Here is a 115,343-nt window from a genome sequence, read left to right on the forward strand (position 1 = left end):
AATGAGCGTAACATTGGTGTACTACTTTTTGATTGTTTGGGGTAAGAATTACATCTTCTTACCCCTTTTTTATAACCTGAATCTGTCATTCAACACTTCTGTTTATTTACCTATGCTAATCATCAATATTGGAGTGGGCGAGAGCTGCTGGGCTTAGCGGAGGAACTGCTGAGCCATGAAGTTGTGATTGAGCAAGTGAAGCAGCAAGCAGCCTTGCGTGCGCATCAATCCTATCGACAAGTGGTGCTGAATCTCCTGGGTAGATCGACTGTTCCCTATCGTTTGCAGGGCGATGTTTTTGATCTGGAGCAATTGGCTCCCTCCCTCAAGGTGGGGAATGATCGAGCCTCTCTGTTCAGTGGTTATTTGCATCAAATCTTCCTGTACTACCTATTTGAAGAACATGAAGCAGCTATAGCGTTAATTCCAAGGGTTCAAGAGTATCAGGATGCAGGAATTGGCTTCTTTTCAATGTCTACTTGGGTGTTTTACCAAGCGTTAATCGAACTTCAGCAGTACTCTTTGGCAACATCATCAGAACAGACCAAAATTTGGGAATCAGTGCAAGGGGCCCAAGATCGCCTTCATCAATGGGCAGTTTATGCGCCAGAAAATCAAGCGCATCGTTGGCAATTGGTGGCGGCTGAGGTTAATCGAGTGTTGGGGCAAAAAACTGAAGCGATCGAGACCTATGACTGTGCGATCGCTGATGCTAAAAAAAGTGGGTTTTCCCATGAGGAAGCTCTGGCCAATGAGCTGGCAGCAAAGTTCTACCTCCAATGGGGTAAAGAAAAGGTGGCTGCCGGTTATATGCAAGAGGCTTACTATGGCTATGCGCGTTGGGGTGCGAAGGCCAAAACTGCGGATTTGGAGCGACGCTATCCACAGTTGTTGAGTCCAATTTTGCGAGCGCCTGTGCCAGTTTTTAATCCCTTAGAAACGCTGGCAGCGGCTACAATTCCGCCGGCACTCCGCACATCTGCAATTCACAATTCTTCAGGCCAGGTTAGTGGTACGCCCAGTTCTTCTGCTTCCGACGTGAATGAAATGTTGGATTTGGCGGCGGTCATTCGTGCTTCTCAGACCTTGGCCGGTACGATTCAGTTAGATGATTTGTTGCGGCAACTAACACAAATTGTTTTGCAATGTTCGGGTGGCGATCGCTGTGCGCTGGTGGTTGCCGGTGGTGAAGGTGATTGGCAGGTGCGGGCGATCGCCCAGCCAGAATCAGTGAAAGTCTGCACAGAATCTTTGGAAACTTGCCCTGTTTTGCCAGTGCAGTTGGTGCAGTATGTGAAGAACACTGAGACAACAGTGGTGATTGACCAGGGCCAAACCAGCCTGCCCATCACAGATCAATATTTGATTCAGGCTGCCCCTAAAAGTGTGTTGTGCTTGCCAATTTTGAACCAATCGCAGTTGGTGGCGATTTTATATTTAGAAAATAGCGCGGTGGCTAATGTTTTTACGAACGATCGCCTACTGGTCTTGAACTTTCTCTGTGCCCAGGCTGCGATTTCTCTGGAAAATTCACGCCTATATCAGCAAGCCCAAACCTATGCCCACCAGCTTGAGCAGTCCCAATTACAGGTGGTGCAAAGCGAAAAAATGGCCTCGTTGGGCAATTTGGTAGCTGGTGTGGCCCATGAAATTAATAACCCGATCGGCTTTTTAAATGGCAGTATCCAAAATCTTCAGGATTCCATTGGAGATTTGCTAAGCCATCTATCGCTCTATCGGCAATATTACCCTGATCCTGAATCGGCCATTGAAAGCCATGCGGAAGCGATCGAACTAGACTTTTTAAGTGAAGATTTGCCGACGCTCTTGAAGTCTATGCAGTTAGCAACCGATCGAATCAAGGGAATTAGTAATAGCTTGCGAACCTTCTCGAGGGCGGACACCCAATATAAGATTCAGGCTCATCTTCACGAAGGGATTGATAGTACGCTGCTAATTTTGAAATATCGACTGAAGGCGAATGAGTATCGCCCAGCGATTCAAGTGATTCAAGACTATGGCAATGTGCCCCCGATCGATTGCTTTCCGGGGCAACTGAACCAGGTGTTTATGAATTTGCTGGCCAACGCGATCGATATGTTTGATGAGTTGGCCCAGGGGTCACCCTTTGAGCATTGGGTTGCCCATCCGCAACAAATTACAATCTGTACCCAAGTTGTGGATCAACAGGTGCAGATTGCTATTCGGGATAATGGGAAAGGGATGAGCGAAGCGGTGCGATCGAATATTTTTGACCATGCCTTCACGACAAAAGCCGTGGGCAAGGGAACGGGGTTGGGATTAGCGATCGCCCGCCAAATTGTTGTGGATAAACACGGGGGGAGCTTGGAGGTGCGATCCGAGATTGGCCAAGGTGCAGAATTTCTGATCAGCTTGCCAATTCATGGAGATTAAGGCTGTGAGATTAAGGCTGTGAGTCGGTTGGGCTGTGGCGGTCAGCGGCCCCAACGGACAATGACCGCGCCCCAGGACAGACCAGCCCCAAACCCAGCCAGGGCCAAGGTTTGGCCGGGCTGAATTCGTCCGTCACGAACCGCTTCATCAAGGGCGATCGGGATGGAGGCGGCGGATGTGTTGCCGTATCGCTCTAAGTTGCTGATGGTTTTTTCGTGGGGCAACCCAAGGCGATCAGCCACCGCATCGATGATTCGTTGATTCGCTTGGTGCAACAGCAGCCAATCTACTTGCTCGATCGACCGTTCCGCCCGATGCAAGGCCTTCTCGATCGCCTCGGGAACTCGCTTAACGGCAAAACGATAGACTTCCTGACCGTTCATGGTGATCGGCTGAAAATTGCCTTGACCCACCACGGTTCCGTTTTTGAGAGGCTGCTCGATCGTCTCCCCCGCCAGGTTCAAGACATGGTTCATGGAGCCATCGCTGCGTAGCTCAAACCCCAGCAGAGCATCGCTAGCGGCGGGTTGCTCCTGCAAATCGATCGCCTGTAACACCACAGCCCCTGCCCCGTCGCCAAACAGGATGCAAGTGCCCCGATCGTTCCAGTTCACCCAGCGCGAGAGCACATCGGCCCCAATCAGCAGCACATTGCGATAAACACCCGATCGCAAAAACTGAGCCGCCGTCACCAAGCCAAACGCAAACCCCGAGCAAGCCGCCGTCAAATCCATCGCCACCGCGTGGCTCGCCCCGATCGCCCCTTGGATCGCCCCAGCACTCCCGAACAAATCATCGGGCGTGGAGGTGGCCAGCAAAATCAAATCCAAATCAGCCGCCTGGAGATCCGCCATCGCCAACGCCCGCTGAGCAGCCTTTGCGGCCAACGGCGTGAGGGACTCCTGCGGTTGCGCCAAGCGCCGTTGACGGATTCCCGTTCGCGTGGCAATCCACTCGTCGGAGGTTTCAACCAACTGCTCTAGGGCGAGGTTGTCTAAAATTCCATCCGGCAAAGCTGAACCGCTGCCAATGAGGGCGATTCCAAAGGGCGATCGCGTTTGCATTAATTCTCCGAAGCAACAGCCTGCTGCACGCTTTGTTGATACTGGGCTTGGATTCGCTCAATCACACGAGATTCCACAGCCGCCTTGGCGAGGCGGATGGCCCCAAAGGCTGAAGGGGCCCGCGAGCTGCCATGGCCAATAATGCAAACCCCGTTCACGCCCAGCAACAAACCGCCCCCATGCTCCGCATGATCGACCCGTTGCTTAATGCGCTTCAGGTTGTGCTTCAACACCGTGACCCCAATTTTGCCGCGTGTGCCCTTGGGTAGTTCTTCCTTCACCACCTGAAGCATCGCGCTGCCCACCGCTTCCGCGAACTTCAGCAGCACATTGCCCACAAAGCCATCACAAACAGCCACATCGAACTGGCCTGAGAGGATATCGCGCCCCTCGGCATTGCCCGCAAAGTGAATGGCGGGATTTTCCGACAGCAACTGATGGGCCCGCAGGGCCAGTTCATTGCCCTTACATTCCTCTTCGCCAATGTTGACCAAGCCCACATTGGGCCGTTCCACCCCCAAAACATGTTGGCTGTAGATGGAACCCATCACGGCAAATTGCTCTAGGAATTTGGGGCGACAGTCCACATTGGCCCCCACATCCAAGATCAAAACTTGCTTGCCATTGACCTGGGTTGGCAACACGGCCCCGATCGCGGGGCGTTCAATGCCCGGAATTCGTCCCAACCGCAGCAGTGCCGCCGCCATGGACGCGCCCGAGTGCCCCGCCGAAACCACAGCATCGGCTCGGCCTTCCTTGACCAGATTCGTGGCCACATTGATGGAAGAATTGGGTTTGCGGCGCAGGGCGGTTAATGGCTCTTCGTCCATCTCCACCACACCATCGGCGGGCACAATTTCGAGGTTTGAACCAGCATTGTGCTCTTTCAGGCAAGCCTCGATTTTGTGGGGATCACCGACTAGCAGAACCTTAACCCCCAGTTCTTCGCTGGCGCGCACGGCTCCGGCGACGATTTCTTCGGGGGCATAGTCGCCGCCCATTGCGTCAATTGCGATTCGATCCCCAGTTGACCCCATAGAAGCCGAACACGGTAGAAGTCTCCCAAATTTTACCAGACAGGGTGCAAATGGCTGTCGTTTGGCAATTGGGTTTGGCAATTAGGCCGAATCGCTGGGCTTGGCAATTGGGTTTGGCGGCTTTTGGGGAGAGCGGCCGGTGGCTGCTGGGGAATGGTGAACTCCGTGAGCCGATGCAACCGAGACTCCGGCCCTAAGTTAGAGTTAAGTTCGGGGCCGATCATCGATTGAGCTTGGGTTGGTTTGGGTTGACTTGGGGTTGTTGGCCGCCAAACATTGAGCACAGCACTGAACACAGCAAGGGTAGATGAGCACAGCCCTGTGGCCGGTTGCTTGTGGTTCGGGATCGGCTGCCGGCGCTTGCGGCCTAGATTTGCGGTCTACGATTTGCGGTTCTAAGATCGATTGTCTTCATCCATCCGTTTGATCAATGCCGATCGAGCCACAGCCGAGGGGTAATGGGGCGATCGCCCTTGATGAAACTGGTTGCATCTCCGGTGATCCCCTGTGATCGATCAAGGGAAGATGGCTCGCCATCAACTGCATGAGTGATTTCATGACCGATCATGCGTGATGCACTGGGGGAATCGATCGGGACTCAGATCAACGACTGATTGACCCATCATCGATCACAATCAACTTGAGATTCACAGTCCCCTTGATCAGTACCCATTGATGAGACTGATCGGCCCGATCAGACCGATCACGTTAACTGATCGCTACTGCGCCAATCCATTAAATCTAGTGATTGGGTGAGGGCGATCGGGAAAATCGGGGCGATCGAGGGTGGGGCAAGGTGATCGAAAGGTGATCAACTCGACGGCGATCAAGGCGATCAAATTAATGAAATCGATTGACCTAGAGCCATCTGCATGGAGATCAGGCGATCGATGACATTAATGGAGATCCGCAATGAAATCCGCAACCCCAATGCTCAAATATCTTGCGCAATCTACTGTCTGAGCCTGTCGGTGGCCAGGATGCATGGAAATTGAAGCGGCTGTTCAACGAACCTTTGCCACAGGCTCAGCGTCTGGATCGGTGGCGGAAGCGGCACGGCGCTGGATGGCTCTGCCCGATAGTGCTGCCCGATCGAGTTGTTTGCTGGTTCTCGAAAGCAATCAGCTTAAGGGCGTGGTCTTGCCTCGGGATCTCTTGCGGGCCCTGGCCACTCAGCCCACGCGGCTGCTGGGAACCATTGCCCAGGCCGTCCAACCAATCTTGCTCAAGGACTTGGGGCAATGGATTGGCACCATTGAGGGCCTCCGAACCCTGTTGGATCTGTTTACCCGCCAAGGCCTCGATATTTTGCCCGTGGTGGATGGGGGACTGCGGCCCCTCGGGGTGTTGCCGCTGATGGTCGTTTCCCAAGAATTGATTTTGCGCCTGCAACAACAGGCTGATCACCGTGACCTGGCTGAGCAGCAGTTAATGACTGCCTATGCCGAAATGCGGGGCATGTTGGAAGCCCTGCCGGATCTGGTGCTGGAACTGTCAACGGAGCAGGCCCATGTGCGGGTGATGCCTACCCAGTTGGCCCAGGTGTCGAATCATGGGGGTGAGCTAATTAATCAGATGGTGGAAATTCTGACGGATTCCACCCGATCGGGCCCTTGGTTGGCCGCTGCGCGGGAAGCTATTCGGCAACAACGTTCCCTGTCCTTGGAATATTCCCTGCGGCTGGGAGAACAGGAGGCTTGGTTCATTGCCAACATTGCCCCCACCTCCCACAGCAGCGTGATTTGGGTGGCGCGTGATATCAGCGATCGCAAACGGGCCGAGCGGGCCCTGGCTGAAGCCAATGTTCAGCTCAAGGCTTGGATTGATACCCTAGAGCGCCGTAACCAGGAGTTGAAACTGCTGGGCGATCTCAGCGGTCTGCTGCAAACTTGCCTGAGCATCGCTGAGGCGGGCCGCGCCTTGCCCAGTGTGTTGATGGCTTTGTTTCCCCGCTGTAGTGGAGGGGTGTTTTTATACGACGACAGCAAGGGCGTATTTTCCCTGATCAGCCAGTGGGGCGATAGTTTCTCCAGCCAATCGACCTTTGCCTTTCGCCATTGCTGGGCCCTGCGGCGTGGGCGATCGCACCGAGTAGAATCGGGGCCGCAAAACCTGCGTTGTCAGCACGCCTTTGAGGGGTTCATTGGCGAATCTCTCTGTATGCCCTTGGTGGGGCGGGGGCAAACCTTGGGCCTGTTGCACCTTTGCACCCAGCCCAATCAGCGTCTGATTTCCGAATACCAACCCATGGCCACGGCCGTGGCGGAGCACTTGGGCTTGGCCTTGTCTGATATGCAATCGCGCCAAAAACATAACCTGGTGACGCTTCAAGATGAGGATGCGCAACTGTTTAATCGGCAATATTTGGAGCAGCGGCTTCAGCGCGACTTGTTAAGTATGGCTCGTGCCCAGCAACCCTTGAGTTTGTTGGCGATCGCCCTGGATGGTTTGGCTGTGGCGGAGCGCCTTTCGGGCCAAGATACCAGCCGATATTTGTTGCAACGGGTGGTGATGCGGTTGCGCAACCATATCTCTGAGTTGGAAGCCCTGGGGCGCTACGGCAAATATGACTTGGTGCTGTTGTTGCCCAACACGGAGATTGAGGAAGCCTGTCGCCGAGCGGAGCGGTTGCGCCAACTGTTGTCGTCGCTGGATGCGTCCCTGCTGGAGTTTGCGCCCCAAGGAATTGGCGTGGCGATCGGGATTGCCAGTTTCCCAGACCATGGCCGCACGGCGGCTGAGTTGTTGCACCGGGCAGACGTGGCCCTTTATCGGGCCCGATCGGGCAAGGGTAACGGGATTGTGCCCTATAGCTTGCCCGACAGCGATCGCGCCTAAACTGCCCATTTCCGCCCATTTTCGCCCATTTCCGCCCATTCGCCCTGATTGTGCCCCTGAGCGTCCTGTCCCGAAACGCTACCCGATCGCGGGCCTCGCTAAGATAGAAGGCCCCAAGCGGCGGTTCGCGAACCAAAAGTCGGGCCATGTCGTCAATTAGCGTTAGAGTAGCCACGATGCGCGATCGACCGTCGCTTTCTACTGTTGTTGAGTTTCGTTGGTATGGTTCAGCAATTGCCCGATCGTCCCCTGCCCGCCGCCGACCAGGTTGATAAAATCACCCTGCCGAAAACTAGCGAATCGGAAACGCTGAAAAAAATTCGCCACACCACTTCCCACGTGATGGCCATGGCGGTGCAGCGCTTGTTTCCCAAGGCTCAAGTGACGATCGGCCCCTGGATCGAAAACGGCTTTTACTACGATTTTGATAGCCCCGAACCCTTCAGTGAAGAGGCGTTGAAGGCGATCAAAAAAGAGATGATCAAAATCATCAACAAAAAGCTGCCGGTGATTCGCGAAGAGGTGTCCCGCGAGGAAGCCAAGCGCCGGATTGAGGCGATCGGGGAACCCTACAAGCTGGAAATTCTCGACGACATCAAAACCGAACCGATCACCCTCTATCACCTGGGCGATCAGTGGTGGGATCTTTGCGCCGGGCCCCACCTGGAAAACACCTCAGAAATTAACCCCAAGGCGATCGAACTGGAAACCGTGGCCGGAGCCTATTGGCGCGGCGATGCCACCAAGGCCCAGCTCCAGCGGATCTATGGCACGGCCTGGGAAACCCCCGAGCAACTGACCGAATATAAACGCCGCAAGGAAGAAGCCCTGAAGCGCGATCACCGCAAACTGGGCAAAGACTTGGGCTTGTTTATCTTTGCGGATCCCGTGGGTCCGGGCTTGCCCCTCTGGACTCCCAAGGGCACGATGCTGCGATCGATCCTGGAGGACTTCCTCAAAGGCGAACAGGTCAAGCGCGGCTATTTGCCCGTGGTCACGCCCCACATTGCCCGCGTGGATTTGTTCAAAACCTCCGGCCACTGGCAAAAGTACAAGGAAGACATGTTCCCGATGATGGCCGAGTCGCCGGAGGAGGCGGCCGCCGAGTTGGGCTTTGTGCTGAAGCCGATGAACTGCCCCTTCCACATCCAAATCTTTAAGAGCCAGTTGCGATCGTATCGGGAGCTGCCGATGCGCCTGGCGGAATTCGGCACGGTCTATCGCTACGAGCAGTCCGGCGAGTTGGGCGGTCTAACACGGGTGCGCGGCTTCACGGTGGATGACTCCCACCTGTTTGTTGCGCCCGAGCAGTTGGATGCGGAATTCCTGAAGGTGGTGGATCTGATCCTGACGGTGTTCAGGGCGCTGCAACTGAAGAATTTCAAAGCGCGTCTTAGCTTCCGCGATCCCGACTCCGACAAGTACATCGGCTCCGATGAGGCCTGGAATAAGGCCGAAAACGCCATTCGATCGGCCGTGCAAACCCTGGGCATGGATTCCTTTGAGGCCCCCGGTGAAGCGGCCTTCTATGGTCCCAAGCTGGACTTCATTTTCCAGGATGCCCTAGAGCGCGAGTGGCAACTGGGGACAGTGCAGGTGGATTACAACCTGCCGGAGCGGTTTGATCTGGAATACGTCGCCGCCGATGGCAGCCGTCAGCGGCCGGTGATGATCCACCGGGCCCCGTTCGGTTCGATCGAGCGGTTGGTGGGCATCCTGATCGAAGAATACGCCGGAGATTTCCCCTTCTGGCTGGCTCCCGAGCAAATTCGGCTGTTGCCCGTGGGTGACAATTTCCGCGACTACGCCGATCGCGTCGTGGAGCAACTGCAACTGGCGGGTATTCGGGCCACGGTGGATGGTTCGGGCGATCGGCTGGGCAAAATCGTCCGCAACGCCGAAAAGGAAAAAATCCCCGTGATGGCCGTGGTCGGCGAAAAAGAGCTGGAAACCAACAGCCTCAGCCTGCGCACCCGGGCCGACGGTGATTTGGGATCGGTGACGGTGGCCACCACGATCGAACGGGCCACGGCCGCCAACCGCGATCGCACCAATTTTTAGAGTTCAGGGCAGCGCCAGCCCAGAAAAGCTCTAGCCTAGGGAGGTGGAAACGGCCGACCGTGCCCCTGTTCCCGATCGAGGATGTGCCTCGTTTGCCCATCGCCCCGTCCTCGATCGTCCAACGGCTCAACAGTTCCTCATCTAGTTCCCATCAAGTCCCCATCACAAGTACCGCTTGAACTTTGCGATGAAACTTCAATCCACAATCGCAGCGATCGCCCTGGGTTTGCCGCTGCTGCTGACCCCCACCGCTGCCCAAGCCAACGAATATGATCGCTGTGTGCGCGACCTGCGCGACTCCAACATCAGCCCCGACCTGATTGCTAGCTCCTGTGCCTATGTGCTCCACCCCGAGGACTTGGGCGACTGCGTGGAGCGAATTGACGAAAAAACCACCATCTCAGCGGAGGCGGCCCTCAGAACCTGTCGGCAAGCTCGCCGCCCGATCGACACCGCCAACTGTGTGGTCAGCATCTCGCGGGCCGGAGCCGTTGACGGCAGCGCCGTTTTGGATCACTGTCGCCGCAGTTTGCTGCCCGAACGGTTTGCCCGTTGCGTCACCACCCTGAATCGCCAGGTGACCAGTGACCTCACCACCGCCATGGGCCAATGCATTGACGGGCGCGATCGCCCCCGTGACATGTATCCCGAATATCCCGGGCGATCGGGCAACTGAAATCGGTGACTGAGATCGTGAAACTGAGGCCGTAGATCAGCGTTTTGGTTGATTTGGGTCCCAGTTGATTTGGGTTCGATCGGGTTTGGCCCACCTGTCCGTTGCCCTGCCAAGCCCACACCCCCCTCAAGAGAACTGGATCTATCTCCTAGGGTTAAGCCGCAGTCGTTGAGGCTGAACCGCTAACCCCAGGAGATAGACCCAATCTCGATGATCTCAATGGTCAGTAGGATCTGTAGTCCCGACGGCGATTGGGGCCCGGTCGTTGGTCGGTTGTTTTTGAATGGTTGATGGATTGTTCACGGCATGGTGCCCCCTCTCACCTTGCCTAGTGTCCTAGGAAATCCCTGGAAATCCCTACTCGCTGCGGCCCACCAATTTGGGAATCGGCGGAGCGACGGGCAATAGGTTGGCATCCTTGGTGACAATGTGGCCCACGTAGAAAGCCCCCGCTTCAATATTCAAGGCGCTAACCACCACGTCCCCCTCCAAGCGCGAGGTGCGCGTTAGGGTCAGACTTCCTTCGGCCACAATACTGGCCTTCACTGTGCCGTGAATGATGATGTTGCCGGCTTTGACCTCGGGCCCTTCGATCGAGCCAGTCGCCGAAATCTCCAAATCCCCATTCACTTCCACCGTGCCCCGCACCGCACCATCAACCCGTAAACCGCCCTGGACTCTTAAGTTTCCTTGAAAATCACTTCCCTCAGCCAAATAGGTCACTGACGGCATTAGTTTTTTGCTACGTCCAAACATCGGTTAACTCCAGAGTCACTATTGCATTGATCCATCCCCGCTTCCCTCCCAGCACGCGGCCTCGCGATCGAGGCCTGCTTCATTTTTCAACTCCTTGAAACTGCCTGAACTACTTTGCAAGTTTGCTGGGTCAGTGACCCAGTTGGTGTTGCCATCAACAACAATTTATACTTCCGATCCTTGTTGTTTTTCTGACTTCTTAGTTTTTCTGGCCCCTGCGTTTAAGGCTTGTTACTGATGGTGGCTTGTCCTGGGGGATAGAGTTGTCTTGAGATTAATATCCGCAGCCTGATCTCAGGGTTTTTACGGAATAAGATGCACTGATTTGAGTAGTGGATGAAACTGTGAATCAACTATCGCCAAACGGTTTTGCGCTTGTGGTTGATGGAAGAGGCGCAAATAGGGGCTAAGTTCTAAAATTCCCAAAAATTGCCCAAAATAAGCTCAAAATTCTGAAAAATTTGACTTTTCTCGACAATGATCGCCAAGAATTTTCTGAACGACGGTTTTCTAAACTTCAGAACAATCAATGCGACTCAGACCCTATAAACCCAAACGAACACAAATCAATCACAGTCAGTCTTTGAGCGTAATTTTGCTCGGATCATTGGGCTTGCGACTAATAGGGAGTTGAGCTATGGGCGAGGGCTACTGAATTTGGATGTCGCTTTACCCGTGACGGGTCATGCCCCCTGGAGGATTGTGGGACATTTTGGAGAAGCAATGATTGCAAGATACTCTGAAGGATCTATTTTGAAGGATCTAGAAGGATCTATAGGGTATAGCAATAGGGTATGGCGATCGACTGGCAATTTCGGCTCGGCTGTGCCGTGTGGTCTTATCCCGGTTGGGTGGGTTCGGTGTATCCGCCGAGAACTTCGGGGCAAAAAGCCCTGCGTTGTTATGGCGAGCGGTTTTGGGCCGTTGAGGGCAACACGACGTTTTATGGTGTGCCCACGGCAGCCACGGTGCAGCGCTGGGGATCGTTGGTTCCCGATGGATTTCGCTTTTGCCTGAAGTTGCCTCGGGATGTGACCCATCTGGGGCCCTTGCTCGATCGCGGGCCGGCAGCGTTGGCCTTTGCGGAGCGAGCGGCGGCCTTGGGCGATCGGCGCGGGCCCTTGTTTGCCCAGCTTCCTCCTAGCTACGGCCCCAGCCAGAGCGCAGATCTACGACAGTTTTTGAGCCAATGGCGACAGTCAACCGATGTTCCTTTGGCTTTGGAGGTGCGTCACCGGGATTGGTTTTTGCCCCATTGGCGCGATCGTCTCAATGGTTGGTTACGAGAACTGGGGATTGGTCGGGTGGTGTTGGACACGCGGCCCATTTATCGGGGTTTGGATTTGGCCCGGGACGATCCCCAACGGCAATCCCAGCGCCGCAAACCGGATTTGCCGCTGCAAGCCTGTGTAACGGCGGAGTTCGCGATCGTCCGGTTCATTTCCCACCCGGAAGCCTGGCGCAATGAGGCTTATTTGTTGGAATGGCGCGATCGAGTGTTGCGCTGGCTGGAGCGAGGAGTGCAACTGTATTTTTTTGTCCATTGCCCGATCGAGGAGCATTCGCCCCACACGGCCCGCCAGTTTCAGGCTTTACTAGAGGCGGCGACGGTTCCGGCCGTGGCCGCGATCGCCCCGTTGCCTTGGAATCAGTTATCAATCACCGAAGGTGCGGCAGCAATGGCCAGGGATCGGACTGGGGGCGATCGCCTCGGATCCCAAAACGATTCCCAAAACGATCAGCTTTCCCTGTTTTAGGGAGCCGTATTTTAGGAAAAGAGACCGCAGCGAGGCGACTACATCAAACCGGTGCGATCAACCAACAGGGCCACACCTGCCGAAAAAGCCGTAATGCCCATCGCGATCCAGGGGCTTTGGCCGAACGCCACCGCGAAGGACACCGCCACACCGGCTCCAACGGCAGCGGAAATAACACCAGTGACCAAATCTTTTTGCTCGGGTTGCATGGTTTTTCCCTTGATGATTTCTTAAACAAAAGGCACTAATAAGAACCGCTAATGAGCGGCTGTGCTGTCCCAAATTACCATCCCGATTTAGCTGGGTGTTTGGGAAAGTCCCGGCTTTGCAATTAACCTTTAATAAGCTTGAGAATTCTTGAAATTTCGCGATAAAAATTCACAAATCAGCCAAATTTTCGTCGATCAGAACGCAATAAACGGCAATGACTAAACAAATAGCAGTTCCAATGCAGTCGCCTAAAAACGGGAGTGCCAAGGGCCGATCAGTGAAATGGCCGTGAACTAGTTGGCGAGTTGGTCAACAGGCATCTGGGAGCTAGAAAAATCGTAAAAATCTGTGAAAAAGATAAGAAAATGAACAATATCAATCAATAAACGAATTAAAAAATGAATTTAAGGGCAGATCTAGACATGAAAACTAGAAAAATCAGCAACATAGCCAGAACAATCGTCAAAAGCACAACAATCAACAAACAGGGATCAACAACCAATAATCAACTAATCATCCACAAATTAGGGATCAACCAGCAGCTATTAGAACGCAGGTATTTGAACAAAGAGCGCACAGCGAAAGGAGAACTGTGCGCCCTTTGAGAAATGGTTGAACGTAATTCAAAACAATTCAACGCGATCCAAAATCCAAAAATAGATCCCCGATCGGGTGGGTGGGGGCTGAGTGTCTAGACCCGACTGCCTAGACTCGACTGCCGAGGAACTGCTCGATCGCGTCGGCCTGTTCCCAACCATGGCGCACGCAATCACCCAGCGCTACGCCGCCTTCATAGTTGCTGCAAGCAAAGAGGCCAGGCCAATGCTGAAGCTCCTGGTGCAAGGTGGCCAGGCGAGACCCATGCCCGATTGTGTATTGCGGGATTGCCCGTCGCCAGAGTTTGACCGACAGCACCTTGGGCGGCACGTCCTGTTTCAGCAAAATCCGCCGCACGTCCGCATGAACCATTTGGGCGATTTCGTCTTCGGTTTTGTGGATCAGGGTGGGGTTTTGTGCGCCGCCAATGAAGTTGATTAGGTGGGCCCAACCTTGGGGAGCGCGTCCTGCAAACAGGCTGGATGCCCAAATGGTTCCTAGGGTTTGCAGGCCCAGGCTGCGGGGAATCAGGTTGCCAAAGCCGCGCAGGGACTGGGCAAAGGCGGTTTCGGGATAGGCCAAAATTACGCAGGCAACGGCGGGGTAGGGAATGGCGTTGAGGGCGGTGCTGGCTCGGGGGGCGAGGGGTTCTAGCAGTTGAGCCGTGACCGGAGCTGGGGTAGCCAGAATGATCGATCGAGCCGTGATCTGTTGGGGGCCATCGGGGCTGGCGATCGCAACCTGGTAAGTGCCTTGGGGATCACGGGCGATCGCTTCCACTTGCCAACCCAGCTTGACCCGATTGCCCAAACCGCGTGCCACCGCTTCCGGCAAAGCTTGCAGTCCCTCGCGGAAGGATCCCAACTCCCCAGACTTGGGCTTGGGTAAGCGGGGATCGGCTGGGGGCGCTTGTTTGGCCGCTTGGCGTTTGGCCCAGAGAATCCGCGCTGCCCCGGCTCCCAAGCCACCACCGGCCGCTTGCATGGCGGCCATTTTGCGGAAGGCTGCCGAAGCACTGAGGGCATTGGGATCTCCGGCATAAACCCCCGAGATAAAGGGATCCACGAGGCGCTCCATGGCTTCTTGACCCAGGTGGCGAGTGAAGAATTCACGGACGGTTTCTTCGCCGCCCCTTGCCGAAATGGCTGCACCCACGATCGGGGGCACAAAACCCGCCGCACCTAACAGCAGTCTGGCTTTGCCCCGATCGCTCAGCAAGGTGGAATTCCAAAATGCGCCGGGACTCATGGGAATGGCTTGTAACCGACCGTCCCAGTAGACAAATCGAGGCAGCTTGCCATCCGCAAACACCAGCTCATCCTTCAACCCCACTTCCACGGCGAGTTTCAGCAGCTCTGGCGTGGGGGCGAAGCTGTTGGGCCCCTCTTCCCACAGGAACCCATCGGCCGATCGGGTGGTGATGTTGCCGCCCACACGGTTTTGCGCTTCCACCACCAGGGTCGATCGCCCTCGGTTGCCCGAGTGATTCACCAAGCGGTGGGCAGCGCTCAAGCCCGTTAAACCCGCGCCGACAATCAACACATCGATCGTCGTCGATCGATCCGTTGTCCCTTCAACCCCAATCGGTGCAGCAACCACCACGGCTTGATCTCCTTTTTTCAAGTTTTCTCAAAACAATTTCAAATTCAAACGCCAGCCCACGAATGGGGCTAGTTGCGCTAGTTGCGTTAATTGCACTAGTTGCCCTGGCTTCCCTGAGTTCAATCAATCGCTTGAAGGACGGGTGATTCCAGGTGCTTGCAGTTATTCGCAGGCGCTCGCGGTTGATTTCAGTCGATGCGATCTCGATGCGATTTCAAGCGATGTGGGATCGATCGAGTGAATTGATTTAATTGTGCGGTTTTTGGGGCTGGGGCGATCGGGTCTCGGGAGGAGGGGCGATCGGCCAGCCAACCGCTTCTTAATTTAACCGTTGATGGTCTTTTATCTTTTTATCGTTATTGGGTTATAAAAAATCAATAATGACCCTCAAGGAATGCTGAGTGAGCCAATGCTGGGCGAGCTAATGCGGGGCTGCCGGGTAACTGAGGATCGCGCTCTGAACGTAGAAGGCGATCGCCCGATCGAGCAATCGCCTTCCCCTCAAGTAAGCCTCAAGCAACCCTGAGCACCAGTCCCAAGGGATCCAAATTTTCCCGATGATTGCCTAACGCAGAGCTGCGATCGGGACGGCCGCCTTGGAATCGGTCATTGGCTGGGGCGATCGCGCCACCAACACCTCCCGAATCAACCGGGCGATCGCGCGTTGGGCTAACTCTCCGGCGATTTGTTGACCCAACTGCTGGGTTTCCGGCCGCACCAGGATCCGCGCCGCCAACTGCAACAGCTTCATGGAATCAAACCCAGGCGTTTCCTGAAGCAACTGCCAAATGCGTTGCAACCGCTCCAGGGTTTCGCGCGGGTTGCTGGGGTTGGTTCCCGGGTTGGAACTTGCCGGACTGCCCGGGTTGCGGTTCAGGAACTTGCCCCAATTGTCCAAGAGCGATCGCCAAGCACTTTGGCCCGCCGCGTCGATCGCTTCCACTAACCGATTGGCGACCTGCTGGCGAATAAATTCCCCACGCTCCGAAAACAGAAACTCTGCTGCCCGATCAATCCCTTCATTGAGATCATAATCAGTACTGTCCTTGGCATTTCGCAACAGATTTTCTAACCGATTCCAACGAAAATCTCCTTCCCGAAACAGCAAATCTTGCAACGAAGCCCGTAGTTCTGGAGCCGGATCCGTGAGCAATCGTTTGGCAATGTAAGGATAGGCTTTGCTGAGCACTTTGAATTCCGGATCCACATTGATCGCAATCCCTTCGAGGGTCACCAGCGATCGAATAATCAGGGCATAGTAAGCCGGAACTCGAAACGGATATTCATACATCACCCCTGACAATTGATCGGTGATATTTTTGAAATTCAGCTCCGAAACACTCGATCCCAACGCATTGCTAAACACGCCGGATAGGGCTTGGGAAATTGGCTCCAAATTGGTGTCAGGGGTCAAAAACTCCAGCTTCACATAGTCTTCCGCCAATCGAGCAAAATCGCGATTCACCATGTGAACCACCGCTTCGATCAGTCCGTAGCGCTGATATTTTTTAACCCGGCTCATCATCCCAAAATCGAGATAAGCCAATTGACCATTGGGCATAGCCAACAGGTTGCCCGGGTGGGGATCCGCATGGAAAAAACCATGTTCCAGCAATTGCCGCAGAGAACACTGCACCCCCACATTTACCAAGTGGGTGGCATCAATGCCTTGTGCGGCCACTTCTTTCAAATTGGTGAGCTTGGTTCCCGAAATCCACTCCATGGTTAACACCCGTTTGCCGGTGTATTGCCAATAGATTTTGGGCACGTAAATTTCTGCCATGGAGCCATAGAGCTTGGCAAATTGTTCTGCGTTTCGCCCTTCTTGGGAATAGTCCATTTCCTCAAAAATGCGGGCCGCAAATTCATCGGTAATGGCAACTAGGTTGCTCCGCAGTCGCTTGACATTTTTCATGGCCCATTTGGCAAGGCCACGCATGATGTAAACGTCAAGTGTGATTTGCTCCGTGAGTCCGGGGCGTTGCACTTTCACGGCAACGGCTTCCCCAGTTTTCAATTTGCCGCGATAGACTTGCCCCAGGCTGGCGGCGGCAACGGGTTTTTCGCTGAGTTCGGCAAAGCAATTTTCGGGGCGATCGCCCAATTCTTCCTCAATGAATCGGTAGGCAATTTCATTCGGAAAAGCTGGCAATTGATCTTGCAGTTGGGTCAACTCTTCCAAATAAACCGGCGGCACGAGGTCGGGTCGGGTGGAAAGGGCTTGGCCCACTTTGATGAAGGCGGGCCCCAACTGGGTCAGCAATTCTCGTAACTGGCGGGCGCGGCGGGCTTCGTTGCGCTTGACTTGGTTGCTCTGGCGATCGCGCCAAATCGCAAAGGCAAACATGAAGCAGGGCCACAAAACGGCGATCGCCCGTTGCAGCACTGCCCACCAGCGTCCTCGATAGGCCGCGTCGATCGCGTCTGGGTCGTAGTGGGGCGATCGATAGGTTTCGATGTCTTCGTCGTCGGTGGGCCCCTGATTTGGCGATACCGGCGCGGAAACATCCTCTGCCACTGCCCGTGCCTCGATCGTGGCCCGTTTGGGATCCGTCGCATCAAACACAGGAGTCATCGCTGAAGTCATGGCGAACGTTGCCTGAACCAGTTACTTAGTAACCAATTGTAAATACTGTCGCCATCAATCGTTGGATTTCGATGGCGATTGAATAGGAATTGATTGACAACGGGACAGCCTTAGAGGGCAAACGGGGAGCTGAGTTCAGTGGATCGCCACGGCCCGTAAGGCTCTCCGCGATGGTTCACGGTTAACCGAAATAATCAGAACCATTCCCGAGCTTTCCGATCTTTTTGACGAATCGTCTCGAATCCTTAAGGAACTGGGCCTTGGCCCATCGAAAAGCCCCGGTTTCCTCCATGATGGTTAATTGTTCTCGGCTTTTCGCGCCCTGCAACCCTAACGGAAACGTCGCTTGAAACGTTGGTGAATCAGGCCTTGAACGATCCTGATTGGCTGAACTGAGGGGAGAAAAAGCCAAGGGCGAAAAGCCCAGAGTGCAAAACCAAAATCCAAGGGGGGCGTGATGATGTCGATCGGGCTGGAGGACGATCGCGATCGCAGTGTTTCTCCGCAATTTCAGGGATGCTGAAACTAATCAATTTCTCCAGCGATCGGATCTTTTTCCGATCAGTCCCTAGTCTCTCCCTGGAATCTAGTCTCTCCCTGGAATATTGATGTCTTGATCGGGTGCAAAACCTTAACCCAGTCCAGTTCAGGTCAGGTGCTTGACAAATTTTCCAAATTCAGGCCCAAAATTCCAAAACTAGGTTAAACTTAGGTTAAGAAGCCCTTAAGGGAGCTTCGTTCGCGCCCAACTCACGCCGTTACCGCGATCGCCCAGCGTTATCCTCCAACCAGGTGCAATCAGACCTTAACCCTCTGCTCTAACATCTTCCGGAAGCTCGCGATCGCCTCTTCGTCCATTCACAAATCGTGTATGACCTGGAGGTTATCCCATGAAAGACCATGCGACCTTTATCGCTCCTTGCTCCACCTATCGCGGCGTAGTTCGCCCCGAGAATTTGGTCTTTAACGCGAACCTCCAAGAGTTTGCCCAACGAGTTGGCTTCATTTGCAACTTGGAGACCAACGGCAAGCTCTCACCCGAGGAAGCTTTTCATGAACTGCAATCCCTGTGGGCTTCCCTGGAAGGGAGTTATGAAAACCTTGGCGTTGGCCAAGAACCTTTTGGATCCAATCCGCAATAGTGGCCATGCTCGCGACCAACCACTTTAGCGAAGGCTGTGGATGGTTGCGAGTGGCGCGGCGACCCAAGTTTGGGTTTTTGGCGGATCCACTGTTTGGACTCGCAGACTCACCATCGATGTATTCCCGATGCGCCATTGCGGCCTAGCCCCACGGCTGCGCGTAGTTGCTGAATGCTCCATGGTTCGATCGCCCTCCCCCTGCCAGAGACCGTTCTTGGCTAGGTTTGGCCCTGGGGAGAGCGTTAGACTTTGGAGCGTTCAAGCCGTGACTTCAGGGCGAGGGGCCTTCCGATGGTGTTTACAGAAGCTTGGCAATCGGGCAGTGGCGGACAGCAGCCATTTCCCCATCATTTGGCCCGTGCAATTCGGTTGATTGTGTTGGATATTGACGGCACAATCGCGGGTCGAAATAACCAAATTAATCCCCCGGTTTTGGCCGCGATCCAAGCGGCTCAGGCCCGGGGCTTGGCTGTCACCATTGCCACAGGGCGCATGTATTGCTCGGCGTTGCGGTTTCATCGGGAGATTCAAACCCCCCTACCGCTGATTGCCTATCAGGGGGCTTGGATGGATCAACCTGACCACAGCCAACCGGCCGATCGCCCTAAGCCCAAGCCACTGTTTCACCGCCCGCTGGATCGGACTGTGGCGCGGGAGGTGGTTGACTTTTTGGAGGAGCCAGCCTGGGGCGATCGCCTGTCGGTGCATTTGTATGTGAACGATCGCTTGCTGATTCGTCAACTAACACCGGCCAGCCAAGATTATGCCGATCGCACGGGCGTGACCCCGATCGAAGTGGGAGATTTGCGGCAAGTGCTGGCTCAGGGCCCCGAACCCACGAAGGTGTTGGCCCTCAGTCCCGATCGCCACTTAACCCGCGATCTTTTGGAAAAACTGCGCCAGCGCTACTGTGCTCAGGAAGCTTACCTCACCACGTCCGTATCCACCTTTTTGGAAGTGGCGCACCCGGATGTGAACAAGGGCAATGCACTTCGGCACTTGGCGGAGCAACAGTTGGGTTTACGGCCGGAGCAGGTGATGTTTGTGGGCGATAACTTCAATGATTTGGAAGCGATCGCCTATGCCGGTTTGGGGGTGGCCATGGGGGATGCGCCGGAACCGGTCAAGGCGATCGCCCAATGGGTTGCGCCGTCTGTGGAGGAGGATGGGGCTGCTCGGGCGATCGAGCAAGTTTTGGCCGCCAGTGGCTCAGTTCTTTAGTTTTTGATCAAGTTGTTGATCAATAGCTGTCGATCAAGTCCTTGAGTTCAAGTCCTTGAGTTCAAGAATTCTTAATTCCAGAATTCGCCAATTCATTTGGCTCATAGAGAATCAAACGGTTCCCCGCCGGGTCGATCGCGTCAATTTCCCGGCCGTGGCTCGCAATGCGCACTGGCCCCGCCAAGGTGGCCCCCCGATCGCTCACCAGGGCGATCGCTTGATCCAAATTCACCACTTCCAAGCAGAGACAAAAGCCCCCCGTTGCGCCCTGAAAGCGTTCCATCTGTTCGGGTTGGGGCCGAAAAATTCCTAAGCGCAGACCGCCCGTTAGCCCAAATTCCCAATAGCCCGAACCGATCGATCGCACCGGATCTCCCAGGAGCGATCGATAAAACGCGCCCAACTGTCCCCCCATCCCATCCGCCAAAACCACCAGCGCTCCACGATAGTCCAACCGATCCACAGTGCAACTCCACAAGCCCGGCGCATCCGGTTAACTGCCCATTCCACCCTACCCCAAGCATCCCTTCAGAACATCAGTTTGGGCAAAGGTTGGGCAAAGATAGGGATCAGCAAATTAGGGTCAACAGTCACGGGGCCATTAGCCGGTTTTCAACCTGGCATAAGCGTCCGATTTCGCAGTCAATCATCCTGTAGAAGTTGGGAGTTATTGCCAGGCTCGAATCGCTCTCTTGCAGCAGAGTCTTGCGGTTGTGATCCTAAAAAATTCCGCTAAAAATAATCTTGCAAATTTTCTTAGATTACCCAACTTTCTGCGGGAACTATCATGCATTTCACAGTAATTCAAAAAAATTATGGTCACAGACCCATGCAAAAAAATATCCAGAATTTTAGAAATTGAACGGGAACCAATTTGGGAACCCTTCGTCTGACAAGGCAGAGATGCCAAAAGCTCGTAACAACAAACCGATCGACTCAGTAACTGACCTGAATCGATCGGCTATAGGAAATTTCAATCCTAAGCATTTGGGTGTATCGCAATTATTTCGATGCAGGCTGTGGGCTGTGAAATAACGCACCATCAGCAAATCATTGTTTCCCGATCGCTCGAAATACGATTGCCCAGCCCATGGACTGCGATCGAAATGGCAGGTGAACAAGCCCGTTCATCTGTCTCATCCAGTCGAGATCTAGGGACTTAATCAGCAATATCTGAGGACATCAACAACCATGGCTACAACACCCACCACGGACACTGTAGTTATTCCAACTTCCACCACCCCAACCACCACATCCGGAACCACGGGCACGACGGGAACCACCGGAACCACGAGCACCACGGGCACGACGGGAACCACAGGCACGACCACGGGAACCACCGGGACAACCACGGGAACTACCGGGACGACCACGGGAACTACCGGGACGACCACGGGAACCACGGGCACGACTGGAACCACAGGCACGACCGGAACCACCGGGACAACTACGAGCACAACGGGAACCACCGGGACAACAACCGGAACCACCGGGACAACAACCGGAACCACCGGGACAACTACGGGCGCAACGGGAACCACCGGGACAACGACCGGAACCACAGACACGACCGGCACGACCGGAACCACGAGTACCACGGGCACGACTGGAACCACGGGTACAACCCCCGACCCCACCGGAACCACAACGGGAGCCGCGATCGACCCGTCCCTTTGCTTCGACGAAAAGTTCTATCTGGAGCAAAATCCTGATGTGGTCGCTGCTGTGCAGAGTGGCTCCATCAAGAGCGCCTATCAGCACTTCCTAACGGTTGGGCAGTTTGAAGATCGGGCCCCTTCGTTGGTCTTCGATCCGAAGGCATATCTGGAGCTAAACGTTGACCTGAAGATTTCGCTGAAAGCTAGCGGCTTCCGCAGCGCCTTTGAACACTTCATCAAAGCCGGTGTTCAAGAACGGCGGGTGGGCAGCTACTTCTTCAACCCCAATGAATATCTGAAGACCAACGGTGATGTTGATGGGTTCATTCTGTTCAACAATCTGTCGTTTTCCTACAGCTACAAGCACTTCTTGACTGTTGGGGTCAAGGAAGGACGCAACAGCGGCACATTTTTTGATGGCAAGTATTATCTGGAAGCCAATCCGGATGCCGCAGCGGCGGTTGCCAGCGGCCAATTCAGCAGCGCTTTTGCCCACTTCCAAGCGGTTGGTTTTACGAAGGGTCTCAGCCCTTCGCCCAAGTTCAACCAAGATCTCTACCTGGACTTCAACGAAGACCTTTCCAAGGCCTTCAAGGGCGGACAGGTCAAGAATCTGTTCAAGCACTTCCTAGAATTCGGCATCAAGGAAAAACGGGATGCAGATTTCACGAATTCGCCTTTGTCTGACCGGCCCAGCGAGGGAGATGATTTCTTCCGGGGTGGTTCCAACAAAGATGTGTTCAATGGCCTGGGTGGCGATGACAAGATCTTTGGCTTCGGTGGCGATGACATCCTGACGGGCAATGCTGGGGATGACCTGATCTTTGGCGGCGATGGCAATGACTTTATTGTCGGTGGCGCTGGCAAAGATATCCTGGTGGGCGATCAGGGCGATGATTCGATCCTGGGTGGCGAAGGTGACGACTCGATCGAGGGTGGCTACGGTAAGGATGCCCTGTGGGGTGGCGCTGGTAAGGATGTGTTCCTGTTTGGCAAGTTGGATGTGACGGCCACTACGGGTTCCGATTCGTTGACGGGCGGCACGAGCGGATCGACCACGGGCGGCACGACGGGTTCGACTTCCACCACGGGGACTACGCTCGGAACCACCACCGGGACTACGGGCACGGGTACGACGAGCACAGGTACAACTGGTACGGGCACGACGGGTACGGGTACAACTGGTACGGGTACGACGGGCACGGGCACAACCGGTTCCACGACGGGCAGTAGCTCGATCGACCCCTTGACCGGCGAAGCGACGATTTATGACTTCTCTACGAAGGACGATCGAATTGCCCTGGCGGCGAATTTGGGCTTCAAGTCCGGTGGCGATGTGCTGAAAGCCGTGACCCAAAAGGGCCGCGACGAAGATGGCAACTTCTTCTCGATCGTCAAGGTTTCCTCGGGCTTCTCGCTGAAGATCTACTCCGAAGCAGAATTGGTTGCCAGCAACTTCCGCATCTTTGGCCTGCCGGACACCAACACGGGCGGTAGCACGGGTGGTAGCACGGGCGGCGGTAGCAGCACAGGCGGCACCACAGGCGGCGGCACTACGGGTGGTAGCCTCAGCGGTTCCACCACCAACGTGACGAACATCACCAATATTACGAACATCACCAACATCACGAACATCACCAACATCAGCCTGGGCGGTGGTTTGTTGGGTCTGCCGCCCGGATTGGCGAAACAAATCGTTGGTGGCAAGCGGACGTTTGACACCCTGCCCCCTGGTATTGGTAAGCGCTTCGGCAAGGGTGATGACGATTAAAACCTGAGCCATTGGGGATCGGGGCCAAATCGCAGAACGGTTCCCGATCACCAAGATGCAGAGGAGCTAATCGGTTGCGCTGATTCGGCTGCGCTCATGTGGTGCGCTTGCATCGGTGGAAGCAAAACCGATAGAGTCTGAGGGGTGGACAGTGAGCCACCCCTTTTTTTGGGTATTCCCAACTTTTGGGCATTCCCAACTTTTCAAAGATCCCATTAGAGGATGTCTGAAAAGCCAAAACTACTGCTTTGTGGGTTTCATCAACCAGCCCAGACAAGGGGCTGAAGCTTCTTGCCCCCGCAACTGTTGGCGATTGGTTCGCCTCTCAGGCTACTTTTTGGGCACTCTCGTAATAGCCAAAAGAATGTTGAAAGATCAATATCTGCAAGACAGCTAAATCTGAAAGATAGCCAATCTAAAAAACAACGAAGACAAAAAATAGCGAAGATAAGGGGAATGCAAACGATGGATTTCAGTCAACTTTTGAATGGCAAAGGGCTGACGGAACTGGCGATCGAGGGGGCCAAGTGGACTTTGGCGGCCGATGGTCTGTTTTTGCTCTTGACCATTTTGGCGTTTGTGTTGGGCTGGGCCTGGCGATTTCGACTGGTGGGAGTCACCGCATTCACGATCGTGGTGGCGGCGGGGTTGTTTGGTTTTGGCCTCAGCCTCCGGGAACGGCCGCGCATTGAGGGAGCCGCCCCCTACCAACTGGTTTATGACACGGGAGCAACCCTCGCCACGATCGCCGTTTCGCCAGACTTGCCAGCGGAGGCGTTGGTGGCCACCCTCAAGCAAGCCGCGATCGACCTCTACTCCCCTGGACGAGTGGGGGGTAAGCCTTCGTTGACCATCCGTGCGCGATCGGTCACTCATCCTGAGGATGGGATCTCAAAGCTCCAATACCTAGGGCAAATCGAGCGATCGCTCACTGTTCGCATCGATGAAAATCCCAAGATCACTCTGTTCTAGGAATTTAGCCTCTAGGAACTCAGCCCGCTCCCCGCTCGATCGACCGTGGCTTCCTGGATATTGGTTAAGCCATTGAGGAAGCCTGGCCGACTGGCCCAGTTCAGTACTCAGTTCTACGTCAATCAGCGCCCAGCTCTACATCAACATGCTGTCCATGTTGGGCTGCACCTTTGCTCGAATCAGCAGAGCCGTGATGTTGTCATGGCCATTGTGCTGATTTGCCAGCTCCACCAGTTGCGAAACCCCTTGGTCAAGGTTGGCGCGAGAGCTAATCAGTGGGGCTAAGTGGGTTTGCCAGTGGGTTTCAATCAAGTCGTTGTCGCTCAATCCATCGGAACAGAGCAACAACAGAGCATCTTCATCCAGATCCAAAAACTGGATTTCTGGATCCACTCCGGTGTTATCGCGGGGCCCCAGAGCTTGGGTGAGTTGATAGGCATCGGGGCGGCTGTAGGCGGCATCGGGGTCAATGCCGCGCTGAATTTCCCGCTGTCCGACTTCGTGGTCGGTGGTGATTTGCTCAAGACCCCGACGGCGGGTGAGCCGATAAAGCCGGCTGTCTCCCACGTGGGCCACGGCCACCTTGGAGTTGTGGACAAGCACTAAAACCAGGGTGGTTCCCATTCGTCCACTGCCCGATCGCTGCTCGCTTTGGTTTTCGTCGTAAATGGCCTGATTGGCCATGAAGATTCCCTCTCGAATGGCCTCGATCGGGGGCATTTCAGTTTGCCAATTGGTTTGGAAATAGTCCTGAAGGGTCTTGACCGCCAAGTGGCTGGCCACTTCCCCGCTGGCATGGCCCCCCATCCCGTCACAGAGAATATAGAGATTGTGGGCCCGAACCGTCCTGCCGTTGGGGGTTTCCAGTCGCTGGAAGTTGGTGTAAATGCCGAAGTAGTCCTCATTGTGATCGCGCTGGCGACCAATATCGGTGCGCCCCGCCTCATCCAGACTCGACAATTTCATGGGCAGGACGATCGTGGGTGTATCGTCCTCATCGTCATCCCGCAGGCTGCTGAGGGGAAGATTAGCGAGCGGATTGCCACCGTTAGGAACAACCGAGCTAGAAGGCATGGCCACGCTTTCGCTCAGGCTGGTGGCGGCGATCGCCGCTACGGGGGATTTTTGCTCCAAGTTGTCGGCAATGAGCCGCAGGTGCTGGCGCACCACGTCGGGGCTGGTGAACTGACCCCGAGCAATCAGTTGAGCCAGGTTAATCAGGGAGTCAGCTCCTGGGTGTTCCGCTTGGGTCAGCAACTGTAGCCAGGCTTCGCCCAAGTGCGTGAGGCTGCTGGCGGCGGTGGGCTGCTCCGGATGCGCGGTGGGGTCATGCAGACGCTTGAGGCTCAGAACGCTGTCTTCGTCAACACACAGGTTGTCGAGCACCAGCAGACTGGCGGTACATTGCACGGGAATTAACTCTTCCCAAAGGTCGAGCATTTCGTAGAGATCGTGCAGGACTTGCAGGGTGGGTGTGTCGGGATCTCGCCACAGATCGCTCAGGGATTTCCAGTCCGATCGATCCTCAATCAACAGAACTTGCCAGCCTTCTCCTTGCCAGGTGTCGTAGACCTGGGGCAAGCGTTGGCCCAGTTGTGAATCGAGCAGCAGATAGGGTTGGGCAATGGAGGGAATCTGGGACTCGATCGAGAGTTCGTAAGTGGCGGGTTGAGAGCTGGGGGGCAAGGTGGGTTCCGCGTCGCCCTCGATCGGCTGGTGCAACCAGCGATCGAAAAATCGCAGTCGATAGGGCTGTTGATCCAGCACTTGGGTTTGATATTGGGCGCTGGCATCAATCGCCCGAATCGGAGTCAAGGGCTTGTAGCGCAGAAAAGGCTGGTCGGGATCATTGGTCTCGGGGGGATTTGGCCAAGCGGCATCCGGTTCCGGCGGCACCAAAAGAGCTTGCAGAACTGTCCCGATCGCCTCGCCACAGTCACTACAGGTGAGCTGACCGACGGGATTCTCAGTGCCGCATTCCGGACAGAGCAATCGATCGAGCGAGGCACCACACTGCTGACAGTACTTGTTGTCATCAGGGTTTTCACATTGGCACTGGGGACAAATCTGCATAGCAGCCACTGTCAGAGGTCTCAAGAGTGATCAGGGTTGGTTGATCGATGGGTGATCAAGCTTGGGTGATTAAATCGAGTAATCAAATCACGAGGACTATTAAACGGAGCATCTAAACGAAACGCCTAAACAGAACGCCTAAACAGAATGCCTAAACAGAACATCGCGAATAGCCGTTGGCACGCCACCCTGATCGGAAATACTGGATCGAGTCAAGCCAAATGGGCCAGGTCAAAAGTGGCCGCCCCCGGCAAGATGTTTGACGATCTTTTCTGGATTCTAGCTGACTGCTCCTGGTCTCAATCGTAACGCTTCAGAGATTAAGGATCGTGTATAGATACCTCACTCTCTTGAATTGGCTTCGTTACGGCGTAATTAACGGTTTTGGGGGGCGAGCCTTGAATATGGAAATCCCAGCCAATTTAGGGCAGCTCCGGTCTCATACGCGCGATCGCGATCGAATGGCATCTGCACCTAGCACCTGAACCCAGTTTTGGAGTTCACCGCGTTCCGTATCCGGCCCCGCTGAGCTAGTGTCCATCTCCGTGGTGCTCAGGGGGCTTAATCAGCCGCTGCTGACGCAAATTCCGTCTGTTTTAGCTTTTCTAGCGAAAAGTTGCCTGATCCGGCGAAGCATTTGCAAATTTTTCAAGATTTTCGGCCCAACTCCCCATCATGGCCCCAAAATCGACAACGCCCAACCTCCTGAACTCAGGTGTTGGGCTGAAAGTCATTGGGGTTTAAGGACTAGGGGCGGGTTCTGGGATCGGGGCGGCGCGGTTTGGCAGTTCCTGAAGGCTTCCTTGGCGGAAGGTGCGATCGCCCTGATAACCCGACAAATCCGCCAGGCGATCGAGTGGAGTCACCCCTTCATAGAGCTTGCCGCCAATTTTCCAGGAGGGGAAACTGCGAATTCCCGCCGCCCGACAAAGATCCGGTTTGGCGTTCTTGCCGTTGGGATCACACTCCACATAGGGCAGCTTTGCGGCCGCCTCCTTGCCAAACAGTTCTTTCTGCTCGTGGCAGTGGGGACACCAATAGGCTCCAAATTCCTGCGCCCCTGCTTTGGTCAGGTGCTCGGCTAAAGCAATTTCCGCTGGGCCGGAAGTGGTCTTGATGGTGAACATTTCCGAGCCGTTGGAACTGGATCCGCTGGGAGTGGCATAGACCCCCAAGGTTCCCACCAGTGTGATGATGGCCAGCCCGATCGCCGTAAAAATGGGTTTCCCTAAATCATCCCAACGGCGACTGCTGAGGGCCAGGCCAAACAGCGACAGGGAAAAGAACGCCGACCCCAAACAATAGAGACAAGTCTCGCGAATTTCCGAGACCATCACATACATCAAATAGCCGCTGAACGTGGCCATCGCTGCGCCGCCCGCCACCAACAGCAAGCCGCTCCACTCTTCAATCTGCACTTGCAGATCCTTACGGGCCTGTTGGGTTACCAGGGGAGCCAGCGCCAACAACAACATCGCGCCATAGCCCAACATTCCAATCAGCGGCAGCGGTATCCCCAACACCTCGGCATAGGGACTGTTCAGGACGCGATCGCACCCTTCTGTGGGGCAAGCCGCCTTTGCGCCCGTTAACTTCACCACGGTTAGATAGCTGGTGAGCACCAAACCGGTTCCGGCGATGCCCGCAATTACGGTGCGACCGTGGCGATGGAGCCAAGGCAGTTGGCGGCGGCGTTTTGTGCTAGAAGCAGTCATGGCAAGGCACAGAGAACCATCTCGATCGGGATACGGCAGAGCCGTCACTACAGACTTCAGGGTAGCGAACGGCCTTACCGCTGTCTAGGAAGGTCAACGAATCATTGCTTGATGGTGCGCAAATGACCGGCCGAATGGGCCAGAAAAAGCGATCAAAACGCAGAAAAGAGACAAAAGAAAAAGAGACAAAAAAGATGGCCAATGCTCAGCACTGGCCACCCAATCAGCTCGAAATGACAGTCAAATCAGGGCTAATTTCCGAGTTCTAGCGAGCCACCGACCAATTTTGGTCAACCCGGATGGGCGGCATCAGGAACAGGGCAATGAGCTGCCAAGCCGTGTTCAAAATCAACGGCAACTTTTGCAGGGTCTTCACGAAGCCCGGTTCGTTCGAGGCAGCGATTTCACCCAACTTGATGTTGTTGGCGGCACAGCGATCAAGCCGCTCATAGAACTCAGGGTTCTCCACATCCAGGACGATCGGGAACACCCGACCCGCCGTTTCGTTGGTCTTCTTAATCACTTCGATGTCATAGTCGCGAGCGTTCAGCCCGATCGCCGCGTAGAACCCGCTCCGTTGCAGATCGTTCAAGAACATCGTCGCAAACACCGACAGCAGGAAGAACCGGCACCAGAGACGGGCTTTCCAATCGTTCAAGAATTGGGGATTGGCCCGCAGCACCGCATCGAAAAAGTCGCCGTGGCGGTTCTCGTCTTGGCACCAGTTTTCAAAGAAGCGGAAGATCGGATAAATCCGGTCTTCGGGATTCTTTTCCAGGTGGCGATAGATCGTGATGTAGCGCCAGTAGCCGATCTTTTCCGACAGGTAGGTCGCGTAGAAGATGAACTTCGGTGCGAAGTAGGTGTAGCTCTTGCTTTGGGTCAGGAAGCCCAAATCTAGCGACAGGTTGAAGTCCGTCATCGCCTTGTTCAGGAAGCCCGCATGGCGTGCTTCATCCCGCGACATCAGCTCAAACCCTTCGGCCAGCACCGGGTTTTTGCCCTTCAGTTTCCGCGACAGTTCCTTGTAAAGCAAGAAGCCCGAAAACTCAGCGGTGCAGGAGCGCTCCAGAAACTCAATGAACAGCTCGCGGGTTTTGCCGTCAATGTGATCCCAGCTTTGGTTGAACTCCTCATCGCGCACGAAGTGGTGGCGGTTATAGTCCACCCGAAATTCTTCGATGATCGCTTGGAGTTCCTCTTCGTTGGCGGAGATATCCATCGCCGCCATTTCTTCGAAGTTGGTGGTGTAGAAGCGCGGCGTGAGGATCGTGTCCTTGGCGGGAACTTTGACTCCCGGCTGGACGGCTTGCGGTTTTTGGGGAGTGCTAACCATGAATTGCTTAGTGCGATCGAGGTACGGGTTGGGCGGATGACTGAGCCAGACAGGATCTGGATCGATCTGACTGGCGCAATCTGAACGGATCTAACGGATCTATCAGCGTGCTAGGGAAGGGTCGTCAACGGGATGATCAGCAGCGATTTTTTCCTGACAACTGCACAGCGGTTGTGTGGGATCAAAGGCTGCGTTGGAATTTTAAAAACGGCTTGCCAAAGATCACTAAAGATCAAAAGCCTTAAAAAAACTGTTGTTTAGTCTATCAATCTCCTTTGGGGGGATGGGGGATGGGATATGAAGAGTTACAACAACAGGTAACAATCTGCAACAAATCTCAACTTCTAATTGCCCTAAAGTGCCCAATTGCCTGCTGATCCCCCCTATCGTTCGGGACTGGGGCGATCGGTGCGCACCTTCACGGAATAGCCATGGGACGGCAGACCCTCCGCTTCCGCCAATGCCTGCACCGCCGAAGACACGGACGACAGGGCCCCGGCGGAATAGGAAATGATGCTGGAGTGCTTCATGAAGGTTTCCGTGCTCAGGGGCGAGGCATAGCGGGCTGCGCCGGAGGTGGGCAGGGTGTGATTGGGGCCCGCGAGGTAGTCGCCCACTGCTTCCGGCGTGGAGTGGCCCAGGAAGATGGCTCCGGCATGTTTAATCCGCTCCAGCAGATCCCAGGGTTCCGCCACTTCCAATTCCAAGTGTTCCGGTGCAAATTCGTTGGACAATTCCGCCGCCAGCTCCAGCGTTTCCACCACGACGACCAGGCCGAAATGGGCGATCGCCTTTTCCGTATCAATCCGCCGAGGATGATCCGCCAGTTGATCCTTGACCTCGTTCACCACCTTTCCGGCCAGGTCGCCATCGGTGGTGATCAAGATTGCGGCGGCCATGGGGTCATGCTCAGCCTGGGCTAGCAGGTCGGCGGCCAGGTGGGTGGGGTCAGCGGTGCGATCGGCAATCACGAGCACTTCTGAGGGCCCAGCGAGGGAGTCAATGCCCACCGTGCCGTAGACTTGCCCCTTGGCCAACATCACGTAAACATTGCCCGGGCCGGTGATCACGTCCACTTTCGGAATCGTTTCCGTCCCGTAGGCGAGGGCGGCGATCGCCTGGGCCCCGCCCACCCGGTAAATTTCCGTCACGCCCGCCTCTTGGGCCGCCACCAGCACGGCCGGGTTCAAAGCACCCCCGGGGCCCGGCGGGGTCACCATCACAATTCGCTCCACCCCGGCCACCTTGGCCGGAATCGCATTCATCAGCACGGTGCTGGGATAGGCAGCCCGCCCACCGGGAACGTAGAGACCAGCGCGATCGACCGGCGTGTAGCGCTTGCCCAAGACCACATCTCGATCGCCAAATTGCACCCAGCTTTTGGGAACGCGCAGCCGGTGAAACTCCTCAATTTGTCGGCTCGCCAGTTGGATCGCCGACAGGAGTTCCTTAGAAACCTGTTGGTAGGCCGCATCCAGTTCCGACCCCGTGACGCGAAGTTGCTCGGCAGTTAAAATCTGCTTGTCAAACTCTTCCGTGTAGGCTAACAAGGCCCGATCGCCTTGGCGCTTCACGGTTTGGAGGATCTGACGCACGGTGGCTTCCTTATGCGTCACCTGCTCATCGTGGGTGCGATCGCAAATCCGCCGTAGCTCCGACCGGGCCTCGGCCAATTCGGTAATAATTCGCAACATGGAGTCTTCGCGTCCTGGTCGTCCAATTCGGCGACCTCGCAGCGCCCCGTGGCTACCGACGAGATCGGCGTAGTCATCATTATAGAAACACTCGGCAGCCTGAAAACCTTGGCTCCTGAGAGCAAGGCTTAAAAAGCGATCGGGATTCTGGCGCGATCGCCGGGCTAATGCGGTGAGTATTAAAACATTTTTTAACAAAATTCCGGAGTTCTTTGCACGAGTTCCGGCAGTGGGTGTTATTATGGATCGCCGGGCAGTTCCAACACCGTCCAATCTCTCCTTGTCCAGCCTTGCCAAAGGGTGACCGCCAGAGCCGAAATTTTTTCTTGCTCACCAGCGTCACGACTCACCAGGCCCAAGGAACAGTGCCGATGCTTCTTGACCGCTCATTGTAGCGGTGTCAGCCTGCGGAGCGACCCTGAGACTTTTCCTGGTCTCATCCTAGAACGAAGGCGCGGAAGACTCGACCACGAGAAACAAGCAAGAACCCAAATCCTCTGGTTTGGGTGTCCCCCTTGCCCCGGCATGGGAATCTAGTGTCAACGTTGCAATCGAAATCCTAAGAGATCGACCGTGGCTAATATTAAGTCTGCAATCAAGCGCGTTCAGATCGCAGAGCGTAATCGACTGCGTAATAAAGCTTATAAGTCGGCGGTGCGAACCCTGACCAAGAAATATCTGTCGTCGGTGGATGCTTACGCGGCTAACCCTTCGCCGGAAGCCCTGGAAGCTGTCCAAGCCAATCTGTCCAACGCCGCCAGCAAAATTGACAAGGCCGTGAAGCGGGGTGTTTATCACCGCAACAACGCCGCGCGCAAAAAGTCGAAGTTGGCCAGCTACCTGAAGAAGGCTGTCGCTGCTTAAGGGTTGGTTGGGCGATGGGGCCTCGCCACCCTTGGTGCGTTGTCCATCGCTGACTGAGACTGCTGGGCTGAGATCCCAAGCATTAACCCTTAGCCGTAGTCGAGGTGGGTAAACGCGCCGTGAAAGCGATCGACACGCACGTTCACGTTAATTTTCCCAACTTTAGTGATGATTTCAGCGCCGTTCGCCAGCGTTGGTTGGCGGCCGGCGTTGACGCGTTGGTTCACGCTTGTGTGCATCCGGGCGAGTTTGGGGCGATTCAGGCGATCGCTCAGGCTTGCCCTGAAGTGTTTTTCGCCGTTGGGCTACACCCACTGGAGGCGGAACATCAGTGGCAAGAGGCGTTGGGCGAGCAAATTCGCACCTTGGCTCAATCGGATCCGAAGGTGGTGGCCATTGGTGAAACCGGTCTCGACTTCTATAAATCAACGGCCCATCAAGTGCAGTTGGCGGCCTTTGGGGCCCAGCTTGATTTGGCCAGCGATTTGGGTCTGCCGGTGATCATCCATTGCCGCGACGCTGCTGAGGAAATGCTTGCGTTTCTGCGCGATCGCCCGGGTTGTCCGGCGGGAGTTTTGCACTGCTGGGGAGGTACCCCTCAGCAGGCATTGCAGTTTGTGGAGCTTGGGTTTCACATCAGCTTCAGCGGCACGGTCACCTTCAAGAATGCCCCAGACATTCAGGAATCCGCCAAGGTAGTGCCGCTCGATCGCCTGTTGGTGGAAACGGATTGCCCATTTTTGGCTCCCGTTCCCCATCGCGGTCGTCGCAATGAACCGGCCTACGTGGTTTCGGTGCTCAACCAGGTAGCCGCCCTGCGGAATCTTGACCCGATCGCCCTGGGTGAGCAGACCAGCGCCAATGCTCGCCAGTTGTTCCGACTGCCCCAGTCGATCGAACCCACCGTTCCCGCCCTGGCCCTCGCCTAGGGCCCCGCAGCCGGGCCGGGCGATCGCCCCTGCGATTTGCCCCTTGCCAAGCCCGGTCACCGTTGTTTTGCTGCTGTTTTGCTGCCCGCGTTCCATCTGCCAACGGGTTTGCACTTGGCATCACCGCCCCCAGGAGACGCATGACCGACAAACTCGCGACCACGACCCCTTCGTTTCTGCTGCCCGACCTGATTGAAATTCAACGGGCCAGCTTCCGTTGGTTTCTCGAAGAAGGCCTGATCGAAGAACTTGATAGCTTCTCCCCGATCACGGACTATACCGGCAAGTTGGAGCTGCACTTCATCGGCAAAAACTACAAGCTGAAGCGGCCCAAATACGACGTTGATGAAGCCAAGCGGCGGGATGCCACCTATTCGGTGCAAATGTATGTGCCGACCCGGTTGATCAACAAAGAAACCGGCGAAATCAAGGAGCAAGAAGTCTTCATTGGCGATCTGCCCCTGATGACGGAACGGGGAACCTTCATCATCAACGGCGCGGAACGGGTGATCGTGAATCAGATCGTCCGTAGCCCCGGTGTTTACTATAAGTTTGAAATTGACAAGAGCGGTCGCCGCACCTACTCCGCCAGCTTGATTCCCAATCGGGGCGCTTGGCTGAAGTTTGAGACCGACAAAAACGACATGGTTTGGGTGCGGATCGACAAGACCCGCAAACTGTCGGCCCAAGTGCTGCTGAAGGCCTTGGGCTGGACGACGGCAGAAATTCTCGATGGGCTGCGCCACCCGGAATATTTCCAACGGACGATCGAAAAAGAAGGCGACTTCTCCGAAGAAGAAGCGCTGATGGAGCTGTACCGCAAGCTGCGACCGGGCGAACCGCCGACGGTTTCGGGTGGTCAGCAACTGTTGGATTCGCGCTTCTTTGATCCCAAGCGCTACGACCTGGGCAAGGTGGGCCGCTACAAGATCAACCGCAAGCTGCACCTGAATATTCCTGACACGGTGCGCGTGCTGACCCCGCAGGATATTCTGTCGGCGATCGATTACCTAATCAATCTGGAATTTGACCTGGGCAGCACCGACGATATCGACCACCTGGGCAACCGCCGGGTGCGTTCCGTGGGTGAACTGCTGCAAAACCAAGTGCGCGTGGGCTTGAACCGGCTGGAGCGGATCATTCGCGAGCGGATGACCGTATCTGATGCGGATTCCCTAACGCCCGCTTCTTTGGTCAACCCGAAACCCCTGGTGGCGGCGATTAAGGAGTTCTTCGGCTCCAGCCAACTGTCCCAGTTCATGGATCAGACCAACCCCTTGGCAGAGCTGACCCACAAGCGCCGTCTGAGTGCCCTCGGCCCCGGCGGTCTGACCCGGGAGCGGGCGGGCTTCGCGGTGCGCGACATTCACCCCAGCCACCATGGCCGGATTTGCCCGATCGAAACGCCGGAAGGCCCCAACGCTGGTCTGATCGGCTCCCTGGCCACCCATGCCCGCGTCAATCCCTACGGCTTCATCACCACCCCGGTCTTCCCGGTGGAAAATGGCCGCGTCCGGCTCGATCGCTCACCGATCTATATGACCGCCGACGAAGAGGACGATGTGCGCGTAGCTCCTGGGGATGTGCCCATGGACGAAAACGGCTACATCCTCGGGGAATCGGTGCCCGTGCGCTACCGCCAGGAATTCACCACCACCAGTCCCGACCAGGTGGACTACATCGCCGTTTCCCCGGTGCAGATTATCTCGGTGGCAACCTCCCTGATTCCGTTCCTGGAGCATGACGACGCAAACCGGGCCCTGATGGGATCGAACATGCAACGGCAGGCCGTGCCCCTGTTGCGGCCCGAGCGCCCCTTGGTGGGTACTGGCTTGGAAGCCCAGGCCGCCCGTGACTCAGGGATGGTGATCGTTTCCCGCACCGCCGGGGAAGTGGTCTACGTGTCCGCCAAGGAAATCCGCGTCAAGGATCCAGACGGCAACATCCTGGAATACGAGCTGCAAAAATACCAGCGATCGAACCAGGACACCTGCCTTAACCAACGCCCCCTCGTCTACAGCGGCGAGCGCGTGGTGGCTGGGCAAGTGCTGGCTGATGGATCCTCCACCGAAGGCGGCGAACTGGCCCTGGGCCAAAACGTCACCGTCGTCTACATGCCCTGGGAAGGCTACAACTACGAAGACGCAATCCTAATCAGTGAGCGCCTGGTGGCCGAGGATGTCTATACCTCGATCCACGTCGAAAAATTCGAGATTGAAGCCCGCCAAACCAAGCTCGGCCCCGAAGAAATCACCCGCGAAATTCCCAACGTGGGCGAAGATGCCCTGCGCCAACTGGATGAGCACGGGATCATCCGGATCGGCGCTTGGGTCGAATCGGGCGACATCCTGGTCGGGAAAGTCACGCCCAAGGGTGAATCGGATCAACCGCCGGAAGAGAAGCTGCTGCGGGCGATCTTCGGTGAAAAGGCCCGGGACGTGCGCGACAACTCCCTGCGCGTGCCCAACGGCGAAAAGGGTCGTGTCGTCGATGTGCGCGTGTTTACCCGGGAACAGGGCGATGAGCTGCCCCCCGGCGCGAACATGGTCGTGCGCGTCTACGTGGCCCAAAAGCGCAAAATCCAAGTGGGCGACAAGATGGCCGGTCGCCACGGCAACAAGGGGATTATCTCCAAGATCCTGCCCGTGGAAGATATGCCCTTCTTGCCCGACGGTAGCCCGGTGGATGTGGTGCTGAACCCGCTGGGGGTGCCCTCCCGGATGAACGTGGGTCAGGTGTTCGAGTGCTTGCTGGGTTGGGCCGGTGAGCAGTTGGGGATGCGCTTCAAGGTCACGCCCTTTGACGAAATGTACGGGGCAGAAGCCTCCCGTCTGGCGGTGCATGGCAAGTTGCAGGAAGCCCGTGACGAAACCGGCAAGGACTGGCTGTTTGAGCCGACGAATCCCGGCAAAATCACGGTCTATGACGGCCGAACAGGGGAACCGTTCGATCGCCCCGTCACCGTCGGCAAGGGCTACATGCTGAAGCTCGTCCACTTGGTCGATGACAAGATCCACGCCCGCAGCACCGGCCCCTACTCGCTGGTGACCCAACAGCCCCTCGGCGGTAAGGCCCAACAGGGCGGTCAGCGGTTCGGGGAAATGGAAGTGTGGGCCTTGGAAGCCTTCGGGGCCGCCTACATCCTGCAAGAGCTGCTGACGGTCAAGTCCGACGACATGCAGGGCCGCAACGAAGCCCTCAACGCCATAGTGAAGGGCAAGGCGATCCCGCGACCGGGTACACCGGAATCCTTCAAGGTGCTGATGCGCGAATTGCAATCTCTCTGCTTGGATATTGCCGTCCACAAGAGCGAAATCCAAGACGACGGCACCAGCCGCGATGTGGAGGTAGACCTGATGATCGATATCCCCGGCGTTCGTCGTGCGCCCACCCGTCCCACTTACGAAGTGTTTGCCCGTGAAGGGTTTGACGACGAGTAAGGTGTGAGTTCTGCGGATCGATCGCCCCCTGAATGTTCTGTCTGGGGCGATCGACCCAATCCCGTTTGCCTGCTGATTGCCCACCGTCACCGAACAACCATGTCGAAACTCAAGCAGCGCTTTGACTACGTAAAGATCGGCATCGCCTCGCCCGAGCGGATTCGCCAATGGGGCGAGCGTACCTTGCCCAACGGTCAAATCGTCGGTGAAGTGACCAAGCCCGAAACGATCAACTACCGCACCCTGAAGCCCGAAATGGACGGGCTATTCTGCGAGCGGATTTTTGGCCCCGCCAAGGATTGGGAATGCCACTGTGGCAAATACAAGCGGGTGCGCCACCGCGGTATTGTCTGCGAACGTTGCGGCGTGGAAGTGACCGAATCGCGGGTGCGTCGTCACCGGATGGGCTTCATCAAACTGGCGGCCCCCGTCACCCACGTTTGGTATCTGAAGGGGATCCCCAGTTACATGGCGATCCTGTTGGATATGCCCCTGCGCGATGTGGAGCAGGTGGTGTACTTCAACTCCTACGTGGTGCTCGATCCGGGCAATGCGGCGGATCTCAGCTACAAGCAACTGCTGAGCGAAGAGCAGTGGATTGAAATTGAAGATCGCCTCTACGCCGATGACTCGGATCTCGAAGGCGTGGAAGTGGGCATCGGGGCCGAAGCGATTCAGCGCCTGTTGCAGGATATTCCCCTGGAGCAGGAAGCCGAGCGCTTGCGGGAAGAAATTGCCACGGCCAAGGGGCAAAAGCGGGCCAAGTTGATCAAGCGCCTGCGGGTGATTGACAACTTTGTGGCCACCGGGGCCAAGGCCGAGTGGATGGTGCTGGATGTGATTCCGGTGATCCCGCCCGACCTGCGACCGATGGTGCAGTTGGATGGGGGTCGGTTTGCCACCTCGGACTTGAATGATCTCTATCGTCGGGTGATTAACCGCAACAACCGGTTGGCTCGCTTGCAAGAGATCCTGGCTCCGGAAATCATTGTCCGCAACGAAAAGCGGATGTTGCAAGAAGCCGTTGATGCGCTGATTGATAACGGTCGGCGCGGTCGGACGGTGGTGGGAGCCAACAACCGCCCCCTGAAGTCCCTGTCGGACATCATTGAAGGGAAACAGGGTCGCTTCCGCCAAAACCTGCTGGGTAAACGGGTGGACTACTCCGGCCGTTCCGTAATCGTGGTCGGGCCGAATCTGAAGATTCACCAATGCGGTCTGCCCCGGGAAATGGCGATCGAGCTGTTCCAGCCCTTCGTGATTCACCGGCTGATCAAGCAAGGGTTGGTCAACAACATCAAGGCCGCCAAGAAGATGATCCAGCGCAACGATCCCGCCGTGTGGGATGTGCTGGAAGAGGTGATTGACGGCCACCCGGTGATGCTGAACCGCGCTCCGACCCTGCACCGGTTGGGGATTCAGGCCTTTGAGCCGATTCTGGTGGATGGGCGTGCCATTCAGTTGCACCCGTTGGTTTGTCCGGCCTTTAACGCGGACTTTGACGGTGACCAAATGGCGGTACACGTGCCCCTGTCGTTGGAAGCCCAGGCCGAAGCGCGCCTGCTGATGCTGGCTTCTAATAATGTGCTGTCCCCGGCAACGGGTCGCCCGATTATTACCCCTAGCCAAGACATGGTGTTGGGCTGTTACTACCTAACGGCCGAAAACCCGAACCAGAAGGCCGATGTGCTGCGCTACTTTGCCAGCCTGGATGATGCGACGATCGCCTACGATCGGGGCAAGGTGGGCCTCCATACCTATGTTTGGGTGCAGTACAACGGCCCCGTGGAGCATGACGAGGGCGTTGGGGAGCAGTGGGTGATGGTGGGTGAAGACACCATCGATGTGTCCCTGAATGGTGAAACCCCCGTGATTAACAACGGCCATGTGGTGGTGGAAGGCACGGCTTTGGCGGCCGGTGTGAGTGCGCCCGCCACGGGGCAAGTGATTCGGATTACGCCGGAGCAGGTGACGATTCGCGTGGCCCAGCCGGCCGAGTCGGTGACGATTCCCGCAGGCAGCACCGCCACCACCATCACCCTGGGCAAAAAGACCCGCCGCCCCCTCAGCCTCCGGCGCGAGTGCGATGGTGAACTGCTGGCCCAATATATCCGCACCACGCCGGGGCGCATTTTGCTGAACCAAACGATTCAACAGGCTGTCCTCAGCATCGGCTAATCCAGCCTGCGCGATCGCCCCGTTGGCCCTGGCCCCGATCGGGGCGATCGCTTTTCCCTGCTTGGCCCCATCACCGCAACAAGATCGAACCGATCATGGCTGACCAACCGACCCAACCCATCTTTTACAACCGCGTGATCCGTAAGGGTCAACTGCGGAACCTGATTGCCTGGGCCTTTACCCACTATGGAACGGCCCGCACCTCCCAGCTTGCCGATGCCCTAAAGGATCTGGGCTTTAAATTCGCCACCCGTGCCGGGGTCTCGATTAGCGTCGATGACCTGCAAATTCCGCCGATTAAGCGCCAACTGCTGGAAGCCGCCGAAGAGGAAATTCGCCGCACAGAAACCAAATATGTGCGCGGGGAAATTACGGAAGTGGAGCGCTTCCAAAAGGTAATCGACACCTGGAACGGCACCAGCGAAAACCTGAAAGATGAGGTGGTGCGCAACTTTGAATCCAACGATCCCCTGAACTCCGTCTACATGATGGCCTTCTCGGGAGCGCGGGGGAACCTGTCCCAGGTGCGCCAGTTGGTGGGGATGCGCGGCTTGATGGCGAACCCCCAAGGGGAAATCATCGACTTGCCGATTAAAACCAACTTCCGCGAAGGGCTGACCGTCACCGAATACATCATTTCCTCCTACGGGGCGCGTAAGGGGTTGGTGGACACGGCGTTGCGCACGGCGGACTCCGGTTACCTAACGCGCCGGTTGGTGGACGTGTCCCAGGACACGATCATTCGGGAAACCGATTGCGGCACGGAACGGGGGATTCCGGTTCGGGCCATGACCGACGATGAAAAAATCCTGATTCCGATTAGCTCCCGACTGTTGGGTCGGGTGGTGGCGGTGGATGTGGTTCATCCGCAAACCGGCGAGGTGCTGGCGGCCCGCAACCAAGACATTTCCGATGAGTTGGCCAAGGAAATCGAAGCGGCGGGCGTGGAAGAGGTGATCGTGCGATCGCCCCTGACCTGTGAAGCGGCCCGATCGGTCTGCCAAAAGTGCTATGGCTGGAGCTTGGCCCACGGCAGCATGGTGGACATGGGTGAAGCGGTGGGGATTATCGCGGCCCAGTCGATCGGGGAACCCGGGACACAGCTCACCATGCGCACCTTCCACACGGGGGGTGTCTTCACCGGGGAAGTGGCCGGTCAGATTCGTGCGCCCTTTGATGGGGTGGTCAAATATCCCAAGAACCTGCGGGCCCGCTCCTTCCGCACCCGCCACGGGGAAGATGCCCTGTTGCTGGAAGCGCCCACCAAACTCACCGTGGAAGCCGGTGGCAAAAAGGAAACCTTCGAAGCTAGCCAAGGTTCGATCCTGATTGCCCGCAGCGGTGAAGAAGTGAAGCTGGGTCAAATGCTGGTGGAGGTGCAGGCCCAAGGGCGCACCACCCGGAAATCCACCGAAAAAGCCACCAAGGACGTGCCTTCGGACATGGCCGGTGAGGTGCTGTTCGATGGAGTCTATCCCGAAGAGAAAAAAGACCGCCAAGGCAACACCACCCGGATTGCTCAGCGGAGTGGGCTGATTTGGGTGCTGTCTGGGGAAGTCTACAACCTGCCGCCGGGGGCTGAACCCACGGTCAAAAATGGCAGCGTGGTAGAGGCCAACAGCATCCTGGCGGAAACCCGCCTGGTGACGGAGCATGGCGGGGTGGTGCGCCTCCCGATCGAGGTGGCCGAAGCCGACGGCAAGGCCGGCAGCCGAGAAATTGAAATTATCACCGCCTCGGTGTTGCTGAACGAAGCTCGGATCCGCACCGAAAGCGCCCAAGGTCGCGATCACTACCTGATTGAGACCGATCGGGGACAACTGTTCTCCCTGATTGCCACCCCCGGCACCAAGGTGTTGCACAACCAAGTGGTGGCCGAGCTGATTGACGACCACTACCGCACCAGCACCGGCGGGATTCTGCGCTACTCCGGCGTGGAAGTGGCCAAAAAAGCCAAGGGCAAACAGGGCTATGAAGTGCTCCAAGGGGGCACGCTGCTTTGGATTCCCGAAGAAACCCACGAAATCAACAAGGACATCTCCCTGTTGATGGTGGAAGACGGCCAGTATGTGGAAGCGGGCACCGAGATCGTCAAGGACATCTTCTGCCAGAGCGCCGGGATCGTGGAAGTGATCCAAAAGAACGACATTCTGCGGGAAATTTCGATCAAGCCCGGTGATCTGCGGATGGTCGATGATCCGGACTTGGTGGCCACCGTCGATGGGCAAATCATCACCCCCGGTCAAGACATTATTCCGGGGCTGCCGGCCGAAGAGCTGGTTTGCGTGGAATATGTGGAAACGCCGGAAGGGTCGGGCCTGTTGCTGCGGCCGGTGATTGAGTTCACTGTGCCCGATGAGCCGGCCGTGCCGAGCCAAGATTCCGCCGAAGAAGCCGGGCGATCGATCAAACTGCGGGCCGTTCAGCGGATTCCGTTCAAGGACGGTGAGCGGGTTAAGTCCGTGGAAGGGATTGACCTGCTGCGCACCCAACTGATCCTGGAAATGGATAAGGGTACGCCGCAGTTGGCCGCCGATATTGAACTGGTGGATGATCCAACGGACGAAGACATCAAGCGCCTGCAACTGGTGATTTTGGAATCCCTGGTGGTGCGGCGGGATGTGTCGGCGGATCCGACCCAGGGCAGCACCCACACGCGCCTGCTGGTGAAGGATGGCGATCGGGTGGATCCGGGAGCCGTGGTGGCCCGCACCGAAATCCAAGCCAAAGACGGCGGGGAAGTGCGCGGCATTCGCGGCGACGGGGAAAGCCTGCGGCGTTTGCTGATCATGCGCCCCACCGATCAGGTGACCGTGGCGACCCAGGCAACTCCGACCGTCAAAGTGGATGACTTGGTGGTGGCGGGCAAGAGCGAAATTGCGCCCGGCCAGGTCAGCGCCGAATCGGGCCAAGTGCTGTCGATCGGGGAAGATCACCTGGTGTTGCGGGTGGCACGCCCCTACCGCGTGTCCTCCCAAGCCGTGTTGCACATTGACGATGGCGACTTGGTGCAGCGGGGTGACAATCTGGTGTTGCTGGTATTTGAGCGCACCAAAACCGGAGACATCATCCAAGGTTTGCCCCGGATTGAGGAGCTGCTGGAAGCCCGGAAGCCCAAGGAAGCTTGCGTGTTGGCCCGTCGTCCCGGTACGGCCCAAGTGGTCTATGGGGAAGATGACACGGTGGAAGTCAAGATCATCGAGAACGATGGCACCTTGGCGGAATACCCAATTCGAGCCGGTCAAAACGTGCAGGTGGTCGATGGCCAAACGGCGAACGTGGCGGAACCGCTGACCGACGGCCCGGCCAACCCCCACGAAACCCTGGAAATCTTCTACAACTACTACGCGGAGTTGATGTCGCCCTACGAAGCGGCCCTCGACAGCTTGCAACGGGTGCAAAAATTCCTGGTGGATGAAGTGCAGTCCGTGTACCAGTCCCAGGGGATTGAAATCTCCGACAAGCACATTGAAGTGATTGTGCGGCAGATGACCTCCAAGGTGCGGATCGATGACGGTGGCGATACGACAATGCTGCCGGGTGAGTTGGTGGAACTGCAACAGGTGGAGCGGGTGAATGAAGCCATGTCGATTACCGGCGCGGCTCCGGCCCTTTACACGCCCGTGCTGTTGGGGATCACCAAGGCTTCGCTGAACACGGACAGTTTCATTTCGGCGGCCAGTTTCCAGGAAACCACGCGGGTACTGACGGAAGCGGCGATCGAGGGCAAATCCGACTGGCTGCGTGGCCTGAAGGAAAACGTGATCATCGGTCGTCTGATTCCGGCGGGTACGGGCTTCAATGCCTACGAAGAAGGCCTGGTGGATGAAATTAGCCCCTACGAAACCACGGGTTACACCCTGACCGATCCGCTCTACGGCGACGATGGAGAGCTGGCCGATGTGGTGCTGGACGATCGCACGGCGCGGGCCTATGAGCTGGAAGGGACGATCGACCTGGGTGCTGAGGCGGCCTATGGCCTGAGTCGCAACCCGGCGATCATCGATGATGAGGACATCGGCGGCAGCTACGGCAGCCGCTACACCAGCAGCGGTGATGAGGAAGAGGAAGAGGGTTACACCGACGGCGGCGAAGATTTCGACGACGAAGACTAGGTGCTCAACCCTGTGACCCGATCGCCCGGCCCGGTCGGGTAGCGGTGATGGGGGCAACACCTAACCTCAGCCACTGGATGCAGCCACTGGATGCATCCTGATTAAGCGTTATTTCGAGGAGCGATCCAGATCATTGAGATCATGGGATCGCTCCTTTTTGATGGCGGCGTGACCAACCCGGCATAATGAGAAAGGCCCCAATTTCTACCCTTGAGGACAATCCCTTGAGCGCGATCGAGCTACGCCGTACCCCCTTGTTTGCCGCCTGCGTTGAGCTGGGCGCAAAAATGACCGGTTTTGGCGGTTGGGAAATGCCAGTGCAGTTTGCTGGCCTGATGGAAGAGCACCGAACCGTGCGATCGGGCGTGGGCTGTTTTGACATTTCTCACATGGGCAAGCTGGAACTGCAAGGCCCCTGGCAAACGGCCTTGGGGCAGTTAGTGCCCAGCGATCTCAGCCCGCTCCAGCCGGGGCAAGGGAAATATACGGTGCTGCTGAATGAACAGGGCGGCATCGTGGACGACTTGATTGTCTATAGCGAAGGGGCCGATCGCGCCACGGTGATTATTAATGCCGCCACCACCGCTAAGGATCTGGCTTGGTTGGCGGCTCACTTGGATCCGGCGGTGACGGTCATGGATCAATCGCCCGAGCAAATCTTGATTGCGGTGCAGGGGCCAACCGCCGCCGCCACCTTGCAACCCTGGATCGCGGCGGATTTGGGACAACTCAAGTTCTATCGATCGATTCGCACGCACCTGGGAACGGATGCCGTTTTCATGGCCCGCACCGGCTACACGGGCGAAGATGGCTTTGAAATCATGCTGGATCTGGAGGCGGGCCAACGGCTTTGGCAGCGGTTAATTGCAGCGGGCGTGGCTCCTTGTGGGCTGGGATCCCGCGATACCCTGCGCTTGGAGGCGGCCATGGCCCTCTATGGTCAGGACATCACCGAGGAAACCACGCCCTTTGAAGGCAGCTTAGATTGGCTGGTGCATCTCGATCGCAAGGGAGATTTCCTAGGGCGGGCGGCCCTGGAGGCTCAACAGGCGGCCGGCATTCCCCGCCGGCTGGTGGGGTTGAGCTTGCCCGATCGCCACATCGCCCGCCATGATTACCCGGTGTTGCACCAGGGAGAGCCGGTGGGCATTGTCACCAGCGGGACATTTTCACCCACCCTCAACCGCCCGATCGCCTTGGCCTACGTGCCCACGGCCCTGGCGGAAGTGGGGCAAGCCTTAGAGGTGCAAATTCGGAATAAATTCATCACCGCTGAGGTGGTCAATCGTCCCTTCTACCGCCGTCCCAAACCCTAGTGGTTTGCAGATTGGCCCTGATCGCCCCGATCGTCCCGATCGCCCTGACCCGCCGCCTGATCCGTTGCCCGCCCGAGAGTGTCCCATGCAACCCGTTGATTACACCACCCTGATAGCGAGTTTGTGGGAACTGCGGCGCGACTGGTTACCGGCCCGCTTGGAACAGGTTTTTCAGCGCGATCGCTTCACGGTCTACCTTTGCCTGCGAACGATCGATCGGCGCGGTTGGTTGGGCATTTCCTGGCATCCTCAGGCGGCGCGGCTCTGCGTTGGGGCCGCGCCGCCCAAGGAACCGGACACCTTTACCTTTAGCCAACAGTTGTTGCATCAACTGAAAGGCTTGGCCCTGGTGTCTTTTGCGGAGGTGGCCCCTTGGGAGCGGGTGGTGGATTTGCAATTTGCCCGACGGCCGGGCGATCCGCCCCTGTGGCATCTGTACGTGGAAATTATGGGCAAGTACAGCAATGCCATTTTGACCACGGCGGACGGCACGATCGTCACCGCAGCCCACCAAGTGAGCGCCCAGCAGTCGCGGGTGCGGCCGATCCAAACGGGCGATCGCTACAGTGCGCCGCCCAAACTGACGGAGGCCACACCGCAACCAACCGAATCCTTTGATCGTTGGTGGGAGCGGGTTTCCCTGATTCCTGGCCCCATCAGTCGCCAACTGCTGAAAACCTATCGTGGCCTCAGCTCGCCATTGGTCAAAAGCCTGCTGACCGCGGCCGAAATTGACCCCCAGCAGCCGGTGGAAACCCTGGAACCCGCAGGTCAGCGGCGGCTGTTTGAGGTTTGGCAAGGCTGGCTGAAACGGCTGGAAATGGGAGATTTTGCGCCCGGTTGGACGGAAGCGGGCTACGACGTGCTGGGGTGGCAGGAACAGCGCTCGGCCCCATCGGTGCAAGACCTGCTCGATCGCTACTATGGCGATCGGCTCGATCGGGAAGCCTTCCAGCGGCTTTGGCAACAATTGCGGCAAAAGGTGAGCAACCTCGCCAGCAAGCTGCGCAAAAAAGTTGAAGAATTTACCGATCGCCTGGCCCAATCCGCCGAAGCCGACCAGTTTCGATCGCGGGCTGACCTGTTGATGGCCCATTTGCACCATTGGGAACCGGGGCTGGATCGAATCAGCCTGCCGGACTTTGAGACTGGCGCACCCGTGACCATCGCCCTGGATCCGGCGAAAACCGGTGTCCAAAACGCCCAACAGCTCTACAAAAAATATCAAAAGCTCGATCGTTCCCGCAGCGCGATCGAACCGCTACTGCTCGCTGCCCGCAGCGAATTGGCCTACCTGGAAGAGGTGGAAGAAAGCCTCAGTGAATTTGAGGACTACGGCGGCCCTGAAGATCTAAGCGCCCTCGAAGAAATTCGTGATGAACTGGTGCAGGAAGGTTATTTGGAGGATCCGGGCTATCGCCGGGCCTTGCCTGACCCCGGTGAAGGGTTCCGCAAATTCACCACCCCCAGCGGCTATGAAGTCTGGATTGGCCGCAACAATGCCCAGAACGATCGACTCTCCTTTCGGTTGGCCACGGCCTATGACTTGTGGTTCCATGCCCAGGAAATTCCCGGCAGCCATGTGCTGTTGCGGATGCCAGCGGGATCCCAGCCCGATCGCGCCGATTTGCAATTCACCGCCGATCTGGCCGCTCGCTACAGCCGGGCCCGGCAAGCAGAACAGGTTCCCGTGATTTACACGGAACCCCGGCATCTGTACAAACCCAAAGGCGCTAAACCGGGGCTAGTGATTTACAAGCATGAGCGGGTGATTTGGGGACAACCACAGCGACCGCTGGCGGGCTAAGGATCTGGGCGGACTGAAGGGCGATCGCTCGGAATGCTTGCTCGTTTTGCGGAAGACCCTGCCCAACCCCAGGGGCCAGACGGGGCGATCGTCCCCTGCTTCTGTTGGTTGCCTGCTGTCCAAGCAATCATCAATTTATGAATCTCTTGACCAATTACTGCGCACTATCGGCTTGGAGCCGGCGGGGCCGCCACTTTGCTCTCCCGATCGTTCTGTTTTGGAGCCTGTGGAGTTCCGGGCCGGCCCAGGCGATCGGGATGCGAAGCGCGATCGCCCCGCGCCACCCCAGGGTCACCGCCTTTCCCCGCGCTCCCGTGACTGATCGGCTGGGCCCCTTGAGCCAATCGCCTAACGAACTCCCCTTCATTGGCCGGCGCTCCTTCAACTTTTTGGGAGGCAGCGGCACGGGGCAATCAATCACGATCGAGCCAGATGGCACCACCACCGTTGAGCGCCACGGCACGGCCAACAGCGCCATTGAGTATCGCGGCCGCTTTTCCAATCCCCTTTGGCTGAATGATCAACAGGGTCTTCTGATTGAAGGATCCCAAATCTATCAAGTTGGCCCCGATGGCCAGCGGCCCCAGAATTGCGATCGGGGGGCGGCTCCCTGTCGTGCAGAACTGTGGGAACTCACCTCGGAAACCCCCGACCCAGCCGATTGGCCAGCCCCTCTGCCAGGGGAGCCTTTGGAGGATGTGGAAGATGAGCGATTCAGTCGCCAACCCTTTAATCGATCGCACTTTCAACAGGTGCAAGCGCTGAATCGGGCCTGTGGGTTTTATGACGTGACTTCCCCCTGCTCGGTGCGGATCTATCCCTTTAACAATCTGTCTCTGATAGCGCGGCGTGACGGCACGGAATCCGTGGGCTACAGCCTGTCGTTTTATCGGCCCATTTCCCAAGCGGCCGCCTTAGCCTACGTGAAAATTCTGAACGATCATCAATCTTTCCGCCCGATCGAAACCCAGCGCCTGGCCGATCGCCTGGTGTACTATGGCTGTCCCTACGATGCAGGAGCCGAGCAACCAGCCCCCCTTTGTTCGGTGGAACTGTTCTATGCAACCCCTTCGGGGTCTGATCGCTCGATCGAGCGGTCGCCCAGCGGGGAACCCCTGATCAGCGGGCTGCGTTTTATCCAAAGCAGTCCCTAAGCAGTCCCTATGTCGGGGGATGAGTTTGGGTTGATCAGTTTCAATCCCCTGTTTTGAATCAACCGTTGATGAACTCCGGAACTGGCATTTCTTGGCGGGCGGCGTTTCCAGACCACCGCCCAACCGCAAGTGCTTACAATGTTAAGTCTGGTGGGGGCTGGAGCCAGATTCCAGAATGGGCGGTGTATGCTGCCTTTATCCGCAAAATCGTTAGCTAACTTGGTGCAGTGTTGAAATCAGTTTTGGTGGCCCTGGATCGATCGGCATTATCCGAGTCAGAAATTGCCATGCTGCGATCGCTCAATTTGAACGATCAGTGCAAAGTAATTTTGGTGCATGTGATTCCGCCCACCAGCACCGATCTAGATCAGCCGCTCGATCGCCCCCAAGGCACTGCACCGGATTTGTATCGCGAGATTGAAACCCAACTGGCGGCCTACCAAAAGCGCCTACCCTGCCCCAGCACCATTGAAATCATCAGTGGCGAACCCGCTGCGGAAATTGTTCGCTTGGCCAATATCCATCGCACCGATTTAATCATCATTGGCAGCCGGGGCCTCAGCGGCATCGATCGCATTCTGCAAGGTTCCGTCAGCAGCGACGTGCTGGAACAAGCGCCCTGTTCGGTGTTGGTGGTGAAGGCCAAAACTGCCGCTTGATTTGTGCCCGATCGTCCTGAAACTGTCCAGCCTGATCGCCCCTTTTGCGTTGTGCTTGTGTTGGGGGTTGCCGGTTTTGGGTATTGCCCGTTTTTAGTTTTCCATCGCCTATCCTCGTTTTTGCCCGCATGTCTGCGTTTCTTGCCCAACTGAACCCCGCCCAGCGCCGCGCCGTTGAACATTACCAGGGGCCCCTATTGGTGGTGGCGGGGGCTGGGTCGGGCAAAACCCGCGCCCTCACCTTCCGCATTGCTCACCTGATTCAACACCACCGCGTGGATCCGGATCAGATTTTGGCCGTGACCTTCACCAACAAGGCCGCGCGGGAAATGAAGGAGCGGATTGAAACCCTCTTTGCTCAACAGGAGGCACGATCGCGCTTTGGCAAACCCTTTGACCTGCTGCGGCCCGAGGAACAAACGCGCCTGAAATCCCAGGTCTATAAAGACACCATCAAGCACCTATGGATCGGGACTTTTCACGCCCTCTGTGCTCGAATTCTGCGGTTTGATCTGGAAAAATTTCAGCATCCTAAAGGCTATCGTTGGACAAAAAATTTCACGATTTTTGATGAATCCGATGTCCAAAGCCTGATTAAGCAGATTGTGACGAAAGACCTGAATCTCGACGATAAAAAATTCCAGCCGAGACAGGTGCGTTTTGCCATTAGCAATGCCAAAAATCAGGGACTGTCGCCGGAAGAGGTGGAGCGCAATGATCCCACTTTTCGCGGTCGCACAATCGCCACGGTTTATGATCGCTACCAAGCGGCTTTGGCGGCGAACAATGCTTTAGATTTTGATGATTTGATTGGGTTGCCCGTACAACTTTTTCAGCAAAATGAATCGGTTTTGGGTTACTGGCACAGCCGATTCCGCCACATTCTTGTGGATGAATATCAGGATACCAACCGCACCCAATACGACTTGATTCGGCTGTTGGTGACCAATGGGGAATCTTCCGAAAGCTTTGACCATTGGAACCATCGATCGATCTTTGTGGTGGGCGATGCGGATCAGTCCATTTATTCGTTTCGGGCGGCGGACTTCACGATTCTGCTAGATTTTCAGGATGATTTTGGCGATCGACTGCCCGATGACGACACGCGGACAATGGTGAAGCTGGAGGAAAACTATCGATCGCGCGAAAACATCTTGCAGGTGGCCAACGAACTCATTGAACGCAACACAGAACGCATTGATAAAGTATTGCGGCCCACGCGCGGGGCCGGCGACCCGATCGCGGTCTATGAATCCGACCACGAAATGGATGAAGCGGAATATGTGGTTCAGAAAATTCGCAAGCTGGAGCAACAAAATCCCGAATTAAATTGGGGCAGCTTTGCCATTTTGTATCGCACTAATGCCCAATCTCGTCCCTTTGAAGATGTGCTGCTGCGGTTGGGAATTCCTTACACCATGGTGGGAGGATTACGGTTCTATGACCGCAAGGAAATTAAGGACACGTTGGCCTATTTGCGCCTGCTCACCAATCCCAACGATAGTATTAGCCTGAAGCGGGTGATTAATGTGCCCAAGCGTGGGGTGGGCAAGACAACGCTCGATCGCCTAGAGAATGCGGCCGATCAGTTGGGCGTGCCGCTCTGGGAAATTTTGAGCGATGAAACTTCGGTGAAAACCCTGGCCGGACGCACGGCTAAGCCCTTGTTGGAGTTTGTGCAAATGATTCAGACTTGGCAAGCCCAGGTGGATCAACAACCCGCCGCCACAATTTTGGATGGCATTCTTCAGGGATCGGGCTATGTGCGGGAACTGCAAGCGGAGGGCACGGACGAAGCGAGCGATCGCCTGGCGAATTTGGCGGAATTGGCCAACGCCATGACCCAGTATGCGGAAGACACCAGCGACGGCTCCTTGACGAACTTTCTGGAAAATGCGGCGCTAGCTTCGGATTTGGATGACTTGAAGGAGGGCAAAAACGCCGTTTCTCTGATGACGCTCCATGCGGCCAAGGGGCTAGAATTCCCGGTGGTGTTTTTGGTGGGGCTGGAACAGGGGCTGTTTCCCAACTTCCGTTCCATGGACGATCCCCGATCGCTCGAAGAAGAACGCCGCCTTTGCTATGTGGGCATTACCCGCGCCCAGGAGCAATTGTTCTTAACCCATGCCCAGGAGCGGCGGCTGTGGGGAGGAATGCGCGAGCCTTCGGTTCCCTCGGTGTTTTTGGGCGAGCTGCCACCGGAGCACCTAATTACTGAGGGGCGGAGCAACCGCCGATCGGGGCCGGCGGCCTTGGGATCAGCAACGGGATCGGCCAATCGGCGATCGGCCGCGGCCCGCCCCACCCCCAAACCCAATCCGCGCCCGACCAAAACCACGCCGCCCCAAGCTTGGGAAGTGGGCGATCGGGTGATTCACGACACCTTTGGCGAAGGGAAGGTGATGCATGTGTTTGAAACCGGGCGCAAAGTCACCATTTCGGTGCGGTTTCCCGGCTTGGGTCAAAAAATCTTTGATCCCAACCTGGCTCCCCTCCAGCGCTTGGATTAGGCCACTGCCCGATCGCGAGGGTCGAAGTTTTTCTGATGCGATCGACCCAGGGAGGGATCCCCGAAAAATGGCGAAAACCGGTTGATTAACCCTTCAGAAAACTCGCTGGCAACCCCGCAAGCGCCCGATCGCCCATTGGGCCGTGCGCGATCGCCCAAATCGGCTAAGATGGCATCAACTAAACGTAACGTCGCTCTAACTTAAGGACAATACTGGGTGATTGACTTCGGACGAGTCATGACCGCGATGATCGTGCCGTTTGCCCAAGATGGCAGCGTTAACTACACGATCGTCGAGCAACTGACGCGCAATCTCGTGGCGCACGGAACCGACACGCTGGTGGTGTGCGGCACGACCGGTGAATCGCCAACCTTAACCTGGGACGAAGAATACGAACTGTTTCGCGTCGTTAAGCAAGCGGCGGGCCGTGCCAAGGTGATGGCCGGCACGGGATCCAACTCAACCCGCGAGGCGATCGCCGCCACCGAAAAGGCCGCTAAGCTCGGTCTGGATGGTTCGTTGCAAGTGGTTCCCTACTACAACAAACCGCCCCAAGAGGGACTCGCCGCCCATTTCCGGGCGATCGCCGCCGCCGTGCCCGAGTTCCCCCTCATGCTGTACAACATTCCGGGACGCACGGGCCAAAACCTGCTGCCGGAAACGGTGGCCCAACTGGCGGAATTGCCAAATATTGTGGCGATCAAAGAAGCCAGCGGTAACCTTGACCAGGTGAGCGCCGTCCGCCGTCTGACTCCGCCCACCTTCAAGATCTATTCTGGAGACGATTCCCTGACCTTGCCGATGTTGGCGGTGGGGGCTTCGGGGGTGGTCAGCGTGGCCAGCCATCTCGTGGGCGATCGAATTCAAAGCATGATTCGCGCCTTTGAAGCAGGTCAGGTCAACGACGCATTGACAGAACATTTGGCTTTGTTACCCTTGTTTAAAGCCTTGTTCTTGACCACGAATCCAATTCCCGTCAAAGCAGCGCTAGAACTGTTAGGCTGGGAAGTGGGGGAACCGCGCCTGCCGTTGATCCCTTGCCCGGATCCTGTTCGCCAAGCCTTGAAACAGGCAATGGCGGAGTTAGACCTGCTGCCACAGTGAACTAACAACAGTTGCTGACAACCAACGGGCGAGTGATCAGTGATTACTGGGTCACTGATGGGCAATTAGCGGGCGATGAACCCAGTGCGCGATCGACCCTTTCCCGATCGCCCCAAGCCAACAGGCGAAGGACAACCCTAGGGCGATGACGGCACAAGCTATTGGGTCAAAGATTGAGCAAAATACTAGGTAGAAAGTACTGAGTAGAGTGTTAATCAACGACTTTCAACTTGGCTCAAAATCAGCAACACCAATCCGAAAAATTGCAAATTGGTTGCTTTGATGAATTTTTGAGTTAGTTTCAGATTGCTGATAGTTGAGTCACGGACTTTTGGACAAAATAAACTGCCCGATCGCTCAAACCATTCACTCACCATCATCCCGATCGAGTGGCATAGGATTAAATCATCCAAATTAAGTTATCCAAATTCCAGAACTTGGATTAGACTGAGAGCAAATTGGCACTGCCCAGCCCTGCAACACTTGAAGGCAGCTTAAAATTAAAGAACTAGATTCCGGATTAACTAAAAGTTCTGACTAAAAATTTTGAATCAGCCGCTTGCTTAAGCAATGCAGTTCAGCAATGTAGTTCAGCCGGTTCATGAAACAGTTTCATTAAAAAAATCCCCTAAGCGGCTCAACTAAAATCTCGCTCAAAACCAATTGAAAAACCCAATTAACCCATTAAACAAGCCCATTGCCGTTAACCATGTTAAAAAACGCCCGATCGCTCAACATGACTCAATCATCGCTTTTTCGACAACCTGTGAAATCCGCAAAATTTTCAACGGCTCATCGCGAGCAGGGAGCTGCAAGCTAATCATGAATCCGGAATATCCAACAGTGGCTTGTTTAATAAAAATGGGAGTCCCCGCATTTGATTGCTCTTAGGCCGGTTGAGGGGTTCGATTTTTTGAACAATCTTTTGAACGCTCTAAATCATCCTCATTTGGAATCCCCACTTGGAATCCCCATTTGGAATCCTAATTTTGAGAGCAACCATTGTGTTGAATTTAGATTGATTGGCGGTGGTGAATTGGATCGATCGAACGGATCCACCGACTGATCTTGAAGCAAGTTTTTTTCCCAGATGGTTACTCCTTGATGCAATCCATGAGTTTGGTGAATGTGTTGAGCCTAGAAAATTCGGCACAGCATTCCACAGAATTTTGCCCAGCAGATTTGCCCCGCAGAATTTTGTACGGCAGGATTTTGCGCCGCTTTTCAGAAAGCGTTTTCTTGAAGAATTTTTGAAAAACCTTCAAGAAGGTTCTGCCAGCTTCGGGCCCCAATCCCGACCCAAGTTTCCCGCAGCAGCAACCCACCGCCGATCGCGTGATTCGGCTGGGGACGACGGGTTGATTGAGACAACCAGCTCAATCGTTTAACAGGCTGAGTACCGCCCATCACTAACCATCACGAATCAGGTTTGCTCCTTTCCCGACGAGAGGACATGACGGTACTCCCCAATTCGTTGCTAACAGTCTGGTGACCGATTCCAACGCCAAGTAGTGCAATTTTTGAGTGAAATTTCTGGAGGCAAATGACTCAAGTCAGAAAGCGAATTCGTCAGCAAGCAGATTCCGAATCTTCCGTGGCTAACGGTGGCGAGCTGGCCAGCGAGTTGGCCCGTGGAGTGAATCCCGAAGTTTCCGCAACCCCGATCGCCCCTGGAAGTAAAAACGTGGCAGCAAAAGACGTGAAAGATAGCTCCCGTGACGATGTTCGGCGCTCTGCCCCTAGCGTAATTCGCAAGCGGAATTCCAACTCCCAAACCACCCCCAAGAAATTGTTGCAAGCAGATCATGCTGCGACCTTGGATCAATCGTTTGCTCAATCAACCGATCGCACCTTTTCCCCCTCTATCCCTATGAGTCAAAACCTCGTGACTGCTTCCCCCAGAACTAACTTTTCGGCTGCGCAACCTTCAACCCAATTCATCAGTAACGGTAAGCCCGGAACGCTGAAAATTATTCCCCTGGGTGGCTTGCACGAAATTGGTAAGAACACCTGCATCTTCGAGTATGAAGATGAAATCATGATGCTGGATGCGGGGCTGGCGTTCCCCACCGATGGAATGCACGGCATTCAAATTGTGCTGCCGGATATGACTTATCTGCGGGACAATCGCGAAAAAATTAAGGGCATGATTGTCACCCACGGTCACGAAGACCACATTGGCGGCATTGCTTTTCACCTGAAGCAAGTGGATATTCCGGTGATCTATGGGCCGCGGCTGGCGATGGCGCTGCTGTCGGACAAGTTGGAAGAGGCCGGCGTGAGCGATCGCACGGAAATTCGCACCGTGGGCCCGCGCGAATTTGTGCGGGTGGGAACCAAGTTTCTGGTGGAGTTTATCCGCAATACCCACTCGATGGCCGATAGCTTTTCGGTGGCGATTCACACGCCGTTGGGTGTGGTGATTCATACGGGTGATTTCAAGTTTGATCACACGCCCGTTGATGGTGAATATTTCGATCTTCAGCGGTTGGCGGAATACGGTGAAAAGGGCGTTTTGTGCCTGATTAGTGATTCAACCAACGCCGAAATTCCTGGTTTCACCCCTTCGGAAAAATCGGTTTATCCGAACTTGGAACGGGCCTTTGCGAAAGCGCCGGGTCGCCTGTTGGTGACAACCTTTGCGTCATCGGTGCATCGGGTGAACATGATTTTGGACATTGCCCACAAGCAAGGCCGGGTGGTGTCGGTGTTGGGTCGATCGATGCTGAATACGATCGCCCATGCACGCAATTTGGGCTATGTGAAATGCCCGGATGATCTGTTCGTGCCGATTCATGAGCTGCAAAATTACCCCGATCACAAGGTGGTGATTTTGACCACCGGTTCCCAGGGCGAGCCGCTGTCGGCCCTGACGCGAATTTCCAAGGGCGAACATCGCCAAATCAAAATCCGTAATGGGGATACGGTGGTGCTGTCGGCGAATCCGATTCCCGGCAACACGATCGCGGTGGTGAACACGATCGACCGGCTGATGATGCTGGGGGCGAATGTGGTCTATGGGCGCGACAAGGGCATTCACGTTTCCGGTCACGGCTCCCAGGAAGATCACAAGCTGATGATTAGCCTGACGCGGCCCAAGTTCTTCATGCCGGTGCATGGTGAGCACCGGATGTTGGTGAAGCACGCGGAAATTGCCCAGAGCTTGGGCATTCCGGCGGACAACATGGTGATCATCGAAAATGGCGATGTGGTGGAACTGACCCAGGATTCGATCAAGATTGGCGATCGGGTTCCTTCGGGGATTGAACTGGTGGATGCGTCTCGATCGGGCGTGGTGAGCGATCGGGCCCTGCGCGAACGGCAACAGTTGGCCAACGAAGGCCTGGTGACCGTTGCCGCCAGTATCTACAGCACGGGTCAGTTGGCCTGCGATCCTCAGGTACACATGAGCGGTGTGGTTAGCAGCATTGACCCATCCAAGCTGACTGGGGCGATCGGGGCGACCTTGAAAAACTTCCTCAGCAACCGATTTGAGCGTTTTGTCACCAACCCGGCTCGCCGCAGCGATGACGATATCGATTGGGGCGGTCTGAAGGTGGAACTGGAGCGCGAGTTCCAGCGGCTGTTGCGTCGTGACTTTGTGGGTACGCCTCAAGTGGTGGTGTTGGTACAGCCGATCGCGGCTCCGATTTCTGTGCGGCGCGATCGCCCGGCTCCGGCCGCCCCGACGGGCAACACTGCCGTTGCCGCCGACTCGATCGCCCCTGAGTCTCCCGCCACGCCTTCGGGTCGCCGCCGCCGCCGCACCGCTGCCAGTGTCGCCTCCTAAGGCCAACACCTGAAATCCGCTGATCGATTGCAATTGGCTGAAAGTTACTTGTTGAAAGTTGCTGACCGATCGCGGCAATTTCTAATTTCCTAATCTCCAGTAGCACAGTAAGCTTCAGTGGCTGAGTTCAAAAATCCTCCAATTCTTGATCAATGTTGGTTGAGAAATGGGATGAGCCAGCCCCCAAAGACTGCTGTGCTACTGCATTGATGAATCGGTTATGAATTTCTTATGAATCTGTGTCAGTACCCCAAAGTACTGCTCAAATATCCAAATATCCTCTCAGGGGCTTCCATTTAGGGGGCTTTGCCAGTCACGCAGAACGTCAAAATTCCAAGAATTCGATCGAGCTGATTGAGGTAATACTCATCTAAATCAATTTCTAAAATTAGTCTGCTGTCGCGATCATGTAGCCCTAAAAACTTCCAAGTGGTTCCAGTGGTCACCACTCCATAAACCGAGGAAATGGGATCATTGGCCTGCTGATTGAATCGCCAAGCTGCGACCATTTCAGCCACACATTGCCCCAAACCACTATTGATGTTTTCGCGCTTGGCTTCTACCAATACCGTCACAGGTGATTTCAGGAGCAATAGTTCGGGCGATCGTGCCACTAAAAAATCGCAACGGCCGTTCAATCCACAGCTCGGATCAATATCAAAATCAATCCCAGAAAATAAACTAATTTGCCCTGCCAGTTGTCGCCGCAGCTCCACCAAGATAGGCGCAATAATCCATTCCGATCGGGCCTTTTCCGTATTACTGGCTAGGGCCAAAGGAACACTTTCTTGCAGCAGTTCCCGCAGGCGATCGCTCGGATTAATCGGCGGCACGGGCGCAAAATGATGAGGTCGATCGTAGAGATCCAGGGAAAATTGGTCGATCGCCTGAGCCAAACTAAAGTCGCTGTATGCCATAACCCGCTCTCGATCGATGAGGTATTACCGGCCGTAAGAGACTAGCTCTATCGCTCGTGCTGCCCCATGTGGGCTAGTTCTTTAATAGGGCGTGGTTCCGATCGTACAGCGCTTCCCCATGGTTGCGAGCCACCGTTGATCGCGAGTCATTGCTATGCCTCACAAAGTTGCGGCTGCGATCGAGTTGGCGAGCTTGTCCGCAATGCCCGCAATCCAGCGCTCGTCTTGGTTGGTGTAACTGCGGGGGGCGTTGGCTCCCAAAATCAACACGCCCCGATCGCCCAAAGGCTGCACAATCACGCCCTGGGTATTTTCGGGTAAATAGTCAAACTCAATGCGGCCGGGATAAACCTTCAAATCCACGAGATAGATCGGTTGTTGTTTATCGATCGCCCGCTGGACGATCGGCCCCGGCTTGACGATCGCTTGCGGGCCCAAAACACCGCGCCGAAGCAACGTTTGCCCAGCCGTGTGATCGCCCCGGTAAACCACCACCGATCGGGTCACCGTGTTGGTTAGCAACAGGTGGGAAGCCCAGGCCAGTTCCACCTGCAACGGGCGATCGAGATCGGGCGCTAGCTCAAACCCTTCCGGCCCCGTTAGCTCCACCGCGTCCGGCAACTTGGGTTGCACCCGCTGCCAGAGCAACCCCGTCAAAATTAAGAAAGCACAGGCGATCGTCCCGGCCACGTCCGATCTCGCCTGCCACTCACTGATTTGAGGAGTCCAGAGCCGATTCACAAACAGCCCCACCCCGATCGCCATGCCCACCGCGATCGGCAAATTTTGCAGCCAACGATTGGTTTGAGATCGCGCCATAGCTGCCGAGGGCTGCCGGGCCCCTAAACCTCGTTTGCGTCCAGAATGCGTTGGAACAGGTAACCCGTGCCCCGCGCCGTCAGGATTAGTTCTGGATTGCTGGGGTCTTCCTCCAGCTTGGCCCGCAGTCGAGAAATATGCACATCCACCACGCGGGTGTCCACATGGCGCTCGGGTGTGTAGCCCCAAACTTCCTGCAAAATTTCTGCCCGCGAGAACGGTTCGCCCGATCGCGACACCAACAGCTCCAACAGGCTAAACTCCATTCCCGTCAGCCGAATTCGCTCATCGCCCTTGTAAACCTGGCGCTTGTTGGTGTCAATGCGGATGTTGGCCACCTGAATCACGCCAGAGCTGGGAATTCCAGAGGCGTGGTTTTTGTCCACTCGCCGCAACACCGAGCGAATCCGAGCTTCCAACTCCTTGGGCGAAAAGGGCTTCACCACATAATCATCGGCCCCCAATTCCAGACCCGTGATTCGATCGGCCACATCGCCCAGCGCCGTGAGCATAATGATCGGAATATCCGATTCCTTGCGGAGTTCCTGGCACACGCCATAGCCATCCAGCTTCGGCATCATCACATCCAACACCACCAGATCCGGCCCCGCCTTCCGAAACACGTCCAAGGCTTCTTCGCCATCGGCAGCCGTGACCACCTCATAGCCAATCATGGACAGGCGGGTTTCTAGAATGCGGCGAATGCTGGCTTCGTCGTCAACAACCAGGATTTTTTCTTTGTGACTATCCAAGGAGAGGCCTCCTCCAATGGCTTTAACTTCTGCGTGAACTTTTGCGTGTTTTTGAATCGCTATCTTTCGGCTTTTATCGCTTTATTGTACCGAGGACATTTAAAGAGGCAATTCTAACCGCCGTTTCTCTTCCGTTTTGGAGATTACCAGTTGATCGCGGCGCAGGTTGAGGGCTGATTTCGTCAAAATGGATTGACAAATTACCCGCTCTGATGTGCGATGGGAGCGCATTTGACCCCAGTTCTTTGGAGTCGGGAATTGTAACTGATTGGGAACGCACCCTTTATTAAAAACAAGCGGGGTGTTTGTCGCAATGTTGCAACGAAATTGAAACAATTACAGAAATTTCTTAATTTGTTGCGCTTTTGTGGATTCTCCTTTCGGGGGTTGCCATCCTAGGGGTTGCCATCCTAGGGCAGAGGCTAATTAACGGCACTCGATGGCTGGGAGCACTGAATTGAACCAGCACCAATTGGGGTGGAAAACGGCGGTCAAGGTCTGGATCAACCAGGGCCGGATCAACCAGGGCCGAATCAAGAAGGGCCGGATCAAAGGGGAGACGATCGAATGGCGAAGGTAAAAACCCGCTACGTTTGCAGCGCCTGCGGAGGCGTGGAGGCCCAAATGTTCGGGCGCTGTCCCAGTTGTGGCCAGTGGGGCACTTTGGTGGAAGAGGTGTTGGCTGCGGAACCCAGCACCACGGGCCGGGCCGCCGTGGCCGCCACGACCCGATCGCGCAAGGGATCTCGCCCCCAAGAGCCGGCCAGCCCGATCGCGGCTCGCACCTTGGCCGAAATTCGCGATCGCCCCCGATCTCGCTGGGCTTCGGGGTTTCGAGAACTCGATCGAGTCCTGGGCGGGGGAATTGTGCCCGGCTCCTTGGTGCTGATTGGCGGCGATCCGGGCATTGGTAAATCAACCCTGCTGTTGCAAACGGCTAACCAACTGGCTCGATCTCGCCGGGTACTCTACGTTTGTGCCGAAGAATCGGGACAGCAGGTGAAACTGCGGGCCCAGCGATTGGGGGTACAGGCTCCGGCTGCGGAACTGATCTCGGGCCAGCTCCCGGAGGAATCGCCGGACGATCGCGCCGATCTGTACCTGCTGCCGGAAACGGATTTAGAGCCAATTTTGGCGGAAATTGAAAGCTTGCGACCGGCCATCGCCATCATTGACAGTGTGCAAGCGATTTATCTGCCCGCGCTGGCTTCTGCGCCAGGATCCGTGGCCCAGGTGCGGGAATGTACTTCGGCCCTGATGCGGCTGGCCAAGCGGCAGGATGTGGCCATGTTGCTGGTGGGCCATGTGACCAAGGAGGGGGCGATTGCCGGGCCCAAGGTGCTGGAGCATTTGGTGGATACGGTGCTCTATTTTGAGGGCGATCGATTTGCCAGTTTTCGCCTGTTGCGATCGGTTAAAAATCGTTTCGGTGCTACTCAGGAATTGGGGGTGTTTGAAATGGTCGATCGGGGGCTGTTAGAAGTTGCAAACCCCTCCGCTCTCTTTTTGGGTAACCGAGATGAGCGCGTGCCGGGCACGGCGACCATTGTGGCCTGCGAAGGAACCCGCCCGATCGTGGCGGAACTGCAAGCCCTCGTCAGCCCCACGAGCTATTCCTCGCCGCGCCGCGTCACCACGGGCATGGAATATAACCGGCTGCTGCAAATTTTGGCGGTGCTCGAAAAACGGGTGGGCGTGCCCCTCTCTCGGCTCGATGCCTACGTGTCCACCTCCGGCGGCCTGAGCGTGGAGGAACCGGCGGCCGACTTGGGTGTGGCCGTGGCCTTGGTGGCCAGTTTCCGCGATCGCATCGTTGATCCGGGCACGGTGCTGATCGGCGAGGTGGGTTTGGGCGGCCAAGTGCGTCCCGTTTCCCAACTGGAATTACGGCTCAAGGAAGCCGCGAAATTGGGATTTAAACGGGCGATCGTGCCCAAGGGTTCCGATGTACGAATTCGGGGAATGGAACTGATTCCCGTGGGGCGGTTGGTGGATGCGATCGGGGCGGCCATGGCGCGATCGATCGCGGCCGATGCCGCCCCCGATCCGGAAACCGGCGATTCGCACTCAAGCACACCCCAATCCCAAATTGAAGATTGAGTGAGCCTGTAGAGCTAACGACCAGACAGCGTGAAATTGAAAAGATTTCCTAAAGCGATACCCAAGCCTGTGCTAGCGGAACCAGTGATTCCACCCCAAAATAACGCCCTGAGTTTTCCAACCATTAATCGCAAATTATCAATGGCAAAAAACTGTAGAGCAGATGCAATTAACGGCACTGTAATGGGCAAGGCCCAGGGAATGACCGCTAGCCCTGCGCCAGATGTGAAAACCAAAGCAACAACAATGACTACGCCACCCGCCAGTCCGCCAATTGCTAAAATTCGTAATCCCGCCACAATTCCAATGACTGGCAATACTAGGGGAATCGCCATAGAATAAGCCACACCTAGCAGCGACATAGAAAAGTCGGGACTGGTGAAAGCGGCTCTCAGAAACAAACCCGTGAGCAGATGGAAAAGACCACTTCCTGCAAGTTGTAAGTAGGCTTTTCTAGCGGCTGCTTGATCATCAAGAGAGCTAACAAGTCGGCTAATTCGGGTTTCTTTTTTCATTGGCATAACAATCAATTGACTATGAATTGGAGGCAATGCCTTGTGATGACAGACTTTGGGGCTGATCCGAAGTATGCCGAAAACGAAAACAAAAAAGTTACGACAACCTCAAAAATAAGATTGTCTTGAAACCTGCTTCTACAGCAACGCAAGTTATTGCATTAAATTGGGCTGTTTGATTGTTTCTTGCACGGTTATACAAAAAATCCTCCCGGAATGAGGAGGATCTCAAAGATCTGAAACATGATCATGATCGAGATTATGATCGATGGCCCCGCCGTTTCAACGATGTTGCAGTCTGCACTAGCTGGGCACTTCACCCGATCCGACAACTGGAAAATTTGTCTAAACCGGCAGTGGTTCACTGATCGCCCGATCGCGTGGAATTTTGCGATCGAACAAACTGCCCAAAACGGCCGCCGGGCGAGCACTGTGGGGCCAAGCAAACGCATGGCGAAATGCTGCTTCTTGGCAGGCTTCCAGTTGCTCAAAATCAATCACATCCAAGGTCAGCAGGGTTTCGTATTCAAAGGGCAACCGCACATTATGCAAACCCGCATTGTCGGTGCAAATAGCAATCTCAACCCCCGCCTCAAAGCAGCGATCGAACACGGTTTTCAGTTCCCGTAAATCGCTCATGGTTCCCGTTTTGAGATAGGTGGTGGGACATACTTCCAAACATTGTCCCCGGCGGGCCAAATCGGGTAGCAGTTCGGGATATTGCAAGGGAATTTGAATCCCATGGCCAATGCGCATCAACAGCGGTAAAAGGTCGGGACATTGCCCCATGGGCGTTTCGTAAACATGGCCCGTGGTTTTGAGACCCAGCGATCGCGCCAATTCGTATAGCTCAATCCACTCATGCAATCGATCGCCATACAAATCGTCACCGCCCGCCAGGTCGATCGCGCAAACATAGTCCCGCGACTGAGCTGCTAACTCCACGATCGCCCGATTCACCTCATAGGGCAACTTGACATGCATACATAAAATTTGGCTGGTGACGATCGGGCAATCCACCACCTGGCTGGCCTGGCCTACCGTTTGCACAATGTCAGCCATCCGATCGATCCGCTCTCCCATTGGCAAATGCTCAGGGGTGCGCAGATAGGGCGTGTAGCGCAACTCCAAATAGGCCAAATTTTCGAAAATGTAGGCCCCCCGAATCAGGCGATAGATGAAATAGGGCAACATTTCCTGGGTCTGCACACTTTCCACCAATGAGTGCAGTTCCAAATACTCCGCCAGGGTTTTGCGAGGACGGGTGTAGAAATTCTCAAATGCCCCATAGTCTGGAAATTGGGTCGTTAAGTCCGATCGATGCCGTTCAAAATAGCGCCACAGCACCCGAGGCACGACCGAACCACCCAAATGCCGATGCAGTTCTGCATGTAATGCCATAGAAGCGTCCCCGAGAGTACTGAGTCTTGCGAGCGATCGCGATCGAGGCTGGAAATCGTCCCGATCGGGCCCAAGCACCGACGATCATTTCGATATTTTTATTGTTGCTTAAGAAAATTAAATCGGGCGCGATCGCCCGAGCCTATATCCCCCCGAGCGATTTCACCCAGTCACCGCCTCGATCGCCCGGTTGACACCTTTACACCTCGATCCTGATAATCGTCGTTTGTGTAAACTCAAACACCGCTAAACCGTTGGCTAACGTCGTTGTAATTGGGGCCCAGTGGGGCGACGAGGGCAAAGGCAAAATTACAGATCTCCTCAGTCGGTCGGCCGACGTGGTAGTTCGCTACCAAGGGGGGGTCAATGCCGGACACACGGTCGTTGTTCAAGACCAAGTGTTCAAGCTGCACCTCATTCCGTCTGGCATTTTGTATCCCGAAACCGAGTGCATCATTGGCTCGGGCACGGTCATTGATCCGCAAGTGCTGATTGAAGAACTCGATCAGCTCGTAGCGTTGGGCATTTCAACGGACAACCTGTTGATTGCGGAAACGGCCCACGTGACCATGCCCTATCACCGGCTGATCGATCGCGCGGCGGAGGAAAAACGCGGTAACTACAAGATTGGGACGACGGGGCGCGGCATTGGCCCGACCTACGCCGACAAATCCGAGCGTACCGGCATCCGGGTCATGGATTTGATCGATCGCGAGGCGCTGCCAGACTTGCTGCGTTGGACGATCGCCCAAAAGAACGTCATTCTCGAAAAGCTCTACGACCTGCCGCCGCTGGACGCGGAAGCGGTGATTGAAGAGTATTTGGCCTATGGCGATCGACTGCGGCCCCATGTGATCGACGCATCGCTCAAAATTGCCGACGCGGTGAAGCAAAAACGGAACGTTCTGTTTGAAGGGGCCCAGGGAACCCTGTTGGACCTGGATCACGGGACTTATCCCTATGTCACCTCTTCCAATCCGGTGGCTGGGGGAGCCTGCATTGGGGCAGGCGTGGGCCCTACAATCATCGATCGGGTGATTGGCGTGGCCAAGGCTTACACCACCCGCGTTGGCGAAGGCCCCTTCCCCACGGAAGCCCTGGACGAAACCGGAGAACATTTGGGCGAACGGGGGGCCGAGTTTGGCACCACCACGGGCCGCAAGCGCCGTTGCGGTTGGTTTGATGCGGTCATTGGCCGCTATGCCGCCCGGATCAACGGACTGGATTGCTTGGCCATCACCAAGTTGGACGTGTTGGATGAGCTGGCGGAAATCAAAGTTTGCGTGGCCTACGAAATTGACGGCCAACGCTGCGAAAATTTCCCCGCCGGGTCGCACCAATTCGCCAAGTGCCAGCCGATTTACGAAACCCTGCCCGGTTGGCAAACTTCCACCAGCGGTTGCCGCAACCTGGAAGATTTGCCCAAGCAGGCGCTGGACTACCTGAAGTTTTTGGCGGAGTTGATGGACGTGCCGATCGCGATTGTTTCCTTGGGAGCCAGCCGCGACCAAACGATCATCATCGAAGACCCCATTCACGGCCCCAAACGCGCCTTGCTGTACGAAAACGGCCAGAGTTAGCCCTAAGAACCAGTGGCCACAATCATCCCCATCAGGGTTAGTCGCAATCCGTTAACCCTGGGGGGCATCTGGCTACGGGCCCTTGCCTGAAAATGCCCTGATTGTTCAGGCTCCCTTTCAACGGCTCAAGCCTGGGGAATGGGGTTGAATTTCTGTTAATATTCTTTGGCTTTCTACGCCGACGATAGCTCGATCGCCCGCCGATTCTTGCTTGACTAAGTGCGATCGATCCCACAATAGGAGAACCATCCATGAGCCTTACTTTTGAAGCCCAAGTCCGTCCCGAAGGCAGCAAGCCCGGTGCTCTGCGTCGCGAAGGCTTGATTCCGGCGAACCTCTACGGTCACGACGGCGCAAACTCGGTGTTGCTGACGATCAACGCCCGGGATTTGGGTTATATGCTGCGATCGGTTAAGGTGGGCGAAACTCCGGTTGAACTCACGATCGCTGATTTGAACTGGAAGGGTTCCGTGGTGCTGCAAGAAGTGCAAAAGCACCCCTGGAAGTCAACCATGGTCTATCATGTCAGCTTCCTGGCCGCGAAGGGCTAAATCGCCTAGCAATCTAACTGGATGCTTGATGAAGCGAGAGTAGGGCAATTGAGTTTCGATTGCCCTACTTTGTGTTTTGAACATATTTGGAGTGCATTTGGAACGTATCTGGAACGTATTTGGAACCCATCTTGAATTGGGAGTCCTGGGCGTTCAATTTGGCTGATTGAGGATTTGTTGAAAGCTTGTTAAGAGCTTGTTGAGCGCTTGTATTGAAAATTTGTTGCATTGCATTCGCTGCACTGAACCTGTTGAATGCAAGCAGCGAGATTGAGCCAGTCCCCCTCAGGAGTTTTGTGCATGGATTCGACGCTGCCGCCCTTGGTGCAACAGATGCTTCAGCCGGAGTTCTATCCCCATCCGGTGCAGGAGCCGATCGCCCTGATCCAAACCCACGTTTCCTTTGTGTTTATTACGGGAGACTGGGTTTATAAACTCAAAAAGCCGGTGAACTTTGGCTTTTTGGACTATTCCACCCTGGAGCGGCGTAAGGAGTTTTGCGCTCAAGAAATTGCGCTCAACCAACGTAGTGCAGCGGAACTCTATGTGGGCGTAGTTCCCATTATTCAAACGGGCGATCGCTACCAATTGGCGGAAGTGGGCGAAGCTGAAGCCAGCAATGGGGCGGTGGAATATGCCGTCAAAATGCATCAATTTCCTCAGGAAAATTTGATGAGCGCTCGGTTCGATCGCGGCGAAATCACCGAAGCGGACATCATTGAGTTGGCCCGGGTGGTGGCGGAATTTCACCGCACCGCTCCCACCAGCGATTACATCAATACCTTTGGGGAAATCCCGCAAATTAAAGTTTCCTTTGATGAGAACTTTCAACAAACCACGGGTTACATTGGCGGGCCCCAAACCCAAGCACAATTTGACCTGACCCAAAGTTGGACGGAAGCTTTTTTTGCGGAAAATGGGGAGCTATTCCAAAGTCGTGTGACCGGCGGGTTCATTCGCAATGGCCATGGCGATTTGCACTTGGGCAATATCTGTTGGCTGAACGATCGCCCGCTGTTGTTCGACTGCATTGAGTTCAACGAACCTTTCCGGTTTGTGGACACAATTTACGACGTGGCTTTTTTGGCCATGGACTTGGAAGCTCGGGGCCGCATTGATTTAGCCAATGCCTTTGTCAATGAATATGCGGAGCGATCGGGCGATTGGGCTGGTTTGGCCCTGCTGCCGCTGTATCTGAGCCGCCAATCCTACGTGCGGGCCAAGGTCACCTCCTTTTTGCTGAATGACCCGGCGATTCCGGAGGCCGATCGAGCCGCCGCCCACGATCGAGCTACCGCCTACTATCGCCAAGCGGCCAGCTATGCCCAACCCCGATCGGGTCAGGTAATTTTGATGTGTGGCCTGTCGGGATCGGGCAAATCAACCGTGGCTCGGCAATTGGCTCGCCAAACCAACGGGATTCAGATTCGATCGGATGCGGTGCGCAAACACTTGGGCGCTGTGCCCCTCGACCAAAAGGGGCCGCAATCCCTTTACAGTGCCGAAATGACCGCCAAAACCTACGATCACCTGCTGCAATTGGGGCTGGATCTGGCCAGTCGGGGCGAAACGGTGATTCTCGATGCCAAATACGATCGCCGAGCCTTGCGCCAAACGGTGATTGCCGCCACCCAAGAACGGGAATTGGATTTGGAAATTGTCCATTGCCAAGCCCCGATCGAGGTGCTGCGCGATCGACTCAATCAGCGAACCGGTGACATTGCCGATGCCACGGCTGATCTGTTGGCGGCTCAAGTGGCGGCCTTCGAGGCCTTCAGCAATGAGGAACGCCTTTGGGTGCGCGAGGTAGACACAGCCCGGGGGGGCGATTTAAAGTTGCAGTAGCTGATTTTCCCGGTGGCGGCTGTTGGCCCTGCGCAAGTTGCCTGCGGTTATTGGTGCTGAGTAATTTGGCGCTGAGTAATCTGGCGCTGAGTAATCTGGTTCCCAATTCGCACTCAGTGCTTGGCAAACTTGGCAAATTTGGGCAACGGCCGCCCCGATCGCGACAATCCCCAGACCCGTGAGCTATCTGTATCAAGGCTTAGTTTGGTTCTTGCTGTTTTGGCTTGCCCTGGTGGGGGTGGGCTACAGCACACTGTCAGCTTTGGTGCTGGCGATTTTTGGTGGCGCTGCTGGATCAATTATTTCCGTGTGGTGGCAGCAGCCGGCCGCCGATCCGGTGGTGACGCGGCGAACGTTCGATCGGGTGGAGCGTGCGCCGCGTCCCTATCCTTACGAAACCCTGGAATCTTCGCGCCTCAAGCGCCAGGGCCGTCGCCGTCGCCAAATTGGCTGGCTAGATCAGTGGTTGCGGGTGCGGCCTCGCTAGGGTCGAATCACGGCTGATCGGTATTACCCTAGCGGCAGGAAATTTTTTTCAGGGTAAGTGCCTTGTTTTCAGGGTAAGTGCATTGTCTTAACCCAAGTGCTCTGACTGAGAGCTGACCGTTGTTACGGAGTTCAACAGTCGGCAGCACCCACCGAAGAGGAAACAAGCACCGTGTGGCAATGGGGTCAATGGCGCGATCAACGCCTGCCCTGGCAAACGCGCCAGGTCGCTGATGTTTTGTTGGTGGCGGCGGTGGCCGGTGGCTTGCTGTTGGCTCGCTCTTGGGGCTGGCTCCAGCAGGCGGAATTGGTGGCCTATGACTGGCTGATTCGGGCCCGATCGACCCCGCCCCTGCGCGATCGGGTGGTGATTGTGGGGGTGGATGAACCGGATATTCAATTTTTGAAGGTTTGGCCCGCCCGCGATCGAGACTTGGCCAAACTGTTGGAAACACTCGTGGCGGCTCGTCCCGTGGCGATCGGGCTGGATATTTACCGAGATTTGCCCCTACCCCCTGGTCAGGAACGCCTAGAGGAAATTTTTCAGAACAGTCCTGTCCCGATCGTCGGTATTCGGCTGATGCCCGACTCGGAAAAAAAAGGAATCCTGCCCGCAGCGTCCCTGGCTCGCTATCAGCAAATTGGGTTTAACAACATCATCATCGATCCCGATCGGCTGGTGCGCCGCCACATCCTCTATTGGTGGCATACGGATCCAAAAACGCGCCAACGCCAAATGCATCAGAGCTTTGCCTTTGTGTTGGCCCAACTGTATTTGCAACAGCGCCAAGTGACCCTGACCAAAACCGAAGATCCCAAACAACTGCAACTGGGGCGGCTGCGGTTGTCCCCGATCGACCCCAACAGTGGCGGCTACCAGGGCATTGATGCCGGTGGTTACCAAATCCTGGCCGATTGGCGGGGCCCCTCCAGAACCGTGCCGGTGGTTTGGTGGCGGGACGTGGTGCAGGGGAAGGTGTCGCCCGCGCAACTCAGTGGGCGAATTGTGGTCATTGGGGCCATGACCGAAAGCCTGAAGGACTATGCCTACACGCCCTACAGCAACCAAGGACGGGATTCGGCCCAACCCATCTTTGGGGTGGAATTGCAGGCCCAGGCGATCGAGCAACTGTTGGAATCCGCGATCGAGGGGCGGCCGCCCATTCGCACTTGGCCCGACTGGGTGGAACAGGTTTGGATTTTGCTGTGGACCGCGGCCGGGGCGATCGCCGTGAAGCGATCTCGCTCCATGGGCCAGGCGGCTTTTCACCTGGCCTTGGCCCTGTTGGGCATTGGCAGTTTCACCAGCCTGAGCCTGGGGTGGGGGTGGTGGATTCCAATCGTGCCGGTGGCCATGGGCACGCTGGCCAGCGCCGGGGGGCTGTGGCTGCTGGCCTTTCAGCGGCAACAGGAACAGACCCGATCGACCCTCTTTTTTCAGCAAGTTTTGGCCGCCATTCCCGAGCCACTGTTTGTGAAAGACCAAAATCGGCGCTGGATTGCCGTGAATCCTGCCTTTTGCAACTTCACGGGGCTAACCACCACCGATCTGTTGGGTAAAAGAGCAGAGGATGTGTTTTCTGCTGAGTTGGCCGCTGCCCTCACGGCGGAAGATCAACGGGCGATCGACCAGTTGGGGCCCGCCGAAACCCAATTTGCCTGGCCCGATCCCTTTGGTCGAGAACGAATGGTGAGCACCAAGCGCACCCTCCACCGCGATCGAGCCGGGAATCAATTCCTGGTGGGGGTGATGCGCGATATTACCGAGCAGTGCCGAGCCGAAGCGGAATTACGCCGCACCGCCGCCGAACTGCGGGACTATACCCAGCAACTGGAGCTAGCCCACGATGTGTTGCAATACCAAGCTCGCCACGATGGCCTCACGGGATTGGTGAACCGTAAATATTTCTATGAGCGCTTGGATGTGGCGCTGCAACAAGCCCGCCAGGATCGGTTCATGAGCGCGGTTTTATATCTGGACTTAGATGGGTTTAAGGCCGTGAACGATACCTTGGGCCATCGGGCCGGCGATCTGTTGTTGATTGAATGTGCCCAACGCCTGACCCAAAACCTGCGAGGCAGCGACACGATCGCCCGATTTGGCGGTGATGAATTTGTGGCGTTGTTGCCGGCCATTCCTCAAGGGGACGTGGCGGCCAGGGTGGCCGAAAAACTCCTGGCCGCCGTCAGCAAGCCCTATCGCGTTGAGGGCTGTGATTGCCAAATTACGGTCAGCATTGGTGTGGCCCTGTTTCCCGATGATGCGGAAACGGCCGATCAACTCATTGAATATGCCGATTCCGCCATGTTTGCGGCCAAGGGGATGGGAAAAAATGCGTTTTGTCTCTATGGCGAGCTGCCAGCCGAGCCTGATCGGGTTTTGAGAGGGTAGTAGCGCGACATCCTTAAAATATTGGGTCAAAGTTGCGGAGCCAGTCGTGGTAACAAGGGGCTTAAGCCCCTTGCTGCTTAACGATCAAGTGACGGTAACAGCCATGTCATTTAACCCAGTGAATTAAGGCAGCCATGCTAGTAGGCACAGCCTGAACCGATCGGCCAGGCTGCACCAGCTTTCAGGAGAGGCCTAGCTCGAGAACTTCGGGCCCAAGCCGATCGCTCCGGCATAAACCGCCCGATCGCCCAGTTGATCCTCAATTCGCAGCAGGCGGTTATATTTCGCTACCCGTTCGCTCCGACAGAGAGAACCGGTTTTGATTTGACCGGCGCGCGTGGCCACGGCCAAATCGGCGATCGTCGTGTCTTCCGTTTCGCCGGAACGGTGGCTAATCACCGAGCGCAGGCCGCTGCGGGTGGCCAGGTCGATCGCCTCCAGGGTTTCCGTCAGCGTCCCGATTTGGTTCAGCTTAATCAAAATGGCATTGGCCGCCTTCAGCTCAATCCCCTTTTGCAAGCGCGTTGGATTGGTCACAAACAGATCGTCGCCCACCAGTTGGGTGCGGCTGCCCAGGCTGGCATTCATCGCCGCCCAGTTGTCCCAATCGTCTTCGCTCAGGCCGTCCTCGATCGACACGATCGGGTACTGGCTCGCCAACTTGTCCAAATAGGCGATCGTTTCCGCCGGGCTGTGGGTTGCCCCATCAAAGGCATAATTCCCACCCTTGTACAACTCCGTCGAAGCCACATCCAGCGCCAGCGCCACTTGCTCGCCCGGTTTGTAGCCGGCCTTCTCGATCGCCGCAATCAGCAAATCGAGCGCCTCTTGGTTGGAACCCAAGTTCGGTGCAAAGCCGCCCTCATCGCCCACACCCGTCAGCAGGTTTTTATCCTTCAGCACCTTGCTCAGGGCTGCAAACACTTCCGCCCCCCAGCGCAGGGCCTCCGCAAAGCTGCTGGCCCCGTGGGGCACAATCATGAATTCTTGGATGTCCACATTGTTGTCCGCGTGGGCCCCGCCGTTAATCACGTTCATGAGGGGCACGGGCAACACGTTCGACAAGGGGCCGCCCAGGTAGCGATAGAGGGGCAACCCGGCGGTGGCGGCGGCGGCCTTCGCCGTGGCCAGCGACACGGCCAAAATGGCATTCGCACCGATTTTGGACTTGTTGGGCGTGCCATCCAGCTCAATCATGGCCAGGTCAATGCTGGCCTGATCAAGCGCATCCATGCCGTAGAGTTCCGGCGAAATTTGCTCTTCAATATTTTCAACGGCTTTCAGCACGCCCTTGCCACCATAGCGGCCGGGGTCGTCATCCCGCAGTTCGTGTGCTTCAAAAGTACCGGTGGATGCGCCGCTGGGAACCTGAGCCAGGCCGGTTACCCCCGATTCGAGGGTGACTTCGGCTTCGACGGTGGGACGACCCCGCGAATCCAAAATTTCTCGCGCGTGAATTTCGACGATCCCCGTGTCGGTCATTTCCATGCGTTTTCTCCAAATCCAAAAGCGAACTCGATGCGGGCCGTTGGGATGGGCATTGTGCCCCGCGATCGGGTGGCCAAGTGCGATCGCCCCATCCAGCGGTCAATTGCCAGAATCAGAATAAGTCTTCATGGGTCGTTTGCGCGGGTTTTGCGCGTGAGATCCCGTGAACCTGCTGTGATGCTTCTAGGCGGCTCTGGTGCTTTGATGGCAGCGAGCTTTGGGGTTTGGACTGGGACAGATCAAGGCTGGAGCACTTGAATCCCAAACTTAAACCTCAAAAGTCGGAACTCTCAAAACCTCAGCTCCGAGGTCTGAACACTGAAGCTGGCCATTGTTGACCTTGGGTGATCTGTTCCGCTGCATCAACCATTACGGCTTGGACAGCCAATTGGGGTCTGAAATGGGCCTTGGTGGCACTTCCGTCAGTTAATTGAGTTAATTGAGCGGTATCGGACTGATTCTGGCTCTGTCGTAACCGTAAGATCGGCTGATCGCCCCAAAACTTTAGGGATCGATCGGGACTGATGCCCCGATCATCCTGATCGCCCCGATCGATCCAATTCCTCCAGCCGTGACCTGTGTTAGTGCATGAACTGAGATTAGGGCTTGGATTAGGGCTTGCTGAGATTAATTGGCTGGAATTAGTTGGCTGAGACTGGCTTCGCCAAAATCCCCTACACTGAGACTGCTACTTTGCTCGATCGCTCGAATGCTGGTTAAAGCCAAGCCCCAGCCCCTAGCCCCCCGTTGGCAAAAACCCCGATATTCCAGTTGGGAACGGCAGAAGGACGTGACGATCGCAATCGGGCGATTTGTCTCGGCCCTGTGGTGGGATCGTGTTCGCAAACAAAACAGCAGTGAGCAACGCAGTCGCCGGGCCCAGTGGCTAGCCCAAACCCTGGTGAACTTGGGACCCGCGTTTATCAAAGTGGGACAGGCCCTGTCCACTCGCCCCGATCTGTTGCCGGGGGAATATATCACCGCCCTCAGCCGATTGCAGGATGCCGTGCCGCCCTTCAGCACGGATCTGGCGATCGCCACGATCGAAGCGGAGCTGGGCCAATCTGTTCAAGAACTCTTTCTGGAATTTGAACCGGAGCCGATCGCGGCGGCCAGTTTGGGGCAAGTTCACCGGGCCGTGCTGCCTGGGGGCGATCGGGTCGTGGTCAAAGTTCAGCGCCCGGGTCTAGAGCCGCTGTTTGATCTGGATTTCAAAGTTCTACGGCGTTTAATTCACTGGAGCGAGCTGCTCTTTCCCTGGACTCAGCAATACGATTTGGAGTCCATTTATCAAGAATTTTTTCGGATTCTTTATCAAGAAATTGACTACGTTCACGAGGCCCACAACGCCGATCACTTTCGCCAAAACTTTCAGGAATTTCAAAACGTCCGAGTTCCCAAAATCCATTGGCCCTACACCACTTCCCGTGTGTTGGTGATGGAATATCTGCCGGGAATTAAGGTGGATGACTGCGAGGCGCTGGTGTCCTGTGGCATTGACACCAAAAAGCTGAATCAGTTGGGCGTTTGTTGCTACTTAAAACAGCTTTTGCAAGATGGTTTCTTTCAGGCAGATCCTCACCCGGGAAACCTGGCAGTGACCCAAGATGGATCGCTGATTTTCTATGACTTTGGCATGTTTGTGGAAGTGAAATCCCTGGCCAAAGAACAGATGCTGCAAACCCTGTTTGCGGTTCTGAAAAAAGATAGTGAATCAGTGTTGGAATCCCTAATTTCCATGGGATTAATTGAGCCGGTTTCGGATATGCGACCGGTGCGGAAACTGCTGCAATTTACCCTGGAACGGTTTGCGGAGCGGCCGGTGGATGTGAATGCATTCACGGAAATGCGCCGGGAAATTGCCACTTTGTTTGAGCAGCAACCGTTCCGACTGCCGGCCCAAATGACTTACATTTTGAAGTCGATTACAACGCTGGATGGCATTGCGCGGCGACTGGATCCGGAATATAACCTGATTGCGCTGGCCAAACCCTTTGTGAAGCAGTTTGCGGGCATTGATCCCAATCGATCGCTCGCGGAAGGGCCAGGAGCCAACAAAACCCAAAAATGGCTGGGCTTGGCTAAGTTGGCTCTGGATACGGTGCAAGCGCAACTGAGCAAGCCGAATCCAACGGTGCTGGCAATTCAGCGGCTGGAGCAACGAATTGAACGGGGTGAGCTGGAGCTGCGGGTGCGATCGACGGAAACCGATCGGGCCCTGAAACGCCTGAACCTGTCGATCGAATGTTTGATGTACACCTGCTTGGCGGGCTGTTTGTTAATTAGCGGGGCGGTTTTGGTGACGGGGCCCTTGGCCCACTGGGCGGCCTTTGTGTTTGCGGGGTCGGGAGTGGCGGTGGTGTTGCTGGTGCGGGCGTTGGTGCGGCTGTCGGTGCGCAAGCGGCTCGATCGATTCATGGAGTAGCTATGGCCGATCGGGAACGGATTCTGGGCCTTGATCCGGGGCTAGCCATTTTAGGATTTGGGGCAATTAGTGTTCCCGCCGTTGGGGATCCGGTTTTTGGGAGTGATGGTTCGTTGGGTTGGCGATCGAGCGACCCGGTGGCGATCGACCCGGTGGCGATCGAATTGATCGACTTTGGCATCATTGCCACCCCTGCCGGCCAGCCCATTGGCGATCGGTTGGTGACCCTTCACGACGATTTGCACGCGGTCATTGACCAAATTGAGCCGGATCGGGTGGCGATCGAAAAACTCTTTTTTTATCGGATGGGCAACACGATCGCCGTAGCCCAAGCCCGTGGGGTGGTGTTGCTGGTTTTGGCTCAACGGCAACTTCCTTGGGTAGAATTCACACCGGCTCAAATTAAGCAAGCCCTCACCGGCTACGGCAACGCCAAGAAGCCCGAAGTGCAAGCCGCCGTGGCCCGGGAACTGAATTTGACCACCTTGCCCAAGCCGGACGATGCGGCCGATGCGTTGGCCGTGGCGATCGCCGCTTGGGGGGCGGAGGCTGCCAATCGCGGCTAGGGGCCAAGCGGCTCACAGGTAGCGTTAATTGGCTAGAAACCAGTTGGTAGCAGGTTGTTGGAGTTGCAAAGTTGCGGGGCGAGAGCGATGTTGCGAATCAGTCAGGAGCTGGAAACACCACAACTGATCACCTCGGGAAACGCTGCTCGCAAAAGCTGCCACATCGATCGCACGCTCCTGGAGCCGGAACACCCCCAACATCAACATTGGATGGGTCACGCCTTGCAATTGGCCGCCGCCGCCGGGGCCGCCGGGGATGTGCCCGTGGGGGCGATCGTGGTGGATGGACAAGGCCAGGCGATCGCGCAGGCGGAAAACCGCAAGCAACGGGATGGCGATCCCACGGGGCATGCGGAAATTTTGGCGCTCCAACGGGCCGGGCGATCGCGCCAAAATTGGCATCTAAACGATTGCGTTCTTTACGTCACCCTGGAGCCTTGCCCCATGTGTGCGGGGGCAATTATTAACGCTAGACTTGGGTTGCTTGTTTTTGGGGCGATCGATCCCAAAGCGGGAGCCATTTGTTCTGTGCTTAATTTGCCCACCAGTGCCGCTTCCAATCACCGATTGCCGGTTATTGGCGGTGTCTTGGGCCAAGACTGTCAGCAACAATTACAAGCCTGGTTTCAACAGAAGCGTCCTGATCGATTCTGTACCCAGCCTTCGGAAAGCACCTGAATAGTATCTTGGAGTACTTGCCAAACGCCAGTTGTTGTGAAATTAAAAACTGCAGCCTCTTATTTTTACTGCTAGATTCGTTGATTTATAAACTTTTGATATGTCAATTTTGATTTTTCAAATATTCCTATTAGCACTATTGTCTCATTCGTTTTAAAAATCTCCAAATTCATCATTTAATGAATAATTCAATCAATTAATTATCAATTTAGTAATTAATTTCTCGGATCAATCTTGTAAATGAATGTTTAGGATTGATGTTTAAATCCAGAACTAGAAATTACATCTAAACCGATTATCGCGTTACATGGCAAATGCCATCGAGCAGTTAGTTGGTGTGCAATGATCACCCTCCTGGTTATTGGATCTGAAACTCATTCAAATCAAAATTCAAGAGATCTAATTTTCACTCATTCAGGCTATATCTTCCTTCACTAATTAACTCTGAGAAATCTGAAGGGCTGATCGAGAACGAACAAAATTGAAAGAGATAGAAAGCTGCTCTTGGATGATCGTAACTACTTGTGAAGAGATTAAGTGCTTTTAAGAAAACCTTATTCTGAAAATAATAAAATTATTGTTCACTGCTGAAATGGCGAAAGTTTGATGATGGCTGCCGCAAATCCCCCAACCTGTGATCAACGATGCAGAGATAATCGACGCATCGTTGATCGATCGCCAGCCATCTCCCCAACCTCTGAGGCATCGGAACTTCAACCGTTTGCAGGCCCCCACCCGATCGTCAACAGTGCCAGACAAAACCTGAGCGCCGACCCCGACAAGCCAAAAACTATAGGCTAAAAACTAAAAGATGCCTGGAATCCTTCCTGGAATCCTTCAAGGTATAATTTGACTTCGCTGAGACTTGTGTTGGGGGCAAAATGGCAACTATTTCTAAGAAAATTTGTCTGGTTGGCGATTTTAGTGTTGGCAAAACCAGTCTAATTCGTAGGTTTGTTGATCGTCAATTTAGTGATCAATATTTGTCAACCGTTGGCGTTAAGATCTCCAAAAAACTAATTGATGCTACTAGCCTTAAGCTGCCAGAAGGCGACAAGTTTCAATTAATGGTCTGGGATATTGAAGGATGCACAGATTACAAGCCGATCGATGTGTCCTATCTCCGTGGTGCGAGTGGAATCATTATTGTTTCTGACAGTAGCCGCATGGAAACGGTAGAAAACCTCGATCGTCACCTACAAATGTTTCAGCAAGTTAATCCTAAGGGATCCGTCGTGATTGCCTTTAATAAGGCAGATCTCATTGAACCAACAATGCTGACTAAGGTTATGGGGTTGCATAGCTTTGCCCATGAGTCTCAGGTGGTGGCGACCTATGCCACTTCCGCCAAAACGGGCGATAATGTTGACAAGATGTTCCTAGAGCTATCGCAATCGATGCTCAACGGGTAACCGAAGGAGAGCTATAGTCTTCAAGGTCTTCATGGATGCAATAGTTGGCATCCACAGTGGGTAATTTAAAGTCAACTTTGCTGTTGCTGCGGCCTCTTGAGCAGAATGAAATTATCCTTGCCTCAGCATATCCAATTGATTGTTGTGAACGAAGCCTTCCAGGTGGTTTCGGTTCAGGGCAATGTGGCTCCTTTGATCGACTCAGGATTGCTGGAGATGTTGGTGGAGTCTGCGGAGGCGGGAGCGATCGCCCCGATCGAGGCCCCAACGGATGGGGCTGTGGATCACTCCACAGGCCAGTTGGCACCCACTGCCCCGGGTCTCAGTCCTGAGCAACTGGCTGCGCAATTGCTGGGGCTGGAGATTTATGAACTGTTCCCAGAACTCTTTGGGATTGATGAAATTTTGGTGGAGGTGGCAGCGGGCGATCGCCCAGAATTCAACATCAAGGGCATTGGCCGTGTCACCGCCCATGGCTCCCCAATCTATTTTGATATTCATATTACGGCCCACCCCAGCCCCACTCCTGAACACTATTTAATTTTTTTCCTAGAAGATGTAACCGATCGCATGAGCTTGGAACAAGTGTTGGTTCAAGCGACTAATGAAAAACATCTGTTGATTCGGAATTTAGAGGAAACCAAGCAACAGATTGATCAAATTATTTCAGCCATGAGTGAAATGCTGCTTTTGGTTTCAGAAGCAGGTTTAATTCGGATGGTGAACCCGGCCACTCGTCATCTGTTGGGTTACGAAGCTGAGGAGTTAATTGGTCAGCCCATGTCGGCAATTTTGGCGCGCCGAGATGCCCCATCGGCTCCAGAGCCAGGACACCTGTTGGCGGCGGAGGAAGGGGAAGCAGTTTGCCAAACTAAGACCGGCGCAATTTTGGTGATTGCCTTTTCCCGATCGCGCCTCACCAACACCCTAACGGGACAGTTGGGGCGTGCAGAAACGGTTCAAGATTTTCTGTATGTGGGGCGCGATGTTACGGAAGAAAAACGCCGCCAACGATATCAATCGGTTCAACATTTAATTACGCGAATTATTTCTGAGTCGAATATTGCCACCCAAGCTCTGTCGGCAGTGGTTCGAGCTTTGTGCCAAGAATTTGATTGGCAATTGGGAGAATTTTGGTTAATCGATCGCACAGACGTTGGCAGCGGAAATCCATCTGCCCACTGCATTGATCACTGGCTTTCTCCCGTACTAGAAATTAGCCACGATTGGAAGCCAGTGCGTTGCCTGCGCTTGAATGAAGATCACAGTTTCCTCTCGCAGGTTTGGCAAGAAACGAAGGCTAAATGGCAACAAGATCTTCCGGATCAAGCGGTTCCGGCGGGAACTTTGGAAATTCAGAATCTAAACTTCAAAACGGGGTTTGGATTTCCGATTAAAACCGGCGATCAAGTGTTGGGAATTTTGCTGTTTTTCAAGCAAGCCTCTCAACTCGTGAGTCCTGATCTGTTGAATTTAGGCGAAAGTTTGGGCAGCCAGTTGGGGCAATATGTGGAACGTCGCAAGGCCGAAGAAGCCCTGTTACTAGAGCAAGAAAAATCTGAGCGCTTGCTGTTAAATATTCTGCCGGAAACGATCGCCCATTGTCTGAAGCGCAATGCCAGAACGATCGCAGAACAGTTTGCCGCCGTCACCGTCTTGTTTGCGGATATTGTCGGTTTTACGGAAATCGCTTCAAATTTGAGTGCGATCGAGCTGGTGGAATTATTGAATGAAATTTTCTCGGAATTTGATCAGCTCACAGAAATCCATGGCCTAGAGAAAATTAAAACGATTGGCGATTCCTATATGGTGGTGGCGGGTTTGCCCACCCCGCGCGCCGACCACGCCCAGGCGATCGCGAATATGGCCCTAGACATGCAGTTAGTCATGGGTCGGTTTAACGACAGGCAAAAACGTGATTTTCAAATTCGCATCGGGATTCATAGTGGCTCCGTGGTGGCAGGCGTGATTGGCCTGAAGAAATTTATTTATGACCTTTGGGGGGATACGGTCAACACCGCCTCGCGGATGGAATCGCATGGCATTCCAGGGAGAATTCAAACCTCAGCCGCCACCTATGCCCTGCTCAAAAATTCTTACCAATTTGAGCATCGTGGCTTAGTTCACATCAAAGGGAAAGGCGATATGGATACCTATTTTCTGTTGGGTCATATGCCCTAAATCATGATTCGGGATAGTGATTGGTTATGTTGATCAAGTCGATCGGCAACTTGATCAACATAACCCTAAAAACGATAGGTGTTGATAACGCAAGCCGGTATTGTTGGCTAGCCGCTTCCACTGAATTCCTTTACAATGCAGAGCGGCCCTCAATTTTGATTGAATCTCCCAAAATCAGAATATTCAATCACTGCTAACGATTATTGCGATTAACAATCGCTTGATTTTCAGTCCCCGATCTCTGCTGTTGTTATGACCCTGCCCTCAGAAGACTCGCCCCTTTATAACCATCCTTTGCCACAAATTGAGACGTGGCTGCTATCCCAAGGTTGCACCCAAGATCGCGAAGCATTGCATTGTTGGCATATCCAAAAGGATGCTTGGCAGGCAACGTTATATCTAGAAGAAGATCGCCTGACGGTTTACTACTTGGATGCGGATGGATCTGGAGAATCTACCCAGCGATCGTTTAAATATTCCTTGAGTCGGCGGGATATTGAAGATGCAATCTTCTCGGGGCCTTGAAGCAGAGTCCTGCGCTGGAATCTTGATCCGAAGTTTTGTGCGAAAGCCTTGCACGAAATTCTTGAAAATCGCTAGTGAACTTGAGGTTCAACCCGTCATTATTGGGGTGCGAACTTTGAGCCTGAACTTTATTTGGTGCGCACTTTGCCGTAGCGTCGATCGCGCTTTTGATAGCTCATGAGGGCTTGATGGAAAGCGGCGCGATCGAACTCTGGCCACAGGGTTTCGGTGACGTAAAGCTCTGCGTAGGCAATTTGCCACAACAAAAAATTGCTGATTCGCATTTCGCCGCTGGTGCGAATGATCAAGTCGGGATCGGTGAGTTCGCGCGTGTAAAGATGTTGCTCAAAGAGCTGTTCATCAATGGACTCGATCGCCAGGTCACCGCTTTTGACCTGAGCGGCGATCGCTCGGCAAGCTTGCAAAATTTCTTGTCGTCCGCCGTAGTTGGTGGCTACGGTGAAATTCAGAGCATTGTTGTGGCGCGTAAGGTCTGAAGCATGGGCAATTTCTGCTTGCAAAGAATCGGGGAGCGCATGGATATTGCCCACAAACCGAATGCGCACCAACTCTTCAATTAATTCTTGAAGTTCTCGCCGCAGAACTTTCTCAAAAAGCATCATCAAAAAGTCTACTTCTTCGGCGGGGCGACCCCAATTTTCTGTCGAAAAAGCGTAGACCGTGAGGGCTTGAATGCCCCAATCTTTGCAGCAGCGAATTAAGTCTTTAAGGGTATCAACTCCCCGGCGATGACCCATGATGCGTGGGAGGCCGCGCTGCTTTGCCCAGCGGCCATTGCCATCCATAATCACAGCAACATGGCGAGGCAACAGCGCTCGATCGAGATCGGCGGGCAATTCACGCGATAGGAGTTGTTTTGCGGTCATATGAATCGACGCAAGATAAAGTCTTCACCACCTCTGCGAATGGAGAACGCAATGGGAGGTGAATTTGAGAGCAGTTGTGCAGGAAGTCTCGTTCAGATTAGCGCGTGTCAACAAAAATTGCTGGCTTGCTTCCCATGAGCATACCCGAACGATCGCAACTCGACGCTCTCCCCGGGCGGCCCCACGGGGTAGGGGCGTTGGCCGGTGAATCTAGGGGTTGGTTGGGCCGTTTGAATTGAGGGCCGAAATGGTTGGGTGAGGGGCAGAACTTCCACCGGGCACGGGCATCTATCGCCGCTTGCGCCACAGGCCGGTGAAGAATAGCAACTGTCGCCGCAACTGTCGCAGGGACGTGACTCGCTGTTCCCGATCGCTGGGCGAGGCGAGCTTGGTTTTCAGAATTTCCCGCAGGCGACTGCTGGCGATCGGGCGTTCCAGTTGGCCGCGCTCCGCCACGGAAATCGACCCGGTTTCTTCGGAAACGACGATGCAAAGACAGTTGGCCATCCGTTCCGTCACGCCCATGGCGGCCCGGTGGCGAGTTCCAAGCTGGCGAGAGGCTTGGCGATCGGACAGGGGCAAAATGGCTCCCGCTGAAGTGACCCGATCGCCCTGAATAAAAACCGCTCCGTCGTGCAACAGGGTGGAGGTTTGGAAAATGGTTTGCAGCAACTCTTTCGAGACTTCCGCATCCAAACGCACCCCAGGCACGGAAAAATCGCGCTCATCGATCGTGCCGCTGGTTTCCAAGACTAACAGGGCCCCTGTGCGGTTTTGGGACAGTTCCCGCACCGCGTCTACCAGTTCATCGATCGTGTTGTCGGTGCCTGGGGCCGTGTCGGGCGATCGGGACAACAACTCCCCCACTTGGCCCCGGCCCAACTTTTCCAACAAGCGCCGAAACTCCGACTGCAACATAACGGCCATGGCCACGGCCGCCCCAACCGTCAAGTTGCCCAGGAAAAAACTCAAGAGCGACAGCCCCCAACGCTGGGCCACCGCCGCCGCCAACATCAGTACGACGAACCCGCGCACCATCCACAGGGTTCGCCGTTCGCCGACGACGGCCAACAGGGCATACGTCAGGAGCAAAACTAGGCCGATATCGATCGCTTGCAGCAGCAACAGCGGGTCTCGGACAACTCAAGAATCGGTCTACGAAATGGCGCAGGCCCCCAGTGGACAACCGTTGATGAACCCTGGGGGCAAAACGGGGGGCGGGAGGTTTAGCTCAGCCCTTGCAGCCGATCGGGCAGGCGATCGAACCGCAGCAAGTCTTCATCTGTTTCCCGTTCCAGAATCAGATCAGCCTGACCATTGCGCACCAAAACCGCCGCCGGTCGAGGCACGCGGTTATAGTTCGAGGCCATGCTGGCGTTATAGGCCCCCGTGGCCAACACCACCAACACATCCCCCGTTTCCAGGGCCGGCAATTGAGCATCCCGAATCAGCACATCGCCCGATTCACAGTGCTTACCGGCTACGGTAACCGTTTCCGTGCAAGGGGCGCTCATTCGGTTCGCCACCACCGATCGATACAAGGATTGGTACGTGATCGGTCGGGGATTATCGGACATGCCGCCATCCACAGAAACGTAGGTGCGGATGCTGGGAACCGTTTTTTGGCTGCCAACCCGATAGGCCGTGAGGCAGGAAGACCCCACCAGCGATCGACCCGGTTCGCACAGCAACTTGGGCAGGGGCAATCCCGTCCGATCGCAGGCTGCCGTGATCCCTTGGGCGATCGTTTGCACCCACTGCTCAATGCTCGGCGGGTCATCGGATTCCGTGTAGCGAATGCCCAAACCACCGCCCACATTCAACTCCGCCACCGGCAGCCCCAACTGCTGGGCCTTAACGAACCACTGCACCAGGGTATCGGTCAAATCGCTGTGGGGTTGCAGCTCAAAAATTTGAGAGCCGATGTGGGCATGTAGCCCAATGCAGTGTAAGTGGGGTTGCTGGGCTAAAAACTCCAGCACTTCATCTACTTGGGTTGGATCAAAGCCAAACTTGCTGTCAATGTGGCCCGTGCGGATGTATTCGTGGGTGTGGCATTCAATGCCGGGCGTGATCCGCACCATCACCCGAATTGGCTCCGAGGTGGAGAAGCTGGCCAAGGTGTGCAAGTCAAGCCAGTTGTCGGTGATGATGTTGCAGCCCGATCGCACGGCCAATTCCAGTTCAGCCCGGGATTTGTTGTTGCCGTGCAAATAAATCTTGGCGGCCGGCGTGCCCGCTCGTAGGGCCGTGAGGATTTCGCCCGCCGACACCACATCCACGCCCAAGCCTTCCGACTGGGCGATCGCGCAAATCGCCAAACAGCTCCAGGCCTTGGAGGCGTAGAGTACCTGGGATTCTCCCGCATAAAACTGCTTGAATGAGTCTCGGTATTGGCGACAGGCCGCCCGCAGTCCTTCCTCATCCAGGATGTATAGAGGCGAGCCAAACTGTTCCAGCAGTTCCACCACATCGCAACCGCCCACTTCCAAATGGTCGCGATCGTTCACGCGAGCCGTGAGGGGCATCAACAGTTGGTTGGGTGATGGCTCAGGGCCGCCTTCGGATTGGGGGTGAAGATATTGCAGGCTGGAGGTTTGGGAATCCGTCTGATCAGCGTGATTGGTTTGGGGGCGAGCAGCGGGCGTAGCAACCATCGGTTTGTAGCAGTGCGGGTTGGGTGGTTATGGGGAATTGGCAAACGTTGGCAACCATTGGCAACCACAGAACCGGCGATCTCCATTAGATGCGCTTCCGATGATCCTCTGATGCTCCGATGGGCGATCGATCCAGTGTGATCGATCTAGGGCGATCGGGACACAACCCGATCGATCACCAACCTACCGACACCGAATCTACCGAGCTGACGAATATGAACATCAATCCAGAGCCGATGATCATGGTTGCCAACGTTGCAAAACTCGCGATCGAGACCAGAGGCAAACCAGCGGCCAACCACAGCATCTGAAGGAGCGATCGCCGTGGATCTAACCATTTCGGCCCCCTGGCCTATCCGGTTAGTTTACTATTGCGCGGCCTGGCCTGCGTGGCTCCCCAGGGTCTCAATTGATCGAGTATTGTTGAAATCAACGAGCCGATCGAACCCCCAACACAAGATCCCCACCTCTGATCATGATTTCTCTGGAAACCTATCCCGGCCTCTATCTGTTTCAGTTGCTGTTTGTGCTGTCCTTCACGGGCGTGATGATTTGGCAGGCGATCGAGTCCATCAAAACGATTGATCAATAATCAGAGCCGATCACCAGAGTCGATCACCAAAATCAATCAGTCGATCGTTAATCATCATTGGTCAACATCATCGATCAATGGGATCAATGGTTTAGGGAATTGATCAAGCAATCCTAAACAGACTAAAGACAAGGGGTTAAAACCCCTTGCCCCGATGATTTGCCTGGAGATGGTGGTGGATCCGGTTCGATCGACTTTGATCAATATCGATTTCGATATCGATTTCGATCAATTTTGATCGAACCCGCAGATTGCGATCGCCAACGGCGGCCCAAGTTCTGACTTGGGTTCCGGCGTTTTTGAAATTGCTGAATCGGGATGACAGGATTTGAACCTGCGGCATCCTGCTCCCAAAGCAGGCGCGCTACCAAGCTGCGCTACATCCCGGTGTTGACGGCCAACGTTGATGGCCGGCGCTAGTGGCTTGCACGGGAGAAAGTTCGCCCACAGCCACAGACAAGGCCATCATATCACAGACGCTGTGAATGCTGAGGCGGAACAGGCGCAGGGACTCCAACCACTGCCCGCTCAGCCCTAATCTGGATACCAAAACATGCCTTTAATCCCTTCCGGATCGGGCATGAACCCCAAACCCTTGTAGAAATCCACCACGTGGGGATCGGCAAAGAGCGTAATGTTGCTGATGTCTTCGCGGCGTAACTGCTCGATCGTTTGGCGCATCAACGCCTTGCCAAAACCTCGGCCCTGAAAATCTGGATGCACCACCACATCCCACACGGTGGCGTTGAAAGCATGATCCGACGTGGCCCGCGAAAAGCCAATCAGTCGCCGCTTTGCGCCCCGCTGCTCCCACATGGACAGCACCAAGAAGCTGTGTTGAATCGCTTTTTTCACCTTGCGCAAGGGCCGACGGGCCCAGCCCACCGCATCGCAAAGCTCTTCAAGGTCGTACAGATCAATATCGCGATCGGTACTAAAGAAAACCCGAATCTCACCCGTTTGCGGATCTCGCTCCAGGGGTTGATAGCCGGGAACCGCCTCGACCGTTGCGGCCGGGCGATCTCCCTGTGTTCCAAATAAGCTCTTCCAAAACCCCATGTGAGCCTACACGATCTGTCTTAACACTTGCCAGCGACAGCCAGTACCCGAGACCAATTCGCCACAACGACGATGCAGCCATGGGGCTAATCACTCAACCGGCAAGGGGCGCGATCGCTCTGCACCGTGCGGTGATTACCACGCCATGGTTGGTTGAGGTTGGTTTAGAAAACGCTGTGATTGCGCTCTATTGTGCCATGGGTTGCGCGAAACTTGGATCATTCCCGGCAACTGGCAACCCAAGACTGAAAAGAAGCCGCCGCAACCCCGAATTCCAACCCAAATTCAGGAGCCGTTGATGAACCTCAGCGATCGATTCAGCGGTTTCGCCACTGCCCGGCCAGCCCAGCCATGTGCCGGTTTGGCGCTTCTGTGGTTCAAGGGGCGGGGTTGCCCACCGAGCCGTCAATTTCTATGCCAATATAGGTTTTAATGGGAACCATAAGCCAAGTCCCTTGGCCTGCCATCGATTGAGATCATCAGGCCATCTAAAAAAGTCCCGCTAAAGAAAGTCCCGTTAAAGTCGCGTTGCGGAACCGGCGATCGCGCCGTCACCCTTGCTTGTTCTGAGGCTGGCTGGCAAAGCTGGCTGTCTCTGAAGGGTGCTCCCCGTCGCGATCGCCCACCGTGGTTATGACGCGAAAGGCGGCCGGTTGGGTTGTGTCAGCCTGTAGAGCGGATGAAGCCAACTTCACCGCCACCCAACAGGATGTTTCCCGATTGCGGCATTTGTTAGCAAATTGCGGCAATTGCTAGTGGAATAGTGACGGAATGTCAAGATGGATTCAAAGCGCTATCAGCGGTAAAACACGGTGGCAGGTGCGGTTTCATCCGGTATGAGTTCGGGTCTCAAGCCCTCAACGCTCGACTTGCTCAAGCGCTTCAACCGGGCCTTTCCGCAATTTTATGAGCAGTTTGTCAGCAGTGAAATTCAACTGCAAAATCTGCGCTTGGCCTATCAACTCTACAAAACTCGCCAAGCGGTCATTGAACTGAAGCCGGAAGGGGGCAAAAGCGCACTGCATTTTGCCTATCGCAACCAATCCTTTCTGCTCAGTGACATTTTTGGGGTGCTGGCGGCCTATGGCCTGACGATCCACAGCTTGAGCCTTTACGGGCAAATCCACCCGCCGATGCTGGTGTTCATCAAGTTGGTGGTGTCTCGGGGCAGCAAGGCTCTGACGGAGAAGACTTCGGAAAATGTTTGCCGCGCCATTCGTGAAGCGCTGGCTGGCCACTTCGAGGTGGAAGAGATGCTGGCGGTGGAATTCAACCTGGATGCGGGGTTGGAGCAGGTGGAAACGGAGTTCTATGTGGATCCGGTGTTCCATTTGCCCGCTCTGTTGATTGAGGCGGATAACCAGCCGGGGTTGTTCTACAAGGTGATGTATGCCATCTGGCAAGAGGATCTGCTGGTGGTGAATGCCAATTTGCTGGTGTGGCGGGGACGAACAAGGCTGATTTTGTATCTACTGGGCCCCAATGAGAGCTTGATTCCAGAATATCTGGGTCAACGAATTGCGGAAGGGGTTCGTCAACGTCTGATGGGGTGCTAAGTTGGAAGCCCAAGGGGAATCACCCATCCGGGTATTTCCCCCCCAATCTCTGACGATCGCCCTTGGCCGTCTCAGAGTACCAATGGCACAATGGGGCGATTATTAGAAATTTCCTTCCTGAAGGGGAAATGGGGGCGTTCAGGCGGCGCTGGCGGTTGACTTTACCGGTTTTTTGGGCCGGTGGGTCTGCGCAGGTTGCTTTGAAGGTCAGTTGCTCGATCGGGTGGCGTTTTTGGCGCGATCGCGATCGGTGATTGTTCCGCGTTTGCCCATGAAAGCGCTCCCGTGAAAGTTCTATTGAAGCTGGTCTGATATTGAGGGTTAGCTGTTTTGGGTTCAGGATCTCACCGCGTGCTGGAAGAGTCGCAACTGAGCGATCGCGATCTCATTGAGCGCATTAGCGCCGGAGCGATGGATCGCATCCTGTTGTTTTTGGCCTTTAGTGCCATGCGAACCGGTGGCCACCGCCACGGGGCATTTTTGGATGCGGCGGCTACGGCGGCAAAATGCGCCATTTACCTGACTTATTTGGAACAGGGGCAAAACCTACGCCATACGGGCTATTTGCACCACATTGAGCCAAAGCGGGTGAAGGCGATTGTGGAGGAGGTGCGCGAGGCCTTGACGGAAGGCAAGCTGCTGCGGATGTTGGGATCCCAGGAGCCGCGCTACCTGATTCAGTTGCCGGCGGTTTGGATGGAGCGGTTTCCCTGGAAGCCGGGTCAGCCCCGCATTCCGGGGACGAGCCTAACCGGTGAAGAAAAGCATTATTTGGAACGGAAGCTGCCGGATCAGTTGCCCGATGCTCAGGTTTTGAACTCGTTCCAGTTCATGGAGCTAATTGAGTTTTTGCATCGCCGATCGCAGGAGCCATTCCCGATCGAACAGCAAATGCCCCTGAGCGAAGCCCTGACGGAACATATCAAGCGGCGATTGTTGCACTCGGGAACGGTGTCGCGGCTGGATTCGCCTTGGGGAATGCCGTTCTATGCCTTGGTGCGAGCTTCCTACTGGACTCCGAAGGATTCCGAAGCCCGCAGCTACACGGCGGTGGAGGATACGGCGACCTATTTCCGATTGCTGCGGGAATGGGCGGCGAATCCGGAGAAACAACAGGCCATGCGGGCGATCGAGGAGTTGGATATTGCGCCCGATCGTCTGGGAGAAGCGATGGCGGATTTGGATCGGGTGCTGCGGGAATGGGCCGATCGACACCATACGGAAGGTGGCCAGCCGATCGTGGTGCAACTGGCAGCGGGCGATCGGATTGACCACCTAGATCCCTAGATCTCTAAGACACAGATGAGCCTTTCAGGGGCTTAATTCGGCCATTGGCATCGGGCTTGACCGGCTCAAATAGTTGGTGGGCGGTGGCGAAGGAACCGTAGCGATCGGGGTTGGCCGCAATTGCCGCTTGCAAACAACTGGCGGCGCGATCGAGAGCCGTTTGGCGTTCCCAGTCACTGCAATCCGATCGCTGGGTTTGCAGCAGGTAGCAACAGGCCTGGCAAAATTGCAACTCCGGTAATGATAGGCCGCGTTCGGCTGCCTTCAAGTAGCTCATCAGGGCCGCTTCCGGTTGCCGCAGCCGGAGTTGTGCCAGGCCGCGGTTATACCAAGGGGTGGGCTTGGTGGGATCTCGCTTGATCGTTTCGTCGTAGCTTTTAATCGCCGCTTGTAATTGCCCGATCGAGAAGAGGGCATTGCCCCGATCGTACCAAGCATTAGGTTGTTCAGGGTTCAGGGTCAAGGAGAGGTCATAGCTGGCGATCGCCTCCCGAATGCGCCCCAACTGCCGCATCAGGCGGCCGCGATAGTACCAGGTATCCGCATCGGCCGCGTCAAAGGTAATGGCTTTTTGGTAGCTTTCGAGGGCCCCTGCCAAATCACCTGCCCAACGCAGGGAAATCGCGCGATTATGCCAAATATTGTGGTCGCCATCCCGCAAGCCGAGGGCCTTGTCATAGCTGGCAATGGCTTCATCGTGGCGCTTGAGATTGTCTAGGACGATCCCGCGCTGATACCAAGTGGCGGCGCTGGCGGGTTCCAATTCCAGGGATCGCTCATAGCAGGTGAGCGCCTCGCTGTCTCGATTGAGCTTGCGTAAAACCACGCCGCGATTGTGCCAGGCGCGGGGACAGGTGGGATTCAGTTCGATCGACCGACTATAGTTATGGGCGGCCGCTTCCCAATGGCCCAGCCGGAAGTGGGTTACGCCCAAATTATTCCAAAGACGATGATCCAGTGGTGCAAAGTTCAGCGCCTTTTGATAACTGGCTAAGGCTCCCTCCAATTGCCCAGCGCCATCAAGGGCCGTGCCCCGGTTATACCAATAGTGGGGATTTTGCGGCTCCAGCACCAACGCCCGATCGTAATAGGTGATGGCATCCTGAAGGCAGCCGGTGCGAGCCAGGGCATTGCCGCAGTCATTCCACAGGGCACTGCAATTGGGAGCGAGGCTAATCGCCTGGCCAAACAGCTCGATCGCCTCTGTCCATTGCCCCGATCGACAAAGCCCTAGGGCCAAGGTGTAGGATTCCAGGGCAGCAGGCTGGAGAGCAGTGGTGGCATCGGGGGAATTCACAGGATTGTTTCCATCCCAAAAGCGCGTTGAGGGCAGCTTGGAGCAGGGGGGAGCGTGGCCAACCCCCGTAGGCTGGCTAGGGTATTCTGTGGCCCTTGGGGGCAATCCAAACAGAAAATTAGCTTCATTCTACGTGGGCATTTTACGTGGGATCTCGGAGGGGCGCTTGTTCGTGCAACGGAATTTCACAGCCATCACCCCTAGCTTGGGTTAGGTTGCCCTGGGGTTGGTGTGCCCAGCAACCGAAGATTTCGGTTCGAGACGGCCGGCCGGTTCAGTCGGCTAGTTCGTCTATTGTTTCAACTGTTTCAACGATTGATAATGTTCATGTTAGGGGTTGAGCCGGTGATAACACAATTGCGTGGTGGTTTGGTCGTGTCTTGCCAGGCCCCGATCGATTCCCCCCTGCGGGATCCTCAGATCATTGCCACCATGGCCCAAGCGGCTGTGTTGCGGGGGGCGGTGGGTATCCGTTTAGACAGTCCCGAGCATGTGATGGCAACCCGATCGCGCTTGGGGGCCGATGTACCAATTATTGGCCTTTGGAAGCAGGTGCTACACGGCTCCTCGGTTTACATCACGCCACGCTTTGCCGATGCCGCCGCGATCGCCGCCGCCGGGGCCGACATCATCGCCATTGATGCCACCCTGCGATCGCGCCCCGAAGGGGACACCGCCGCCCAACTGATCGATCGCATCCATCAGGAATTGGGGAAACCGGTGATGGCCGACATTGACACCTGGGAAGCGGCCGAAGCCGCCGCCCAAGCGGGAGCTGACTTGGTGGGTACAACGCTGTATGGCTACACGGAAGCGACCCAAGATCAGACCCCGCCGGGATGGGATCTGTTAACGCAAATGGTCACGCGCCTGACAGTGCCTTGCATTTGTGAAGGGGGCATTGCTTCGCCGGCCATGGCCCGGGCTGCGATCGATCGGGGAGCCTTTGCCGTGGTTGTGGGAACTGCCATCACGGGGATCGATCTGCAAGTGCAAGCCTATCAACGGGCGATCGCCCTGGAGTAGTCTGAACAGTTTGTTGGGGCTGAGCTGGATTGTTTCGATCGCCTCGATCGCCTCCGAAATTCACGGCGGGATCTCGGTTCCAGTCGCTTGCGGATCCCCAAGATTCCACCCCTAAGAGTAATGGGGCGATCGAACAGATCGCCCCATCACTTCACAATTGAATTTCAGGCAAAGAGTTCATCACACCCGATTCAACGGGATTGAACCCGATCGGGCTGGGCTGGACTCGGTTGAACCCAAATCACCGCCCGGCCCGACTCATCACATGGCAACGGTTAGCTACACCAACGCAGGCACAGCCGCCGGAGTGGGCCACCGCTTCAGGGCCCGGCCAAATTCCGCCAACTCCACCATCAACGCATCGAACTGATCCGGAGTCAGGGATTGGGGCCCATCCGACAGGGCCTTCTTCGGATTCGGGTGGACTTCAATCATCAGCGAATCACAGCCCACAGCCATCGATCCCTTGGCCATCGTGGGTACGAAGTGGGCCCAGCCCGTGCCGTGGCTAGGATCCACCATAATCGGCAAGTGGGTGAGGCGGCGCAGTACCGGCACAGCAGCCAGATCCAGATGGTTGCGGGTGTATTGGCGATCGAACGTGCGAATGCCGCGCTCGCAGAGGATCACGTTCGGGTTGCCCGCCGCCATGATGTATTCCGCGGCCATCAACCATTCCTCGATCGTGGCAGACATCCCCCGCTTCAGCAGCACCGGCTTATCTTGGGCCCCAATCTGCTTCAGCAGCGAGAAGTTCTGCATATTGCGGGCCCCCACTTGCAGCACATCCGCCACTTCGTAGATCTTTTCGATGTCGGCCGTGTCCATCACCTCCGTGATGATCCCCAATCCGGACGCATCCCGAGCCGCCGCCAACAGTTCCAAAGCACTTTCACCATGGCCCTGGAACGCATAGGGCGAAGTCCGAGGCTTGAAGGCCCCACCCCGCAGGAATTGGGCCCCGGCTGCCTTGACTCGCAGGGCCGTTTCCACAATCATTTCCTCGTTTTCCACGGAGCAAGGGCCCGCCACCACCGCGATCGGGTGGTTTTCGCCAATCGTTACCGGGCCGTTGGGGGTAGGAATCGTAACCTCGCTGGCTTCCCCGTGGCGATATTCCCGGCTGGCCCGCTTGAACGGCTGTTCCACCCGCAGCACCTGTTCAATCCAGGGGCTAATTTCTTCCATCCGTTCGGGATCCATGCTGGCCGTGTCGCCCACCAGACCCAGCACCACCTTATGTTTCCCGACGATTTTTTCGGGATCCAAGCCCCAGCTCTTGAACTCGTCCGCAACGCGATCGATCTCTTCAGCGGGTGCGCCCGCACGCATCACAATGATCATGATTGAAGCCTCTGTTGATGGGATTTTGAGCGTTTTTAGGAGTGTAGCCAGGCTAGCTGGCAGACCAAAGCCGCGATCGAAACGCCGCCAGGCCCCCCACGCGCTTGCCCAAGCCCCGCCGTCGAACTGATAACACCACCTGCGTTCCTGACACCCTTGCCCCCGCTAACCCGTTACGGATTGGATCCCACATCCCTAAAGCGCGCGGAGCCGCCAGGTATCCTGGCAGCCCCGTTCGTCCTCTCTAGTGTAATTAAGATTTTTCTTTGTTTCGGGCTGACTGGGCTGCTCGCCAACCTTCAACCATTCGGCCAAAGTTCACCCGAAACTCCCCGATTCCCCACAAGCTGCCTGGCGCTGTTTCGTCCCATGACGAAGACAACACCCCATAGCTCAAACCCAACACCCCCAGCACCAGGAATCCCAAACTGGACGAAAAAACCAGCACGGTGGGTAAATGGACTTCCGTTCGCGTGTTGACAAAGTAGGCCCCGATGAAGCTGGCAAAGCTCAAGACCGTCGGGACACCACAAAACACCGCCATCCGTTTGGCCATGCGCTTACTCACCGAATCGGGAATCGCCATTTCCGATCGCGTGTAGACCCGTTTGGGAGCGGAGTCCGGCTGGGTGGTTTGGGCGGGCTTGGCTTTGGTGGAGGGAGGCAGCGGGTTCAGCTTGCGCGGAGCCGGTGTCGTCGCAGGGGTTGGCTCGGATTCAGCCTTGGCCTTGCGGCGTTTTCCCGGTTCAAAGGGCAAGCGATCGCGCGGCGATGGAGAGGGAGGCTCGCCTGACACGATGGATAGCGCTCCCTAACCGCGAATGCCGAGTTTCTTGATCAGCGCTTGGTAACGCTCACGATCCTGCTTCAGGATGTAAGCCAGCAGGCGCTTACGGCGACCGATGATTTGCAGCAGACCACGACGAGAGGCGTGATCTTTCTTGTTCTTTTTCAGGTGTTCGCTGAGTTGCTCGACGCGCGCCGTCAACAACGCCACTTGCACATCCGCCGAGCCGGTATCGGTGCCGTGGGTTTGGAAGTCATTGATGACGGTTTGTTTGCGCTCTTGTTGCAGGGGCATGACGAATTTGCTTGGGTGTTGCTAAGTACAGACAGCAGCTCTCTAGAATATCACGCTCAGACCGGAGTGCAAGGGGACGATCGCTCGATTGCGATCGCCCCCGGGTTCACAGCGGCCGGGAAGCCCAAAGCCGCCCGGAAGTTGCCTCAAAAACCCCTACAAAACCCCCTAGACCGTGATTTGGGAGACTCCCTAAAAGTCACCCTCGGCGCTGGCTGCGGCCGTGGCCGCATGATCCAACTTGAGCACCAACACGCCCAACGGAGGCAAGCAGAGGTCGATCGAGTAGGGGCGATCGTGGAACCACCATTCCTCCGCCCATTTGCCCCCTAAATTGCCCATGTTGCTGCCGCCATATTTGCGCGAATCGCTGTTGAGCACTTCGCGATAGAAGCCCAACTTGGGAACCCCCACGCGGTAATGGGAATGGGGTTGCGGCGTGAAATTACAAACCACCACCACAAAATCCTTGTAATCCTTATCCCAGCGCACAAATGAAACCACACTGTGGTTGTTGTCGCTGCAATCAATCCACTCAAACCCTTCCTGACGGCAATCTTGGGTATAAAGGCAAGGCTCGTTGCGATAAAGCTGATTCAAATCAGTCACAAACTGCTTCAGCTTCTGATGGGGTTCGTATTGCAGCAAATGCCACTCCAAATCACCCCAAACATTCCACTCACTCCATTGGCCAAACTCCATGCTCATGAAGAGCGTTTTCTTGCCCGGGTGCGTGAACATGTAGGCATAGAGACAGCGCAAGTTAGCGAATTTTTGCCACTCATCACCGGGCACTTTTCCGAGCATATTGCTCTTGCCATGGACAATTTCATCGTGGGACAGAGCCAGCATGAAATTCTCGCTAAAGGCGTACCAAATGCTGAAGGTGACATTGTTTTGGTGAAATTGGCGGAACCAGGGATCCATCGAGAAATAGTCGAGGATGTCGTGCATCCAGCCCATGTTCCACTTCAAATTGAAGCCCAAGCCTCCCACATAGGTTGGCCAGGAAACCATCGGCCAAGCAGTGGACTCTTCCGCGATCGAGAGTACGCCGGGATAGTAGCTGAACAACAGATGGTTGGTTTGCCGCAGAAAATCAGCCGCTTCAATGTTTTCTCGACCACCATATTGGTTGGGCAACCATTCCCCATTCTCGCGGCAGTAATCCAGATACAACATTGAGGCCACCGCATCCACGCGGATGCCATCAATGTGATATTTGTCGAACCAGAAAAGGGCATTAGCAACTAGGAAATTCCGCACTTCATTGCGGCCATAGTTGAAAATCAAAGTGCCCCATTCCTTGTGTTCGCCCTTGCGGGGATCGGCATGTTCATAAAGGCAAGTGCCGTCAAACCCTGCCAAACCATGGCCATCTTTCGGGAAGTGACCGGGCACCCAATCCACAATCACACCAATGCCGTTTTGGTGGCATTGATCGACAAAATACATGAAGTCTTGAGGCGTGCCATAACGCGAGGTGACGGCGTAATAACCAATGACTTGGTAACCCCAAGATCCATCAAAGGGGTGCTCTGCTACGGGCAACAATTCCACATGGGTGAAGCCCATCTCTTTGACGTAGGGAATCAGGCGATCGGCCAGTTCTTTATAGGTCAAAAATCGAGTGCCGGGCTTCAGTTCCGCCACTGAAACCGATTCGGCCGGCGTGCCGTCGTAGTGGGTTCCGGGAAATGCAAAGTTTTCATGCAACCAGGAGCCGAGATGGACTTCATAAACCGAAACCGGCTGTTCTAGGGGCGCGGTGTGGCGGCGCTTGTCCATCCAATCGTTGTCGCTCCACTGGTAGTGATCCAGGTTGGCCACGATCGAGGCAGTTTTGGGGCGCACTTCCTGCTGGAATCCGTAGGGATCGCTCTTTTCGTAAATGTGCCCTTCCCAGTTTTTGATCTCGAATTTGTAGGGATCTCCTGCTTTCACGCCGGGGATGAACAAATCCCAAACGCCGCCGTCCATTTTCCGCATTTGGTGCTTGCGGCCGTCCCAGTAGTTGAAATCGCCCAAGACGGAAACATTACGCGCGTTGGGGGCCCAAACGGCGAAGTAAACACCGCTGACTCCTTCAATTTCCGTGAGGTGGGCCCCCAGTTTTTCGTAAATGCGGTGGTGATTGCCTTCGCAAAAGAGGTGAACATCAAAATCGGTGACCAGGGGCGATCGAAAAGCGTAGGGGTCATAGAGTACCCGCTCATGCTCTCCTTCTTGGATCCGCAGTTGGTAGTTGGCGATTTCGTGACGGGTGATGGTGCACTCAAAAAAGTGCGGGTGATGCACAGAGACCATCGGCACTTCAAGACGTTCTTCGGGAAAGATCGCCCAAGCGGCGCTGGCGCTGGGCAAATAGGCCCGAATTGCCCAGGTTGTTTCACCATCTTGCTGAAGCACCAGGTGGGGGCCAAGGACTTCAAAGGGATTGTGATGATGGTTGTGAACAATCCGATCGACTTGATCTTGGGCAATGGTAGGAATCATAGGGCGATCTTTTAAAACAACAGTCGAAAACAGTGGTCGAAAACAACAGTCGAAAAACAGCGGTGACGAACAAAAGGGCGCAGACAAAAACAGCAAACGGCCACTTAGCCTGGGGAGCCACCGAGAGCCGTTTGGGGGCCGAAACTTGGGCGATCGCGCGCCCAGTGCCAGCGGCCACCATTTACCTTCAGGAGCGTCTGCGGAATGGCTGAGACCTGCACAGTAACTGGGTTAGGGTTACCAAAAGCGTTTAACAAGGGGCTATTAGCAGGAGGCTTTCAATGGTTGGTTTCCGAGGGGAATTCTCAGTTTTTCGGGGTTAATTCTCGGGGCTGATTCTTGGAGTTAATTCTCGGGGTTAATTCTTGGGGTGAGTTTTCAGGGCTAATTCTCGGGGTTAATTTTCAGGAGGACGTTTCAAGGGAGCTGGTCAAAAACGCTTGATCAAAAGGGGTATTCATTGCGATCGATGAGTGTTTGTCAACCATTAGCAACAGAAATTTGCACAGGGTTGCACAGACCATAGCAAATGGCTGCTGTTGTCTCAAGGGCGATCGGGGGCCTGGTAGTCGCCAGATTTGCCGCCGGTTTTGGTAATCAGCCGCACGGCCTCAATTTGCATTGACTTTTCTAGCGCCTTTGCCATGTCGTAAAGGGTCAAGGCGGCTACCGATGCGGCCGTGAGCGCTTCCATCTCTACGCCCGTTTCGGCTTTGGTTTTCACGTTGGCTTGGATGATGTAGCCCGGAAGGGCGCGATCGGGCGTGAGGGTGACCTGCACCTTGCTCAGGGGCAAGGGATGACAAAGGGGAATGAGGTTAGCCGTTTGTTTTGCGGCCATGATTCCGGCAATGCGGGCCGTCCCCAGCACGTCTCCTTTGGGGGCATTGCCAGACTCGATCGCCGCGAGGGTGGCGGGCAGCATTCGGACACGCGCTTCGGCCAGGGCTTCCCGCGTGGTGGCCGTCTTGGCGGAAATGTCCACCATTCTGGCTTCACCGCTGCCGTCCAGGTGGGTGAGCGAAGGGGCGGCCACGGCTCGATCGCCCCCCCCAGCGGCCAAATCAACGGCAGTGGCTGGGTTTGGCCCTCGCTCCAAAAAATTTTGGTCGAGACTTGTCATGCTCCGGATAACCTGTGCTATGATTGTTCGGCGCTAAACGGTTAACCGCCGTCGAGCTAGGGCGTGTAGCTCAGTGGATAGAGCACGTGACTACGGATCACGGTGTCGGGGGTTCGAATCCCTCCTCGCCCGTTTCAAGAAAACAATACGCTAAAAAGCTCTGGTTCTAAGAACTTTTGCAGTTTTGAGTTTCGGGATTCTCGCGATCCCGCTGAAATCGGTTGGGTCAGTCAGACTGAGTTTCTGACGAGATAGACCGGGCCTCAGCAAGCCGAGCCTCAGCAAGTCGAGCACCTGAGTTTTGGTTGGGCTGTTCCTTGGCTCGATCCAGGAACCGAACCAGCGCACAGCGGCATCCCCAGCCCAATGGATCAGAGATGATTTAAAATCCCTGATCGCAAAGGACTGGATTGGATTCCATTCCCGAGCCAAGGTTGGGCGATCGGGATGTTGGAGCCATGCAAAGCGCCGAAGTTAGCCTAGTTGCGTTCGATCCACTTTTGGGCCCGCAACCGGAGGGCTACGGCATTTACCAACAGGTCTAAGCTCGCCTTCCGCTCATCAATCAAGAAGGGTTCGAGGGTGCTGTGGGGGCCGCCTTTTTCCGTGTAGGAAAATCCCTTGGTGGCGTTGATGTCGTCTTTGGGGAAATAAACCCGAAATTCCCGATCGCCCCAACTACCAATTACCTGAGAGCACTGGTTGTCTTCCAGCCCTTTGATGGGAACGGTGGCATTCACAAACTGCAACGCCAAGCCGGCCACACCGCGATCGACCAGGGCCTTTTGCAGGGCGGGCAAATATTCGGTTTCAATAAATTCGCCAAAGGGCTTGTCTTCCGGTTTTGGGGCTTTTTCTTTGGCTGGGGCAGCTTTTGGGGCCGCAGCGGGGGCCTTCGCTTGTACTTCCGCTTTCACTTCCGGATTGTCAGCCATGATGGTTCAGCAAATATGGTGCAGAAAATAGCGGGGCGATCGGGTTGCCTAGGTTCAACCACCACTGCCGGGACATGACCCACAACGGGCGATCGGCAATGTGGGGGTTCTTGCGGGTCTCGAAACCTAAGCAACTGAAATCTAAACAAGTATTGTACGGAGCGGCGGGAAGTTCCGGCTAGCTTTGGACTTTTGGGCTGATTATCAAACCGATTGGCTAACGCCTAGCGGCCCAGTCGATCCAGTCGATCGGGTGCGGTCGATCGGCTGTGGAACGAGCGATCGGCCAATGAATCAAGGCCCAGCGATCGGCTGCCATTAGCCCAAACCAGTTCTTGATCTGTTTTCGTCGTCCCTGATCTGTTTTCGTCGCCCTTGAATAGGTTTGCTATCGTTGGATCACCCTTTGCTCATTCCTGAATCATGGCCTCGCCCCTGGTTAAGCGGTTTTCCCTAGCCCTCAAGCGCTATTTGTGGATCCTGCCCGTGGGCCCAATTTTGGGGGCCGGCGTTGGTGCGGGACTGTCGTTGTTACCCGTGCCGCCCCCGCGCTATAGCATTTTGGGGGTTTTGTCATACCAACGGGCGGGGGTGTCGTTTTCGGAAACGGGAGCGGCGATTGTGGAGCAAGGGCAAACCCTCTCGCCAGACATTTTGACCGCGCCGGACATCATCGCGCCCGTGGCCAAGGAATTTCGGATGGATCCGGAGTTGTTGCTCAAAAGCCTGCGGGTGCGCGATCCCAACGCTGGTGACGAAAAGGAAAAGAAAAAAGAAAGCGGCCCGCCAACCTTGGAAGTGCGCTTCACGGATGAGAAAGGGGAGCGGGGCGAAAAGATTACAAACACCCTCATGAAGTTGATGGTGGAGAAAAGCCGTCAACTGAATGCTGCGCGGGTGAAGGGAATTATTGACGCGATTCGGGCCCGGCTGCCGCAGGTGATTGGAGAACTGCGGGCGGCGGAGCGCAATTTGGAACGATACGATCGGGTGGAAGGGGCGGCAATTTTGGCGGCCCAAAATGGGGCCCTGATTGAGTCGATCGCCACGATCGGGAATCAGCAGCGCCAACTGCAACTGCAACTGGAAGGCGTGACCGCCCAGGTGCGCTCCCTGGAACAGCGGCTGGGCCTGTCGGTAGACGATGCCTATGTGTCTTCGGCCCTCAGTTCCGATCCGATGCTGGCCCAGTTGCGGGTGCAGCTTCAGCAGGTGGAGGCGGAACGGCTGCTCCAAAGCCAACGCCTGCGGCCGGAGCATCCCCAAATGCAATTGTTGATGCAACGGCAACAGTCCCTAGAGACCCTGTTGAATCGTCGGGCCCAAGAGGTGGTTGGCGGCAGCATGGCGGGGGCAAAACCGCTGGCGGCCACCAGTCGGATTCGATCGAGCAGCAGCCTGGATCCGGCACGGCAACAGTTAGCTAACAGTTTGGTTTCCCTGAAAACCCAGCAGGAAACCCTGCAACGCCAACTCACCCTGTCCTTGAAGGCGGAACGGGAACTGCGTCAGGAATATGCAGGCGTGCCCAACAAACAGCTAGAGCGCGATCGCCTGGCTCAGCAGGTGGCCTTGAAAAAAGCGCTCTACGATCGAATGCAGGCCAAATTAGTCGATTCGGAAGCAGCCGAGGCGGAAACCGTCAGCAGCCTCACGATCGCCCAACCGGCCGCCATTCGCTCCGAGGAAATTGCGCAAAAGCTCTCCATGCGCTTGACCCTGCCGGCCGGGTTTGCGGGCGGTTTGGTCTTGAGCGGGGCGTTGCTGTTGGTGTTGGGAATGCTCGATCGCCGCTACCAGGCCGACAGCGAAATTCGCAGCGCCTTGGCCGAGCGGGATATCAAACTGCTGGGCATTTTGCCGGAATTGGCTGCCCGTGCGCCGGGCCTGTTGCCGGTGTTGGTGGAACCCTCGCCCCCAGGGGAAGCCTATGAACAATTCCGCAGCAACTTGCGCCGCCTGGATAGCAGCCTGAAAGTGCTGTTGATGAGCAGTGTGGACGTGGGCGAAGGAAAATCGGTGGTGGCCTATAACTTGGCGATCGCAGCGGCGCGATCGGGTAAACGCACCCTGTTGATTGAACTGGACTTGCGCGCTCCCTCCGCTGCCAAGGCCCTGCGCGTGGCTCCGGATCCGGATGCGGTTCGTGAACCGTTCCACTACTACAGCAGTTTGAACAACTGTGCGCGGATGGTTCCCGAGGTGGAAAATCTCTACATTGCCCCCAGTCCCGGCCCCCAGAATGATTGTGCGGCGATTTTGGAATCTAGCGAAATTCGGCAACTCCTGCTGGATGCCCGCAGTCGCTTTGATTACGTGATTGTGGAAGCAACGACCCTCAACAATGCCAACGATGCCTTGCTGTTGGAGTCCCAAACGGACGGGTTGATCTTGGTGGCTCGCCCTGGCCACACCGACAAAACCGCTTTCACTCAGCGGCTGGATGAGTTGACCGATGAGGAAACCAGCACCATTCGCTTAATTGGTGTTGCCATTGACAGTGCCGATTCGCCCTTTGAGCTGCTGGAAGAAGAACCCCTGCTGGAAGAGGATGCCGAGGCGATCGATCCGATGGCGGCGGTGGATGAATGGTCGATCGTGCGGCCGTCCTCCAATTCCGTGGCCGCGCGATCGAAACAACGCTAGGCACAGCCGGGCGATCGCCCTGATGCCCCGTCCTAACGAGCTACCCAAACCAAAGCACCCAAGAGATCCCCCTGTTGGGTTGGTCTCTCGGGTGCTTATTTGAGCCTATTTGAATCAACTACGCTGGAAGCGATCGTTTAATTCTGGAAACGTTCAATTCTGGAAACGTTGAATCCTGGGAAAGAAACCTGGAAAAAACCTGAGCTAGACCTAGTAAGCAAGGGTTTCCAAGGTCTCACGCAGATAGCGACGCACCAGCAAATCCGTGACCGTGGGTTGATTGGGCGTGCTGGGTTGTTGTTCCAGCCAGCGTTCAAAACCGGAGCTAGAGGCGATCGCTTGCACCAAGCTTTCCCAAACGGCGGCGCGATCGGGTAAGGAAGCAGTCGAAGACGCGAGTGAAGGGGCCATGAAAACCTCCTAACGAGTGAAGCAATGCAGCAAATCCACTGCCATTGAGCAATTTTGAGAGAGCTAAACCCACCCGAAGGGCGGCGCTAAGGCTCAATTGAGGGGGCAATTGCAATCACGCCAGGTTGAAGGTGGGCGATCGCGATATCAGAGACTAGCGAAGTTGACATCTTCCCCTGCCTGAGGTCATTGTGACCGTGATGGGTCACGAAATCTGTCAACCATGAACCTTGCCACCGACCCATGATTTACCAGTGATTTACCAGTGATCCACCAGGTCATTGCCCCCTGACTCTCTTACTTGTAACGCAAGATTGCAAGGAAGACAGTGCTGGCCATCACTCCCCATCTTTAAATCCGGAAGCTGACGATGGCCCCATGAGCCGGCCATCCGTCGCTTCAGCCCATTTCCCAGCATTTTTGAACCGATTGATTGAAAAAGTGGATGATTGCGGTTGATCAACCCCTGTCGATTGGCGGTTGGGGTTTTCAATCCTGAAATGGAGCCTTGCGAAAGAGACGGTTTAACGCGGGGAATTTGCGACGATTTACCCCTACCCCACACTGAGGCGCTGGAGCATGACCGATCGCGCCCGATCGGCCAGAGAATCGTCCAGGCGGTTCAATGCGCAGGATTCCCCCGTGCGTCGGGCGATCGCCGTTTGGATCATCCAATCAGCCAAAAAGGGATTTTTCGGCAACAGGGGCCCATGGGAATAGGTGGCGATCGCGTTGCAGTGAAATGCGCCTTCGGTTTGGTCTTCGCCGTTATTGCCCAAGCCGCGCACCACCCGGGCCAGCGGCTCCACTGATCCCAGCTTGGTGCGGCCCCCGTGGTTTTCAAAACCGATCAGGTAAGGCACATCCCCCAACATCAGCCGCAACTCCCGCGCCAGCCGTTCGGCGGTCACCTCCAGCACCAGATTGCCGATGCAGCGGGGCGCGTCGGGGCCCGGATGCACAGTCACCAAATCCAACACGCCCAGCCCTTGGATGCGCTGACCTAAACCGGGTTCGTAATAATGGCCGAGCAACTGCGGTGCGCCACAGGTGAACACGCCGGGCACGCCGGCCTCGATCGCCCCTTTCAGGGCTGCGGCCTTGGCCCCTTGCAGATCTCGCATCACGATTTCCTGTTGGCGATCCTGTGCGCCGCCGCCCACGATCAAGTCCACCTGGGTGAACTGGCTGGGGTCTGTGTCTCGATCGAGCGCTTGAATTCGCACCGGGATGCCGCGCCATTCACAGCGCCGCTGCAAACAGGTCACATTCCCCCGATCGCCATAGGTGCTCATTAGCTTGGGATAGAGCCAGCCAATCACCAGGGGTTCAGAGAGGGTGGGCAAGGCGGAAAGACTCACGGGCAGAAAACCTGGGCAAGGTTGCGGAAGAATCGGAGCCAGTCTATCGCGATTGGCGAGATGCTGGGTTCGATCGAAACGGTTCAGCGCCTGATCGCACCCAACCCTCCAGCGCCGATCGCACCCGATCGAGGGGTTCCGCCCAACTGCCGGGCCGCGACTGCCGAAACAGGCGCATGGTGGGATACCAGGGCGTATCGGGGCGATCGCGTAACCAGCGCCAATCGGCCGCATAGGGCAGCAGCGTCCAAACCGGTTTACCCATGGCTCCGGCCAGGTGGCAAATGGCCGTATCAACCGTGACGAGCAAATCGATTTGCGCCAGATCGGCCGCCGTGTCGGCAAAATCCTTGATTTGGGGCGCGAGGTCAACAATTCCCTGGGCCGCCAGACGCTCGGCTTCGGCCTCGGAGCGATCGACCTGGAAGCTGTAGAGCTGGACACCGGGACATTGCAGGGCAATCGCCAAAGGATCCAGTGCCATACACTTGCGGGCCGCGTCTTTCATGTGCGGGCCGCTTTGCCACACAATCCCCACCGCCAAGGCTTGGGAGGTTTGGCGCGGGAGCGGGCACTGATTCGCCAACGGGGCGATCGGCCGCAGGTAAGGAATCGGGGCGGGAATTTGCTCAACGGTGGTTCTCGCCAACCGAGGCAAGCTCAACAGCGACACATGGGCACGGTAAGGAATGCGGCAATCATCACCCGCGAAGACCTGATCAACCCCGGCCACCGTTTCCATGAGCCGCACCAGCGATCGGGGACACCAAAGCACCACCCGATCGCACCGTTGCCGGGCCCAAGCCAGATAGCGGCTAAATTGCAGCGTATCCCCCAAGCCCTGTTCCGTCAGCACCAGCAACGTGCCCTTTAAGGGCTGCCCATCCCACTCGGGGCCCGCCGCTTGCACCCAAGGATTTTGATCCGAATACCGCCGCCATTCGTAGGCCCGCCAACCCTCATCCCATCGCCCTAGGGAGAGTAAGCAAAGGGCATGGTTGAGTCGCAGGTGCGGATCTTCCGGCAGATGCATCAGGGCCTGTTCTGTGATGGCCAAGGCTTCTTCAAAACGGTTGTCGTGAGCGAGGAGTTGCCCCAGTTGAGCGGCAGCATTGCCCAATTCGGGATCACAGGCGAGGGCTTGCCGAAAGCATTGTTCTGCCTGCCTAGGATCAGTGTCATTCCAGGCCAGTCCTTGCCAAAAGGCGATCGCGGCCTGTTGTTTGGGAGCCAGTTGCTGAATGGTTTTCGGGAGTGGGTGTTGGCGTAACCAGGCGAGCCAAGGTTCTAGGCCTGCTTGCTCTGTCCAAACTTCTCCAAGGGTGGGATAGGTTTCAGGGAGTTCCGGATCCTGGGCGAGGGCCGTTTGCAACGATCGCAGGGCCGTTTCCCGATCGCCCCGATCGAGCGCCAGCAGTCCGGCGTAGTAATGGGCGATTCCCAGTTGTGGATCCAGGTGCAAAGCCAAGTCCAGGGCCCGCTCCGCTGGTTGAGTGGCTTGGGTGGCTCGGTAGGTGGCGCAAAGGTTCACGTACAGACCCGCCCAATGGGGATCCTGCTGAATGCCTTGCTGGTAGTGATGACGGGCAGTTGACCATTGCTCAGCCCCTTGGGCCGCCAAGCCGGCCTGAAGCTGGGCGATCGCCTCGGGAGAATGGGCCAAAAGATGGCTGTGCGAGGATTGCATGGTTGCCAAGAGTGAGAGCTTCCCAGATGCGGAGTCTCCAAAATTCAGAGTCTCCAAGCGTTAGAACTGTTCGGCCAGCAGGGCCGATCGCACCTGCTGTAAGGGTTCCGACCAGTCACCAGGCTCGGTCTGCCGAAAGAGCCGCATGGTGGGATACCAAGGTGTATCGGGGCGATCGAGCAGCCAGCGCCAATCGGCCGCAAAACAGAGCAACGTCCAAACCGGTTTGCCCATCGCTCCGGCCAAATGACAGATGGCCGTGTCCACCGTGATCAGCAGGTCGAGCTGGGCCAAATAGGCGGCCGTGTCGGCAAAGTCCTTGATCTGCGGAGCCAAGTCAATGATTCCAAATTGAGCCAGGTGGGCCACATCCGCATCGGAGCGATCGACCTGCAAGCTGTAGAGCTGCACACCGGGCAAATTGAGGGCCGCCGCTAACTCCGGGAGACTGCTGGATTTTTGGCGGTGGACGGCTTCTAGGCGATCGCCTGATCGAAATCCACTGGCCCAAACAATCCCGACCCGGCGTTGATCCGGTTTCGACACCGGTTTCGGCAGTGGGAGCGGCGCGATCGCCTCGGTGGCAGTGGGAAACAGGTAAGGAATCGGAGCCGGGACGCGATCGACCGTGGTTTGGGTCAAGCGGGGCAGACTGGACAGGGGTAAATGGGTGTTGAAATGGAGGGTTTCGCAAACCCCATCGGTGACATATCCCGCCCCTGGAGCCGATCGCATCACCCGCACCAGCGCTTTCGGGCACAGCAGAATCACCGTTTGGCAGCGATCGGCAACCCACTGAAGGTAGCGGGCCCATTGCAGTGAGTCCCCAAAACCTTGGTCAGCCCAAATCAGAATCGTGCGATCGGGAATTGGGGTTCCGTCCCATTTCTGACCGGGCAAGTCCTGCTTGGTCATTTGTCCCGATCGCCACTGCCACTCATTTTCCAAAAACCCCTCCGCCCAGCGCCCCAGGGTGAGCAAACAGAGGGCCCGGTTGTGGCGCAACGTGCCATGATCCGGCCAGCGAGCACAGGCGGCATCCAAAACGGCTAGTGCCTCCGTTAAGCGGCGTTGTTCCGCCAGGATCAGGCTGAGTTGAATGTGGGGCGGTTGGTAGGTCACCTCATCGGCGATCGCCTGTTGCAACAAAGTTTCTGCCGTGGCCAAATCTCCATCAAAGTAATGTTTGAGTCCTTGCCAATAGCCGATCGCCGCGCGATCGAAGGAGGGTAAATTGCGCCAAGTATCAGGCAGGGGGCGAGATCGCACCCAATCCATCAACTCGGGAAACTGATCCCGATTGTTTAACCGATGGGCAGCGGCTACGTAGAGGGCTGCGGACTCAGGAATTTGATCCAAAAGATGGTGGCAGGCTTGAATCGCCTGGGTTCGATCGGCCCAGTCCAACAAGGCTAACCAATTGCGCACCCCGATGGCGCTGTGCGGATCCAGACGCAGCGCTTGGGCGCAGGCCTGGCGAGCGGCGGCCATCTTGCCCAATCCCTTCAGGGCCGCCGCCAGGTTGATATAAATACCGGGAATTGCTGGATCCAACCGCAGGGCCGCCCGATAGCCTGCCAGGGCGATCGACCAGTCTGCTGCCGCCAGGGCTTGGTTCGCTTGTTGGGCCAGGGCGATCGCCTGATCTTGGACGCTGCCTTTCACCACTGTGGTCTCCTGATCTGTGGTCTCCTGATCTGTGGTCTCCTGATCTGTGATCTCCCGATCTGTGGCGCAATGGATGGCGCGGTCTGTAGCGCGATTTGTGTTGAAGCGAAAATTCCTAAGCTAATGAAGTTCCTCAAGACTTTCTCAAGACTTAACTTTCTCAAGACTTAAAGAATGCCGCGACCCGTGAGAATTTCTCGAACTTCCAGCATGGCGGAATAGGTGGGCAGAACGTAGAGGGTTTCGCCGTCGGGCAGTCGATCGAGGGCGTTTTGGATCGCCGCCTTGAGGTTGGTTTCCACCGACAGGGTGGCGGGTCCAGCAGGTTGATCGGGATCGCTGTAGGCCAACCGCAGGGCCATGTCATAGGCTCGATCGCCACTGACCACCAGCGTGGCCCCCGTCGCCACCAGCCCTTCAGTGTCCGCATCCCAAATCCAAGACACATCGGTTCCGTCCGGTGTGCGATCGTTCAGCACCAGCAACACCGTGGGCGGAAAGGGGCGATCGCGTGTCAGTTCCACCACCGTTCGTAGGGTTTCGTTGGTTCCCACCGGGTTTTTGGAGAGCAAAATTTGCACCAATTTTCCCTGCACCGTCAGGGATTCCGCCCGGCCAAAAGCCGCTTGGAAATTGCGAATGGCCGCTTGAATGGGTGCTTCGCCAATGCCCAGGGCTTGGGCGGTGGTGGCGGCGGCCATGGCGTTGTATTGGTTATAGATGCCCACCAATAATTGCGGCCAGTCGCGGCTATTCAGCAACGGGCGCGATCGCGCAAAACCGCAACTGGGGCAGTGATAATCGCCCAAATGGGATAGATAAACGCCCTCATAGGTCAAAGAGTGACCACAGTTGGGGCAATAGATTGAATCAACGGCGTGGGGAATTTCCGGTAAAAAGCGTTCCGGTTCGCTGAGGCCAAAGTAGCGAACTCGGGCTAGATCTTCCCATTGGGCTTCCAGTTGTTGTCCAAAGTGGCAAAGGGTGGGGTCATCGGCGCTCAACACGGCGATCGTGTGGGAGAGCGGGGCGATCGCCCGTTCCCAGCGGCGAGCAATCGTGTCCACCTCGCCGTAGCGATCGAGCTGGTCACGAAACAAATTCATCGCCAACAAGATCCGCGGCCGAATTTGCGGTAGCACCTTGGGCAGGACATTTTCATCCACTTCCAAGATCGCAAAGTCCCGATCGAGCCGCCCCAGCCAATTCGCATCCGCCAGCAAAGCCGCCGTCAGACCATTTTCCAGGTTGGCCCCTGTGGCGTTGTGGGTCACCCGATAGCCCTGGTTTTCTAAAATGCTTCGCAGCAGCAGGGCCGTGGTGGTTTTGCCGTTGGTTCCGGCCACCAAAATCGCGCCCTGTTTCACTTGAGCTGCCAACAGAGCCAAGGCATTGGGCTGAATCTTGCGAGCAATGCTGCCGGGCAACACACTCCCGGCCCCGCGCCGCAGCAACCGCACGGCTAGGGCGATCGCCCGGGCGGCCATTACTGCCGCTGCTAGTCGCAAATTGTCGATTGCGCCCGCCATGAACCCCTGTCCGCAAAACCCCCGCTATCCTACCACCCGGCGGCTGGGCCCCCGCGCGGGAGACTGTGAACCTGAGACGATGTTTGAAAAGCCACAATTGAGACACCACTTGCCCCAACGATCAATGCAAACAAAGGTCTTAAGCCTCTTGCCCCCCAAGACTATTGGGGTTTGACCAGGGCTGCAAGATACTTTTCAAACAGTCCTTTAGGAAATCGTGACCAAAGAACGAATCTTGGCTCCAGGTGTAGTAGTAGCGACCAAACCCATAAAACCCCATTGTTGATTCGGTGTCGGGGCGATCGTACTCGGATTGAGACTCACCCCCACCGAGGGCAAAGGTACTGGGTAAGTGACCGATCGGGGCGCTGAGATCGTAGGGAATCTTAGTTCGCCGCTTAAAGTCGTAGTCCGGCACATGCCACCCATCATAGGTTTCGACTTGCCAGCCCACAGCATCCCCAAAGCAGTGACATAAATCCTGGCGGGAATAATTGAAAGGCTTACAGGTTTCTGCTGTGCAAGCATTCCATAATTGGGCTTGGATTGAAAACCCAAAGCGATCGCGACTGTAGATCCGCCAGAGGCGATCAATCGCGACCAAACTACTCTGCGGAAAATTCTGAAGATCACTTTTTCGCAACCAGAGATTAGATCGATCGGCGATCGCCTTCATTAGGGCAATCGTTAAATCATCTGCCGCCTGCCATTGTTGCTTGGCCAGTAAGCTTTGCAACTCGTAATAGCGATCGCGATCGCTCAAGTCAGGTAATTGGAAATGCTGCCATAAGCCTTCCAATGCGATCGCTTCAGTGCAACCCAAGAGTTGCTCGATCGCCGCTTGTTGCACTAATGGATTTGGCGATTTCAAAGCACGAACCACTAAAGCAATTCCTTCTAGACCCCGCTGCATGGCAATGGTCACGGCGGAGAGTTGATCGGCTTCTGATCTACTGACAAAGCATTGCAATAGCTCTGGCAAGCCAAATAGGACGATCGCACTAGAAGCCTGGTAATTCGATTGATGCTCACTCAAAATATCACCCGCTTTCATTGAACAACTTCGCAATGATTGATCACTTTGTCGAACTCAAATAGAGATTTTATTTTGATCTTTTTAAGAAAAATTCATAAACAGAAAATAAATAAAAAACTAATTTCAATGAATGGGAGTACACAATTGGCCATTTTCTGAAAATATTGGCTATGCTGAGATCAGGCTAGCACAGATCATCTAGTAACCTTCCAAAATTCTGTAGCCTGCCGCAGTCAGACCATGGGCAAAATCATGAATTACGATGATTCCAGACCAGATCAAGTCTGGCCAGATTCTCCCCAGTCAGTCAATAGTTATCGAAATCAAGACCTGAAAAATTTTTCCTTTCGAGGCAAAAACCTGGCTAATACAGATTTCAGTTACTCAGACCTCAGAGGATGTGACTTCTCCGATGCAGACCTAAGCAATGCTAATTTTACAGGGGTCATCACGGGCCAAACCAGTCGCCAACTGCTACGGCAACTGGGTTGTGCAGTCCTGGGGGCGATCGTTCTAATTATCATTGCTTTTGCCTGTGCTCATCTGGTGGCTGCACTTGGTCTTGATCAAGTAGGATTTGAGCGACTAATAGGTTTTTTCTCGTTGCTCTTTTGGATATTTTCACAATCAATTCGAAATGCCATTGAAATTCGTTGGCCAGGCCTAACGCTAATCCTCAATATGGCAGCCGTCAGCCTTCTGATTATGCTGGGGTTGCTATTCAGCCTATTTAGCCTTTCATTTACGCTAACTGGCAATGCTCTTGGGCTTTTGGCAGGGTTCACAGGATGGGCAGTTATGGGGGTTGTCGCTCCGTTACTCATTGCAGTCATTGCAGCTTTCTGGCTCCATCGTCTGATGCAGGAAATACCGGGTACTCTTTTTCGATCGGCCAACTTAACTGGAGCCAACTTCAGCAATGCTCAGTTACAAAATGCGAATTTTTTGCGCGCAACTCTAACTGGAATTTGTGTGTTTAACTGGCAGTTAAGTTCCCAAAATTGCTGGACAGACAGTGCCTGTGAGTATCTTTTTTTAGGTGAAAATTATAGCGATCGGGAGCCAGAGCGTGCCCAGTTTACTCCCACAGCTTGGAGTCAGCACTGCGATCGCCTTGCCAAACCACATCAATCAACCTAATGACTTCTGATGTAATTCTGAATCGAGATCGCAACTCAAGATAGCCCCAAAATTCATCATCCCTAGCCATGATCGAAATTGTAGATCAAACACCCAATCGGTTACAGTTGCGCGATCGCGATTGGAATTGGCTGGGTTTAGGATTATTGGGGCTTCCTTTTGTCACCGTCGGTTTGATTGTGGGACTGGCCGTCAGCAATCGAACCACGCTCAATTGTCAGCGATTGGCAACTAATCCAAAATCAATGATCTGTCAACGAATAATTGATGGCTACTTGGGACAAAATACCCTAATAATTCGTGAACCCTTGATGCGTGCATCCGTTCGCAGAACCAGCGGCGTTGGTGTAGTTCTATATTTTTCTAAAACACCCGAACTAGAATTAGTTAACCATCGAATTATTGTTGGTTACAAACAAGAAATCATTGCCAATAAAATCAATAACTTCATTGAGAACTCTCAGATCAAAACACTCAGCGTTGTCCAAGATGATTATCTTGAAGGATTAATGAGTGGCTTAATGTTTCTGCTCCCTGGACTATTTTTGATAATTCAAGGAGTGACTACCCCAATGCTGATTACTTGCGCATTTGACAAAACCAGCGATCAAGTCACGATCTTCAAACAATACCTATTCAAGATTTCTAAGACTATTGAAGCGCCTCTTGGCCAAATTTCTGAAATCAAGCTCCAAGAATCATCGCTCTTTACTAAGAAGCCTTGTTTTTATCTAAGTCTCCATGATCACTCCAATGGAAATCTAAACACTCGCATTCAGTTCCCGACTCAACTCAATCGCTCACCAATTATTATCTCTGGCTTGCATATCAATCAACACCATCTGTTAACTGTTCGTCGAACCATTCAGCAATTTCTCAATAATTCATAGCTCAGTCTGTGATCAGAATCCATAACCACATGATCAGGCATTGAGTCGCGCGATCGCGTCGAGCAACCTGCTGGATTTTGCAAGATTTAGTGTTTGATAGACGGAACCCAACTTGCTGTATGAGGACGTGATGGCAAAACGCATTCCAGAACAAACGTTGAAAGCCGGTGACTACACCTGGGTCTATCGCGAGGTTGTGCCCGAGTCGCCCAACGATCGCCCGCCTGTGTTGTTGCTCCATGGGTTGGTGGCCTTTGGCTATAGCTGGCGGAAGGTGTTGCCCGCCCTGGCGGAACAGGGCTTCCGGGCGATCGCCCCGGACTTTCCCGGCTTTGGTGCGTCCGATCGCCCCGAGCGGCTGGATTTTGCCTACACGCCCGATGCGCTGATTGGGTTGCTGGAGCAGTTTTTGGATGCGATGAATCTCGATCGCGTCTCGATCGTGGCCCAGGGATTTTTCGGCTCCCTGGGGATTCAGTACGCCCTGCGCAATCCCGATCGCGTCGAGCGGCTGGCGATTATCAACGGGCCGATTTTCCCCGAAGCCAAGCTGCCCTGGAAAATTTCCCAAATGGCGATTCCGCTGGTGGGCGATATGATGACCCAAGATCCGCTGCTGGTCGATCGGCTGTTGGAAGGTGGCGGCCCCTACCAAGTGGATGATGCGGATTTGGATGTCTATCGCCGGCCGTTCCTGACCAGTTCCGGAGCGGGGCGGGCGCTGCTGGCCGTATTGCAAAACCTGCGGCTGAAACAGACCATGCAGGAAATTACTGAAGGCCTGACCCGCTGGGAAAAACCAACCCTGGTGGCCTGGGGCACGAGCGATCCTTGGTTGCCGGTGGAAGCCGCCAAGGCCGCCGCCAAAACCATTGCGGACTGCGAGTTTGTGGAGATGAGCGAAACGGGTCACTACGCCCAAGAGGACTGGCCAGAAAAGGTATCAGAGGCGTTGATTCCCTTTCTCCGGCGAATGGCGACTTGACAGGCGGGTGGGATGTCGATACATATCGTTACAATTCAGTGATCCAACGAATGGCCCACAAGCCTGTTCCTCATTCGATTTTTCCCGCACTTTTTTTAACGAGAACCCCATGATTCGACTCCGTTCGGCCCTGTTGGCCCTGGTGATGGCGGCGGCGATCGCCCTCACCGGCTTGGGCTTTGCCCCCGTTGCCCAAGCAGAAACCTACTCCAGCGCCCAAAAATCGCAAATTGAAATTTTTGTACCCGGTGTGCAAGACCTGCGCGATCGGCTGCCGGAACTGGAAAGCTACATCGAAGGTAAGCGCTGGCGTGAAATCCAAACCTTTATCCATGGCCCTCTGGGCGAGTTGCGCGAACGGTTGAGCCGGGTCAGCCGCCGCCTGAAGGGCAGCGATCGCGCCACCGCCGAAGCTGCCGCCAAGGATCTGTTTAAACACCTAGTGGCAATGGATGAATTTGCGGGTCAGTTTGACTACAAACGCGCTGGCAATGAATATTTGGCGGCTGTCAAAGCCTTCGATCAATTCCTGAGCGTTGTGCCGCAATAGTTCGTTTTCGTAAACGATTCCTCAGTCAGCCCTTCGATCTCATTAACTTAGATCGAAGGGCGATTTTCATGTTCTCTAAATCTCAAAATCTTGCAAATCAAGCGATCGCATAACCCGTGTGTACGCGAACATGCTCAGGATAAAACGCTAAAACAATTTGATTTTTCGGAATTCCGGCTGCTTCTAAATTTTCGGTAATGCTGTCTTCAGTACCATCATATTGAATCCAAATTTTGTCATCGATCATTTGAATGTGGACTAGACAATCATGGATTCGTCGGTGTCCTTCCCAACCCAACATAATGAGCACAAAATTCTTGCGATCTGCATCAATGATAATTTGAGAATTCCCGTTCTCATGGACAGAAAGAGTATCAGCAGTTTGCTGCAAAACTGATTCAATAACTTGATCCAACTTAATCAATGTATCCATTTGACGATTTCCTCCGTTACTGGGTCGAAGACAATTAGGCTAAGCTGACGATTTTCAAGAAAGATTTGACCAATAGGCTCAGAAAATAAACTCCAGTAAATATCGTCGCGAACTGCCAAATATAGTGATCGTTGAATAGACTTAAATTTCATAATTCCTTGATATAAAACATATTGACCTAAGGCGGCTTCTAGATCTTTCACTGGTGATCGACTTAAAAAGCTCTTGATTTCAACTGCGATTTGTTTTCCTGCCTTGTCAGCAGTTAACAGCTTTTCAGCACCTAGGTCAATGTAAGTTGATCGTTTACCAATTTGCAAAACCAGTGGATCATCTGTAATCACCCAACCATCTTTTTCGAGAGCGACTCGCACGGTGTTATGATAAATATCCTTAGCCATTTATGAATCTTTATTCTTTAAAATGTAGATAGCGATCAATTTTGCCAAGAAGTGATTTCTGAAAAGTAATTGGTGTTGATACAATACGATTTTGAGAATGAGCTTTTAGCGATGCTCACGAGTCTCTTTCCAAGGAGAACTTAATCGATATTGTGATGATAACCAGTTTTTGGGGCAGTTGAGGATGTCGCGGATGAGGATTGCGATCGCGGGTGGGGGTGTGGTGGGGGCGATGATTGCTTACGAACTGAGCGGGCAGCCGGACTGGCAAATCACGCTGATTGATCCCCAGGCGATCGCGTCGCCGTTGCCTCCCGATCGCCCCACATCCACGGGAGCCGCCCTCGGCGTTTTGATGGGGATTATTAGTAAAAAAACCAAAGGGCGAGCCTGGAATTTACGTCGCGACAGTATTCAACGCTATCCGAAACTGATTCAAGAGCTGGAAACCCTGCTCAATCGCCCCATTCCCCATAATCCAAATGGCATTTTGAAGCTGGTGTTTACGGAAGCCGATCGCCCCGGTTGGTCAGCCTTGGCGGAGCTACGAAAATCTCAGGGATTTGAGCTGGAGTTGCTGTCACCTTCAGCGGTGCTCGATCGCTTCCCGGCGGTGAATTTAGCCGCCATGGATGGGGTCGCCTTTGGGATCTTTTCGCCCCAGGATTGGCAGGTGCAACCGCTGGCCTTGACGGTGGCTTTGCGGGAGGCAGCGGTGAAACGGGGGGCAACGATCGCCCCGGCCCAGATCACGGGTGTGCAGACGGCGGGCGATCGGGTCATTAGCCTGACCACCACGGCGGGAGAGCTGGCCTGCGATCGGCTGGTGGTGGCGGCCGGGTTGGGGTCGGCGGAACTGGCCCGGGCGATCGCCCCCAATGCGGCCAAGCCCCTGAAGTTGCAGCCGGTGTTGGGTCAGGCCCAGCGGTTGCGATTGCCGCGCCCCCTGAGCGATCGCCCGGAGCCGGTGCTGACAGGCAATGACATCCACATCGTGCCCCTCGGTGGCGGGGACTATTGGGTGGGGGCGACAGTGGAGTTTCCCGCCGGGGCTGAGCCGCCGATCGCCGATGGGGCCGAGTGGGGGGCGGTGTGGCAAGGGGCGATCGACCTAGTTCCCGCCCTCGCCCAGGCGGAAATGGTCGAAACCTGGTCGGGGTTGCGGCCGCGCCCGGTGGAGCGATCGGCTCCGGTGATTGAGCCGCTGAACGCCAACAGTTGGCTGGCGACCGGCCACTATCGCAACGGCGTGTTGCTGGCTCCGGCGACGGCCCAATTGATCCGCGAGGCGATCGCCCAAACCAGCCCCTAAACCGGACGGGTAGGGAAATCCGAAATTTCAGATCACGGGGCGATCGCGCTAGCCTAGGGCCGTCCCAATTCCCTACACCAACCAGCCGTTTCCTATGAGCAGCGTGCTAAAGAAAGGCAATATCACGGTTCACACCGAAAATATTTTTCCGATTATCAAAAAGTGGCTCTACTCGGAGCATGAAATCTTCCTGCGGGAGTTGATTTCCAACGCCGTGGATGCGATTTCTAAGCTGCGGGCGATCGCCATGATGGGCGAAACCAGCGCCGATGTGGGTGAACCGAAAATCACGATCGCCCTTGATAAAGACAACAAAAAGCTCTCGATTACCGACACCGGCATCGGCATGACCGCCGAGGAAATCGAGAAATACATTAACCAAGTCGCCTTCTCCAGCGCCGAAGAGTTCGTCGAGAAATTCAAGAATTCCGATCAGAACATCATCGGCCACTTTGGCTTGGGCTTCTATTCGGCGTTCATGGTCTCCAGCACTGTGGAAATCGATACCCTTTCCTACCAAGAGGGTGCGCAGGCGGTGCATTGGACTTGCGACGGTTCCACGGAATTTGAAATCGACACGAGCGATCGTACCGAGCGCGGCACAACGATTACCCTCACCCTGCTGGATGAAGAAGCCGAATATCTAGAAGAGGCGCGGATTCGTGGTTTGGTGAAGAAGTTCTGCGACTTCATGCCCTACCCGATCGAGCTGAACGGCGAACAAATCAACCGCCAAAAAGCCCCTTGGAAAGAGTCGCCCAGCAACCTAACCAAGGAAGACTACCTAGAGTTTTATCGCTATCTTTATCCCTTCCAAGATGAGCCGCTGCTGTGGATTCATCTGAACACCGACTATCCCTTTGTGATCAACGGGATTCTCTATTTCCCGAAACTAAAACCGGATGTTGACCCCACCAAGGGCGATATCAAACTGTTCTGCAATCAGGTCTTTGTCAGCGATAACTGTGAAGAAGTTATCCCCAAATTCCTGTTGCCCCTGCGCGGCGTAATCGACAGCACCGACATTCCCTTGAACGTGTCGCGCAGCTACTTGCAAGCCGATCGCACCGTTCGCCAAATTGCCAACTACATTGCCAAGAAAGTCGGCGACCAACTGAAGGATCTCTACCGCAGCGACCTGCCCGAATACATTCGTTGCTGGCAAGATTTGGGCACGTTTGTCAAGTTTGGCTCCTTGAATGATGACAAGTTCAAGAAGCAAGTGGAAGACATTTTGATCTATCGCACCACAGCTGAATTGGGCAGCGGTAGTGATGCGGTGCAGGTGGAAGTGCAAACGGAGGAGGGCGATGCTTGGTCAAACCCCGCCGAAACCCAAGAAGCCAAGGATGCTAACGGGTTCTACTACACCACCCTGAAGGAATATCTGGAGCGGAACAAAGAAAAACACGAAAATCGCGTGTTCTATTGCACCGATCCGGCTTCCCAAGCCACCTATGTGGAATTGCACAAGAGCCAGGGTCTAGAAGTGCTGTTCCTTGACTCGTTCATTGACACGCACTTCGTCAGTTTCTTGGAGCGGGAATATTCCGAGGTGAAGTTCTCGCGGGTGGATTCGGAACTCGATGAAGTGCTGCTGGATTCCTCTAAGAAAGAGGCGGAAATTGTTGACCCCAACACCAACGAAACCCGCAGCGATCGGATCAAGAAGCTGTTTGAAGAAGCCCTAGGCAAACCGAGCGTCACCGTGCGCGTGGAAGCCCTGAAAGCAGAAGAATCCGCACCGCCGGCCATGGTGTTGTTGCCAGAAGCAATGCGCCGAATTCAAGACATGACGGCGATGTTTGAGGGCAAGGCCGCTAGCTTCCCCGATACCCATGTGTTGCTGGTGAATTCGTCGCACCCGCTGGTGGAAAACCTGTTGAGCCTGAGTGGCAGTTCGATCGCCCTGGCCGATGGCAGCCAATCGCCGGCCGCCGAGTTGGGCAAGATGCTTTGCAACCACATCTATGACCTGGCATTGATGGCGCAAAAGGGCTTTGATGCGGATGGCATGAAGTCGTTTGTGTCGCGATCGAACCAAGTGCTGACCCAATTGACCAAGCAATAGATTCGGTTTCTTGGTTGTTGTTAGTTGAATCACCCCCGCGATCGCCTAGTTCGATCACGGGGGTTTTTGATGGGGCGATCGCCTAGGAGTCGATCGCATCAGGATCGATGCCCAATGCTCGCAACCGGGCCGCGAGGCGATCGAGTTGCTGTTCGGCCTGTTCGGCTCGTTTCTCAGCTTCCATGGCTCGTTGTTCAGCTTGCTCGGCCCGTTGCAATTCTGCGAGCAATGTTGAAAAGGGCAACCCATCGGGCCGAAACAGCATCAAGGTTTCTTCAGTCAATTGAAACCGCACACCCAGGCGTGGACTAATCCAATTAGGGGTGGTCTCAAAAACTGGTTGGAGGCTCCCTGGGTTAGATCGCAACCAAATGCTCAAGTCGTTGCGATCGGGGTCGTAAACGTAATATTCCTCCACGCCATAGGTGTCATAAAAAGCTTGCTTTTTCACCATTTCTCCAAAGCGATTGCCCGGTGACAAAATCTCAAATACCACTTGCGGGGCAATGTTACCTTCGCGCCATTGCTGATAGGAACCGCGATCGCCCTTGGGCACACCAAACACCACCATCACATCAGGGGCTTGCCGCAGCGTGTTGTTGCCTTCCATGGGATACCAGAGCAAATCACCCGCCACAAACACTTGTGGATCATGGGCAAAGATGGCAGCCAGATTACTTTGCAGGATCTGAATCCATTGGAATTGTTTGGTGTTGTCTGCCATCGGCTGGCCGTCGCTGTCGGGATAGTCGATCGGCTGGGGTGGTGCAACGGGTTCGATCGGGGCGCTGGGGACAATCATCGGTAAGTCCTCGCGATCGCAATGGGTTTGATGATGATAACGGACAATCAGATCGGTCAGGTGAGTAACTGCATCGGATCAATCGATTTCGGGAGGAGTTTACGGTTCTAGATTCCTAATTACTGCGGGGAAATTGATCGATTTAGATCAGCATTAATCACTGGAACTCCAGCCGGAATCGCTGCTGGAATAGTCGCTGGAACTACTGGAATAATCGCTGCTGGAATAGTCACTGGAGCTGCTGGAATAATCACTGGAACTATCGCTCGAATAGTCGCTGGAACTCCAACTAGAATCACTGCCGGAATCACTGCTGGAATAGTCGCTGGAGCTGTCAGACTCGATCGCCCCGCCATGATCAGCCGCTGATTCTGCTGCCTCAAAAATATCTGCAAAATTACCCGACTCCGCCGCGATCGGCTCTGGTTCGGCGGTCTGCTCCTCAATCCAATCCTGAATTTGTTGGCTCGCAATTTCAGCTAACTCTTCGATCGCCTCATTCACCACAATCTCAGCCGCCTCGCCCACCGCATCAATCACCTGATCCTGATTAATGGGCAGGGAATCGATCGGGTTGTGAAGGGTCGATCGACTCGATCCAGAAGAACTCGAGCGGTAATTCAAAGGATACGACCCGTAGCTAGCCGATCGCCGCTGTCGCAGCCACCACCACAGCAACACCAATAGCGCGATCGCCCCGCCGAAACCCGCCGCCACAATCGCGGCCGCCTGACTGCCCGCCGAGGTGGCCACCCACCACCAAACCGGGGCGATCGCCGCCGCTAATCCCATGGCTCCGTAGGTTAACCAGCTTTCCAGATCCATTGCGCCCCCCAACTTCAACGCGATCGCTTCCATCATGGGCGATCAAGCTCAAAATTGCCCAAACCAAAATCGAGACCATTGCCCACCGGCTCCGGTCTCGATCGATTGGGTTCAACGTTTCCAAACGGGGAATTTAGATGCCCAAACGTTGATAAATCACATCCAAGTTGCGCAAGTGCTGTTGCGGATCAAAGCACTCATCAATTTCCTCTTGGGACAGGAGGGATTTCACCGTGGCATCTTGGCAAATGAGCTTATAGAAATCGCCACTTTCATTGTTCCAAGCTTGGTGCGCACAGCCTTGCACGGCCGCGTAGGCATCCTCACGGGTCAAGCCTTTTTTCACCAAGGCCAACAGCACCTTTTGGCTGAACACCACACCGCCATAGCAGTTCATGTTGCGCTTCATGTTTTCGGGATAAACCAACAGGTTCTTCACCAAGTTGGTCATTTCCACCACCATAAAGTGCAGCAGAATTGACGAGTCGGGCAGAATTGTCCGCTCCACGGAACTGTGGGAAATGTCCCGCTCATGCCAGAGGGCCACGTTTTCCAGGGCCGCCACGGCGTGGCCG

At 55.5% G+C, this 115,343-nt stretch carries 89 protein-coding genes and 2 tRNA genes (1 of these 91 running past the window's edge); 48 read left to right on the forward strand and 43 right to left on the reverse strand.

Annotated elements, in window-relative coordinates; translation table 11 throughout:
• Positions 1-213 precede the first annotated feature (213 nt).
• Positions 214-2,415 (forward strand): ATP-binding protein, encoded by a 2,202-nt coding sequence (locus H6G53_RS11720; protein ID WP_199309221.1) that lies wholly within the window; start codon positions 214-216, stop codon positions 2,413-2,415.
• Positions 2,416-2,456: 41 nt separating this feature from the next.
• Here the strand turns inward: H6G53_RS11720 and H6G53_RS11725 are convergent, their stop codons facing one another.
• Both H6G53_RS11725 and plsX read right to left on the reverse strand, forming a co-directional pair.
• Positions 2,457-3,479, reverse strand: a complete 1,023-nt coding sequence (locus H6G53_RS11725) for a beta-ketoacyl-ACP synthase III (protein ID WP_099534573.1) — start codon at positions 3,477-3,479, stop codon at positions 2,457-2,459.
• Positions 3,479-4,516 (reverse strand): phosphate acyltransferase PlsX, encoded by a 1,038-nt coding sequence (plsX, locus tag H6G53_RS11730; RefSeq protein ID WP_099534574.1) that lies wholly within the window; start codon positions 4,514-4,516, stop codon positions 3,479-3,481. Before plsX ends, H6G53_RS11725 begins: the two co-directional genes overlap by 1 nt.
• A gap of 984 nt (positions 4,517-5,500) precedes the next feature.
• Here plsX and H6G53_RS11735 point away from each other — a divergent pair.
• The 3 genes from H6G53_RS11735 (at position 5,501) to H6G53_RS11745 (ending at position 10,091) form a co-directional block, all read left to right on the forward strand.
• A complete protein-coding gene (locus H6G53_RS11735; RefSeq protein ID WP_099534577.1) occupies positions 5,501-7,354 on the forward strand; it encodes a diguanylate cyclase domain-containing protein in 1,854 nt (617 codons plus the stop codon).
• 222 nt (positions 7,355-7,576) lie between these two features.
• A complete protein-coding gene (thrS, locus tag H6G53_RS11740) occupies positions 7,577-9,415 on the forward strand; it encodes a threonine--tRNA ligase (protein WP_099534578.1) in 1,839 nt (612 codons plus the stop codon).
• Positions 9,416-9,602: 187 nt separating this feature from the next.
• Positions 9,603-10,091, forward strand: a complete 489-nt coding sequence (locus tag H6G53_RS11745) for a hypothetical protein (protein WP_190355570.1) — start codon at positions 9,603-9,605, stop codon at positions 10,089-10,091.
• A 357-nt stretch (positions 10,092-10,448) separates the two neighbouring features.
• Here the strand turns inward: H6G53_RS11745 and H6G53_RS11750 are convergent, their stop codons facing one another.
• A complete protein-coding gene (locus H6G53_RS11750) occupies positions 10,449-10,847 on the reverse strand; it encodes a polymer-forming cytoskeletal protein (protein WP_099534580.1) in 399 nt (132 codons plus the stop codon).
• 794 nt (positions 10,848-11,641) lie between these two features.
• Here H6G53_RS11750 and H6G53_RS11755 point away from each other — a divergent pair.
• Positions 11,642-12,604 carry a DUF72 domain-containing protein gene (locus tag H6G53_RS11755; RefSeq protein WP_190533134.1) on the forward strand — a complete coding sequence of 321 codons (963 nt, stop codon included), beginning with the start codon at positions 11,642-11,644 and terminating at the stop codon, positions 12,602-12,604.
• A 38-nt stretch (positions 12,605-12,642) separates the two neighbouring features.
• Here H6G53_RS11755 and H6G53_RS11760 read toward each other — a convergent pair whose 3' ends face one another.
• From H6G53_RS11760 to H6G53_RS11775, 4 genes are all read right to left on the reverse strand, one after another.
• Positions 12,643-12,813 carry a hypothetical protein gene (locus H6G53_RS11760; protein ID WP_190355568.1) on the reverse strand — a complete coding sequence of 57 codons (171 nt, stop codon included), beginning with the start codon at positions 12,811-12,813 and terminating at the stop codon, positions 12,643-12,645.
• A 706-nt stretch (positions 12,814-13,519) separates the two neighbouring features.
• Entirely contained in the window at positions 13,520-15,010 is a 1,491-nt protein-coding gene (gene hemG, locus H6G53_RS11765; protein WP_347343139.1) for a protoporphyrinogen oxidase, read from the reverse strand.
• Between the two features lie 568 nt (positions 15,011-15,578).
• Positions 15,579-17,588 (reverse strand): AarF/ABC1/UbiB kinase family protein, encoded by a 2,010-nt coding sequence (locus H6G53_RS11770; protein WP_190533137.1) that lies wholly within the window; start codon positions 17,586-17,588, stop codon positions 15,579-15,581.
• 193 nt (positions 17,589-17,781) lie between these two features.
• A complete protein-coding gene (locus H6G53_RS11775; protein WP_190533140.1) occupies positions 17,782-18,012 on the reverse strand; it encodes a hypothetical protein in 231 nt (76 codons plus the stop codon).
• Between the two features lie 478 nt (positions 18,013-18,490).
• Here H6G53_RS11775 and H6G53_RS11780 point away from each other — a divergent pair, with 478 nt between their 5' ends.
• The 3 genes from H6G53_RS11780 to H6G53_RS11790 all read left to right on the forward strand — a co-directional run bounded on the left by H6G53_RS11780 (position 18,491) and on the right by H6G53_RS11790 (position 19,963).
• A complete protein-coding gene (locus H6G53_RS11780) occupies positions 18,491-18,742 on the forward strand; it encodes a hypothetical protein (RefSeq protein WP_099534583.1) in 252 nt (83 codons plus the stop codon).
• A 5-nt stretch (positions 18,743-18,747) separates the two neighbouring features.
• On the forward strand, positions 18,748-18,888 hold the full coding sequence (locus H6G53_RS11785) for a hypothetical protein (protein ID WP_190533143.1): 141 nt from the start codon (positions 18,748-18,750) through the stop codon (positions 18,886-18,888).
• A gap of 145 nt (positions 18,889-19,033) precedes the next feature.
• Positions 19,034-19,963: a Cof-type HAD-IIB family hydrolase gene (locus H6G53_RS11790; RefSeq protein ID WP_190526755.1), complete on the forward strand. Its 930-nt coding sequence runs from the start codon at positions 19,034-19,036 to the stop codon at positions 19,961-19,963.
• Positions 19,964-20,024: 61 nt separating this feature from the next.
• Here H6G53_RS11790 and H6G53_RS11795 read toward each other — a convergent pair whose 3' ends face one another.
• Positions 20,025-20,426: a VOC family protein gene (locus H6G53_RS11795; protein ID WP_199291598.1), complete on the reverse strand. Its 402-nt coding sequence runs from the start codon at positions 20,424-20,426 to the stop codon at positions 20,025-20,027.
• A 728-nt stretch (positions 20,427-21,154) separates the two neighbouring features.
• Between H6G53_RS11795 and H6G53_RS19080 the strand changes: the two genes are divergently transcribed.
• Together H6G53_RS19080 and H6G53_RS11805 are read left to right on the forward strand one after the other, a co-directional pair.
• Entirely contained in the window at positions 21,155-23,392 is a 2,238-nt protein-coding gene (locus H6G53_RS19080) for a calcium-binding protein (protein WP_190533146.1), read from the forward strand.
• 465 nt (positions 23,393-23,857) lie between these two features.
• Entirely contained in the window at positions 23,858-24,364 is a 507-nt protein-coding gene (locus tag H6G53_RS11805) for a Ycf51 family protein (protein WP_099534598.1), read from the forward strand.
• A 135-nt stretch (positions 24,365-24,499) separates the two neighbouring features.
• On the opposite strand, the gene H6G53_RS11810 is transcribed toward H6G53_RS11805, so the two are convergent.
• From H6G53_RS11810 to hisD, 4 genes are all read right to left on the reverse strand, one after another.
• Positions 24,500-26,437, reverse strand: coding sequence for a serine/threonine phosphatase (locus H6G53_RS11810; protein WP_190533321.1), 1,938 nt, complete (start codon positions 26,435-26,437; stop codon positions 24,500-24,502).
• A 740-nt stretch (positions 26,438-27,177) separates the two neighbouring features.
• On the reverse strand, positions 27,178-28,152 hold the full coding sequence (locus tag H6G53_RS11815) for a vitamin K epoxide reductase family protein (RefSeq protein WP_190526752.1): 975 nt from the start codon (positions 28,150-28,152) through the stop codon (positions 27,178-27,180).
• A gap of 265 nt (positions 28,153-28,417) precedes the next feature.
• Positions 28,418-29,488, reverse strand: a complete 1,071-nt coding sequence (gene acsF, locus H6G53_RS11820; protein ID WP_099534587.1) for a magnesium-protoporphyrin IX monomethyl ester (oxidative) cyclase — start codon at positions 29,486-29,488, stop codon at positions 28,418-28,420.
• Positions 29,489-29,871: 383 nt separating this feature from the next.
• Positions 29,872-31,182, reverse strand: coding sequence for a histidinol dehydrogenase (hisD, locus tag H6G53_RS11825; protein WP_099534588.1), 1,311 nt, complete (start codon positions 31,180-31,182; stop codon positions 29,872-29,874).
• Positions 31,183-31,755: 573 nt separating this feature from the next.
• On the opposite strand from hisD, the gene rpsT reads away from it, so the two are divergent.
• The 13 genes from rpsT to H6G53_RS11890 all read left to right on the forward strand — a co-directional run bounded on the left by rpsT (position 31,756) and on the right by H6G53_RS11890 (position 55,048).
• Positions 31,756-32,046: a 30S ribosomal protein S20 gene (rpsT, locus tag H6G53_RS11830; protein ID WP_099534589.1), complete on the forward strand. Its 291-nt coding sequence runs from the start codon at positions 31,756-31,758 to the stop codon at positions 32,044-32,046.
• Between the two features lie 119 nt (positions 32,047-32,165).
• Positions 32,166-32,975 carry a TatD family hydrolase gene (locus H6G53_RS11835; RefSeq protein ID WP_099534599.1) on the forward strand — a complete coding sequence of 270 codons (810 nt, stop codon included), beginning with the start codon at positions 32,166-32,168 and terminating at the stop codon, positions 32,973-32,975.
• Between the two features lie 140 nt (positions 32,976-33,115).
• Positions 33,116-36,415: a DNA-directed RNA polymerase subunit beta gene (gene rpoB, locus H6G53_RS11840; RefSeq protein ID WP_099534590.1), complete on the forward strand. Its 3,300-nt coding sequence runs from the start codon at positions 33,116-33,118 to the stop codon at positions 36,413-36,415.
• A 99-nt stretch (positions 36,416-36,514) separates the two neighbouring features.
• Positions 36,515-38,593 (forward strand): DNA-directed RNA polymerase subunit gamma, encoded by a 2,079-nt coding sequence (locus tag H6G53_RS11845; protein WP_099534591.1) that lies wholly within the window; start codon positions 36,515-36,517, stop codon positions 38,591-38,593.
• A 95-nt stretch (positions 38,594-38,688) separates the two neighbouring features.
• Complete coding sequence (locus H6G53_RS11850) at positions 38,689-42,708, forward strand: DNA-directed RNA polymerase subunit beta' (RefSeq protein ID WP_190533149.1); 4,020 nt, start codon at positions 38,689-38,691, stop codon at positions 42,706-42,708.
• A 185-nt stretch (positions 42,709-42,893) separates the two neighbouring features.
• A complete protein-coding gene (gene gcvT / locus H6G53_RS11855) occupies positions 42,894-44,024 on the forward strand; it encodes a glycine cleavage system aminomethyltransferase GcvT (protein WP_190533153.1) in 1,131 nt (376 codons plus the stop codon).
• Between the two features lie 85 nt (positions 44,025-44,109).
• A complete protein-coding gene (locus tag H6G53_RS11860; protein ID WP_190533156.1) occupies positions 44,110-45,831 on the forward strand; it encodes an NFACT family protein in 1,722 nt (573 codons plus the stop codon).
• Between the two features lie 137 nt (positions 45,832-45,968).
• Entirely contained in the window at positions 45,969-46,985 is a 1,017-nt protein-coding gene (locus tag H6G53_RS11865; RefSeq protein ID WP_190533158.1) for a hypothetical protein, read from the forward strand.
• 227 nt (positions 46,986-47,212) lie between these two features.
• On the forward strand, positions 47,213-47,644 hold the full coding sequence (locus H6G53_RS11870) for a universal stress protein (protein WP_099531907.1): 432 nt from the start codon (positions 47,213-47,215) through the stop codon (positions 47,642-47,644).
• A 128-nt stretch (positions 47,645-47,772) separates the two neighbouring features.
• Positions 47,773-50,154 (forward strand): DNA helicase PcrA, encoded by a 2,382-nt coding sequence (pcrA, locus tag H6G53_RS11875; RefSeq protein WP_190533161.1) that lies wholly within the window; start codon positions 47,773-47,775, stop codon positions 50,152-50,154.
• Between the two features lie 216 nt (positions 50,155-50,370).
• Positions 50,371-51,258, forward strand: coding sequence for a 4-hydroxy-tetrahydrodipicolinate synthase (gene dapA, locus H6G53_RS11880; protein ID WP_190355554.1), 888 nt, complete (start codon positions 50,371-50,373; stop codon positions 51,256-51,258).
• Between the two features lie 1,022 nt (positions 51,259-52,280).
• Positions 52,281-52,646 (forward strand): hypothetical protein, encoded by a 366-nt coding sequence (locus tag H6G53_RS11885; protein WP_190533164.1) that lies wholly within the window; start codon positions 52,281-52,283, stop codon positions 52,644-52,646.
• A gap of 155 nt (positions 52,647-52,801) precedes the next feature.
• Positions 52,802-55,048, forward strand: a complete 2,247-nt coding sequence (locus H6G53_RS11890; RefSeq protein WP_242030888.1) for a ribonuclease J — start codon at positions 52,802-52,804, stop codon at positions 55,046-55,048.
• Positions 55,049-55,344: 296 nt separating this feature from the next.
• Here H6G53_RS11890 and H6G53_RS11895 read toward each other — a convergent pair whose 3' ends face one another.
• The 3 genes from H6G53_RS11895 to rpaB form a co-directional block, all read right to left on the reverse strand.
• A complete protein-coding gene (locus tag H6G53_RS11895) occupies positions 55,345-55,965 on the reverse strand; it encodes a hypothetical protein (protein WP_190533167.1) in 621 nt (206 codons plus the stop codon).
• A 159-nt stretch (positions 55,966-56,124) separates the two neighbouring features.
• Positions 56,125-56,784, reverse strand: a complete 660-nt coding sequence (locus tag H6G53_RS11900; protein ID WP_190533170.1) for a cofactor assembly of complex C subunit B — start codon at positions 56,782-56,784, stop codon at positions 56,125-56,127.
• Positions 56,785-56,807: 23 nt separating this feature from the next.
• Positions 56,808-57,536 (reverse strand): response regulator transcription factor RpaB, encoded by a 729-nt coding sequence (gene rpaB / locus H6G53_RS11905; protein ID WP_099531901.1) that lies wholly within the window; start codon positions 57,534-57,536, stop codon positions 56,808-56,810.
• A 567-nt stretch (positions 57,537-58,103) separates the two neighbouring features.
• Between rpaB and radA the strand changes: the two genes are divergently transcribed.
• Complete coding sequence (gene radA, locus H6G53_RS11910; RefSeq protein WP_190533174.1) at positions 58,104-59,636, forward strand: DNA repair protein RadA; 1,533 nt, start codon at positions 58,104-58,106, stop codon at positions 59,634-59,636.
• A gap of 14 nt (positions 59,637-59,650) precedes the next feature.
• Here radA and H6G53_RS11915 read toward each other — a convergent pair whose 3' ends face one another.
• The gene (locus H6G53_RS11915; RefSeq protein WP_190526734.1) at positions 59,651-60,151 is read right to left on the reverse strand and encodes a hypothetical protein; all 501 of its coding nucleotides are present in this window, start codon (positions 60,149-60,151) and stop codon (positions 59,651-59,653) included.
• A gap of 345 nt (positions 60,152-60,496) precedes the next feature.
• Complete coding sequence (locus H6G53_RS11920) at positions 60,497-61,552, reverse strand: adenosine deaminase (RefSeq protein ID WP_190533177.1); 1,056 nt, start codon at positions 61,550-61,552, stop codon at positions 60,497-60,499.
• Between the two features lie 26 nt (positions 61,553-61,578).
• Between H6G53_RS11920 and H6G53_RS11925 the strand changes: the two genes are divergently transcribed.
• From H6G53_RS11925 to H6G53_RS11950, 6 genes are all read left to right on the forward strand, one after another.
• A complete protein-coding gene (locus H6G53_RS11925) occupies positions 61,579-61,746 on the forward strand; it encodes a hypothetical protein (protein WP_158234326.1) in 168 nt (55 codons plus the stop codon).
• 60 nt (positions 61,747-61,806) lie between these two features.
• A complete protein-coding gene (locus H6G53_RS11930; RefSeq protein ID WP_190355548.1) occupies positions 61,807-63,132 on the forward strand; it encodes an adenylosuccinate synthase in 1,326 nt (441 codons plus the stop codon).
• Positions 63,133-63,383: 251 nt separating this feature from the next.
• Complete coding sequence (gene rplY / locus H6G53_RS11935) at positions 63,384-63,683, forward strand: 50S ribosomal protein L25 (RefSeq protein ID WP_099531898.1); 300 nt, start codon at positions 63,384-63,386, stop codon at positions 63,681-63,683.
• Positions 63,684-63,983: 300 nt separating this feature from the next.
• Positions 63,984-65,528, forward strand: a complete 1,545-nt coding sequence (locus H6G53_RS11940; RefSeq protein ID WP_190533180.1) for a bifunctional aminoglycoside phosphotransferase/ATP-binding protein — start codon at positions 63,984-63,986, stop codon at positions 65,526-65,528.
• A gap of 178 nt (positions 65,529-65,706) precedes the next feature.
• Positions 65,707-66,015, forward strand: coding sequence for a hypothetical protein (locus H6G53_RS11945; protein ID WP_099531896.1), 309 nt, complete (start codon positions 65,707-65,709; stop codon positions 66,013-66,015).
• A 171-nt stretch (positions 66,016-66,186) separates the two neighbouring features.
• Positions 66,187-68,406, forward strand: coding sequence for a CHASE2 domain-containing protein (locus H6G53_RS11950; protein ID WP_190533183.1), 2,220 nt, complete (start codon positions 66,187-66,189; stop codon positions 68,404-68,406).
• A gap of 192 nt (positions 68,407-68,598) precedes the next feature.
• On the opposite strand, the gene eno is transcribed toward H6G53_RS11950, so the two are convergent.
• The gene (gene eno, locus H6G53_RS11955; protein ID WP_099531894.1) at positions 68,599-69,888 is read right to left on the reverse strand and encodes a phosphopyruvate hydratase; all 1,290 of its coding nucleotides are present in this window, start codon (positions 69,886-69,888) and stop codon (positions 68,599-68,601) included.
• 715 nt (positions 69,889-70,603) lie between these two features.
• On the opposite strand from eno, the gene H6G53_RS11960 reads away from it, so the two are divergent.
• The 6 genes from H6G53_RS11960 (at position 70,604) to H6G53_RS11985 (ending at position 77,681) form a co-directional block, all read left to right on the forward strand.
• Positions 70,604-72,319, forward strand: coding sequence for an AarF/ABC1/UbiB kinase family protein (locus H6G53_RS11960; RefSeq protein ID WP_099531892.1), 1,716 nt, complete (start codon positions 70,604-70,606; stop codon positions 72,317-72,319).
• A gap of 2 nt (positions 72,320-72,321) precedes the next feature.
• The gene (gene ruvC, locus H6G53_RS11965) at positions 72,322-72,885 is read left to right on the forward strand and encodes a crossover junction endodeoxyribonuclease RuvC (protein WP_190533187.1); all 564 of its coding nucleotides are present in this window, start codon (positions 72,322-72,324) and stop codon (positions 72,883-72,885) included.
• 87 nt (positions 72,886-72,972) lie between these two features.
• Complete coding sequence (gene tadA, locus H6G53_RS11970) at positions 72,973-73,563, forward strand: tRNA adenosine(34) deaminase TadA (RefSeq protein ID WP_190533190.1); 591 nt, start codon at positions 72,973-72,975, stop codon at positions 73,561-73,563.
• Positions 73,564-74,444: 881 nt separating this feature from the next.
• Complete coding sequence (locus H6G53_RS11975; protein WP_190533193.1) at positions 74,445-74,975, forward strand: Rab family GTPase; 531 nt, start codon at positions 74,445-74,447, stop codon at positions 74,973-74,975.
• A 105-nt stretch (positions 74,976-75,080) separates the two neighbouring features.
• A complete protein-coding gene (locus tag H6G53_RS18750; protein WP_242030889.1) occupies positions 75,081-77,156 on the forward strand; it encodes an adenylate/guanylate cyclase domain-containing protein in 2,076 nt (691 codons plus the stop codon).
• A 252-nt stretch (positions 77,157-77,408) separates the two neighbouring features.
• On the forward strand, positions 77,409-77,681 hold the full coding sequence (locus tag H6G53_RS11985) for a DUF3143 domain-containing protein (protein ID WP_190356165.1): 273 nt from the start codon (positions 77,409-77,411) through the stop codon (positions 77,679-77,681).
• Between the two features lie 128 nt (positions 77,682-77,809).
• Here H6G53_RS11985 and H6G53_RS11990 read toward each other — a convergent pair whose 3' ends face one another.
• The 6 genes from H6G53_RS11990 to H6G53_RS12015 all read right to left on the reverse strand — a co-directional run bounded on the left by H6G53_RS11990 (position 77,810) and on the right by H6G53_RS12015 (position 82,876).
• Positions 77,810-78,568 (reverse strand): isoprenyl transferase, encoded by a 759-nt coding sequence (locus tag H6G53_RS11990; RefSeq protein ID WP_190533196.1) that lies wholly within the window; start codon positions 78,566-78,568, stop codon positions 77,810-77,812.
• 288 nt (positions 78,569-78,856) lie between these two features.
• On the reverse strand, positions 78,857-79,696 hold the full coding sequence (gene cdaA, locus H6G53_RS11995) for a diadenylate cyclase CdaA (protein ID WP_190356167.1): 840 nt from the start codon (positions 79,694-79,696) through the stop codon (positions 78,857-78,859).
• A gap of 98 nt (positions 79,697-79,794) precedes the next feature.
• Positions 79,795-81,225 (reverse strand): diaminopimelate decarboxylase, encoded by a 1,431-nt coding sequence (gene lysA, locus H6G53_RS12000; protein ID WP_190533200.1) that lies wholly within the window; start codon positions 81,223-81,225, stop codon positions 79,795-79,797.
• Positions 81,226-81,371: 146 nt separating this feature from the next.
• A complete protein-coding gene (locus tag H6G53_RS12005) occupies positions 81,372-81,563 on the reverse strand; it encodes a hypothetical protein (protein WP_143472901.1) in 192 nt (63 codons plus the stop codon).
• A 567-nt stretch (positions 81,564-82,130) separates the two neighbouring features.
• Positions 82,131-82,204: transfer RNA gene (locus H6G53_RS12010), tRNA-Pro, on the reverse strand.
• Positions 82,205-82,351: 147 nt separating this feature from the next.
• A complete protein-coding gene (locus H6G53_RS12015) occupies positions 82,352-82,876 on the reverse strand; it encodes a GNAT family N-acetyltransferase (RefSeq protein WP_099531882.1) in 525 nt (174 codons plus the stop codon).
• A gap of 627 nt (positions 82,877-83,503) precedes the next feature.
• Between H6G53_RS12015 and H6G53_RS18995 the strand changes: the two genes are divergently transcribed.
• The 3 genes from H6G53_RS18995 (at position 83,504) to hetR (ending at position 85,719) form a co-directional block, all read left to right on the forward strand.
• On the forward strand, positions 83,504-83,632 hold the full coding sequence (locus tag H6G53_RS18995; protein WP_255512363.1) for a hypothetical protein: 129 nt from the start codon (positions 83,504-83,506) through the stop codon (positions 83,630-83,632).
• 80 nt (positions 83,633-83,712) lie between these two features.
• Entirely contained in the window at positions 83,713-84,432 is a 720-nt protein-coding gene (locus H6G53_RS12020; RefSeq protein WP_099531879.1) for a hypothetical protein, read from the forward strand.
• Between the two features lie 330 nt (positions 84,433-84,762).
• The gene (gene hetR / locus H6G53_RS12025; RefSeq protein ID WP_255407481.1) at positions 84,763-85,719 is read left to right on the forward strand and encodes a heterocyst differentiation master regulator HetR; all 957 of its coding nucleotides are present in this window, start codon (positions 84,763-84,765) and stop codon (positions 85,717-85,719) included.
• Between the two features lie 4 nt (positions 85,720-85,723).
• Here the strand turns inward: hetR and H6G53_RS12030 are convergent, their stop codons facing one another.
• Positions 85,724-87,016 (reverse strand): tetratricopeptide repeat protein, encoded by a 1,293-nt coding sequence (locus tag H6G53_RS12030; RefSeq protein WP_143472900.1) that lies wholly within the window; start codon positions 87,014-87,016, stop codon positions 85,724-85,726.
• 327 nt (positions 87,017-87,343) lie between these two features.
• Between H6G53_RS12030 and H6G53_RS12035 the strand changes: the two genes are divergently transcribed.
• The gene (locus tag H6G53_RS12035) at positions 87,344-88,042 is read left to right on the forward strand and encodes an N-acetylmannosamine-6-phosphate 2-epimerase (protein WP_190533203.1); all 699 of its coding nucleotides are present in this window, start codon (positions 87,344-87,346) and stop codon (positions 88,040-88,042) included.
• A 279-nt stretch (positions 88,043-88,321) separates the two neighbouring features.
• Here H6G53_RS12035 and aroF read toward each other — a convergent pair whose 3' ends face one another.
• The 6 genes from aroF to moaC all read right to left on the reverse strand — a co-directional run bounded on the left by aroF (position 88,322) and on the right by moaC (position 94,086).
• The gene (aroF, locus tag H6G53_RS12040; protein WP_099531877.1) at positions 88,322-89,386 is read right to left on the reverse strand and encodes a 3-deoxy-7-phosphoheptulonate synthase; all 1,065 of its coding nucleotides are present in this window, start codon (positions 89,384-89,386) and stop codon (positions 88,322-88,324) included.
• A 52-nt stretch (positions 89,387-89,438) separates the two neighbouring features.
• Positions 89,439-89,579, reverse strand: a complete 141-nt coding sequence (locus H6G53_RS12045; RefSeq protein ID WP_158234325.1) for a hypothetical protein — start codon at positions 89,577-89,579, stop codon at positions 89,439-89,441.
• A 60-nt stretch (positions 89,580-89,639) separates the two neighbouring features.
• On the reverse strand, positions 89,640-90,182 hold the full coding sequence (locus H6G53_RS12050) for a photosystem II biosynthesis protein (RefSeq protein ID WP_190533206.1): 543 nt from the start codon (positions 90,180-90,182) through the stop codon (positions 89,640-89,642).
• Positions 90,183-90,197: 15 nt separating this feature from the next.
• Positions 90,198-90,467, reverse strand: a complete 270-nt coding sequence (gene rpsO, locus H6G53_RS12055) for a 30S ribosomal protein S15 (RefSeq protein WP_099531875.1) — start codon at positions 90,465-90,467, stop codon at positions 90,198-90,200.
• A 192-nt stretch (positions 90,468-90,659) separates the two neighbouring features.
• Positions 90,660-92,963 carry a 1,4-alpha-glucan branching enzyme gene (gene glgB / locus H6G53_RS12060; protein ID WP_190356157.1) on the reverse strand — a complete coding sequence of 768 codons (2,304 nt, stop codon included), beginning with the start codon at positions 92,961-92,963 and terminating at the stop codon, positions 90,660-90,662.
• A 544-nt stretch (positions 92,964-93,507) separates the two neighbouring features.
• Positions 93,508-94,086: a cyclic pyranopterin monophosphate synthase MoaC gene (gene moaC, locus H6G53_RS12065; protein ID WP_099531874.1), complete on the reverse strand. Its 579-nt coding sequence runs from the start codon at positions 94,084-94,086 to the stop codon at positions 93,508-93,510.
• Between the two features lie 59 nt (positions 94,087-94,145).
• Between moaC and H6G53_RS12070 the strand changes: the two genes are divergently transcribed.
• A tRNA-Arg gene (locus tag H6G53_RS12070) sits at positions 94,146-94,218 on the forward strand.
• A 347-nt stretch (positions 94,219-94,565) separates the two neighbouring features.
• On the opposite strand, the gene H6G53_RS12075 is transcribed toward H6G53_RS12070, so the two are convergent.
• A complete protein-coding gene (locus H6G53_RS12075) occupies positions 94,566-95,021 on the reverse strand; it encodes a DUF2996 domain-containing protein (protein WP_099531872.1) in 456 nt (151 codons plus the stop codon).
• Positions 95,022-95,444: 423 nt separating this feature from the next.
• Between H6G53_RS12075 and H6G53_RS12080 the strand changes: the two genes are divergently transcribed.
• Positions 95,445-97,667: a tyrosine-protein kinase domain-containing protein gene (locus H6G53_RS12080; protein WP_190533208.1), complete on the forward strand. Its 2,223-nt coding sequence runs from the start codon at positions 95,445-95,447 to the stop codon at positions 97,665-97,667.
• 210 nt (positions 97,668-97,877) lie between these two features.
• Here H6G53_RS12080 and H6G53_RS12085 read toward each other — a convergent pair whose 3' ends face one another.
• The 6 genes from H6G53_RS12085 to H6G53_RS12110 all read right to left on the reverse strand — a co-directional run bounded on the left by H6G53_RS12085 (position 97,878) and on the right by H6G53_RS12110 (position 105,377).
• Positions 97,878-98,078, reverse strand: coding sequence for a hypothetical protein (locus tag H6G53_RS12085; protein ID WP_099531870.1), 201 nt, complete (start codon positions 98,076-98,078; stop codon positions 97,878-97,880).
• Positions 98,079-98,632: 554 nt separating this feature from the next.
• Positions 98,633-99,439 (reverse strand): type 1 glutamine amidotransferase, encoded by an 807-nt coding sequence (locus H6G53_RS12090; RefSeq protein ID WP_190533336.1) that lies wholly within the window; start codon positions 99,437-99,439, stop codon positions 98,633-98,635.
• Between the two features lie 43 nt (positions 99,440-99,482).
• A complete protein-coding gene (locus H6G53_RS12095) occupies positions 99,483-101,126 on the reverse strand; it encodes a tetratricopeptide repeat protein (protein ID WP_190533211.1) in 1,644 nt (547 codons plus the stop codon).
• Between the two features lie 60 nt (positions 101,127-101,186).
• A complete protein-coding gene (locus tag H6G53_RS12100; protein WP_190533214.1) occupies positions 101,187-102,791 on the reverse strand; it encodes a tetratricopeptide repeat protein in 1,605 nt (534 codons plus the stop codon).
• A 170-nt stretch (positions 102,792-102,961) separates the two neighbouring features.
• Positions 102,962-104,323: a Mur ligase family protein gene (locus H6G53_RS12105; RefSeq protein ID WP_190533217.1), complete on the reverse strand. Its 1,362-nt coding sequence runs from the start codon at positions 104,321-104,323 to the stop codon at positions 102,962-102,964.
• 139 nt (positions 104,324-104,462) lie between these two features.
• Positions 104,463-105,377 carry a GUN4 domain-containing protein gene (locus H6G53_RS12110; protein WP_190533220.1) on the reverse strand — a complete coding sequence of 305 codons (915 nt, stop codon included), beginning with the start codon at positions 105,375-105,377 and terminating at the stop codon, positions 104,463-104,465.
• A 222-nt stretch (positions 105,378-105,599) separates the two neighbouring features.
• Between H6G53_RS12110 and H6G53_RS12115 the strand changes: the two genes are divergently transcribed.
• The 4 genes from H6G53_RS12115 to psbQ all read left to right on the forward strand — a co-directional run bounded on the left by H6G53_RS12115 (position 105,600) and on the right by psbQ (position 108,924).
• On the forward strand, positions 105,600-106,499 hold the full coding sequence (locus H6G53_RS12115; RefSeq protein WP_190533222.1) for a pentapeptide repeat-containing protein: 900 nt from the start codon (positions 105,600-105,602) through the stop codon (positions 106,497-106,499).
• Positions 106,500-106,567: 68 nt separating this feature from the next.
• On the forward strand, positions 106,568-107,389 hold the full coding sequence (locus tag H6G53_RS12120) for a hypothetical protein (RefSeq protein WP_190533225.1): 822 nt from the start codon (positions 106,568-106,570) through the stop codon (positions 107,387-107,389).
• A 130-nt stretch (positions 107,390-107,519) separates the two neighbouring features.
• Entirely contained in the window at positions 107,520-108,374 is an 855-nt protein-coding gene (locus H6G53_RS12125) for an alpha/beta fold hydrolase (protein WP_190533227.1), read from the forward strand.
• A gap of 109 nt (positions 108,375-108,483) precedes the next feature.
• On the forward strand, positions 108,484-108,924 hold the full coding sequence (gene psbQ, locus H6G53_RS12130) for a photosystem II protein PsbQ (RefSeq protein ID WP_190533230.1): 441 nt from the start codon (positions 108,484-108,486) through the stop codon (positions 108,922-108,924).
• A 97-nt stretch (positions 108,925-109,021) separates the two neighbouring features.
• On the opposite strand, the gene H6G53_RS12135 is transcribed toward psbQ, so the two are convergent.
• Entirely contained in the window at positions 109,022-109,357 is a 336-nt protein-coding gene (locus H6G53_RS12135; RefSeq protein WP_190533233.1) for a XisI protein, read from the reverse strand.
• The gene (locus H6G53_RS12140; protein ID WP_190533235.1) at positions 109,345-109,758 is read right to left on the reverse strand and encodes a XisH family protein; all 414 of its coding nucleotides are present in this window, start codon (positions 109,756-109,758) and stop codon (positions 109,345-109,347) included. The genes H6G53_RS12135 and H6G53_RS12140 overlap by 13 nt, the downstream gene beginning before the upstream one ends.
• A gap of 193 nt (positions 109,759-109,951) precedes the next feature.
• Here H6G53_RS12140 and H6G53_RS12145 point away from each other — a divergent pair, with 193 nt between their 5' ends.
• Positions 109,952-111,070, forward strand: coding sequence for an FAD-binding oxidoreductase (locus H6G53_RS12145; protein WP_190533238.1), 1,119 nt, complete (start codon positions 109,952-109,954; stop codon positions 111,068-111,070).
• Positions 111,071-111,164: 94 nt separating this feature from the next.
• The gene (gene htpG, locus H6G53_RS12150) at positions 111,165-113,141 is read left to right on the forward strand and encodes a molecular chaperone HtpG (RefSeq protein WP_190533241.1); all 1,977 of its coding nucleotides are present in this window, start codon (positions 111,165-111,167) and stop codon (positions 113,139-113,141) included.
• Between the two features lie 82 nt (positions 113,142-113,223).
• Here the strand turns inward: htpG and H6G53_RS12155 are convergent, their stop codons facing one another.
• The 3 genes from H6G53_RS12155 to purB all read right to left on the reverse strand — a co-directional run.
• Positions 113,224-113,943 carry a Uma2 family endonuclease gene (locus tag H6G53_RS12155; protein ID WP_190533246.1) on the reverse strand — a complete coding sequence of 240 codons (720 nt, stop codon included), beginning with the start codon at positions 113,941-113,943 and terminating at the stop codon, positions 113,224-113,226.
• Positions 113,944-114,096: 153 nt separating this feature from the next.
• Positions 114,097-114,804 (reverse strand): hypothetical protein, encoded by a 708-nt coding sequence (locus H6G53_RS12160; RefSeq protein WP_190533249.1) that lies wholly within the window; start codon positions 114,802-114,804, stop codon positions 114,097-114,099.
• A 97-nt stretch (positions 114,805-114,901) separates the two neighbouring features.
• Positions 114,902-115,343, reverse strand: partial view of an adenylosuccinate lyase gene (gene purB / locus H6G53_RS12165; RefSeq protein WP_190533252.1) — the 3' portion only. The gene runs 854 nt beyond the window's last position; only the last 442 of its 1,296 coding nucleotides appear in the window; the start codon falls outside the window, past its right edge — the gene reads right to left on this strand; its stop codon occupies positions 114,902-114,904.

The organism is Limnothrix sp. FACHB-406, from assembly GCF_014698235.1.
GTDB lineage: Bacteria > Cyanobacteriota > Cyanobacteriia > CACIAM-69d > CACIAM-69d > CACIAM-69d.

Coding starts and splice junctions, on each gene's coding strand:
- H6G53_RS11725 (WP_099534573.1), bottom strand. CDS start 3,479: ATGCAAACGCGATCGCCCTTTGGAATCGCCCTCATTGGCAGCGGTTCA.
- plsX (WP_099534574.1), bottom strand. CDS start 4,516: ATGGGGTCAACTGGGGATCGAATCGCAATTGACGCAATGGGCGGCGAC.
- H6G53_RS11735 (WP_099534577.1), top strand. CDS start 5,501: ATGGAAATTGAAGCGGCTGTTCAACGAACCTTTGCCACAGGCTCAGCG.
- thrS (WP_099534578.1), top strand. CDS start 7,577: ATGGTTCAGCAATTGCCCGATCGTCCCCTGCCCGCCGCCGACCAGGTT.
- H6G53_RS11745 (WP_190355570.1), top strand. CDS start 9,603: ATGAAACTTCAATCCACAATCGCAGCGATCGCCCTGGGTTTGCCGCTG.
- H6G53_RS11750 (WP_099534580.1), bottom strand. CDS start 10,847: ATGTTTGGACGTAGCAAAAAACTAATGCCGTCAGTGACCTATTTGGCT.
- H6G53_RS11755 (WP_190533134.1), top strand. CDS start 11,642: ATGGCGATCGACTGGCAATTTCGGCTCGGCTGTGCCGTGTGGTCTTAT.
- H6G53_RS11760 (WP_190355568.1), bottom strand. CDS start 12,813: ATGCAACCCGAGCAAAAAGATTTGGTCACTGGTGTTATTTCCGCTGCC.
- H6G53_RS11770 (WP_190533137.1), bottom strand. CDS start 17,588: ATGACTCCTGTGTTTGATGCGACGGATCCCAAACGGGCCACGATCGAG.
- H6G53_RS11780 (WP_099534583.1), top strand. CDS start 18,491: ATGAAAGACCATGCGACCTTTATCGCTCCTTGCTCCACCTATCGCGGC.
- H6G53_RS11785 (WP_190533143.1), top strand. CDS start 18,748: ATGCTCGCGACCAACCACTTTAGCGAAGGCTGTGGATGGTTGCGAGTG.
- H6G53_RS11790 (WP_190526755.1), top strand. CDS start 19,034: ATGGTGTTTACAGAAGCTTGGCAATCGGGCAGTGGCGGACAGCAGCCA.
- H6G53_RS19080 (WP_190533146.1), top strand. CDS start 21,155: ATGGCTACAACACCCACCACGGACACTGTAGTTATTCCAACTTCCACC.
- H6G53_RS11805 (WP_099534598.1), top strand. CDS start 23,858: ATGGATTTCAGTCAACTTTTGAATGGCAAAGGGCTGACGGAACTGGCG.
- H6G53_RS11810 (WP_190533321.1), bottom strand. CDS start 26,437: ATGCAGATTTGTCCCCAGTGCCAATGTGAAAACCCTGATGACAACAAG.
- H6G53_RS11815 (WP_190526752.1), bottom strand. CDS start 28,152: ATGACTGCTTCTAGCACAAAACGCCGCCGCCAACTGCCTTGGCTCCAT.
- acsF (WP_099534587.1), bottom strand. CDS start 29,488: ATGGTTAGCACTCCCCAAAAACCGCAAGCCGTCCAGCCGGGAGTCAAA.
- hisD (WP_099534588.1), bottom strand. CDS start 31,182: ATGTTGCGAATTATTACCGAATTGGCCGAGGCCCGGTCGGAGCTACGG.
- rpoB (WP_099534590.1), top strand. CDS start 33,116: ATGACCGACAAACTCGCGACCACGACCCCTTCGTTTCTGCTGCCCGAC.
- H6G53_RS11845 (WP_099534591.1), top strand. CDS start 36,515: ATGTCGAAACTCAAGCAGCGCTTTGACTACGTAAAGATCGGCATCGCC.
- H6G53_RS11850 (WP_190533149.1), top strand. CDS start 38,689: ATGGCTGACCAACCGACCCAACCCATCTTTTACAACCGCGTGATCCGT.
- gcvT (WP_190533153.1), top strand. CDS start 42,894: ATGAGAAAGGCCCCAATTTCTACCCTTGAGGACAATCCCTTGAGCGCG.
- H6G53_RS11860 (WP_190533156.1), top strand. CDS start 44,110: ATGCAACCCGTTGATTACACCACCCTGATAGCGAGTTTGTGGGAACTG.
- H6G53_RS11865 (WP_190533158.1), top strand. CDS start 45,969: ATGAATCTCTTGACCAATTACTGCGCACTATCGGCTTGGAGCCGGCGG.
- pcrA (WP_190533161.1), top strand. CDS start 47,773: ATGTCTGCGTTTCTTGCCCAACTGAACCCCGCCCAGCGCCGCGCCGTT.
- H6G53_RS11890 (WP_242030888.1), top strand. CDS start 52,802: ATGACTCAAGTCAGAAAGCGAATTCGTCAGCAAGCAGATTCCGAATCT.
- H6G53_RS11895 (WP_190533167.1), bottom strand. CDS start 55,965: ATGGCATACAGCGACTTTAGTTTGGCTCAGGCGATCGACCAATTTTCC.
- H6G53_RS11900 (WP_190533170.1), bottom strand. CDS start 56,784: ATGGCGCGATCTCAAACCAATCGTTGGCTGCAAAATTTGCCGATCGCG.
- radA (WP_190533174.1), top strand. CDS start 58,104: ATGGCGAAGGTAAAAACCCGCTACGTTTGCAGCGCCTGCGGAGGCGTG.
- H6G53_RS11915 (WP_190526734.1), bottom strand. CDS start 60,151: ATGAAAAAAGAAACCCGAATTAGCCGACTTGTTAGCTCTCTTGATGAT.
- H6G53_RS11920 (WP_190533177.1), bottom strand. CDS start 61,552: ATGGCATTACATGCAGAACTGCATCGGCATTTGGGTGGTTCGGTCGTG.
- rplY (WP_099531898.1), top strand. CDS start 63,384: ATGAGCCTTACTTTTGAAGCCCAAGTCCGTCCCGAAGGCAGCAAGCCC.
- H6G53_RS11940 (WP_190533180.1), top strand. CDS start 63,984: ATGGATTCGACGCTGCCGCCCTTGGTGCAACAGATGCTTCAGCCGGAG.
- eno (WP_099531894.1), bottom strand. CDS start 69,888: ATGACCGACACGGGGATCGTCGAAATTCACGCGCGAGAAATTTTGGAT.
- H6G53_RS11960 (WP_099531892.1), top strand. CDS start 70,604: ATGCTGGTTAAAGCCAAGCCCCAGCCCCTAGCCCCCCGTTGGCAAAAA.
- ruvC (WP_190533187.1), top strand. CDS start 72,322: ATGGCCGATCGGGAACGGATTCTGGGCCTTGATCCGGGGCTAGCCATT.
- tadA (WP_190533190.1), top strand. CDS start 72,973: ATGTTGCGAATCAGTCAGGAGCTGGAAACACCACAACTGATCACCTCG.
- H6G53_RS11975 (WP_190533193.1), top strand. CDS start 74,445: ATGGCAACTATTTCTAAGAAAATTTGTCTGGTTGGCGATTTTAGTGTT.
- H6G53_RS18750 (WP_242030889.1), top strand. CDS start 75,081: ATGAAATTATCCTTGCCTCAGCATATCCAATTGATTGTTGTGAACGAA.
- H6G53_RS11985 (WP_190356165.1), top strand. CDS start 77,409: ATGACCCTGCCCTCAGAAGACTCGCCCCTTTATAACCATCCTTTGCCA.
- H6G53_RS11990 (WP_190533196.1), bottom strand. CDS start 78,568: ATGACCGCAAAACAACTCCTATCGCGTGAATTGCCCGCCGATCTCGAT.
- lysA (WP_190533200.1), bottom strand. CDS start 81,225: ATGGTTGCTACGCCCGCTGCTCGCCCCCAAACCAATCACGCTGATCAG.
- H6G53_RS12005 (WP_143472901.1), bottom strand. CDS start 81,563: ATGGTTAGATCCACGGCGATCGCTCCTTCAGATGCTGTGGTTGGCCGC.
- H6G53_RS12015 (WP_099531882.1), bottom strand. CDS start 82,876: ATGGGGTTTTGGAAGAGCTTATTTGGAACACAGGGAGATCGCCCGGCC.
- H6G53_RS12020 (WP_099531879.1), top strand. CDS start 83,713: ATGAGTTCGGGTCTCAAGCCCTCAACGCTCGACTTGCTCAAGCGCTTC.
- H6G53_RS12035 (WP_190533203.1), top strand. CDS start 87,344: ATGTTAGGGGTTGAGCCGGTGATAACACAATTGCGTGGTGGTTTGGTC.
- aroF (WP_099531877.1), bottom strand. CDS start 89,386: ATGATCATTGTGATGCGTGCGGGCGCACCCGCTGAAGAGATCGATCGC.
- H6G53_RS12045 (WP_158234325.1), bottom strand. CDS start 89,579: ATGTGGGATCCAATCCGTAACGGGTTAGCGGGGGCAAGGGTGTCAGGA.
- rpsO (WP_099531875.1), bottom strand. CDS start 90,467: ATGCCCCTGCAACAAGAGCGCAAACAAACCGTCATCAATGACTTCCAA.
- glgB (WP_190356157.1), bottom strand. CDS start 92,963: ATGATTCCTACCATTGCCCAAGATCAAGTCGATCGGATTGTTCACAAC.
- moaC (WP_099531874.1), bottom strand. CDS start 94,086: ATGACAAGTCTCGACCAAAATTTTTTGGAGCGAGGGCCAAACCCAGCC.
- H6G53_RS12075 (WP_099531872.1), bottom strand. CDS start 95,021: ATGGCTGACAATCCGGAAGTGAAAGCGGAAGTACAAGCGAAGGCCCCC.
- H6G53_RS12080 (WP_190533208.1), top strand. CDS start 95,445: ATGGCCTCGCCCCTGGTTAAGCGGTTTTCCCTAGCCCTCAAGCGCTAT.
- H6G53_RS12085 (WP_099531870.1), bottom strand. CDS start 98,078: ATGGCCCCTTCACTCGCGTCTTCGACTGCTTCCTTACCCGATCGCGCC.
- H6G53_RS12095 (WP_190533211.1), bottom strand. CDS start 101,126: ATGCAATCCTCGCACAGCCATCTTTTGGCCCATTCTCCCGAGGCGATC.
- H6G53_RS12105 (WP_190533217.1), bottom strand. CDS start 104,323: ATGGCGGGCGCAATCGACAATTTGCGACTAGCAGCGGCAGTAATGGCC.
- H6G53_RS12110 (WP_190533220.1), bottom strand. CDS start 105,377: ATGAAAGCGGGTGATATTTTGAGTGAGCATCAATCGAATTACCAGGCT.
- H6G53_RS12115 (WP_190533222.1), top strand. CDS start 105,600: ATGGGCAAAATCATGAATTACGATGATTCCAGACCAGATCAAGTCTGG.
- H6G53_RS12120 (WP_190533225.1), top strand. CDS start 106,568: ATGATCGAAATTGTAGATCAAACACCCAATCGGTTACAGTTGCGCGAT.
- H6G53_RS12125 (WP_190533227.1), top strand. CDS start 107,520: ATGGCAAAACGCATTCCAGAACAAACGTTGAAAGCCGGTGACTACACC.
- psbQ (WP_190533230.1), top strand. CDS start 108,484: ATGATTCGACTCCGTTCGGCCCTGTTGGCCCTGGTGATGGCGGCGGCG.
- H6G53_RS12135 (WP_190533233.1), bottom strand. CDS start 109,357: ATGGATACATTGATTAAGTTGGATCAAGTTATTGAATCAGTTTTGCAG.
- H6G53_RS12140 (WP_190533235.1), bottom strand. CDS start 109,758: ATGGCTAAGGATATTTATCATAACACCGTGCGAGTCGCTCTCGAAAAA.
- H6G53_RS12145 (WP_190533238.1), top strand. CDS start 109,952: ATGAGGATTGCGATCGCGGGTGGGGGTGTGGTGGGGGCGATGATTGCT.
- htpG (WP_190533241.1), top strand. CDS start 111,165: ATGAGCAGCGTGCTAAAGAAAGGCAATATCACGGTTCACACCGAAAAT.
- H6G53_RS12155 (WP_190533246.1), bottom strand. CDS start 113,943: ATGATTGTCCCCAGCGCCCCGATCGAACCCGTTGCACCACCCCAGCCG.
- H6G53_RS12160 (WP_190533249.1), bottom strand. CDS start 114,804: ATGATGGAAGCGATCGCGTTGAAGTTGGGGGGCGCAATGGATCTGGAA.